Here is a 115,343-nt window from a genome sequence, read left to right as displayed (position 1 = left end):
GGGTGTGGCGGGGCAAGGTCCTGGTATTCCTGAGCCATCGGCAATGGTGAGGCGCAGAGTGCTGGCGCCATATTTTGTGATACCTGCCAGGTATTCTCCAAAGTTATCGAAGGTGAGGTTAATGTTATCGGAAGGGTTATTGGGCGCCAGGGTGAAGGTGCTTCCGCTGCCTATGGCTGCGCAGCAGTTGTTTGCGGGGGCGGCATCGCAAACGGTGGGGGCTTGCGCGCAGCAGGTAAGAAAACCCGATAACATAGGAGTAGATAACAAATAGAAAACAAAAAACAGGACATTAAATCTAAGAATAGATTTATTCCTTAGTAATAACCTATATTTTTCCATGGTAAAAACGAGCGAAGAGCAATAGAAGAAAACCTATAAAAAGAATGGGGGAAACTTTTCGTGCTTCCCCCATCTCACTGATTTATGATGACTTTTTACTTCTCAACTGCCCTCCATCTTTAGTTAATACTATTGATAGCAGAGACGGGTTTCTCTCTCTCCTTTTTTTATTACTGGTCTTCTGCCAGAATATATTTTACATACATGGTATACACACCGGGCTGAGCAAAGTTGTTTCCACCGGTTTTTCCTAAGCCGGTAGCACCTTGTGCGGCAGCAACGGCAACATTGCCTGGAGAACCGAAATTGATGGTTGCGCCCGTACCACCAAATGCTCTGTCAGTAGCAGCATTATTGTGGAAAGGAAAAGTTGCCGGAAGCCCTGGCACCAAACGGTAATCCATAATATAATAGTAATTACTTGTACCCAAAGCGGCTTGCGTTAAATAACTTCCGCCCGCAATTCCGCAGGGAGCAGCAAATGTTCCCACACCTGTTCCTCCTGCAATGTATTTATCAGAGGTAACACCCGCTACCGAAGTAGGCGAAGTGTAAGGAGTGGTTGGGTTTGCGGCAAACACATCGTTGTTTGAAGCAGCCACGCCAGCGGCAGTTGCCGCCTGAAACGCCTTGCTGTAATCGCTGTTTTGAGCGCCCGTTGTAGCGCAGGTAGCAGCCACAGCCGGGTTGGCGGGAAACTGGCGCAGTTCAAGCGCAGAAACCGGAATGAAGTTATTAGCGCCATTAAGAACGTTACCACCGGCAGCGCCACCGTAGTTCACGGGGTTATCCCACATAAAGTTGGTACCGAGTTGCGCTTGTGAGAGCCCTGCAGCCCACAAGTCGAACGATACGCTTGCGCTCACTTTCAACGTAGTTGCGCCATACTTTGTAATGCCTCCGTAATACTGATAAATCTGGTCGAAGGTGAAATCAATCTGGTCAGGACCTTGCATGTTTAATTGCAGAATGGGTTGTAAATCCATTGTGATGGTTACATTTTTTTCATCCTGCAATTGTGCGTTTGCATTTATTCCGAAGAACAATGCGCACGCTGCGTGTAGGAAAATTGTTTTTTTCATAGATGTTTTTGTTTATTTGTTTTTACTTAGTTGAAATGGAAAGCGAAGATAAAAGAATATTTAATTCACACGGCATAAATTTTTAGGTGGGCGGGCTTCGCAGCATAACGTATATAATAAGGAAGAAATATCTCTTTAATACGGCAATGCGGAAAAAAGGTTACAAAAAAAATAACAGCCCTCAGGGCACTGAAAATTCAAGCGTTGCGGCTTCTAATTCTTCCTTGCTGCCAAAATCAAGCACCGCAATGGCAGAGTATTTTCCTTTGGCAATTTTACCGGGAACGGTAAACTCAAAGCCGCGTTCCTTTTTTGGAAAAACAGTGAACGAGCGTAAAGGAATGCGCTCATTTTTTCCGGTGCTTGTGTTAGTGAGTTCAACGTATGCTTTGCAGAAGCCGGTTCCATCGCCACTGTTTTTTACATGCAGCGATACATATTTGCTTGCCGTATCGTAAGTAAAATTAAAATTGGTGATTTCCACTTTGTTTATTTTCACGTTGGGCGGGTTCTGATAAATGTAAATGCCGAAGCCATAAGTGGGAATAACTCCGAGCACAACCTTCTTATCATCGTTGGCGGGCGGAGCGATATAATCGCGGTCAATCACTTTATCAATCATCAGCAGCGCGCAAAGCGAGCGGTAGGCGGCATCGTTATCGGGCAGCGAAACGGTAACGGCAACTTTTTTTTTTCGCCCGGCTGCAATTCAATGTAATTGGGCGCAACGTTTATCCACTTTGTCAATCCGTATTCCCCGTTCTGCCCTATAGGAATTTGCTCAATGGCGCCTGCATCGCTCATGGTGAAATCAGAAAAAGTGAGTTTGAATTTATTTTTCTTGTACGTATCGTTGGTAATGGTAACATACTGCACGGTGGTGTTTCCCGGCTTCACGCGGTAAAACAACATGGCAGGAGCCACCGCCACTCCCATATCGGTAATGCCTTTATGCGTGGTGTCCAAACCCGGAACAACATAACCGGCATGACCGGTATCTGTAGGTTCAGTTAACGCAGCGGGCTTTTTTGTTGAATCGGTTTGGGAAAAACCACCGTAAACCGAAAACAGTAAACCGCAGGCAGAAATTATTTTTTTCATATCAAAGAAGAATTAGTTTAAAGCGCAAAGATAAAAAGTTACCGCAAACAAAATTTTATTTACTTTGAAATATATTTGTTCTCATGCGTTGTTTATTTTTGCCAAATGGAAATTTGCATTATTGATAAAACAAACGGGCGGACGCACATAAAGGAAAACCTGCGCCTGCTGTGGGCATCGGTTCTTGTTAACGAACATACCAGTGTTTCCAGTTGCCATGCAGAATTTATAAGTTTCACTTTAGCATTAAAGGATTGGGATGAAGGAAGCAAATTCGCTCTCTATGCGGACTGGGTAAAGGATAATCCTAAGTGGACAAAAGAGCAGTTAGATGCTTTTCATGAAAATTATTCTCTGTTGGTCAAGACACGGAAACTTAAAGGAAAATCAAAAGATACTATCCTTTTGACTTTTGTCCCGATGACTATCGGGATATTTCTCTTTTGCTCTTTTGCTCAATCCGCAATCGCCACTCCGCAATCCGCAATTTCCAAAACCGATTCCCTCCTCTCCCTCGTAAAGAAAGACAAAGAGGATACGAATAATTTTACCCGATGAAAATCCATTTATATTATGTTTACATTCTAACCAATAAGAATCATACTGTTCTTTATACCGGTGTAATTAATGATTTAGTAAGAAGAACATTCGAACACAAAAAGAAATTGATTAAGGGATTTACAGAAAAATATAATGTAGATAAATTGCTTTACTTTGAGAAATTTGATTTCATTGATTTGGCAATTGCCAGAGAGAAACAAATCAAAGGATATTCGGGAGCGAAAAAGATTGCGCTCATCAATAAGCAGAATCCTGAATGGAAGGACTTGTATGAAAATGGAAAGATAGAGATTCCTGTTTCTGAAAAAAGAGGTTCCTCGTTTGGAAATAATAAATGAGATTCCTCGTCCCGCGAAGTGAGGAACTCGGAATGACAACGGGGGTGGAATCAATAAAGAGATTCCTCGTTTCACTCGGAATGACAACGGGCATTCGGGTAATGGAGGCGGTCGGGCTTAAGCCCGACCGCCCAATCCTATAAAACAGCGCTGTCATTCCGAACGAAGTGAGGAATCTCCTTATGTTTGCAATAACAACAAAATGAAAACATATTTCCTTTCTCTCTGCTTTCTACTCTCTGCTCTCTACTCCTCCGCTCAGCACTCCAAAACCGATTCTCTTTTACTCATATTCAAAACTGCAAAACAAGACACCGATAAGGTGAATACCTTAAACACCCTTTGTTTCCAATTGCAAAACACGGGCGACTATGCAAATGCAATGGAGTACGGGTTGAAAGCATATCAGTTGGCTGAAAAAAATAATTTTCAGAAAGGAACGGGCACAGCGCTGAATTACATCGGGCTTATTTATAACCAGCAGGGAAATTATCCCAAGGCATTAGATTATTTTTTAAGGTCATTAAAAATTCGCGAACAAGCGGGCAATAAAAAAGATATCGCTTCTACAATAAATAATCTTGGCACAGTTTATTATGCTGAAAAGAATTATTTCAAAGCGCTTGATTATTACCTGCAGGCATTAAAGATACGCGAGGAAATAGGAAACAAAAAAGGCATTGCTTCTTCTTCCAGAAATATAGGAATCATTTATTACTACTATAAAAAGGATTACGATAGAGCGCAGGAGTATTTTTCAAAAGCATTAGGCATGTATGAAGCGCTTGATGACAAACAGGGTGTTGCCTATTCGCTTAACGATATTGGAATTATTTATAAAGAAAAAGAGGAATACCAGAAATCATTGGAAAATTATTTCAGGGCGATAAAATTATTTGACGAAATAAATGACAAGCGCGGAATTATTTATTCAATGAATAATATCGGGGCAGTATTTAGCAGGCAAAAAAAATATTCAAAGGCAATAGAAGAATATAATAAAAGCGTATCTCTTTCGAATGAAATAGGGTATATTGAGGGAAGCAAGGATGCGTATCAATCACTGAGCGAGATACACAAGCAAAATGGCGATTACAAAAAAGCACTTCAATATTACGAGCAGTTCATCCTGTTTCGTGACAGCATATTCAATGAGCAGAACATAAAAAATATTGCGAGGAGCTCAATGGAATTTGAGTTTGAGAAAAAGGAAGCCGTAACAAAAGCGGAGAATGAAAAGCAAGCGGCAGTGGCAGCGGCAGAAAGCAGAAAACAAAAAATCGTTATCTGGTCTGCGATTTGCGGTTTATTGCTGGTTATTGTGTTTGCTGTTTTTATGTTTAACCGATGGAGGATAACGAAGAAGCAGAAAAAAATTATTGAAGAAAAACAAAAAGAAATTTTAGCCAGCATTCGCTACGCAGCCCGCATTCAAAAGTGCATGATGCCGAATGAGAAGTGGATTGAGAAAACAATAAGACGACTCAAAGGGCAAAAATAATCTTAGAAAAACAGCGTAAGCGAAATGATACGAACCATACGAAATATGAAAGTCAGAAGTTTGATGTTAGATGTTAGATGTTCAACTTCAAACTTCAAACCTCTAACCTCTAACTTCAAACGGTTGCTCTGCCTTTCCCTTATACCTTTATACCTTATTCCTTATTCCTCCTTTGCGCAGCAAAGCGCAAAAAAAATAGAACTCCTCCATGCCAACTCGCTTGAGTTTGACGAATCGCTCGGCAAAGAGGTGAAGCGCCTTCTCGGAAATGTTTCTTTCAAACACGAAGATGCCCTTCTCTTCTGCGACAGCGCCTATCTCTATCCCAATAATTCCATGGATGCTTTCAGCCACGTGCGCATTCAGCAGGGCGATTCGGTAAACATTTATGGCGACATGCTGAAGTACAACGGCAATGCCCGCATGGCGGAACTCCACAAAAATGTGCGCTACGTGCAGGGAAACACCACGCTCACCACCGAACTTCTTTATTACGACATGAAAGCCGGGCAGGCGAATTATCCCAATGGCGGAACCATTGTGAGCAAACAAAACACACTCACCAGCGAACTCGGTTACTTCAATCCGAAGAAAAGTTTTTACTCCTTCAAGAAAAATGTGGTACTCATCAATCCCGAATATAAAATCAACTGCGACACGCTCAATTACAATGGCGCAAACAACACCGCGTATTTCCTCGGTCCCACGCACATCAAAGGCACCGACACCTACGTGTATTGCGAAAGCGGCTGGTACAACACCGATAACGATTTAGCCCTATTCCGCAAAAATGCCTACATCGTTTCGCAAGGGCAGAAAATGCAGGGCGACAGCATTTTCCTTGACAAGCAAAAAAACCTTGGGCGCGCTATGGGAAATGTTTCCATCATTGACACGGCAGAACATATTGTCGTTTCGGGCGATTGGGCGCTTCACCAGGGAAAACTGGAAACATCTACCGTTACCGGCAGCGCGGTGCTGAAAGAATATTTTGACAACGACACGCTCTTCCTGCATGGCGATACGCTTCGCTCGGTGGACACGCATCCGCTTAACACCAAAAATGAAAAAGACACTTCCATTACCTGGCGGAAATTATTTGCCTGGCATAAAGTGAAATTCTACAAGAGCGATATGCAGGGCAATTGCGATTCGCTGGTTTATTCTTCGAAGGATTCGCTCATGCGCATGTTCCGCCATCCCGTTCTCTGGAGCGAAAAAAACCAACTCACTGCCGAGAAGATTGAAATCAAAATTGTGGAAGGAGAAATTAAAAACATGTATCTCGATAAACTTGCGTTCATCATTTCAAAAGAGGATTCTCTGAAGTACAATCAAATCAAAGGAAAGAAAATGACGGGCTATTTCAAAGACAACAAACTTTCGAAGATTCACGTGGAAGGAAACGGAGAAACAATTTATTTCGCCAAAGACAAAGAAAAATTAATTGGCGTGAACAAAGCGATGTGCAGCAACCTCATGATTTATGTGAAGGACGAGGAAGTGAAAAAAATTACCTTCCTCAAAAAACCCGATGCCACGCTTTTCCCTATGAAAGAATTTACTCCCGAAGATTTCAAACTGAAGGACTTTGTGTGGCGGGAAAAAGAACGCCCGCTTTCGTTTGCCGATATTTTCAGATAAAGAATCTATGAATGATTTGTACCCGGGACAGGATTTGAACCTGCACACCTTTCGGCTTACGCACCTCAAACGTACGTGTCTACCAATTCCACCACCCGGGCATTAAAGAACAATAACAAAAATAAAGGGAGGCAAAAATAAGGATTTCTATATATGTACGCTTCAGATAAAATCAATCTGAGAAACAGTTGTTTTCTGTTTACAGGAATTGTCGCGCTCTTTTTTTCTTTCAGAAATATTTACGGAGAAGACATCGGCTTTCATCTTCACGCAGGAAGATGGATGATGGAAAATTTTTCTCTTCCTCCCAATGATATTTTCACTTACACCACCGAAGGAATAAAATACATTGACCTCAACTGGATATATCAACTTCTCCTCTATGGAATTTATTCCCTTGCCGGAAGCGCGGGATTAATTCTTATCAATTCACTTTTTATTTCAGGAGCATTATTTTTTCTATATAAAAGAATTTCCTGCCGGCTGCCGGCTGCTTCTGCCGACTCGTATTTTTCTTCGTGTATTTTCCTCCTCGCTGTCTTTGCTGTTTCTCCCCTGTTTGAAATCCGCCCGCATTCAGTTTCGTGGCTGCTGCTTTGTGTTACATTATATATCCTCCAAAAGCACTATGAAGGAAATGAAAAAATAATCCGCTGGCTTCCGCTGGTCATGCTTTTATGGGTGAACATGCATTCGCTTTTCATTCTCGGATTAGTTGCGCTGGGTTGTTACGCTGTTTCTGTTTATTGGAAAGAAAAAAAACTTTCTAAAACATTTCTCATTTACGGAAGCGCATCGCTGCTTGTTTGCTTTCTGAATCCCTATGGGCTGAACGGATTTATTTTCCCGTTCGAACAGGCGGTGGCGCTTAAAAGCGGAAATGTTTTTAAAGAAAGCATCCGCGAACTTCAAAGCCCGTTCAGCGCGCATTTATATGAAGGAGGATTTTTTCACGCGCTCTTTCACCAATGGATTTTCTTTGACCTGTTCACCGTAATTGCTTTTCTCTCTCTGATTGTGGGATATAAAAAAAGAAAACTGCACGAGTGGCTGCTCTTTCTTGTCTTTTTCTATTTTGCTTTTTCCGCTGTGAAAAATACCGGCTACTTTATTTTTGCTGTTACTCCCATTGTTATTTTAGGATTTATCAGAGAAAAAAAAGTAACTACTAAACTGAAGCAGGCAAAACTTTCTTTTGCAGGCAACTATTTCAAACAATTTTCAGTTGCGTTCATCTTGCTTTGCCTTCTCCTGATTTTTTTTATTCGAAGCAATGCATTGTACATTCATTACCGCGCTTCGTACCGGTTTGGTTTTGGCTGGAGCAATCACAATCTTCCCGTAAAAGCAACGGAATGGCTGCTGAAAAATAATGTCCGCGGAAAAATTCTGAACCAGATGGATTATGGTGGCTATCTTGAATTCTTCACCAACCAAAAAGTTTCCATTGACGGGCGGGTGGATTTCATGGGAGAAAAAAATTTTAACGAACAGGTGAATGCAGAGGGCGATGCGCAAAAACAAAATCTTCTCGATAAATATAATCCCGACATAATTATTTTTTCTTATTTCGTCACGCCCGAATGGATTGTTTTTCTTCAGAAGCAATTCAACTGGCGGCTCGCCTATGTGGATGGAAATGCAGCCGTGTATCTGAAAAATGATTTTGCAAACATCGTTCCGCCTCTCAGCGAGCAATCGCTTTTATCTTCTGTCAAAAATTTTTCCAATGAAGAAATTGATTCTCTCATGCATGAAAAGAAAAATGCTTCTGTTGCATCGTTGCTTTTCCACCGGCAATATTTTCCGGACGAAGAGCATAATCTCATTGCGTTTTGTTTTTATTACGGATGGATGAATGCTGCCAAACAATTTTCCGCCAATGCATTTCTTCATGCCGCTTCCGCTTATCCCGAAATGTATCAGAATCTCGGCTCCGTTTATTTCCAGTTGAAAGATAAAAACCGTTCGTTGTTCTGCTATGAAAAATATTTATCGGAAAGAAAAAACGAGCAGGTGCAGCAGCGCGTGGAGTTTCTGAAAAGTTTGAATTAACACACTGCTTTTTAATTTACATTTGTGCTCTTTTTCATCGGGGTGTAGCGAAGCCCGGTATCGCGCCACGTTCGGGACGTGGAGATCGGAGGTTCAAATCCTCTCACCCCGACTCTTCATGCGGGAATAGTTCAGGGGTAGAATGTCAGTTTCCCAAACTGAAGGTCGCGGGTTCAAATCCCGTTTCCCGCTCTACTAAATAAAAATTACTCTTCCGAAGCAGTTGGCGCCTTGTAAGCAAGGTCGAAGTAAAAATTAAATCCGAAGAAAATATTTTTCAAATCACCTTTGTAATCATCCGTATCGTATGATTGCCATTGGTCAAGGCAAACATTTTCGGGATAGAAAACATGGTCAACCATGTTGAAGCCGACAATAAAACCCACTCCCACCCATTCATCGAGCATCATGGTGTAAGAGCCGCCAATGTTTATGCTTTTGGCGGAAGATTGCGGCTGATAAGGCGGATGTCCGTTATCCTTGCAAAGAATGCGCGAGTATTTAATCCAACTATAACCGGGCATAATGAAAGCCGACCACATTCCGTTTCCGGTTTCAGTAAGTTTATCTAAATGAAAAACTAATCCACCGGTATGATTTGTCTGAATCACATGCGGGTCGTCAAACAAACGGGGAAAAACCTGGTACTGCGTTAAACTATAAAACGGACCCACGCTGAAATGTTTTGTTCCGAAATTCAGAGAGATGCCTGAATTGAATACGCCTGAAAAAGTTTTGGTGAATGCTTTGTTCCACGTTGCGCGCGGCAGTTGAAATTCCCCGCGGATGGTTTTTTTAAATTTTGATTTCTGCGCATAGAGAAAATTATTCAGAAGGCAGAAAGAAAGAAGAAGAAGTGTTATTGTAAATTTTTTTTTCATATATCAGGATTTAAATTTTTCCATTGCTTCCATGCTCACTCCGGTAGTTGAATAGCCACCGTCATTATAAATATTCTGCATAGTAATCATTCGTGTTAAATCAGAAAACAGCGCGATGCAAACATCTGCACAGGATTCCGCACTGGCATTTCCCAGCGGAGAAATTGCTTCCGCATAGTTGTAAAAATCTTCAAAGCCCTTGATGCCCGAACCGGCAGTGGTTTTGGTTGGCGACTGCGAAACAGTGTTCACGCGAACTTTCTTTTTCTTTCCATAGTGATAGCCGAAACTCCGCGCAATGCTTTCGAGCATGGCTTTTGCTTCTGCCATATCATTGTAAAAAGGATAGGTGCGCTGCGCTGCAATGTAAGAAAGAGCAACAATGCTTGCGTTCTCATTCAATGCATCCAGTTTCATGGCTACGCTCAGCATTTTATGAAGTGACATCGCAGAAATATCTATGGACTTATGATAAAATTCATAGTTGAGTTCCGTATACGGAATATTTTTTCTCACATTGGGCGACATTCCTATTGAATGAAGAACAAAATCAATTTTCCCTCCGAGAACTTCCTGTGATTTTTGAAACAGCGTTGTTAAATCTTCCACAGAAGTTGCATCAGCAGGAATAATTTCGGATTTGGTTTCGTCTGCTAATTTTTTTATTTCCCCCATGCGCATGGCAACCGGTGCATTGGTAAGAGTGAATGTTGCGCCTTGCTGGTATGCTCTGCCGGCAACCTTCCACGCAATAGAATTTGCATCAAGCGCGCCTGTGATGATTCCCCGTTTTCCTTTCAGTAAATTATCCGGCATAAAATAATTTTGGCAAAGATAGAGAATTTAAGAAAGACATTTTTGTACCAAGTCGGCTGCTTCCTGCAACTCAATGGCAGGAAAAACTTTCAATCCCGATTCATCAATAATTTTTTTTGCTTCCATCGCATTCGTTCCCTGCAGGCGAACAATAATCGGCACTTTTATGTTGCCAAGATTTTTATACGCATCCACAATTCCGTGCGCCACACGGTCGCAGCGCACAATGCCTCCGAAAATATTTACAAGGATTGCTTTCACGTGCGCATCTTTGAGAATAATTCTGAATGCATGTTCCACGCGCTCGGCATTTGCAGTGCCGCCCACATCTAAAAAGTTTGCGGGTTCGCCTCCTGAAAGTTTAATGATGTCCATCGTTGCCATTGCAAGTCCCGCACCGTTCACCATGCAGCCCACATTACCATCCAACTTCACATAATTCAAATCGTGCTCGCCCGCTTCCACTTCGGTGGGGTCTTCTTCCATTTTATCACGCATGGCGGCATAATCAGGATGGCGGAAAAGCGCGTTCTCATCCAGCACAACTTTTGAATCAACGGCAACTATTTTATTATCGGAAGTTTTCAGCAGCGGATTTATTTCGAAGAGAGAAGCGTCAATGGTTTCGTATGCTTTGTAAAGCGAAGCCGTAAACTTTGTCATGTTCTTAAATGCTTCCCCACTTAAACCAAGATTGAAAGCAATTTTTCTGCACTGAAAATCTTTGAGCCCGACCTTCGGGTCAATTTCTTCTTTGAAAATTTTCTCCGGAGTTTTTGCCGCCACTTCCTCAATTTCCATTCCACCTTCCTGTGAATAAATAATCATGTTTCTTCCGTGCGCGCGGTTGAGCAGAACGCTGATGTAATATTCTTTCGTTTGAGATTCTCCGGGATAATAAACATCCTGCGCAATTAAAATTTTATGAACAATTTTTCCCTGCGGTCCGGTTTGGCGCGAAATTAATTTCATTCCAAGAATGGCAGTGGCTTTTTCTTTCACTTCATCCAGTGTTTTTGCAACTTTCACTCCCCCCGCTTTTCCTCTTCCGCCCGCATGCACTTGCGCTTTCACAATCCAAATAGGAGTTTTGGTTTCCTGCTGTAATTGTTTTGCTGCGCTCACCGCCTGTTCAACGGTTTCCGCAACAATTCCTTCCTGCACATTTACTCCGAAAGATTTTAAAATTTGTTTTCCCTGGTATTCATGTAAGTTCATAGTGGAAATTATGAATTATAGATTATAAATTAAAAACAGAGAAGCGAATATAACAACTATTCGTATTCGTATATTCGTGCCCGATTCGTTATTCGTTGAAAATGATTTCAGCAAAAGACATACATAAATCCTATGGCAACCTTCACGTGCTGAAAGGAGTTTCACTCGAAATAAAAAAAGGGGAAATAGTTTCCATTGTAGGCGCATCGGGCGCTGGGAAAACAACACTGCTGCAAATTTTAGGAACGCTTGATAAAGCCGATGGAGGAACTGTTTACATCAGCGAAACAAATATTAAAATGCTCAGCGAGCGAAAACTTTCCGGGTTCAGGAATAAACAAATAGGATTTGTATTTCAGTTTCATCACTTGCTTCCCGAATTTACAGCGCTGGAAAATATTTGCCTGCCCGCTTTCATAGCAGGAAAATCAAAATCAGAAGCGGAAACAAAAGCAAAAGAACTTCTTTCCTTTTTAGGATTGAGTGAAAGAGAAAATCATAAACCATCTGAACTTTCAGGAGGAGAACAGCAAAGAGTTGCAGTGGCGCGTGCATTAATAAATTCTCCTTCGGTAATTCTTGCCGATGAGCCATCGGGAAATTTGGATTCCATTCACGCAAGAGAACTTCATAATTTATTTTTCACGCTGCGCGAAAAATTTCAGCAGACATTTATCATTGTTACGCACAACGAAGAACTCGCCAACATGGCAGACAGAAAATTAATTATGAAGGACGGTTTGATTTCCTGAAATTAAAACGTAAACTTCTGCTCCTTCTTCACCTGCCCATCCAATCGTAACCGCGCATAATATTCTCCTGCGGGAAGATTGCTCGTCTTGAATTCATAATTGAAAATGTAAAATCCTTTATCGCGCGGAACATCGGTGAAAAACATTTCCACCGCGTGACCTTGCGAATCGTAAATTCCAAACGTTGCCAGTCCGTTCGTGAACATGTCATATTCAAAAGTGCCGCTGATTTTTGCGGGATGACTGTAGAATGCAATTCCATTATCGCTCTGCTTGTATTCTGTTTTATATTTCGGAAGAGATTTCCCTGTAAGTTTTGCAATCAACTGCTGAATTTTTTTGCTGAGCGGGTCATCGCCTCCGATGCTTTCCATCGGATTTCCATCGGAAAGAACCCACACCGCATTTTGCGCAACCGAACTTTTCTGCAAATTATTTTTATCAATGAACCTTGCCATCGTAACTAAATTGCTGTCTGCCATTTTTCCAACTCTGAAAACACTTCCGCTGTCAGGCGAATGATTATGCGCCTGGCAGCACATTCCGAAAATGTCATACGTTTTTGTTTCGTGCGCGAGCAATTGAACGGTGGCAGATTTTGTAATCAGAATATCCTGCTGCAAGGAATCTTTCGAATCCAATCTTCTCCCCGCTTCCACCGAATAAGCGACAGGAAAATTCTACATGTTCAGAATTTTCATACGGATTACTTCTCCGCAATGCCCGCCTTTTCCGTAAATGTGAACCTTCACTAATTTCTTTTTGACTGCTTCCTCGACAGAAATGAAATTAGTTTCCGCAAAGATGAGAGTTGAAATGAACATCATGGGGAGGATGAATGATGTTCTCATGACAATAAGTTTAAGAAGTTACGCAGACAACGAAGGAAGGAAAAAAATATTGTGTGGAAGTTATTTTTTTCTTTTCAGCATCTGGTAATCCAGGTAATAAAGAATTTTAATGGAGAAACTATTTGATTGAGGAGAGCCAATAGTTCTATTTAGATTTTCATAGTAATTTTTTACAAGATCTGATTTCTCTGTGAGGATGGCGTTTTTCCAAACAATACTTATTTCGCTGCCGGGATGAAACTGCCAGGTGAAAGCCAAATCAATATTGAAGGCGTTAAAGTTTATATCATTGCTCGTATTATAAGATGTAGGAGAATCTTTTCCTATATCATTCAGCGCAAAATAAGAACTGTACTTCACCTGCGACCAGTAATGCCTCACGCGCAAGGAAAGCGACATGCGAGGTGTGAAAAGATAATTTCCCTCTATAGTGTTTGTCTTTGTAAACACGTTTCTCACTCCAAAAATAATTGTGTCATTAACATTATCTACAAATCCTACATCATCTGCATCATTTCCCTGCCAATAAGAATAAGTCATATTAAACTTATCATTGAAACGATAACGCGGGGACAAAGAAAACTCAACGCTGTTTCTATTCCGCTCATTAAAAATGACTTTACCAACAGAGCCACTCAGATGAAATGCTTTTCTTGAGTCAGTAGAAAAATATGTTCCATATCCGTAATTGCTCGAGTACACATAATATCTTCCGATAGTGCGCGGCTGGTAGAAATCATAATTATTTTTAATGGGCTGAGCATGACCAAAAAATCCCCACGTAAAATAATTTTTAAAATCAATATCGGTGTTCCAATCAATGTTAAGTAATGAATAAGCGCGGGGATTATTGTAGTGCATGAAATAATCAATTCCCAAATCATTTGTCATCTTAACTATTTTCCAAAATGGCTTGTAAATATTGTAACTCTGATTCAAAAAATGTGCAAACTCATTCGTGCGTGCGATATAACCAAAATCATTCGGATTAAAATTTTGTGTGGTCGCGCGTTCAACAAGCGATACAGTATAATTACCGCTTATCTTACCTACATTAATTAGGTATCTATATCCTAAATCCGTTTTTGCTGAATCTGGAAAATGTAATTGGCTTAAGTTGCCAAACGCACGTATAGCATAAGTGTTGCTTTTATCAACCAGCCAAATCTCCGTACCAGTAACATTTGCTTGCTCAAATTTTCCTTGCCGGGAAACATTGGTATTAATCAAACTCACATGAGAATTATTTTTTAATTCCTGGTCCAGAACAAGAACATTATAATTAGCGAGCGGTTGGGTTTGAATATTTCTTGTTATTCTAGTCAGAGTATCGCGCAGGGTTGCATAAGCAGGAGCGGTAACTGCATTAAAAAAGCCAATGCCGAGTTTGTCTTTTGTTCTTCCTGAAATTTTTGTTGCGTTATACAGTTGTGCATTTTGCGGATTCTTATCAACGATTTCATTTGTCCTTGTTGAATCGTACACGGAATTGTATCGTAAAGGAATTCCTCCCACTCTTCGAGAATAAAAAATATTCGCACGGTTGAAAAGTTCCGTTCCTTCGGTAAAGAAAGAACGCCTTTCATCATAGCGGACTTCAAATGGAGAAAGATTTAAAATCTTGTCATCACTTCTCACCTGCCCGAAATCAGGAATCAGCATCATATCCATTGTAAAACTTTCATTGATGCCGTATTTTACATCTGCTCCTCCGTTGAAGGCATAAGAATTTTGACCGGCAAAATTATAGGCATACGTAGAAATATAAGGTGAAACAGAAAGCCGTAGCGGAGATTTAATATTTGAAATGCCATGAAGAATTCCTGCCTGCACAACCATTCCATTCACCTTCGGATCAATCGGATTCCAGTTACTGAACTCGCGGCATCTTCTAATCTGGCGGGAAAAATTTATTCCCCATTCCTGAATTTCTTTTTTTGGAAAACGAAGTGCAGAATAAGGGATTCTGTATTCAGCAACCCATCCGTAATTTGTAATCTTCACTTTACTTTCCCACACTGCATTCCATGAGTCGTCAAAATTATCTCCCGATAATCTTGTATCAGCCTGCACACCTGCAGCGGTCACAGAAAATAAAAAAGCATTTTGTTTATCGTGATAGGTATCGAACAAAACTCCGAATGCATCGGCATTGGGTCCGAAAAAAGCATTGTCTCTTGTTGACAGTTCGTGTAAAATACTATCAGGAGAAGAATCATACATTATAGCAAGAACATAAATTGCATTATTATCATACGCAAGTTTAACATCCGTTTTTTTTCTGGAAGGAAGAAGCGGGTTGGGCTGCGATTGAATAAAATCTGTTGCCACAGGAATATTCATCCAGCAGGAATCGTTTAAGTCCGCATCAATTTTTGGCGGATGAGAAATGCGAACAGCAGTATATTCTTTCTTTGAAGTTTGTGTGGAATCAGAATTTTTAGAATTGGAAAATACACTACTTGCAAAAGCAGAAAACAGAAGAAAGAAAATTATTCCTCTCATAGGTGGCGCAAATATAAGAGAGAAATTCTGGATAGATTCTGAAGAATGAATCAGGAATGAACTGCTTGCTTTGAAGAAAAATATTTTTTCAGGAATGAATTTATATTTGCTTCCACCCTGCCAAGTACATTCGAAGCATCCGCACGCTGAAATTTTTCTCCTGTAATATTTTCGTAGAGTTCAATGTAACGGTCAGAAATTTGTTTTACAATTGCATCGGTCATTTCAGGAACTGTTTGACCTTCTTTGCCCATAAAATTATTTGCGATGAGCCACTCGCGTACAAACTCTTTTGAAAGTTGCTTCTGCGGTTCACCTTTTTTCTGGCGCTCGGCATAACCTTCTTTGTAAAAATATCTGGAAGAATCAGGCGTGTGAATTTCGTCAATCAAATAAATTTTCCCATCCTTCTTTCCGAATTCATATTTTGTATCTACGAGAATCAATCCCATTTTATCTGCCAACTCAGTTCCGCGTTTGAAAACTGCACGCGTATATTTTTCCAATTGCTCGTAATCTTCTTTCGAAACAATTTCCTGCTTCAGAATTTCTTCGCGTGAAATATCTTCATCATGCCCAATGCTTGCTTTTGTACTCGGAGTAATTATCGGTTCCGGAAATTTATCATTCTCTTTAATTCCTTCGGGAAGTTTCACTCCGCATAATTCTCTTTTTCCACTTTTGTAAGTTCTCCATGCGTGACCGCTCGCGTATCCGCGAATCACCATCTCCACTTTAAACGGCTCGCACATTTTTCCAACGGTAACCATCGGGTCGGGAACATCAATCACCCAGTTGGGAACAATATCAGAAGTCGCTTTCAAAAACTTCGAAGCGATTTGATTCAGCACTTGCCCTTTATAAGGAATTCCTCTCGGAAGAACTACATCAAACGCAGAAATTCTATCCGACACAATCATTACAAGAATTTCATCGTTGATGTTATATACATCGCGCACTTTTCCCTTGTAAAAACTTTTTTGCCCGGGAAATTTGAAATTGGTTGCTGTAATTGCTTCCATAAAAAATTATACGTTTGGTTGAATCGGGCCTTTTGTTTTTGCATACGCGTCAATCACACTCTTCACTAAACGATGGCGCACCACATCGCTTCCATCAAGATGAATGAAATCTATTCCGTTAATTCCTCCGAGAATCTGAAAAGCATTTGCCAAACCCGATGGCTGGTTTCGCGGCAAATCAATTTGCGTTACATCACCGGTGATAACAAATTTCGCAGTGGAACCCATGCGGGTTAAAAACATTTTCAATTGTCCTTCGGTTGCGTTTTGCGCTTCGTCCAAAATCACATACGCATGGTCGAGCGTGCGCCCGCGCATGAAAGCAAGCGGAGCAATTTCCACCGTGCGGTTCTCAATATAGTTCATCATTTTTTCGGGAGGAATCATATCGTAGAGCGCATCATATAGCGGCTGAAGATACGGATCGAGTTTTTCTTTCAAATCACCCGGAAGAAATCCTAAACTTTCTCCCGCTTCCACGGCAGGACGGCATAAAACAATTTTTCTGACTTCTTTATTTTTCAACGCGCGCACTGCCATCGCAACTGCCGTATACGTTTTTCCTGTTCCCGCGGGACCAATTGCAAAAATGATATCGTTTCTCTTCGCACTCTCCACCATCTTTCTTTGATTTGCTGTTCGTGCTTTTACAATTATTCCATTGTTGCCGAAAACAATTACATCGCCCGAATCTGCCGGAACATTTACCTGCGATTCGTTTCCGCTCATAATCTGGTCAATTACATCTTCCGACAATTTTCCGCCTGTGGAATAATAATTCTGCAGCGCCTGGATTCTTTTTTCAAACAAGTCCAGTTCTTCCTGTTCGCCTAAAACTTTCAGCGTGTCGCCACGCGCAACAATTTTAAGTTTCGGAAAACGTTTTTTGATTAAGAAGAGATTGCGGTCGTTGATTCCATAAAACTCAACAGGATTTTCGGAATCAATTCGGATAAGAAGTTCGTTCAAGAAAGTTGGTTTCGTTTATTGTTTTTACTTTTGCAAAGCGAAAATAAAAAAAGTGTTTACTTTTTCAGATATAAGTTATTGACATTTTAACAATGCCTATCATCACCCTCACCACCGATTTAGGACTCACCGATTATTATGTGGGCGCGCTGAAGGGTGCAATTCTTTCGCAAATGCCCGAAGTGGCGATTGTGGATATTACGCATAATGTTCCCGCGTTTGATATTCGTCATGGCGCGTATGTTTTGAAACAGGCGTATCCGAATTTTCCTGCGGGAACTGTACATATAATAGGTATAAATGCCGAAGCAAGCGCAAATCAAAATCATTTGGCAATTTTATGTGACGGACATTATTTCATCGGAACGGATAACGGAATTTTTTCTTTGCTGTTTGAAAAAGTGCCGGATAAAATTTATGACCTGAGCAACATTCGCCAGGAAACTGATATAATGATTTTTCCGCTGAAAGATATTTTTGTGAAAGCCGCCTGCCATCTTGCACGCGGAGGAACGCCTGAAGTTTTGGGAATTGCGCAGGAAAATTTCAAAAAGGTAAATACTATTCGTCCCGTGTTTACAGATAATGTTTTGCACGGAACGGTGATGTATGTGGATTCGTACGGCAATGCGGTGGCGAACATCACCAAACAATTTTTCAACGATACCATCCGCGGAAAAAAATTTACGCTCGAATTCCAGGGAGAAGAGATTGCAGAAATTTCACAGCGCTACAATGAAGTTTCCTCAGGAGGAATTCTTGCGCTGTTCAATTCAGCGGGCTATCTTGAAATCGCGCAATCACGCGGAGGAATTTCCGGATTGTATAATCTTACTGTGGGAAGCCCGATTACAATCAGGATTACCGAATAAATTCCTTAGATTCGTTTCATGAAAAATTTTCTTTGCTTACTTTCTTTTTTCATTTCCGTTAATTTATTCGCGCAGGAAATTCACGATGGACTTTCTTTCAGTGTCACCGAATTTAATTTTCCAAAAACAGAAAACTGGGTGAGTCATGTGGATACGATTGAAGCAACAAACACAACGAATCAAAAAATTTTTCTTCTCAAACAAAAATATTCTCGTGAGTTTGAGGTAAGATTTCCTGCAAGCGCAATTGAGCCGAGCAAAACCGGAATTATTGAAGTTGTTTACAATCCGTCACAAAAAGGAAAGTTTAATGCATCCATTCCGATTTATCACAGCGCATCACAAACTCCGGTGAATATAATTTACAAGGGTGAAGTTCTGAGTTTTGATGAGTTTGCCGATGTGGCTTGTCCATCTTTTTCAAAACCCAATTTGAAACCAGTTGAGTTTGATTTGGAAATTTCTGTGATTGATTCTGCAACAGAAAAACCGGTTGCAAATTCTTTTCTTGAAATTACTAAAGGAGAATTTTTCACACAGCACCAAACCGATGAGAACGGAAACTTCAAAAAGAAATCTGACATAGGATTTTATATTGTGCTTGCCGAACATCCGGGATATAAAAGCAAAACAGCAGAAAAACATTTTAACCCGAAGAATCATAAACTCACAATTGCATTATCGCCTGTTGAAAAGAAAATAATAATTCCAAAGAAAGATTCCATTGTTATTTCTAAAAAAGATTTGGCACCGCTTCCGACAATCAGCAAAACAGATTTTTCTCTTGCCGATTATAAAAAGAACAATATTGTTTTTCTCATAGATAAATCTTCGAGCATGAACAAGTCCGATTGCATGCCGCTGCTTCAATCGGCAATGATACATCTTGCAAAAATGACACGAGCAGAAGACAGAATCACAATTATTACTTATGCGAATGAAGCGAAGATTGTTTTACCCGGAACTTCCGGCAATGAGCACGAAAAAATAATTAATGTGATTCAGCAATTAAAATGTGGAGGAAAAACCGAAGGCGGAAAAGCAATTCAAACGGCTTATAAAAACGCTGAAGAAAATTTTATTAAAGGAGGAATGAATCAAATCATCATTGCGACTGACGGAGGATTTAACGGTTTATCGGAAAACGAAGAAGAGTTAATGAAACTGGTTTCGGAAAAATCCAAACAAGAAATTAAATTATCCGTTCTTGCTTTCGGACAAAACCGGTATGGCAAAGCAATGATTCTGCGCCTTGCAAAACAAGGCGAAGGTTTTTATGAATTCATAGCGGATGAAAATGACGCGCATGAAAAACTTACGGATACTGTAAAGTTTCAATCGAAAATAAAATAAGTTTATCTCTCTTATTTTTATCAACAAACATTTTTCTCTCTGTGATTTTCCTTAGATTCGTTTTGTGAAAACAGCGGAGAGTAAAACTCATTACGAAAAACAATTCCGGCAGGAACTCGCGCGCCTCAATGCCGAGCAGCGCAAAGCCGTTGAGCACATTGAAGGGCCTGTGATGGTGATTGCAGGTCCGGGCACGGGCAAAACGCAAATCATTGCCGGGCGCATCGGGCATATTCTGAAATCGGATTTGCAGGTTGCTCCGCACAATATTCTTTGCCTCACTTACACCGATGCCGGAACTGTTGCTATGAGAAATCGTTTGCTCCAGTTCATCGGCCCCACGGCTTACCGCGTGAACATTTACACTTTCCACGCTTTCTGCAACGATATCATTCAGCACAACCTCGATTATTTCGGCAAGAGAGAGTTAGAACCTATTTCCGAATTGGAGAATGTTCAACTCTTGCGCGACATGGTAGATTCTCTTGATGCAAAACATCCGCTCAAGAGATTGAAAGGTGAAATCTACTATGATGTAACCCGCTTGAAAGATTTATTTCAAAGAATGAAAGAGGAAGATTGGACGCCCGAATTTGTTTCGGAACAAATCGATAAATATCTTTCCGACTTACCTAACCGCGATGAATTCATCTACAAAGTAAATAATGCGAAGCAGGGATATAAAAAAGGCGATGTAAAACAAAAAGATGTGGATGCTGTGAAAGAGAAAATGGAACTGCTCCGCGCTGCCTCTGCCCTCTTTCCGAAATATTGCGAGATGATGCGCGAGCGCAACCGCTATGATTATTCGGATATGATTCTCTGGGTGCTGAACACATTTAAGAAAGATGAAAATTTTTTGCGCAATTATCAGGAGTGGTATCAATATTTTCTGGTGGATGAATACCAGGACACAAGCGGTGCACAGAATGAATTACTGCAACGGCTCATTTCTTACTGGGAAAAACCCAACGTGTTTGTTGTTGGCGATGACGACCAATGCATTTATGAATTTCAAGGTGCGCGCGTAAAAAACATGACGCAGTTCTTCGAGCGCTACGAAAATGATATGGAGGTCATCGTGCTGAAAGAAAATTATCGCTCCACGCAAAAAATTCTGGATGCGTCAAAAGCAGTTATTGATAACAACGAACAGAGATTAGTAAATCAAACTCCGCTTCTGAAAAAAATTCCTTCGCTTAGTAAAACTCTTGCTGCTAACCATCAACCATCAACCATCAACCATCAACCATTTTTAATTCAGTATTACAATACTCAACACGAAGAAAATTCCATTGTCGAACAAATTTCAAATCTTTCTGACGTTGCAATCATTTATGCCAAGCATCGCCAAGCCGAAAATATAATTTCTCTTTTAGAAAAGAAAAATATTCCTTATAACGTAAAAAAGAAAATAAATATTCTCGACTTAACAATCACGCAGCAGATACTGAACATACTCACTTACCTGAGTGAAGAAAATAAAAGACCAAACAGCGGAGAGCACCTGTTGTTTGAAATGATGCATTATAAATTTTTCAACTTAAACCCGCGAGACATTGCAAAAATTTCCGCGCATTGCGGAAAACATTACCTGAGGTGGAGAGTTTTTCTTTCCAATTATGACGAACTTAAAAAACTGGATCTTGAAAATTATGGTTCTGTTATTTTCTTCGAAGAAAATTTGACACGCTGGCTCACCGAAGTTTCCAACTCCACGCTTCAGCTTCTTTTCGAAAAAATATTGAACTGGGGAGGAATCCTGAAACACATTCTTGATTCGCCTGAGCGCACGTGGCTTCTGCAAGTGGTGTCCACGCTTTTTGATTTTATTAAAAACGAATCTGCCAAACGCCCGCTTATTTCCGTGAAAGATTTTCTGGAAACAATTCAGGAGATGAGAGAAGAAAAAATTTCGATTCCAATTAACAAAACCGTTTACGAAGAAAATGGCGTGCATCTCATCACCGCGCATTCAGCAAAAGGGCTGGAGTTTCAGCATGTATTCATGATTGGCTGCACCACCGACTTCTGGGAGAAATCCAGAGGCATGACAAATAAGTTCTCACTTCCGGATACGCTCACCTTCACCACCAAGGACGATGAAAATAAATTAGAAAGCGCCCGCAGGTTATTTTATGTTGTAATGACGCGAGCGAAAGAACATCTGCAGATTTCATTCGCGGAAAAAACAAACGAAGGAAAAATGCTTGAACGCACGCAATTCATGGAAGAAATAATTTCTGAAACAGGCATTGCCATTGAGCGCAAACATCTTTCTGCAGATAAAATTTCCGAGTACACCGCTCTATCACTCACGGAAAAAGAAAAACCAACTACCGAAAATATTCTCACGCTCAAAAAAGAATACATCAATTCGGTGCTGGAAGATTATTCGCTGAGCATAACTCACCTGAACAAATATCTGGAATGTCCGGTGGCTTTTTATTATGAAAATATTTTGCGCGTTCCTTCTGCTAAAAATGACAACCTGGCTTTCGGAACTGCAGTGCACAGCGCAATGAAATGGCTTTTCGATGAGATGGTGAAAGAAAATAAATTCCCGTCAAAAGAAAATTTCGTGGATGCGTTTAAAAAAGCAATGTACAAACAGCGTGATTCATTCACCGAAGTGCAGTACAAAAACCGTCTTGCGCTCGGAGAAAATACTCTTCCAGATTATTACGACCATTACGTGAACTCGTGGAATAAAATTTCTGTCACGGAATTTTCCATTAAAGATATTGAAGCAGATGGAATTCCCATCAACGGAAAGTTAGACAAAATAGAATTTACCGGCAACGAAGCAAATGTGATTGACTATAAAACCGGCAAACCCGAAAACGGAATTAAGAAACTGAATCCTCCCGATGAAAAAGAGCCGTTGGGCGGAGATTACTGGAGGCAGATTGTTTTTTATAAAATTCTGCTCGATAATTTCAGGCGAAAGGAATGGAAAATGGTTTCCGGGGAAATTGATTTCATTGAGAAGCACGATAAGGAAAAAATATTTGTGAAGAAAAAAGTAGTTGTGGGAAAAGAAGATATTACTATCGTAAAAAATCAAATCAAGGAAGTTTACAACAAAATCATGAATCACGAATTTACGGAAGGTTGCAGAGAGGAAGATTGCATGTGGTGCAGGTTTGTGAAAAGCAACTCTGCAGTATTGCCGTTAGATGAAATGAAAAAAGAAATGCAGGAGAATTAATTAATGCGCAATCACAATCTTCTTCGAGAAAACTTTATCATCACTTGCAGCGCTTACTATATATAATCCGGAAGCAAACGGAATCTGCGCGTTCAAAAAATACGAGCCGGTAAGCCCTGTAATATTTTTTGTATAAAGATTCTGACCAAGAATATCAGTAATAGACACGCGGACATTTTTATTTTCGGCACCGCTAATCATAATAGAAATATTTCCTTCCGCAGTTGGATTTTCACCAATCGCCACATTCCATCCAGCACTTGCGCATGAAGAAAGTGAAGCCGATGAAAACAAACTTGTCATTCCGTTAAAATCAGTTTGCTTTAATCTATAATAGGAAGTTCCGCTTAATGGGTCAGAATCGGCAAAAGAATAATTCAGAACAATAGAAGAATTGCCTGCGCCTTTCACTGTTCCGATGGGTTGATAATTCACAGCATCAGCGCTTCTTTCAATCGTGAAATAATCATTGTTCTGTTCGGAAGCTGTACTCCATTTCACAATCACATTTTTATTTTCACATGAAGTTGAAAATGCAAGCAGTTCAATAGGAAGAATGCTGTTCTTCTTTACGAGAACAAACGGCTGAGAAGAAGAAGTGGTGAAAACAGAAACTCCGTTTGCGAGCGAAGTTCCTATTCCGCTCGTTGTGCAGGCAGTGCCGGGAGTAAATGCAGGACCCACCCAGTTGGCGCCATTCCAATATTGCGCTTCAATTAAATCGGTGGGACAATTTATTCCGGCAATGGTATTTTCATTTCCGCGATACGAAAAAGTCAAGTCAGCCGAAGGAGCGCTCACTCCGTTTTCAACCTGAAGCCGCCACCAGCGGTCAACCACCATATCGCTTGCATCGGAAGCGGGACCGGATGGATTCATATTCAGCACACCGTTTGCCAGCGGAGTGTTGGGGTTGGAAGTTGCGTAAGTGGACATAGCAAGATTTGCATCACCCGAAGTTTTGTTATACGTGAATGGAATATAATCGGTGGTACTGAAGCCGAAAGGATAGACATAACTTCCGGTGGAAGCGCCTTCATTCCATTTCACAAAATTATAATCGCTCTCAGAAATAATGTGTCCGCTGTTTACCAGAATGCCGGCAGGGTTGGGTTGGTTCACCACCAGATAAATGGGAGTGGAACTGGTGCCTCCGTTCAATCTCATAAATGCGCCATTGAGAACAAGCGCATTGTTTTGGGAAAATGAGAAAAGTGAAATTGAAAACAGAAATAAAAAAAGTAATTCTCTTTTCATGTATTAATTTTTACGAGGATGAAGGTAAAATATATTTTTTGATTCCTAAATTTATTTTTGTTCTTTCTTTCCGCGCAAACTTTCTATTGACATATTGTAGCCTAATCCATATAACTCAGGGTGGATATATTTTCCTCTTTCTTCACCGGTTTTTTCCACTTCATTCACTATGCGGTTTTTTTGAGCGTACAAATCATTTCGCACTCCTGTTACCTGCCAACTTACTTTTACATTTGACTTATCGGTTTTAATTGTGAAGTGATTGTCCGAAATTTCTTTGAGTACAATTGCCTGCGCAAACTGACCAATAACAGTTAATTGATATTTATAATCTATATTTTCCGCTTGAAAATAAGACGGAAGATTTATTATCGCTTCTCCATTTTCATCAGTAATAACATTTCCATTATATACATTCATCATGTCGGGACTTTCAACAAAACTATGAATAAGATATTTGTTTGCGGGGTCAAGCGGATGGTCTATTTTAAATGCTCCGGCAGATTTAGAAAGCGTACCTGCCACATGCACATTTCCATTGAAGTATCCTGCATAACCTGTTGTACTCTTTCCCCAAATTCCATAAGCGCCCGCGCCAACGCTGCATTCTCCATATAATCCATTTCCATTATTTCCTGTATTCGCTGCATACATGCCGTACGTTCCGCTGCCGCCCGAAGAAGTGGCATATACTCCGGAAGCACCGGCAGTAGTACTTGATACATCTCCCCACACTCCATTTACATTTCCGGTTGACTGCGTAGAAATTCCATATACACCTGTTGCACCGCTTGAAGTTGAATTATTTTCTCCCCATACTCCAAATGTTGTGCCTGTTGCTCCTCCGGCATAGCCGCGCACACCGCTTGAATTGCCGGTGGTGGAATAGGTTTGCCCGAGCACTCCGTGAATTTGCCCGCTTGTTCCGCTTGCCAATCCAAAAACTCCGGCTGCTGTGTTGGTGGTGGAAGTAATGCTTCCTTTAATTCCATACACGGCCCCATTTCCCGTTGAAACGCCTCTTATTACTGCATCGCCTGCAGTGGTTGAACTTCCCGCAACATCCAGCATCATAGTCGGATTTGTAGTATTGATTCCCACATTTCCGTTGTTTGCAATTCTCATTCGCTCGGTAAGCGTATTTCCTCCATCTGCCATGTTTGAAAAAGCAAATGCAGTGGGCAAATCAGTAGATGAAGACGAAGCCGCATCTCTTAAAACTTGTATTCGTGCCTGCGAGGAAGTGTTGTAATCATCTCCGAAATCCAAATTTCCCAATATGGAATTGAGAAGCGTGTTCGAAGTTGTCTGGCGGAGAAATACATCCACAGGGTTTGCTCCCGCCACATTATTTCTCACTTCAATATCGGAACTTGTTAACGCAGTAGAAACAGAATTCACTCCCACTTTCCCGTTAAACATTCCGGCAAGATCTCCTCCGTTTCCATAGACAGAAAAAGTTTTGTTGTTTGTATTGTGATAACCAAGATAACCTGTTGCAGTAGTGTATGCCCCGTTAGTTACATTTCCTTCCACCGCATTAAATGCAGAAGTGGTGGAACCCGAAGTGTGAAATGCATCCATTCCATCGTACGAAGCATTGCTCGAAGAAATTTTCAGATATGCTCCCGCAGGAGAAGTATTGATGCCCGCCAGCCCTGCCGAAGAAATTCTCATTCGCTCGACACCGTTAGTTTTCATAACAAAATCTTTTGCATCAGTAGTGCCGATAAAATCCGTTGGAGGATTTGTTCCGGCATTTCCGGCAAGCAGCCATTCCGTTCCGGCATTGTTTCCGGTATTAATCAGGCGAAGCCATTTTGCTCCGTCCCAGTAATAGTAACCGGGCGTAACATCATTCACCGTGGCGGTGTTGTACACAATCAAACTCGTTGCAGGAGATGTGACCGGAGAATTAGAAGTGGTTATCGTAAGCGTCACGCGCGGAACAAGCACGCCTTTACCCGTGAAGTCAACATCCAATCCTGCAGAAGAATTAGGAGTTGCGCCCGTTGCGTTGATTCCCACGTTTTGTGAAATCCCCGAAAAGCGAAACAATACGAAAAATACGAAAAGCAATACACTATTTCGAGTCAATTCGTTTTGCAAAGATTTAACTGCGGCAGTAAAATTTTTTTTCATGTTGTTGGTGTTAATCCACAGAGCGCTGCGGAGAATGGACAAAGATAAAAAAGAATGGAAACTTTTTATGAACAAATATCTAAAAGAAAAGGAAGGGTGGAAAGTTGGAAGGTTGGATGAATGTCCAGAACGGACTCCTTCGAAGGAAGACACATCCTAAAATCTTTCTTTTTCCAATTCCGAAAACTTATTTTTCTTCTTTATAAAATAATCCCAGACAATACTTCTTCTGTAAACGCATCCGGTTGCATATTGCTTAATATTTTTCTTGATGGCGTTTCGCTTGCGAAGCATTTTAAAAAACAAAGAGTAATAACTCAAATGCGCTTTCAGCACCGCCCAGAAATGAATGAACTCACCCTGCAGCAAAAAAAAACGAAGTGCTGCAATACCGTCCAGCACGCAGCGGAATTTCAATTTAATAAAAAAATATTCTGACGCATGATTTTTCACCAGCATCAGCAAATTGTTGCGGAAGTTGTAAAAAGTTTTTTTCGGATTTTCTTTTGCAAGCGTGCCAGCGCCTACATGATACACTACCGACTCGGAGCAATAAAATATTTTATAGCCGAGATTGCGTATTCTCCAGCATAAATCAATTTCTTCCATGTGCGCGAAAAAATCTTCGTCTAATTCGCCTGCTTCGTAAAAAACTTTTGAGCGAATGAACAAGCACGCACCGCTCGCCCAAAAAACTTCCCGCGTATCATTGTATTGCCCTTCATCTTTTTCAAACGAATTAAAAATTCTTCCGCGGCAAAACGGGTAGCCGTATTTGTCAATGAACCCTCCTGCTCCACCGGCATATTCAAATTCATCGCGCACATGGTAGTTTAAAAGTTTGGGCTGGCAAGCGGCAATTTGTTCATTCTGCATGAGAGCCACAAGCGGCTCCAGCCAGTTTTCAGTAACCTGAACATCTGAATTCAGCAGGAGGAAGAAATCAGCATCAATTTTCTTTAACCCTTCATTGTATCCTTTCGCGAAGCCGTGATTCTTTTCATTGCGGATGATTTTTACAGATGGAAATTTTTCCGAAAGAAATTTTATGGAATCATCAGAAGAAGCATTGTCAATCACAAACACTCCGGCAAGCGGTTCAGAATATTTTATTATATCCGGAAGAAATTTTTCAAGAAGCGTTTTTCCGTTCCAGTTAAGAATGGCGATGGCGAGCCGCATAAAGCGAAAATACTCCTAAGTTTTTGTTCAGCAAGAAAATTTTTTACCGGGGATTGTTGAATTCATCGTGCGCGTTTCCTCCAAAATGGTCAGGCGCATTTAACTGCTCCATGTCATTTGATTGAGTCATGCGCTTGTGCAGTTTCATGTCCCAGTTGGCATCGTGAAGTTCGCTGAGCGCATCGGAATGCAGCAACTGATAATTGTTGGCAACCAGTTCAGGATTGTAAAAAACAAATTTGCGTTTGGTCTGGTTGGGATTTAATTTGCTGCGGTCTTCCAGCGTATAGTATGTCCAGATTTCATACGGATAAGCGTTCGGCTCACTGGGAGATTCATCGCGCGTATCAGGAGGACCATACTGCAAATACACGCGCCCCATATCGGTTTCATATCCTTTATAAATAAAGTTGCCAAACTTTTTATTTACGGTTTTCACATCCTGGTAATATGTATTCCATGCCTGCTCGGGCGAAAGCGGATTGCGTGTTTGCCAGAAGTTATAGAAAAACTGCTGCAGGAGTTTCAGTTCGGCAAGTTTAAGTTGGTTATCAATAAAACTTTTTTCTGCTTCAGTGGAAATGGGGCGGACAGTACGGATAAATTCCGAAAGCGAATCGCGCTTGGTAAATTTAGAAGCGAAGGTGTTTTCAACCATCACGCCCGATAAATCTTTCGCAAGGTCTTCTTTCGCTTTTGCATTCTGCCGCTGGAAGAAAACTTTTTTCTGCGCAACCGGCTCGTTGTTTTTGCTTCGCACTTCAATCACCATGTTGTAATTTCCGCTCTGAAGATTTTCAATATTGAATTTTGAAAGAAGAACATTTACAGGAGAGGCGATTTCTTTTTTTGCAACGGCATATTTTTCCAGTTTCATTTTCGTTTCGTTGGTTTCAATATAATAGGTCAGCAAAAACTTTTCATTCTCGCCAAGAATTTTCTTTGTGTTGTAAATTTCCGCATAAAAAGAAATTTCATTTATGTTTCCCGGGTAGAAATCAATATTAGTATAAGGAACAAGGTCGAAACCGTTTTTGGTAAGCGTTCCGGTTTTTTCGGCTTTAGCGAATGAAGAAAGCATTTCGATGCCGGAAACAGTTACTTTATCCTGCGGGAAATCAATTTTTGTTTTCTCTTTCATGGAAACGGTTTTTCCATTCTTGTTTTTGTCTTTGAGCATGAGTTCCACTTCGTATTCGCCCGTATCGAGCGGAAAGCGCTGCTCATCTACAAAAGCAGGACGCGTGAGCGTATCGTTCTGTTCGGGGCTGAGAAGATTATATTTTTTAGAGGCGGCAATGTTTCCATTCTTCGAAAAAATAATTCCCACTTCCACATCGCCCTGGTACTTTCCGTTTTTATTTTTTCTGAATGAAACCGATTTCCCGTCTATGGAAAGATAGGTTTCTATATATGGTTTATTATCGGGCGTGCTGAAAGCGCAATGCGTGAACACAGCCCGCTGCGCCTGCGCGCTGATAAAGGCGCATAAAAAAATGATGGCAACTGTTTTTTTCACTTGAAGAATTTTCTGTTGAACAAATTTAGCATTATCTACTAATTTACCAATCTGTACTAATGTACTAATAACAGCCATTCACTTTTATAAAGAGAAAAATATTTTGTCCGCAATCCTTTTTTGATTATCTTTAGCCGAAACGGCAAAAAAGATAGCCGAAAACCTAATACGAATCGCTGTAAACTGGAAAACCTGTTGTTCGAATCGCGAATGAATGCGAATATCCGAATTTCATTTTTCCTTTCTGCACTAATTATTTTTTATGAGAGCACTGACAAGATGTTTAAGTATCTGCATTACATGTATGCTGTTTATCCTTCGGACATCCCTCTCTTTCTGAAAGAGAGGGGCGCATCCGTCATCTGACGGAGCGGGGAGAGTTTGTTTTAGCCGCTGCAATATTTTCTTCTTACTTTCGTTGGTATAATTTTCTTCCGATGAAAGTAATTGCTTTGTTTATTTCTCTTGCTTATGTTCAGTTTGTGTTTGCAGAAAGCGATTCTGCTGCTATAAAGACCATTCATAAATTCAAACTCGAAGGTTTTTATTTTCAAATAGGAGATAATAATTACAGAAATGATAATGGAGGGCTTGGAGATTTCAAAACGCTCTCATCTAATTCTGTTTTATTACAAAATAATTTTTCTAACTATAATTCGTATGAATACGCGAATACAATATATTCCGGAACATACTTATCTCTTTCAAGCGGAATAAAGTTTAGGAATAAAGACAAAACAGCGTATAAAAAAAATACTGAATTAAGAATAGGGCTTGATTGTTTTACAACATTTCCTCTTTTTCATGAACTATCCACTCCGCATGATACCACTAAAAATATTAATCATAACGACACATCGTATTCGATGGCTTATTTTTCACGCAATATCAGGTTGAATGGTTCGCTTATTTACAGAACAAATCCTGCAAGGCACTTTTCTTTTTATACAGGCGCTGGAATTACAGCAGGAATAAGTATTAATAAAACGGTTATTGATAAGCAAATCATATATGACGACACTTCTTATGATAGTGTTTCTGAAAAACAAGAAATATGGCGCAACAAAAATAGTTTTGGCGGTTCGTTTTTTATTCCAATGGGTGTTGACTGGCGAATGGGAAACAAAAGAAACTTCTGGAAACACTCGCATTTGTTTTATGAAGTCAGAGTGGGAGCCAATGTTTCTTCCATTCCCGAATTGAACAGAACAACGGTGAGTATGAGTTGGCAAAATCTTTTCGGAGCAAGAGTTTCATTAATGCCTGTGGAAATTTATAAACACCGCCCACGCTCTGCTGTGAAACCCGACACTATTATTAAAAACGAAATTGCCGTGGGCATTGCGCCTATTTTATACAGAGGACTACAACCTAATCCACCCAATAATCTTTATCAAAAAGAAGAAAGATATTCTTTGATTAATGAGGTAAGAAGCACTTACCGTATTATTTATAAACATTTTTTTAATAAATCAGCAATACGATTCGGATTTTTTTATGAAAATGTTTTTAGAGGAGATAACCAAGATTTTTTTTCTATATCTCGCAGTATTTCCTATTCCTATTTTTCTTTTCCTCCTTCTACCGCCTTTTCTACCGCCTCTTCTACCGACAGCACCAGTTCCTATTTAGATTATACTCTTTCGGGGCAGCCAAGCAAAGGATTGAGCGCGGGCTATGAATATAAAATGGGAAAGAAAAAATTAAAATTCATTTTTGGATTTGATGTGCTTGGCGCTGTTTATCCTATTTCCGAAACAACAGACAGGGTTAAAGAAAAATTTCGTAATGATACTCTTTCATTTCCACCTTATGTTGTAAAACTCAGATATTCCTACGAGTATACCGCATTAGAAGAACAAAAATCTTATCTTAAAAAAATTTCTATCGCGCCATTTTGGGGAATGCGCTATGATTTCACGCATCATTTCTCCATGAGCATTCAAACAGGTGTTGAATCGTATTGGCTTTTAGGAAAAATAAAATTTATTGATGACAATGGAACTGCGTATTCTCAATCGGTCAATGAATTTATGTCAATGAAGGATAGTTTCTTCACCGATATTTCTCTCATTTACCGGTTTCAGAAAATTTCTTTTCGGAAAAAAATTTCTCGCTTGTAATGTTCGCGCTCATTCGATGTTAGCATAATACAATATATTTGCAAACGTTTCGTTGAGCAGGCGTTCAATTAAAAATTCCCTTATGAAAAAAATATTTCTTTCAGCATTATTTGTAGTGATGACAGCGGCATTGTTTGCCCAAGATGCTTTTCCACCGCAGCCGCAACTCGTAACGCGCAAAGGCGAACCCTTTCTTCCCGATTCAGGCGATTGGGCAATCAGTTTTGATGCCGTGCCGTTTATGAATTACATGGGAAATCTTTTCAGCGGCTCCACCACTCAAAACACTTCTCCCGGAGCAGCATGGCTCAACCCCACGCTCATGACCGTTACCGGAAAAATGTTCAAAGATGCTCACACCGCTTTGCGCGCAGATGTGCGCATTGGTTTTAATTCCGCCAGCCAGAGCGCCATGATTCAGGATGCATCGGTTACCAATCCTTCCACCTACCCTGCCGTTCCGCCCATGCGCGAAGATGTGATGACGAACTCCGGATATTATATAGGTATAGGAATCGGCAAGGAAAAACGCAGAGGCAAAACCCGCCTGCAGGGCTATTACGGCTATGAATTTATTTTATGGCGCAGCGGCAGGAAAAATAAATTTGAATACGGCAACGTGCTTGCCGCCACCGGAACTCCCGTGAGCGTGAGCACAACAACTACTACCGATTTCGGAACTACTGCAACTTCCACCGGCTCCAACATTACCACCGATACCTATGGAAACGCAGCGCGCATTACCAATGAGCGGCTGGGAACTGTGTTTGGAATTGGCGCGCGCGGGTTTGTGGGCGCAGAATATTTTTTGTTCTCTAAAATTTCTATTGGCGCTGAATACGGATGGGGAGTCGGAGTTGCTTCCATCGGAAAAAGCACAAGGAGCATGGAAAGCGTGGGCGGCTCTCCTCCCAGCGTGGGCACTCAAACAATTACCGGAGGAAAAGCAAGCAGTTTCGGTTTCGACACCGATATTAACGGAGGGCTTGGATCCGGCACCGGCTCACTGAAAATTACGCTGCACTTTTAAACATCGAAGTACGAAAGCATAAAAAGAAGCTGCCTCAATATTACTTTTGAAACGGCTTCACAAACCAACAATTGAAAAAAAGAACGCGAAAAAAAGTTTACCGGCTCGTAGTGGGTTTGCCTTCCTTAATTTTCTTTATGGCTTCCAGTGCATTTTCACTCATGGTCAAATGCCGCTGAAGCGTGGCAATTTTTCCGGTGGCAAATTGTTTCACATCTTCATCGCTGCCTTTCTCGGCTTCGCTTCTGAATTCATCAATATCTTTCTTGTGGTCTTTAATCTTTTGCGAAGCATAATCCTTATCCAAATCAATTCCGCTTTTCTCCGCTAACTTATCATACACTTCCTGCTTTTTTGAACTCAAGCCGTTGGTCAGCGTAATTTGTTTTCTGTCTGCCAAACTTTCTATCTCTTCATTTATTTTTGCGTGGTCATCGTGCATCATTTTGCCTAAGTCCTTTCCCTGCTGCGTGAGGGCATGCGATTCCACATACGTACCCATTTTTTCCTCAAACAAAACCGCCATCGTAAGCGGCTTTTACAAAATCATTGTCGCTGGCAGCGGGCAAATCACCGGCAGAAAGAATAGTAGTGTTGCCTTCGCTGGTGGTTTGTTTGCTGCCGGAAAATAAATAAAACCCCGCCACCACTGAGCATACTAAGAGAACAGAGAAAAAAATATTATTTCTCAGATTCTTTTTTTGAAAAGTTGTTTTCACATTGTTTGTTTTCATTGTAAAATATTTTTTAGTTATGCGGATATGCGTTCAAAAACATGCCGGAAGAAAAATCTTCCCATTGCGAAACGAAAAATTTATGTAGGTTTGCCGCTATGTTTTTCCCCCTGAAGAAATATTTTTTATTGTCACTTTTCCTTCTACCTTCCCTTGCCTTCAGCCAATCCAAAAAGGAAACCAAAGTTCTCATAGGGGAAAAAGGGCTTTACCCGCTGTATAATTATTCCACCAAAGAATACCGCGCGCTTCCGCAAAACTGGGCAATCATGCAGGACAAGCGGGGCGTAATGTATTTTGGAAACAACCAGGGAATTTTAGAATACGATGGCGTTTCGTGGCGCATGATGAAGGTCTTCAACGAAACCAACATCCGTTCGTTTGCCATGGATGAGAGCGGAAAAATTTTTTCAGGCGCTGCCGGAGATTTTGGTTTTCTTGCTCCCGATTCTTCGGGAAGCATTCATTACCGCTCGCTGCTGAAATACGTGAGCAAGGATGACCGTGATTTTTCTGACATCTGGTGCACGCAGGCAACTAAGAACGGAATTTTTTTTCAGAGCGATGATAAAATTTTCCGCTGGAACGGAACAGAAATAAAAGTGTGGCACGCGTCAAAAACTTTTCACCGCATTTTCAAAATCAACAACCGCATTTTTGTTCGCGAGCGCGAAGTGGGCTTGCTCGAAATCAAAGGCGATAACATTGAACTGGTGAAAGGAGGCGATGCCTTTGCCGATGAAACCATTTACGCCATGATTCCTTTTCCTTCCGCCAACTCGGAAGACATTCTTCTCTGCACAAAAAAGAAAGGATTGTTTCTTCTGAAATCCACCCCCCGCAGTTCAGAATTCAAACTCGAACAGTTTCCAACGCAGATTGACCCTTTTCTTTTCGAGAACCTGAGTTATCATTTGCTGAAAACTCCGGTGGGATATTCTATTGCAACGGTTACGAAAGGCGCAGTGCTCATTGATGCGGAAGGAAATCTGGTGAACTTTCTGAACAAAGACATCGGCTTGCAGGATGAAACTATTTATTCGCAGTTCATAGATAATTCGGGCAACCTCTGGCTTGCGCTCAGCAACGGAATTTCGCGCGTGTCCATAAAATCTCCTGTCACTTATTTCTCCGATAAAAATGGTCCGGGTGGAACCGTGCAATACATCACGCGCCACAATAACACGCTTTACACCACAACAGTGCAGGGAGTTTATTTTCTGAATCCCGGAAATGTAACGAACGGAAACATTCTTTCTTCCGCATCGTTTGATAAAATTCCTTCCATCAACGAAGAGTGCTGGGATATTCTTTCATTCAAAAATGGAAACTATTCCACGCTGCTCGTTGCATCGAGCGGAAACATTTATACGATTGATGACAACAAAAAAGTTTCTTCGCTTTTTCCCTATGGTCCATGGATTCTTTACCGCTCTAAATATGATTCTTCCAGAATTTTTCTTGGACTTAACAACGGCTTTGCTTCCATTTATTGGAACGGAACAAAATGGATGGATGAAGGAAGCATTCTCGAAATAAAAGAAAGCGTTCGCTCGGTGGAAGAAGATAAAGAAGGAAATGTTTGGCTCGGGCACGACAACGGTGTAATCAAAATAAAATTCAGAAACAATTCGCCTGGCGCAAGAAAAAATTCCGAAACGCAGTCATACAGTTATACAAAATATAATTCTTCGGCAGGTCTTCCCGATGGAACGGTTGAACTCCAAAGCATAGATGGAAACGTTTTATTTTTTACCGTGAAAGGAATTTATAAACTCGAAGGCGAAAAATTTTCTCCAGAAACTAAATTCGGCTCCGTGTTTGCAGACGGCACTCACCAGGTGTACCGCGTTTCGCCTGACAAGCAATCGGGAAAAATATGGATGGAAACTTACTACACCGAAAAAAATAAATACGAGTTCGGTTTTCTCTCCAAAGAAAAAAACGGAACTTATTCATGGAATGCAACTCCGTTCATGCCTTACACAGAAGAAATTATTCACTCCATTTATCACGATGGAAACGGAATTACCTGGTTTGGCGGAGCTGCAGGGCTTTTCCGCTACGATGCGAATGAAGATAAGAACGAAACAAAAACTTTTGCTTCCATCATTCGCAAAATTACCATCGGAAAGGACTCCACTATTTTCAACGGCACTTCGTTTGATTCAACGCACATCAGCGCGCTGAAGCAAAACTCTCTTCTTGTTCCACGCCTTCCGTTTTCCAGCAATTCAATGAACATAGAATTTTCCGCGCTCGACTTCATCAATGAAAACGCAGAACGCTTTCAATATTATCTCGAAGGTTTCGACAATGACTGGAGCAACTGGAAGCGCGAAACAAAAGCGGTTTACACCAACCTGCCCGAAGGAAAATATATTTTTCATGTGAAAGCAAAAAATATTTTCAATCAGGAAAGCACCGAAGCCGCATATGAATTTTCAATTGCTCCGCCATGGTACCGAACGTGGTGGGCATACATATTATATGTGCTCGCTTCCATTGGATTTGTATGGGGAATTGTTACCTACACTTCGCGCGGGCTGAAAGCGATTATCCGGGAGCGCACTGCGGAAATTGTAAAACAAAAAGAAGAAATCGAATATAAAAACCGAAACATTACCGACAGCATTAACTACGCAAAAAGAATTCAGGATGCCATTCTTCCTCATTACGAACTCATGCGCAGCAAATTTCCCGAAAGTTTTATTCTTTACCGCCCCAAAGATATTGTTGCCGGAGATTTTTATTGGTTTGCCGAGAAGGAAGGAAAATTTATTGTGGCTGCCTGCGATTGCACCGGTCATGGTGTGCCGGGCGCATTCATGTCGCTCATCGGTTATTCCTTGCTGAACGAAGTGCTGCTCGAAAAGCATTTTGCTTCTCCCGCAAATGCGCTCGATGCCATGAAGCGCGGCATTATTAAATCGCTCGGGCAAACCGGGCAGGAAGGCGAGCAGAAAGATGGAATGGATATGTCACTCGTATCCTTGGAAGTTTCGCTCGAAGAAAATAAAATGAAGCAGAAACTTGTTTATGCAGGCGCGAACAATCCGTTGTACCTCGTTCGCAAAGGAGAATTAATTGAACTCAATGCCGATAAAATGCCCATTGGAATTTATCTCGGACAAGACAGGCCATTTGTGGATAAAGAAATTACATTGGAAGCAGGCGATACATTTTACATGTTCTCCGATGGCTATGCCGACCAGTTTGGCGGAAAGGATGGAAAAAAATTTACGAAGAAAAGATTTAAAGATACGCTGCGCTCGCTCGAGCATACCCCCATGAGCCGCCAGAAAGTTCTTCTTGAAAACACTATGGATGAGTGGCTGGGCGAAAACCAGCAGATTGACGATGTGCTGGTGGTTGGAATAAGGATATAAAATTTATTTTATCATCCTCTCAAATTCATTCTCATCAATAATCTTCACACCAAGTTTTTCGGCTTTCTTTAATTTTTCTGGTCCCATGTTTTCGCCTGCAATAATATAATTTGTCTTTCCGGAAACCGAGCCAACTACTTTTCCTCCGTTCTGTTCAATGGCGATTTTCAAATCATCGCGCGAGAATTTTGTAAAGACACCGGACACTACAAAGGTGAGACCGGTTAATTTAGTTGATTGAGCTAATTGGGTTGACTGAGATTCGAATTGAAGTCCGTATTTTTTCAAACGCTCAATGAGTTCAATATGTTTTTTCTCTTTGAAAAAATCTATAATGCTTTTCGCAACAGTTTCGCCCACATCTTCAACTTCCACAAGCGAAGCAACTTCCTTTTCTTTAACCAGGTTGTCAATATTTCTGAAATGCCTTGCTAATTTTTTCGCCATCGTTTCTCCCACGTGACGGATTCCAAGCGCATACAAAACTCTTTCAAAGGGAACTTGTTTTGATTCTTCGATTCCGTTCAGCAAATTGCTTACGGATTTTTCTCCCATCCGGTCAATCTGTTCGAGTTCTGTCTTATGTTTTTTCAGTTCGTAAATGTCCGCCACATTTTTCAAATATTCTTTTTCATAGAGCATAATAATTGTTTCTTCGCCCAGCGAATCAATGTTCATCGCCTTGCGCGAAGTGAAATGAATCATCTTTCCTGTAACTTGTGGCGGGCATCCCCATTCGTTCGGACAATAATGCGCGGCAAAATCTTCTTCGCGTTTTAATTCCGTTCCGCATTCAAGGCAGTGTGTGATGAATTTTGTTTTTGCCAACTGTCGACTGCCGACTGCCAACTTTTTTCTTTTTTCCAAATCCACTCCTGTAATCTTCGGAATAATTTCTCCGCCCTTCTCCACGAAAACCGTATCGCCAATTCGCACATCCAACTTTTCAATGATGTCCGCATTATGAAGCGAAGCGCGCTTCACCGTTGTGCCCGCGAGCAAAACAGGTTTGAGATTCGCCACGGGAGTAATCGCTCCCGTTCTTCCCACCTGGTAAGAAATAGATTCGAGAATTGTTGCAGCAGCTTCCGCTTTGTATTTAAACGCGATTGCCCAGCGCGGAGATTTTGCGGTGAAGCCCAAAACTTTTTGCTGATCGTATGAATTTACTTTGATGACAATGCCGTCAATATCAAACGGAAGTTTTTTTCTTTCCTTCTCCCAGTAATCAATGAACTCAAAAATTTCTTCCACTGTTTTGCATTTGGAAATAAATTCAGGAGTTTTAAATCCCCACTTCTTTGAATCTTTCAAACTTTCATAATGACTTTTGAACGGAAGTTCTTTTCCATAGTAGCCGTAGATGTAGCAATCAAGTTTTCTTTTCGCGACAATTGCTGAGTCCTGCATTTTCAAAGTTCCAGCAGTAGAATTTCTTGGATTTGCGAGAAGTGCATCGCCTGCTTCGGCTTTTTCCTTGTTGATGGCGTCAAACATTTTCCGTGTCATGAAAACTTCTCCGCGCGCTTCAAACTTTTTCGGAAAATCATTTCCCTTCAACTTCAGCGGAATGCTCCGAATGGTTTTCGCATTGGTAGTAATTTCATCGCCTTGCTCGCCATCTCCGCGCGTAACGGCCTGAACCATTTTTCCATCTTCGTATTTTATTCCGAGCGCAACACCATCATATTTTAATTCGCACACGTATTCAATTTGTCCTGCCACTCCTTTGCGAACTCGTTCATCAAAATCTTTCAGTTCATCTTTTGAATAAGAATTGCTGAGGGAAAGAAAAGTATAATCGTGTTTTACTGCTTTGAATTCTTTTGTGATTGTTCCGCCAACCCGCTGCGAAGGAGAATCTGATTTGAGTAGCTCAGGAAATTCTTTTTCGAGTTTCACCAGTTCTTCCATCATCATATCAAAATCATAATCGCTGATGCTGGGCTGAGCAAGCACATAATATTTATAGTTATGCTCCTCCAGTTCTTTGGAGAGTTGCTCTATTTTTTTTCTTGCCTGTTCCTTGTTCATCTACTAATTTACTAATCGCTACTAATATACTAATGAACTGCCATTGTTTTTGGCTGTTGATTGCCTACTGCCTTTTGCTTAGTGCTATGCGGTCTTTCCCGCTCATGTCTTTTTTTATTTCTACGTTCTTAAATCCTTTGTTCTCCAGAAGTTTTTTTATTTCATTTCCCATTGCTTCATTGATTTCAAAATAAAGTTTTCCGCTCTGGGAAAGATTCTGTAAAGCAAAATCCGCTATGGAATTATAAAAGAGTAAAGGATTAGTATCATCTACAAATAAAGCTAGATGAGGTTCATAGTTCAGAACATTTTTGCTCATAGACGATTTTTCAGATTGTTGAACATAAGGAGGATTCGAAACGATTATATCAAAGTTGTTGAGTTGATGAGTGAATGAGTTGTTGAGTTTTAAAATGTCGCCTTGCAGGAAATTAATTAATGTATGATTCAAAATAGAATTTTGTTTTGCCACCAGTAGCGCTTCGTCAGAAATATCAAAAGCGGAAACAGTCGCTTCAGGAAGATTTTTTTTCAGCGCAATGGCAATGCAGCCGCTTCCGGTTCCAATGTCAAGAATATTCATCCCTTGTCCCCTGCCCGTTGTCCCTTGCAAAATTTCTTCAACCAATTCTTCCGTTTCAAGACGAGGAATCAGAACGTGTTCGTTTACTCGTATTTTTAATCCGTAAAACTCTGTGTAACCTAAAATGTATTGAATCGGTTTGTGTTTTTTTAAATCCGAAAGAATTATTTTGAACCGTTCTGTTTCTTTTTCTCCAAGCGATTGATTCGCTTTCAACTGCAAATGCCTGCGCGTATAGCCGAGAAATTCATTCATTGAAAAAAAAATAAAGTTTTCTATTTCTTCTGCAGAATAAATATTCTTCAACTCATCGCGAAAGAGTTGTATGACATCTTTAATTTTCACTTTACAAAGTAAGTATATTTGTTTGGATGATTGCGCATGAAAAATACATAAAGCGTTGCATTGAACTGGCGCAAAAGGGTTTTGTAAAAGTTGCGCCCAATCCAATGGTCGGTTGCGTGATTGTTTGCGATGAAAAAATTATTGGTGAAGGTTATCACAAAAAATTCGGAGAAGCTCATGCTGAAGTGAATGCAATTGATTCTGTAAAAGATAAATCTCTTCTGAAAAATTCTACTTTATATGTTAACCTTGAGCCCTGTTCTCATTTCGGCAAAACTCCGCCTTGCGCTGAACATATAATAAGGTATAAATTAAAATATGTTGTCATCGGAACTCTTGACCCAAATCCTCTTGTGGCAGGAAAAGGAATTCAAAAATTAATTTCTGCAGGTTGTGATGTGAAGGTTGGAATTCTTGAAGATCAATGCCGAGAATTAAATAAAAGGTTTTTTATTTTTCATGAAAAGAAAAGACCATTCATTATTCTTAAATGGGCGGTGACAAAAGATAATTACATGGGAATTTTAAATCTCAAATCTCAAATCTCAAATCTCAAATCTCAGAAGTTGGTTCATCAATGGAGAAGCGAGGAGCAAGCAATAATGATTGGAACGAATACTGCTTTGACAGATAATCCGAAACTTACTACGCGACTGGTGAAAGGAAAAAATCCTCTGCGGATTGTGATTGATAAGGATTTAAAAATTCCTTCTAAGTTTCATTTGCTCGATAAAAAAATTTCGACAATTGTTTTTACAGCTAAACAGAAATCCTCAAGCAAAAATCTTGAATACGTGGAGATTGATTTTAAGAAAAACGTTTTGAATCAAATCCTCATTGTTCTTCATCAAAGAAATATTCAATCTCTCATAGTAGAAGGCGGAGCAAAACTTTTGAATTCATTTATTAAGGAAGGGATTTGGGATGAAGCCAGAGTATTTACAAGTAATAAAAAATTGAATCAGAAAGATGGAATTGCTTCTCCGGAAATCTCAGGAAAAATTATTTTGGAAAAACAAATTGGAAGCGACTCGCTGAAAGTGCTTAGAAATATTTCTTAATCTTCTCAATAAATTCTCCAGGAGCAGCAATTGGTTTGTTCGATTTCTTATCTATAAATACAAGTACAACTTCTGCCTTATTCAACAATTCTTTTTTTTCATTGTAAGTTTCATATTCGAAAATCAATCTTGCTTCCGGAAGTTTTGGAATAGTTGTTTTGATTGTCAGCAAGTCATCATAAAATGCGGGCTTGAAATATTTCACAGAGAAAGTATAAACGGGCAGAATAATTCCGCTGTCTTCAATCTCTTTGTAATTCATTCCCAGTTCGCGAAGCGCTTCCACGCGCGCGACTTCAAAATACTCAGCGTAATTCCCGTAGTAAGCGTAACCCATTCTATCGGTTTCTCCGTAGCGCACCCGTAATTTTACTTCTGAAGAAAACATATTTTCCCTATGAGAATTATTGTAAATTAGTCAAAGATATTTTATTTACGATTACACCGATGAAAAGAAGATTACATCGATTACTTGTCTACTGCCTACTGCCAACTGTCTACTTTGCATTTCTTTCTTCCTGCTCTACAAATCACCATATAATAAGGTATGAAGATAAATTCGTTTCTATTGACAGCACACTTGCACCCGATAGTTTGATTACCGCTGAGATTGCTCCTTACAAAATTCAGTTCTCAAAAATAATGGATGAAGTGCTTGCGGTTTCAGAGCAAAATTTATTCAAAGAAAATCCCGAAGGTTTACTAGGAAATTTTACTGCGGATGCAACTTTAAAAAAAGCAAAAGAATATTGCAAAGATTCCTGCTCGGTGGATATTTGCATTCTGAATAATGGTGGTTTGCGAAATCCTCTTCCGAAAGGAAACATAACGCGCGGAAATATTTTTCAGTTGATGCCTTTCGAAAATGAAATTGTGATTTTGAAGATGAATGGAGGAGATGTAAAAGAACTTCTCGACTTCATCGCCAACAAAGGCGGAATGCCGGTTGCAGGAATGCGGATGAAAATTAAAAACAATATGGCAAGCGATGTACTAATTGGAGATAAACCGTTTGATATTTCGAAATCATATACGATTGTAACTTCCGATTATTTGGCAAATGGCGGAGACAATATGTCTTTCTTCGCAAATGCTTCCAGGAAAACTGTTATCGGAAAAAAACTTCGCGATGCAATCATAGAATATTTGCAGGAAGAAAATAAAAAAGGAAATTCAATCAAAGTAAAAAAAGATGGGAGAATTGAAAAAGTGGAATAGAAGAGAGTTTCTGAAAAGAACTTTTCTAAGCGGAGGAGCGCTCGTTGCATTTAGCGCGCTTCCGGAAAATATTTTTGCTGCGCTTGCAGACGATTTTATTAAACTCACTATTCTTCACACCAACGATCAGCACAGCCACATCGATCCTTTTCCTGCCAACGATCCCAAGTATCCGAACATGGGGGGGGTTGCGCGAAGGGCTTCGCTGATAAAAAAAATCCGCGCGCAGGAAAAAAATGTTTTGCTCTTTGACGCGGGCGACATCTGGCAGGGCACGCCTTACTTCAATATGTTCGGAGGCGAACTTGAATTTAAATTGATGAGTGAAATGAAATACGATGCCGCCACGATTGGAAATCATGATTTGGATAACGGCATTGAAGGACTGGTGAAGCAACTTCCGCACGCGCAATTTCCTTTCATCAACTGCAATTATGATTTTTCGGATACTGCGATGAATGGGAAAACTATTCCGTATAAAGTTTTTGAGAAAGAAGGTTTGAAAATTGGCGTGTTCGGCTTGGGAATTGAATTGCAGGGATTGGTGGATAAAAAAAATTATGGCAACATAAAATATCTTGACCCGATTCAGAAATCAGCGGAGTACTCTCATCTTCTGAAAAAAGATTTGAAGTGCGATTTGGTAATTGCGCTTTCGCATCTTGGCGATAGATACGAAGACAAAAAAGTGAGTGACGCCATGATTGCAAAACAATCGAAGAACATAGATATTTTCATAGGAGGACACACGCACCGCTTCTATGAAAAACCAACTTCGATTAAAAACAGCGATGGAGAAGAAGTTTTAATTGTGCAGGCAGGATTTGCGGGAATCAAGCTGGGTAAGATAGATTATTTTTTCTCCCGCAAGAAAAATAAAAAGTATGCGATTGGTTCAATGGTAAAAATTTCTTCCAACTGACAATGACTTTCGTAAAAAATATTTTTCAGAAAAAATATTTTTTATGTAGCGTTGGCAATTGAAATACTTTTTTACTTTTGATGCGTGTTCGTTGATACATTAATTTTTACTATGAAAAAAAAATACAACTCCAAAAAATTTTAACGGGTAAATGAAAAAAGAGTACGATAAAACTTGGGAAAAATGTCTTGACATAATAAAAGACAATGTTAATACGCAAAGCTACAAAACATGGTTCGAGCCGATAAAACCAATCAAACTGCAAAACAGCATTCTCACCATCCAGGTGCCAAGCCAGTTTTTTTATGAATGGCTTGAAGAACATTACGTGGCTCTTCTTAAAAAAGTAATACGTAAAGAACTTGGTGCTGACGGAAGATTGGAATACAGCATCGTGATGGAAAATATTTACGGTGTAAAACCTTATACCGTCCGAGTTCCTGCCACAAACAAGAAGGAAGTAAAAAATCCTTCGGTGAATATGCCGCTTGACATGAGCAACAATGGCGGAATCAGAAATCCATTTATTATTCCCGGGCTCAAGCGCGTAACTGTTGAATCAAATCTCAATCCCGATTATTCGTTTGAACATTTTGTGGAAGGAGATTGCAACCGCCTTGCGCGTTCGGCTGCTTTCGCGGTAGCGAATAAACCCGGTGAAACTTCTTTCAATCCACTCCTTATATATGGAGGAGTTGGTTTGGGAAAAACTCATCTCGCCCATGCCATCGGAATTGAAATCAAGAAAAAGAATCCTGGCAAAACGGTTTTATATGTTCCCTCCGAGCGATTCACCAATCAGTTCATTGACGCAATTCAGAATAACAACACAAACGACTTTGTGAATTTTTACCAGATGATTGATGTGCTCATCATTGACGATGTGCATTTTTTCACCGGTAAAGAAAAAACGCAGGATGTTTTCTTCCACGTGTTTAATCATCTTCAGCAAAACAAAAAACAGATTGTGATGACTTCCGACAGAGCACCGGTTGATTTAGTTGGAATCGAACAACGTTTGCTTTCTCGTTTCAAGTGGGGACTTGCCGCAGATTTGCAAGCGCCCGATTTGGAAACACGCATTGCGATTCTCGAAAAGAAAGCATACTCGGATGGAATTGATTTGCCGAGAGACGTGCTGGAATATATCAGCTACAGCATTACTTCGAACGTTCGCGAATTGGAAGGGGCGCTGATTTCTCTGCTCGCGCAGGCATCGCTGAATAAAAAAATGATTACGATTGAACTCGCGCGCCAGATGATTGACAAATTTGTACGCAACACTGCCAAGGAAGTATCCATTGATTATATTCAGAAAGTAGTTTGCGATTACTTCAATCTTTCCATTGAAGCGTTGAAATCCAAAACACGCAAACGGGAAGTAGTGCAGGCACGCCAGATTGCAATGTACTTCGCCAAGCAAATGACAAAATCTTCACTCGCTACTATTGGCGCACATTGCGGGGGCAAAGACCACGCAACTGTTCTACACGCCTGCAGAACGGTGAACAACTTAATGGACACTGACAAAAAATTCAGACATTATATTCAGGAACTGGATAAAAAAATAAATCTGTCATAAAACAAAGGTAGCGGGGAAAGTCCAATAGGAATTAGTGAAAACTAATTCCTATTTTTGTTTTATGGCTGCGTCATTCCGAACTTGTTTCGGAATCTATTTAAGATGCTGAAACAAGTTCAGCATGACAAAATCAAAATTATGAATCGAATTTTATTTGTTTGCCTCGGAAATATTTGCCGTTCACCTTTGGCGGAAGGAATTCTCCGACACAAAGCCAATCAACACAAGTTGGATTTGAAAATTGATTCTGCAGGAACAGGAAACTGGCATGCAGGAGAAAATCCCGACAAACGGGCAACAAAAATTGCGAGAGAAAGAGGAATTGATATTTCAAAATTGGTTGCACGCCAGATTTGCGAAAATGATTTTGAAAACTTTGATAAAATTTTTGTTGCTGATGCAGAAGTGTATGATGGAGTGGTTGAACTTACTCTCAACAGTGAACATAAATTAAAAGTTGATTATATTATGAATCTTGTTCATCCGGATTTGAATATGCCTGTCCCCGATCCATATTACGGAGAAGCGGAAGGTTTTGAAAAAGTTTTTGATATGCTGGATAAAGCCTGTGAAGCAATAATCGTTAATGCGAAAAATTCCAAACTTCAAAATATAAATTCCAACAATCAAATACAAAACCCAAAACTATAAATAGTATTTTAGTTTGAGATTTTGAATTTTGGGTTTCGAATTTATTTGATATTTGGCATTTGGCATTTTGTGCTTATGATAAAAGGAGTTTTATATCTCATACCTGTTCCAATTTCCGAAAATGAATTTTCAGAATATGTTTATCCTTCACTTGAAAAAACTGTAAATGCGCTCGATGAATTTATTGTGGAAGATTTAAAAACCGCAAGACATTCTCTTAGAAAAATCGGCTACAAAAGAGATTTTGACAAAACAACTTTTCATTTGCTAAATGAACATGCCAATTTAAAAGCCCGCCTGCCGGACGGGCAGGGAATAGAAAAATTTCTCTCTTCGGCAGAGAAAGGAAAGAATATTGGATTGATGAGTGAGGCAGGAATGCCTGCGATTGCCGATCCGGGAAGTGAAATTGTAAAACTCGCGCATAAAAAAAATATAAAAGTTGTTCCGCTTTACGGGCAATCCTCCATCTTTCTTGCGCTTGCTTCTTCCGGATTGAACGGACAGAATTTTTGCTTTCATGGTTATCTTCCGAAATCACAAAACGAAAGAAAGAGAAAACTAAAAGAGTTGGAAAGAAATATTTCTCACAACAACCAAACTCAAATTTTCATTGAGACTCCTTATAGAAACAATCATTTGCTGGAAGATATTCTTTCAATATGCTCTTCTGAAATTTTACTTTGTATTGCTTCAGATATTTCCGGAAAAGATGAAATGATAATTACAAAATCAATTTCAGAATGGAGAAAAGAAAAATTTCCTGATATAAATAAAAGACCAACTGTATTTTTATTAGGAAAGTAAAAATCAATTTTTCATCTTCACCGGCAAAGCGTCATAAATGCTTGAACCGCTAAGCGCTTTAATGTTCACAGGCAATCCGTAACTTCCGCTGATGCTGCTTCCGTCAAGTTCTTTCACATTAATGGGAATAGAATTATAAATATAATTTCCTCCAACTTCAGAAATATTTACTTTCATTGTTTCTGAAAATTTTACATTGATAGAGCCATCCGGATTTACAGGAACAGAAATAAATCCTGCTGCCTTGCCTGCATTTGCACTTGTAAAAATTTCCTCATTCTGAAATGCGATGATGGTTAATGCTCCCGCAATAACTGTAAGAACGGTTTTTGTGTAGAAATCTGTTTTCATAAAAATAGTTTTAAGGGTTAATGTTATTTACTTTTTTTAATATCCATTAAATTATATTTTCAGAATTTAATTTTAATTCTTCCTCTATCAATTGCTTCTTATATAAATCAAAATAAAATCCTTTCTTTTCCAGCAACTGCCTATGGGTTCCTTCTTCAACAATTTTTCCGTTATCAAGAGCAATAATATGCGATGCATCTTTCACCGTTGAAACACGATGGCTGATAAGCAAAGTGGTTTTGCGTTGCATAATCCCTCTGAGGTTTCCAAGAATTTCTGCCTCTGTTTCTGTATCAACTGCGGAAAGACAATCATCAAAAATTAAAACCTGCGGAGAACCGATGATTGCGCGCGCAATTGCGATGCGTTGTTTTTGTCCTCCGGAAAGAGTAATGCCTCGTTCGCCTATTATTGTTTTAAATTGATTGGGAAAATGTATTATCTCATTGTAAATACCGGAATCTTTCGCGGCTTTTTCTATTACTTTTTGTGAATCGTTGTTCGAATGAGAAAAACCAAATGCAATATTATTTTCCACGGTATCGGAAAATAAAAATACATCCTGCGAAACATATCCGATTTGCTTTCTAAGAAAAAATAAATTCCACTGCATAATATTTTTTCCATCAACCAAAATTTCCCCGGCAGAAACATCGTATAACCTGCATAACAAATTTGCAACTGAAGATTTTCCACTTCCGGTTTTTCCAATAATTGCTATGGAATCTCCCGGTTTTACCTTAAAAGAAATAGTATCAAGTGCTTTTATTCCCGAATCAGGATAAACAAATGAGACATTTCTGAATTCAATCTCGCCATTTATTTTGACATTCGAAATCTGTGAATCTAAATTTTGAATATCAGATTTTGTAGTAAGAAATTCATTTATTCTTTCTTGTGATGCAGCAGCACGCTGAACAAGTGATGTTACCCATCCTAATGAAGCAACCGGCCAGGTGAGTTTGCCCACATAAATAATAAACTCAGCAATATTTCCGTAGGTGATTTGTCCTTCGATAGATTGTTTTCCTCCTATATAAATTGTCAAGAGTGTGCTGAGTCCCATAAGCAAAAGCATAAACGGGCTGAACAACGCTTCGGTAAAAATCAATCCAAGATATTTTTTTCTGTATGCGTGGCTTTCCTTTGCAAAATAATTTCCGATTGCTTCTTCCTGCACATATGCTTTCAATATGCGAATGCCTGAAAAAGTTTCCTGAGCAATGGTTGATAATTTTGAAAGTTGCGCCTGCACGCTGTTGCTCATCTTATTTATCAAATCACTTACAAAATAAATTACTACAACAAGAATTGGAAGTGGAAAAAGAACATAAAAAGTTAATTTCAAATTTACACTGGTCATAGTTGCAGAAACCAAAATCAGAGTGGCAATTGTATTTGCAAAATACATAATTGCCGGACCAATATACATTCTCACCCGGCTGACATCTTCGCTTATGCGATTCATTAAATCACCGGTATTATTTCTGCGGTAGAAACCTGTGTCGAGCGTTTGGTAATGAGAAAAAATTTCATTCTTCAAATCATATTCAATGTGGCGCGACATGACGATAATCATTTGTCGCATGAGAAACATGAGAAATCCGCTGATGATGGTTGTTCCCAAAATAAGCAAACCATATTTCAAAAGTTCTTCCGTAGTTATTTCAAATGAAAAATTTTCTGCTGCTGCTTTGATCATAAAGTCAGTTGCTTTTCGAACGAGCACTGCAACATAAATTCCAAAAAAAGTAGAAAGAACTGCAAAGACAATTCCCAAAATCAATCTCCACTTATACTTCCAGAAATATTTATTTAAATGCTTTAGTGATTTCACAAGTCAGGATTTTTCTTTTTTCTTTTTTAGTTTGCTTATAAATTTTTTATACAATTCTCCTATGGTTTCAAATTCATGCCTGTAAAAAATTCCGACTCCCTGCGTATAGGGTCCTTTTTGTAAATCGAGAATATTTCCTTCGTTCGCTTTGTTAAATGCTTTTGCTCTTAGTTTTCCATCTTCAGTGAGTTTATAATCAATATTTATATCTCCTACTATGTTTGAAGTATTTTGAGAATTTGTATTCGGATTGTTTGCAACGCTTCCATCAATGCTTAGCTTATCGTTAAACAATTGCGTGGAAAGAGCAACCTGCACTTCATCTTTATTCACCACATCGCCCGGGCGATAATGCACGCCCACATCAAACTTATTACTGATTTGTGAAAGCCAGTTGCTCAACTGATTCGAAAGCATTTCAGTTGAAGTTACAGTTCCTGCACCTGGTCCGCCAGCAGTGCTTTCATCGCTTTTCATATCAGGAGGTGGTGAAAAACTATTTGTGAATAAGAGAGAAAAAACCTGGCGGTTTACTTCAAGGTCGCTGTTCTTAAACCTATCGAATGCCTGCTGGCGGGTGAAATCATCAACGGTGGGCAGGCGAACATCAAAATTAATATCGGGTGATAAAAGTTTTCCGCTGAGATTCATCACCAGGTCAACGGGATATCTTTTTTTTGTGGCTTCGGTTTGTTCGTAGTCATGAAACAAGGGAGACAGCGAAGAGCGCACCTGATAAATTGCATTCATGTTTATTTCTGCTTGTGAAGGGTCGCCTGCCCAGCGAATCACTCCTCCGTTTTCAATTCGAAATTTTTTGTTCACAACATTTTTCAACGTGAAAAGATAATCTCCTTCTTCCACGGTGTAATCTCCAAACATTTTGAAATCGCCAAATTCATTGATGAGCATTTCAATATTTCCTTTTCCTTTTGCTTTGATTATGTCGCCTACTTTTTCATCAAAAATTAATTGCGCCTGCGCATCGGGCGTTGCGTCAAGTTTTAAATCCATAGTGAACCCGGTAGTATTTATTTTATATTTCGGTTGTTTTATTTTTGAGGTGTCATTCTTTACAAAAGAAATAAATCCGGTTTCTTTTATTTCACCCGCACTTGAAAGAGGAATGAATAATTGGGTGTATTCATTTTTTCCGAAAACATTTTTTGCTTTGTCAGTTTTTACAGTTGCTGATAAATTAATATTGTCAAGATAGCCGAACACGTTTGCAATTCCGGTAGCAAAAAATTTTCCGTAGTAAGTGGAATTATCTTTTTCGGTTGTGTTCAGCACCAGAAATTTATCGGTGCTCAGGTCAATGTCCAGTTGAAGTTTTTTAAAATTGTCATGATAAATTTTTCCATTGATGACATCCGCAGAATTATTATTTACATCGTAAAAAGTAATATTTGAAAAATCAAATGAGTTTGGCTCCACAGGAATTTCACCTTCGAAATGATAATCTGTTCCAAGATAATTCACATGAATATTTTTAACATTTGTCCTGACAATTCCATTTAATTTCGGTTGGGCAGGAGTGCCGCTGATTTTTAATTCAGCCGATGCATTGCCTTTTATGTTTTCGAAATTTTCTTTCAAGAAGGGCTCGAAAAATTCAAGATGGAAATCTCTCACATCGGCTTCTGCTTCAATGCTGCTGTCTTTTTTAAACGGAAAATAATTTCCCGAAAGTTTTACGCTTCCCGCATCATCGCGCTGAAAGTTTCCATTGAAATTCACCGCACGTTTTTTACCGTCATAAATGCTCGATAAATTTCCATCTCCTATAAGTTCATTATTCATTTTCAATTTCTGAATTTCAATACTGCTTCCGAAAACCGGCTGCTCGTATAAATTGGAAAGAGAAGTGTTTCCGGATATGGTTCCATAAATTGAAAAACCCGAACCTTTAAGCGCAGGATTTAAATTGCTGAGTGCAAATGAGGAAAGAATAAAATACAACTGGTCTTCTTTTACATGCGAAATATTGCCTTCTACTTTTATTCTTTGCTTGCCGGAAATAAATTCCAAGTTTTTAATACTTATAAAAGAAGAGTCTTTTACAATTTCATTGTCTGAATTAATTTTCCAAACAGAATCAGCAAGAACAATAATGGCGGGAAGAATTTTTAATTTTATTTTTGGTTTTTCAGCAAAAGAAACATAACCGGGAATATTTCCTTCGTATTTAACTGCAGTATTATTTTTCCAATTCAAAAGAAAATTCAATGAATCGTTTTTTATTTCAGAAGTAATCTTAACGCTGTCAATCCAAACGCTGTCTGCCAATGCAATGCGATGAATGGAAGTATTAAATGACAGCATATCATTTTTTGTTTTTGCTTCTATATTACATTTCTCGAATTTATATCCCGTAACATCTACTTGTGGAAAGGAAGATGAAAAAGAAAAATTATTTTTTTCTTCATCGTAATTTCCATTTATAAAAGCAGGCGAGGAAACAGAAAGCGAAGGAAGAAAAGCGCGTGTGGCAACATTTGTATTTTTAAATTTGACATCGAAAGAAAAATTCTGCAAATGCTCAACATATTTTTTTGAATGCAGTTTATTTATTTCAAGTGGTTCTTCAAGGCGAGGCACATACGATGGAAGATAATTTGCTACCAAATCATTTAAACACAGGGCAACTTCTGCCGGCTTGAATTTTCCATTCAAATGCGCATCGGCAATTATTGAATTCAGCACAAGATCTTTTTCTCCTTTAGTTTCCACAATATTCAATTCTGAATTTTGAAAATCAAAAATTTCTTTTCCTTTATAATATTTCACATCATTCAATTTCATTTTCGCGGTAACATCATCAATATTATTTCCAACTGCCTCCACATTAATTTTTGCAGTGATGCCGGCATATTCTTCCTGTTTTAAAATATTAATCTTATTAAGATTTGCTCTTTTAATTTCCGAAATAAAATTTATGCGCGTGGGACTTTTACTGAAATCCATATTCCCGTTAAAATCAAGAATCAGATTTTCATCCATAACCGAAAGCATCCCATCAAAATTTCTTTTTGCAAATTTTCCTTTCACATCAATGTTTTTATAATCGTATCCGTTCAATCCAATGCTGCTCACTTTTCCATCCATAGTTAAATTTGTATTTTCTTTTTGCAAACCCTTGCCATTAAGATTTACATTCATCGAAACAATGCCGATATATTTTTCACTTTCAAAAAATTTTCCAAGATTAAAGTTATAGCATGAAAATTTCCCGTGATAAATGGGCAAACCGCTTGCAGAATCATTCTTCATGGAAAGGTCTGTGGAAATTTGACCGAGGGCAGTGTTAAAAGTTCCATACGTTACAAAGTCATTGTAAAAGCCGCTGAAGTTGCCTTTGAATTTTATCGTTCCGAAAAGTGAAACATTAGAAGGAAGTCCGATGGAATGATTTTCATTGAACGGGGGCAGCGGAATTTTTTCTATGCCTTCTTTTGATGTGCGCAATTCTTTTGCGTCAAAACTCATAAACGTTTGATTGATGTCAGGCAGTCCGGTCATCGTAAAATTTCCCATGAAACTGGTTTCGTCTCCGATGGCAAGTAAAATATTTTTTCCTTTCAAATCGCTCACTCTTCCGCTAACCTTTCCATTGAAGAAAATTCTTTTTTTCATTCCAAATAAGTCATGCGCGAAATATGCTATGTCTGCCATTTCAATATTTGAACTATTGAATTGAGATTTTATTTTTATACTGTCAATAAAATGATTGAAGTCATCATAATGATTGTAACTGAAAAAAACATTTGCAGTAACCTGGCTGTTGTTGGTAAAAATTTTTGTGTGCTCAAGATTTAATTTAACAGAACTGATGCTTGCTTCGGTATATAAATCTTTAAGCACGAAACCGCTTTTTTCCTCTAAAGAAAACTCCCGGATATTGCATCGAATAGTATCTGCATCAAATTTTATATCTGAAATTTTTCCGTAAATAGAATTCGCACGCAAATCAGAAAAATTAATTCCCTTCGCGTAAGAAGTATCTTCTTCGGTTTTATATGCAAAATGAATATTGTCAAGCGCAATGCCGCCAATTCCGATATTCCATTTTTGTTTTTCTTTTTTAGTTGTATCCTTCGATGTAAATTCATCTATGATAAATTGAAGATTAAGAGCGGAGTCGCCAATATATTTTTTCAGTTTAACGGTTGCATTTTTAAAAATCACATTGTTCACAAAAATGGTATTGCTGTCGCTGTTGAAATTCCCAATATCAAGTTTCAGTTTTTCCGCATACAGAAGCGTATCGCGGTGCTGGTCTTCTACATAAACTCCTTCGAGCACAATTTTTTTCCAGAGTTCAACGCTTACGCCTTCCACGCGCACGGTTGTTTTCCATTTTCCGGAAAAATATCCGCCAATCCTGTTCGTTGCCCATGTTTGAAATTCAGGGCTTCGCAAAGCAAAATAAAAACTTACAAACACAAGAAGGAGAATTCCAATGAACCAAAGAAAAAACCGGAATATTTTTTTGATAACTTTACTTTTCATTTCACTACGAATTTACGAATATAGCCGCTATGAAAATTATGATTTCGGTGATTAACAAACATTAACAGTTGAAAATAAAATCAAAATGATGGAAGATTGGAAGATTGGAAGGTTGGAGAAGAAAAAACCAGTAATCATTCTTGGAATTGAATCTTCCTGTGATGAAACTTCCGCAGCGGTAACGAGCAACTGCACTATTCTTGCCAATCTCATAGCGAATCAGAAAATTCATGAACTCTACGGTGGAGTTGTTCCTGAACTTGCATCGCGCGCACATCAGAAAAATATTGTTCCGGTTGTTGACGAAGCACTGAAGCAAGCCGGAATAAAAAAAGAAGAACTCAATGCAATTGCTTTCACGCGAGGACCGGGATTGATTGGCTCTCTTCTTGTCGGTTCCTCCTTTGCAAAAGCAATGGCGCTTTCATTAAATATTCCGCTCATTGAAGTCAATCACATGCAGGCGCACGTGCTTGCTCACTTCGTGGGCTCAAATTCCAAGTCCCAAATCTCAAATCCCAAGTTTCCATTCTTATGTTTAACCGTAAGCGGAGGACATACACAAATTATTTTGGCAAAAGATTTTTTAGATATGAAAATCATAGGGGAAACGGTGGATGATGCAGCAGGAGAAGCATTCGATAAGGCAGCAAAAATTTTGGGGCTTCCCTACCCTGGCGGGCCGCTGATTGATAAATATGCGCAGCATGGAAAACCTATCTTCAAATTTCCTGAGCCAAATATTCCTGATTTGAATTTTTCGTTCAGCGGATTGAAAACTTCCATTCTTTATTTTGTAAGAGATGAATTAAAAAAAGATAAAAGTTTCATAGAGAAAAACCTGAACAACCTCTGCGCTTCTATTCAATCTACGATTATAAAAATTTTAATTGATAAATTAATTTCTGCTTCCAAACAAACAGGAATAAAAGAAATTGCAATTGCAGGAGGAGTTGCTGCAAATTCAGGACTAAGAAATGCAATTATAGAAGCCGGAAAAAAATTCCATTGGAACACTTACATTCCTCCTTTTGAATTTTGCACCGACAATGCCGCTATGATTGCCGTTGCCGGTTATTTTAAATATTTGAAAGGAGAATTTGCAGAGCAGAATGTGGCTGCAAGTGCGAGGTATAAATTTTAGAAAATGAAAAAAATATTTTTATTATTTTTTTTAATATTCATATTATTTCTAACTGGTTGCTTTGATACAGTTGAAGAAACTCATATTTATGATCAATATATTATTTTAGCAATTGATGTTTCAGATAATATGTGTATTGTATTCAAAAATGAGGATTATTCCAACTCAACAGTTATTGCTCCAACAGTATTTGATGTGGAATGGAATAATGATTACATTTTAGCGAAGCAACATCCTGCAAGTTTCAAAAATGCTATAATTAGCGATTTCTATCCTAAGATATTCGATAGTTTAAGAAAAAATAATTGGGAAGACGATATTTATTGGCGAGCCGATAGCTTGGCAACAATAAAGTATAAGAAAAATTTTAAATTAGGTTTATATAATGACTTCATAGATAAATCAAAAAATGAGATTACACTTTACTATTTAATTGACACAAGATTTAATGATAAAAAAGGAAAATTATATTTGACCCTTTCAGAATTAGATAAAGATTTAATTAAATTAAATGTTGGTAAATTCACTAATAAGAAATATTTTTCTTCTCTAGATTATCGCCTGAATAACTTGTTAATTCTTTTCGTAATTATTGCTATCATCATAATAATCATTTTTTACTTTCACAAAAAAAACTAATATGAAATTTTTCATTGACACCGCCAACCTCGAACAAATAAAAGAAGCACAAGCCCTCGGAGTGCTCGATGGAGTTACCACCAATCCTTCGCTCATGGCGAAAGAAGGAATCAAAGGAGAAAAAAATATTTTAAAACATTACGTGGACATCTGCAAGCACGTTACGGGCGATGTGAGCGCGGAAGTTATTTCCACCGATTACAACGGAATCATTAAAGAAGGCGAAGCGCTGGCAAAACTTCACAAGCAGATTGTGGTGAAAGTCCCGATGATTAAAGAAGGAGTGAAAGCAATAAAACAATTTTCTGAAAAAGGAATTAAAACCAACTGCACGCTCGTGTTCACTGCCGGACAGGCGCTGCTTGCCGCGAAAGCCGGAGCCACTTATGTTTCTCCTTTCATAGGAAGATTGGACGATGTGGGTTACGATGGCGTTGAACTCATAGCCCAGATACGTTTGATTTACGATAACTACGGATACAAAACACAAATTCTTGCCGCGAGCATTCGCCATGTGATGCACATTATCAAGTGCGCGGAAGTGGGAGCCGATGTCGCCACTTGCCCGCTCAGCGCAATCATCGGATTATTAAAACACCCGCTCACAGATAACGGCTTGGCACAATTTTTAGCAGACCATAAGAAAGTGAATGGTTAAATTGTTAAATGGTTGAATGGTTAACCATATAATCATTCAGCCATATAACCATATCTCAAAATGAAATTCCGAGACCAGATTGGCAACGAAATTTCCATAGAAAAAATTCCTTCTAAAATAATTTCCATCGTTCCCTCGCAATCTGAATTACTTTCCGATTTAGGATTGGAGGAAGAAGTTGTTGCAATTACCAAATATTGTGTTCATCCGAAAAACTGGTTTGATACAAAAATAAAAATCGGAGGAACGAAAAAATTAAATATTGAAAAGATAAAAGAACTGAAACCCGATTTGATTATCGGCAACAAAGAAGAGAATGAAAAATCACAAATACAGGAACTGCAAAAACATTTTCCGGTTTGGATTAGCGATATAAAAAATTTAGAACAAGCATTAGAGATGATAGAAGCAATCGGCAAGATGACAGGAAAAGAAAAGCGTGCGCTCGATATTCAAAACAACATCCGCGAGCAGTTCTCGCTGTTTAAACTTCAGACATCAAACTTCTCCGTAAGGAGTCCTTCGGATAAACTTCTAACTTCAAAAGTTCTTTACCTGATTTGGAAAAAACCATTTATTACAGCAGGAAAAGAAACTTTTATCAATCACTTGCTGGAGATGTGCGGGCTCAGTAATGTTGTAACACGCACTCGCTATCCGGAGATTTCCGCAGAAGAAATTCAGAAACTGAATCCGGAATTAATTTTTCTTTCTTCCGAACCCTATCCTTTCCGCCAGAAACATATAGAAGAATTTCAATCGCTCTGCCCGAAGGGAAAAATAGTTTTAGTGGATGGCGAAATGTTTTCGTGGTACGGCACACGCTTGCTTTATGCGCCCTCCTATTTCGAGCGCTTGCTGAAAAATCTTTAGTAGATTTGGCGGTAAATAATTGCATTCTTTTCTCGTTTGTTAATTATGTATTTACGCCATAAGATTTTCCTTGTATTTACTTTGTCATTTGTCATTTGTCATTTGTCATTTTCCCAGAAGGTAGGGGTTGTACTCAGTGGCGGTGGCGCAAGCGGGCTCGCGCACATTGGAGTTTTGAAAGCGCTGGAAGAAAATAATATTCCGGTGGATTACATCAGCGGAACTTCCATTGGAGCTTTTGTGGGAGCTATGTATGCAACCGGATTATCTCCGAAACAAATGGAAGAAATTGTTCAGACAGATGAATTCAATAATTGGGTGTATGGCAACATTGATAAAAAATATATTTACTATTTCAAAAAGAAAGAAGACAACGCTTCGTGGATTACGCTGAAACTTGCGCTCGATACTTCACTTGAAACAAATCTTCCCACCAATATTGTTTCACCTGCCGCCCTTGATTTTTCCCTGATGGAAGGAATGGCTCCCGCCAGCGCTGCGGCAAAATATAATTTCGATTCGCTCTTCATTCCTTTTCGCTGCGTGGCGGCTGACATTGAAACAAAAACCACCGTCTTATTTAAGAATGGTGATTTGGGCGAAGCCGTGCGCGCTTCCATTTCCTATCCTTTTTATCTCAAGCCGCTCAAAGTAGATGGCAAACTTCTTTTTGACGGAGGCATCTACAATAATTTTCCTTCCGATGTGATGTACGAGCAATGCTTCCCCGACATTATTATAGGCAGCAATGTTTCAGGCGCAGTTCCGCCTCCTGATGAAGACAATCTTCTCTCGCAACTAAAAGCCATGCTGATTAACCGTTCGAAAATGGACATTCAATGCCCGAACGGAATTCTCATTGAGCCCCAAACAACTATTTCAACATTTGATTTCGGAAATCCAAAAGCAATGATTGACAGCGGATATGCTGCAACACTCCGAAAAATAGATACAATTAAAACAAGAATTACCCGAAGAGCGAATACGGAAGAACTTTCTGATAAAAGAAAAAAATTCATAGGAAAAAAACCTCCGCTCGTGTTTGGAGACATTTATATTGAAGGATTAAAAAAGGGCCAGACAAAATATGTGCACGGAGTATTGCGGAAGCGGGGGAAATCTCTTCCGCTGGAAAAATTCAAGCCCGCTTACTTCCGGCTGGAAGAAGATGACAAGATAAAACAAATTTACCCGCAGGCAAAGTTCAATCCGAAAAATAACAACTACGATTTATTTCTGAAAGTGAAAAAGGAAAAAGATATTGTTGCCGAAGTGGGAGGCAACATTTCCAACCGCCCCATTTCAGAAGTGTTTGCCGGCTTTGAATATAAATACCTCGGTAACTTCGGAATCCGGTTGATGGCAAACGGATACTTCGGAAAACTTTACACCTCTGCGCAGGTAAACACCCGTTTGGATTTTCCTTTTTCCGTGCCGTTTTATCTTGAGCCCGAACTTGCATTCAACCGCTGGGATTTTTACAAGAGCAGCAATTTATTTTTTGAAGACGTGAAGCCCGCCTACCTCATTCAGAATGACCAGCACGCTTATTTGAATTTGGGAATGCCCGTAAGCAACAAAGACAAATTAATTATCGGGGGAGGAATCGGAAGCACTTCCGACAATTATTATCAGACACAATTTTTTACTTCGAAAGATACGCCCGATGTTACCACTTTTGACATGGCTACCGCGCATCTTATGCTGGAACGAAACACACTCAACCGAAAACAGTACGCCACGCAGGGAACGTATTTCGGAATTAAAACGCGCTACATTCAGGGCGAAGAATTCACGCAGCCGGGTTCTACCTCTTCATTAAATCCCTCACGAAGAATTCACCAATGGGTGCAGTTCAAAATGATTTATGATAAATATTACAAGCAGCGCGGCACGCTGAGAATGGGAATTTATTTTGAAAGCGCCTACTCCACACAGCCGCGTTTTAATAATTATACTGCCAGTTTGCTTGCTTCGCCTGCGTTTCAGCCATTGGCGGAATGCAAAACACTTTTTCAGCCAAACTTCCGCGCCCACTCTTACGCGGCAGCCGGATTAAAAAACATTATCACTATAAAAAACAGAATTGATTTCAGAGTGGAAGGATATATTTATCAACCTTACCAGCAAATTGACACCGTGGGCAATCAGCAAATTTATACTGTGCCTTTTCTGCGGAGGTATTTTATGGGAACTGCCGCGCTGGTCGGGCATACACCCATCGGTCCCATTGCATTCAGCGTAAATTATTATCATGGAGAAAAGCAGCCGTTCACTTTTCTTTTTCATTTCGGATACATCATCTTTAATAAAAAATCTACCGATTGAAAATTATTCTTGAAAATATAGGAAAGCGTTTTAACCGTGAATGGGTTTTCAGAAACATTGATTATGAATTTTGAGAGAAAGAAAAATATGTTATTCTCGGTTCAAACGGTTACGGCAAATCAACCTTGCTTCAGATAATTTCAGGAGCCATGAGTCAAACGGAAGGAGAAGTTAAGTTAGAAGTCAGAAGTCAGAAGTCAGAAGCAAACAGCCAACAAGGAACAACCCTTCCCCCTTCGGGGGAAGTTGCAAGGGGGCTTTTATCGTATGCCGCACCCTATTTAGAATTGCCCGAAGAAATGACATGGAAAGAATGTGTTTCGTTTCACGGCAAATTCAAAAAGTTTATTTCCTCTCTAAAGGAAGAAGATATAATTTCTATTTCCGGATTGAAATCATCAGCCAACAAAGAGATACGGAATTTTTCTTCGGGAATGAAACAGCGCGCCAAACTTTCGCTTGCTGTTTTATCTGCCACTCCCCTGCTCCTGCTCGATGAGCCGGCAACCAATCTTGATGCAGATGCTGTAAACTGGTTTCAGCAACTCATTTCACAATTTGCCAATGAACGATTGGTAATTGTTTGCTCCAACTATAATAAGGAAGAATATTCTTTTTGCAACAACCAATTGGTGCTGGCAAAAAATTAATACTTTACAAGTTTCAGCAAATAATTTTTATTCCCGGCAATTGCTTTCAGCACATAAACACCTCCGGGCTGATTTGAAATATCAATGGTGAGATTCCTCACTGTGTTCGGAATGACACTTCGTGTCACTTTTTCTCCCAACACATTGTAAATTTCCAAACCCTGAACATTCAACCCTGAACTCTGAACGGTGAACCTTCCGTCAGCCGATGGATTCGGAAACACAAAAATATTTTCATCGGAAAAATTTTCGGGCACCGAAGTAAGAATCTGATGCGCTTTGCAGAAATCAGGAATGCCATAGCCCGTCAGCGTATCGGGAGTTGTATAATGGCTGGCGCTTTGCTGAATGGCATTGTAAATTTCCATAGATGTTTTTGCCGTATGCGCCTGCCACAAACAAGCCGTCATTCCCGCAGTGAGCGGGCAGGCAAAAGAAGTTCCGCTGAAAGAATTATACGTTCCTCCCGCAAGGTCTGTCGTGTACGGATGATCGCCCTGCGCGGCAACATTGGGTTTCACTCTTCCATCGTATGAAGGACCTTTTGAACTGAAGCCGACATAATTGCTCATGGAATCCACCGCGCCCACGGCAAGAGTGCTGTCGGCATCGGCAGGCGCGCCAATAAAATGCCAGGGACTCCAACCTGAATTTCCTGCCGCGCAAACCGGAACCATTCCCTTGCTTGCGGCAATGGCGCTGGCAATGGAAATGCGCGCGGTGTGCCCGTTCATATCGGCATACGTATGATTCACGGTGCTGTCGTCAAACTGCGTATAGCCGAGCGAAGTGGAAAGAACATCTGCGCCCGCGCTGTCGGCAAATTCCGCACCGCTCACCCAGTTATCTTCTTCAATAATATTTTCTGAAGGACCGTATTCGGTAACCAACAGCCAATACTTTGCCTTGGGAGCCGTGCCGACTAATTGTCCGGGAATGTTTCCCGCCATGAGCGAAAGGCACCACGCACCGTGCACATCTCCGGCAACGGAATAAAAAGAAGAATCGCGGTTCACAAAATTCCAGTAGCCGAGCACCTGCTTGTTGGCGCGGATGGAATCAAACGCAGCGGCAGAATCATAATGCTGAAAGCCCACATCGAGAATGGCAATCACCACTCCCTTGCCGTCAAAGCCCATGTTATGCATGCACACGCCTCCAAGCATGTTCACCTGGTTGAAGGATAAACCATAATTGTAGGAAGAGGAGGATTGGAGGATTGGAAGATTGGATGACTGGATGGCTGGATGGTTGGATGGTTCGATAACCGGATGGTTAGATGGCTGGATGACTGGATGATAAAAAGGAAACTTGTTGTTGCGATTATCTAATTCATAATTCGTCATTCGTAATTCGTCATTTGTTTTGATGTGCCGCTGCACCGCCTGTGTTTTCTTTACAAACGGAAACGCCAGGATGGTATTCACCGCATTGGTATCGCTGGTTTGAATGGTAATGGCGTTGAACCATTTTTCGCGGTTGAGAACGGTTACGTTCGGAACGCTGGCAACGCTGTCAATATAATTTGCATTCACCGGCAAATCATTCTGCACAACGGGAATGCTTTGATTCGCCCTGCGCTGAATGGCGCGCGCAGAAAGATATTGCGAAGGGTTTGAAATGCTGTAAGGCGTATTATTCCTATCGGTAAACTGAATCCAGTATTTGGTGGGCTGGGCGAAACAGCAGTCGGCAATCAGCAGTTGGCAGTTGGCAAAAAGAAAAAAAGTAAATAACTGTTTCATTCAACGCAAAGATAAAAGAAAAGGCAGAATCGTTGATATGCGTACTGTTTGGTAGTGTCTCGGTGGCTGAAATAACTCACGCAGGATATGCCCACTCCAAAACTTCGGCATGCACGTTAAAGGTATCTCCCACTTCTGTAGACTTGAAGGTGCCGCGGTCGGTATCGTTCCATGTGCTCACAGGAATATCGTTCAGCAGTTTTCGGAGCAAGGTTTTAATACTCGTTTCGCGCGTGTGCAGCGCGTCAATCACATCGCCTGTGCGCTTTTGTCCGCGAAACAAATTAAATGACTGTGTGTATTTTTAACGCATAGTATCCTGTAGCATACCTAAAAAATCATTGATTATATTATACTCACACTGATTGGATGATTTGATTAAACTTATCGTATCATTTTCAGTGATAATTATTGAAACATTACTGATGGGAAGATTTAGAATATCTAAAGCGTCAGCTTTATCGTTTATTATATTCCAATTCTTAGTTAAATATTTTGAGGCAGCCGCTTCATTTGCAACAAGTATTGAAATATTGGAAGATGGGTTTGCAAATTCATCAATACAATTAAGTGAATTTGCAATAGCACCCTGACAACCATTTTGAGGAACTGTTATATAGAAATGTTTTTTATGAGGAATCTGTATATTAAATTGTTCCTGTAGATAATTCGAAAATATAGAAGTGTTTTTGTTGATAGTTTTTTTGGGCGAATTGCTGCACGAATGTAATATACACAGACCTAAAATAGAAGTAATAACTATAAAAAAATGTAAATAACTTTTCATTTTTTTATTTTGAATAAAATAAAATTCCAGTTGTAAGTATTATCTTGCTGTGAATGCTCATTCGCTTTTGGAATTAAAAGTCCATCGTTTGTTACATATAAAGGACCTGAATTATATTTAAATGGGTCGAATAAAATCTCATCGATTTTTTGAAAATCAGAGTTTAAAATAATAATTGACCATGGCCTATCAGTGATTCGTTTTACTGTAGTTTTATCTTCATTTACATATTCTGTTTTTGGAAAAGCAATTCGGTATATTAATTTCCTATAGCGGTCATAATAAATTTTTCCATATCGCGGGGCGGTGATTAAATATTTCATAGTATAAGATATGTTACCAACGCTATCATCTGCAAATAATTCAAAATTATCTATAAATTTGCTTTTTGCTAATGCTTTTTTTATGAGTTTATCATTATGATAAATATAAATATCATGTTCTGAGTCATACGAATAAATTGATTGTTCTGAATTATCCATACAGCGCGAAGGATAGTCTCCATAATGATTTTCCTTTAAATATTTTTCAGGCCAACCACCAATAAATTTTATATATTCATTTGTGTTAAAAATGTTAATAGCAATTTCTGGTAGACAAGTAAAATAATCCCTTTTTTGTTTAAATGCAGAAATCAGAGGAACAAAACGAATATAAATTTTACGATTCAAATATATAAAAGGACTTGTATAAAAACCCGATAAAACATAGTCATATTTATTACTCAAATTAATGTGCCATTGATTTAATATTTCACCTTGTCTTCCAATTAGAATTATATTTTTTGATTCATTTGGAAGTATGAAAATGGAATCTAAATTATGAATAAAAAATTTTAATGGATTCATATATTGATTGAACAGTGAATCCAAATTCGTAAGAGGGATACTATATTCAATCTTATTGTTTTCGATATTTATTAAATTGAGTTTTTTAGTTTTATTAGATGCGTATGCAATATATTCCTGCTTGTTTATATTGCATATATTATCTGAATAACTCCATATCTCATTTTTTTGTTCCGGAAAATTTATTTTTATCTCTCTATCCGGTATTAAAAAAGAAGTTTGATTCTTACAACCAATAATAGAAAACAATATCAAAATGCCTGATGAATAAATTAATTTCATGTTCATAAAGATAATACCGAATTACACAATTGTAATTCGGTATTATAATGATTCTATTTTAATTTTTAAATTCCGGCAGGCGTTTCTGCTGCAAATTGAACATCTGATACAGTAAAGTTGTTTACCAATGATGCATTAACTGCTAAATTAAAAACAGTATTTGTATTTGCATTTGGAACTTGAACAAAAGTAACAGCGCCTGAGCGCAACTTGACAAGTAATGATATATTTTGTACATCATTTAATTCCGGAAAAACTTGCAACCATTGAGATGAATTGAAAAAAGCAGCGAGTGTGCCTGCCTTTAAAGCATTTTCAAACGCATGAAAGTTGGGTATAAGAAATGCTCCTCTTACTCTTGCAGCGCATCCACACGAAGGGCATGGGCATGGCACTATTTTAGAGCAACCATCTCCAGAAGGGCAACTAAATCCACTTGCATCGCTTTGTAATTTAAATCCTGGGCAGACGCATAAATTTGGCTTAGAAGTAGAACCATCCCCGTTGTTGTTATTACTGCGGTAGGCAGTTGTTGTGTTGTTATCAATAGAATTTGTCGAAACTACAGCAGGATTTAAATCTTTTTTTTGACATGAAAAGATAAAACCCAATAAAAAACAAACAATAAAATATTTAATCTTTTTTTTCATAATTTTAATTTTAAAAGTTAGTATTTAATTTTAATTTCATGGCTTTCAAAGTTTTTTTTTATGTTTTTGCCTTTTGTTATTTTATGATTTTTATTTTTTCTTTTCGTTGTGCCGGCAAGGCGAAGGAAAAGTTTCATTTCACTATCCGCACTTTTCTCATATCACAAAAGTAATGAGGTCACCTGCCGGACCTCTGCGGTTTTTGTTCTTGCTGTCGTTCCACTGCACATAGCCGAGAAAGGTTTTTCCCGCTTGAGAACAAATGTAAAATAAAATGTTAATATGCAAAATATTGTTGAACTATTTTTTTTGTGGAGCCGCCTTGCAATGGATGTGTCCCGCAATCCTCGTTGCAGGTACTGCTACGCTGAGGACAGGAACTGCAATCATCGTAGCAGGCGCTGCCCCGGGGAGGACAATAACCGCAATCATCGTAGCAGGCGCTGTCCCGGGGAGGACAATAACTGCAATCATCGTAGCAGGCGTTGTCCCGGGGAGGACAATAACTGCAATCATCGTAGCAGGCGTTGTCCCGATGAGAATAGCCGCTGTCACGATTGGGGCAGCCGCTGTCACGATGAGGACAGCCGCTGTCACGATGATGGCAGCCGCCATCACGAGGAGGACAGCCGCCATCACGAGGAGGATAGCCGCCATCACGAGGAGGACAGCCGCTGATACGATGAGAATAACCGCAGTAATGCCTGTTCCGGCACGTTTCCTGCTAAAAAAAAGCAGCGCCCCTTTTCAGGAAGCGCTGCTCCGGCAGAAAACAACAAAAAGGCAGTTAAGAAACGCGGATGTACAGTTTAGCAAATAAACTTATACACCTTTGCTGAACAGGATATGAACAATTATGAATAGCGCCTTTATTGCGGGAACGGATAGCGCTTATTATTTCGATAATTGATTATTTTCCATACGAAACTATTTTTTGTGTGAATGTATAACCCACGGTATCTCCCCCGCCCCAGTATAAACTATCGCGCTCTTTATACACAAGCCCTGCATTACGGGCATACTTTTCGGCTTCGTAAATAGTTTCAATTAAATCTTTCTGCTCGAATTGTTTAACCGTGAGCGTTGAATCAAAACTGAGCGTGCCGATGGTTTCTTTCTGGTCAAGCGAAATGATTTCATAGTCCTTTTCACCGAGAATGTTAAAGGCATTGCCGTTCCATTGCTTGCCCTGCTTAACGGGAAACACAAGTTTGATGTAGCGAATATTTTCTTCGGTTCTTTCCGCAGTGGTGGCGGTTCGGTTGGCTGTCCATACCTGCTGCGGGGTGCTTTGCCAGGGTAGGGTATCAATACTTCTTTTATAGCGGAATATCTTATAGGTAGGTCTTCCGGCATTATCGTAAAATAGTTCTGCCGCCACTTCTTTGAGTTGATAGCGGAAGGTAGTATCCACATTTGATTTTGTATCCAGTACTGTGGAGTCAACATTATAAATCACATAATGCCCTATGGTAAGGGGAAAATAAGCATAGCCCAAATCGGGAGGCGGAACAACAGGTTTATCTTTATGACAGGAAGAGAGAAGTAAAAAGTAAAATGTAATATGTACTATTTTTTTCATTTCAACTATTAACGCAAGTTGCTACCTTCAATAATGGTCATTTATATGGCAGGACTTACGCAAAACGGTGTCATTCCGAGCGAAGCGAGGAATCTCCTTTGTGCCAAACATACGAGATTTCTCCCTATGGTCGAAATGACAATACTCACTAAACTTCTGCGTAAGTCCTATATGGATAACATTTGTTCGCGGCATTTGCATTATTTTATCAATTCCTATCATTCAATAGGTGGCAACTTACATTATTAAATTTCAACTATCAGATGATTCAATAATTCCTCCGCCCACCACATCTTCTCCTTCATAAAACACAGCCGACTGCCCGGGCGCAATGGCGGAAACCTTCCGGTGGAAAAAAACTTCAGCTTCGGTTTCTGAAATCTGGTTTACGGTGCTCATGCTGCCTGCATCCTTATGCCTGATTCGCGTAAGCGCCTGGAAATTTTCAGGAAGCCGCGCGTACTTGACTAAATTCAGTTTGCTCACTTTCATGCGCTGTTGTTTCACGTCTTCGGCAGAGCCAAGCATCACGGTGTTGGTTTGCGGTTCTATTTTTGTAACGTAGAGCGGCTCGCCCACTGCAATTTCCAAACCCTTGCGCTGCCCAATGGTATAGAAAGGATAACCCTTGTGTTTTCCAACTACAGTTCCATCGGCTAAGATAAAATTTCCTTCGCCTGCTTTTGTATTTATATCAGGAACCCGCCTGCGGAGAAAACTCCGGTAATCATTATCGGGAATAAAACATATTTCATAACTCTCGCTCTTATTGGCAAGGTCAGCAAATCCTTTTTCAACAGCAATGGCGCGCACTTGTTTCTTCGAAAGATTGGCAAGCGGAAAAATAGTGCGCCTCAAACTTTGCTGAGATAATCCCCAGAGCACATACGACTGGTCTTTTGTATCGTCCATTCCCTTTGACAAAACAGAGCGCCCGTTCTCATAGCGGATGCGCGCGTAATGTCCGGTAGCAATGAACTCACAGTTCAACTGGTCGGCACGCCTGAGCAGCGCATCCCATTTAATATAGGTGTTGCACAGCACGCAGGGATTGGGAGTGCGCCCGGCAAGATATTCGTTTACAAAATCAGTGATGATGGATTCGCCAAACTCGCTTCGCAAATCGAGTACGTAATGCGGAAATCCGTAGGTAACGGAAATAGTGCGTGCATCGTTGATGGAATCCAAACTGCAGCAGCCGGTTTCTTTTTTCGAGCCGCCCGAAGAAGCATAGTCCCATGTTTTCATAGTGATTCCAATCACTTCGTAACCCTGCTCGTGAAGAAAAAGCGCTGCCATGGAACTATCAATTCCCCCGCTCATTGCCACTAAAACTTTTCCCTTACTCATTGTTTTTCTTTTTTCTTTTTTCTTTTTCTTCCTGCGCCATTTTCTTTTTCACTTCATCCATGGAATCGTGTTTTTCTTCTTTTGAAATTTTTCCGTCTTCATTCCACTGTGTCCATGTTCCACAGGGATGGCTGTAATAAAAATTACATTCCGCTTTTTTAGTTCCGCTCTCATAATATTCCGAACACGCGCCATGAATGTAGCCGGCAAAGAAAGAAGAGTCCTTCTCCAATTTTCCTTTGCTGTTGAAGTAAGTCCACGTGCCGTCTTGCCTGCCTTTCTTATAGCCGCCTTTTAATTTTGGCGTTCCGTCTTTTTCATACCATTGGGCATAATAGCCATCCAAATCACCGAGGGAAAAATTTTCAACCTGAGTGATGACTTTATTCTTCCCGTAATAAATCCATTTGCCGTGCTTCAGCGAATGTTGGTAATGCCCGCTCACAGCAAGCGTATGTTCCGGATAATAATATTTCACTTCTCCTTCGAAAAAACCATTGTTGTAAATGCCTTCTTCCTGAATGCCTCCTTCGTTATAATATTTTTTCCAGGGACCGTGGAGAATGCTGTCTTTCCATGTTTTTTCTTCCACCAATTTTCCTTTGCCGTCATAATTTTTTTCCAGCCCGTTCTTTTTCCCGTTCTTGTAGGTTTCTTCCGACACCAATGCATTGGGCGCATCATAAAATCTCCAGACGCTGTCTTTTTTTTCATTCACATATTTTCCTTCCGCCATCAGAATATTGCCGGGGAAAAAATATTTTGTATGGCTCACAGTTCCGTTATCTGAGAAAAGAAAATCGGCTTTCATTTCACCGGTGTCGTAATAATATTTGAATTCGCCAAAGGGCTTGTCATCCTTAAAACTTCCTTCGTAAAGCGGCTTGCCATCCTCGAATCGTTTAATCCACTTGCCCTGTTTTTTTCCATTCTTGTCTGTCTGGTTTAAACTCTGCGGCTGAGCATTCAAATGAACGATTGAAAATAAAATCATCACGAGTAAAAATTTCTCTTTCATATTTCAACGAAGGTACGAAGAAAAAAAGATTTATACCTCAACGAATAACTATATGAAAAATTGGAGGGCATTCCTGAAAAAATAAAAAGCCAGGTCAATCGCTGTGGTTTGAATTTCTCCAATTGGGCAATGCTTTACATACCTCAGAAACATCTTCCAAAGGCATAATTCTTTCAAAACAGTTTTCCGAATTATAGATTTATTCAGCAGGAAATGAAAGAAACAACTATGAAATAGATATTTCTGACCAGCCCAAAGGAATTTATTTTATTCAGGCAGGCGAAGGAAGTACAAGACGGACGAAGAAAATAATTGTGGAGTGATTTTAAATTTCAATAAAATATACGAGATTACTCCGAACTGAAAAAATCCAACTGCGAAAAACGAATGAGGTGTACGTTGGTGTAATAGTAATTAATAATTTTTATGTAGGAATATCCTTTCTCCGCCATGCGTTCTGCGCCTTCCTGGCATAAACCAACTCCATGCCCGAAACCTTTGCCTGTGAAAACAACATTAATTCCTTCTTCATGAATGGCGAAGAAAGTTGATTTCAGTTTCATATCCTCGCGCACAAACTTAAGCGGAATGAAATATTCATCGTTCACTAAATAAACTTTTCTGTTTGGCTGCTCAAAGTGCAAAATCTTTTTTACCTGTAAAGAATCATTCACCGGGAAACCGTATTTTGTTTTCAGGTAATCAAGCCATAAGTCCTTCGGAATTTTTTTCTCCCACACTGCGTTTGATTTCTGCAAACAAAAAGAATCGTTGATGGAACGCAGGCAGGAAACTTTTTTACTCCACACATCTTCCGAGTTCATGGTTTGCCCTCCGCAGTTGGAATGAAAACCTGCTGTGATAATGCGCGCGCTGTCGTCCACTAAAATATATTCTGAAGTTGCAAAAGCGGCATCATATATATTCTGACTGAAAGTTTTTCCGCGAAAAACCTGGCAGTGCACTTCATCGCAGAGTTGAAAACCTTCGTCTTCGTGCCTGCGCCAGTTGCCGAGCGCATACGTGCGCACAACAATTGTTTTTACTTTATTGAACTCCTGCGGATTTTTTGTTCCCACTTCCCATTGCACAACGCCCGCCACATATTTTTCAATATCTACCTTATTAATGATGCGCAGCGATTTATTTTGTGCCGAAACATCCAGTTCATCGTCATACGTTCTCACTTTATAATCGGGCTGAAGCGATTTTATTTTAAAACTGCACGAAGAGGTCTGCGGAACAAACTGCACCGTAAAAAACTTTCTCTGGTAATTCGGTTTCTGAAGAAGAACCGAATCGCCCGCAAGAGAAACGGTTATGAACGAAATTTTATCTGCATCAAAAAGTTTTACTCCATCTCCGAAAACGGAATAATCGCCTGAAACATTCATGAAATTGACAGAGGAAATAATATTGCTGGCGAAAAGACGGATGCTGATTGTCCGCTGTCCGTTGTCGGTTGTTTTATGTTTATGATTTTTCTCTTTGCAAAAACCAACTGACCACTGGCAACCGGCAATCAACAAAATCAAAAATAAAATCCTTCGCATAAATTCTTACAAAGATGAAAAATACTTTGCTATAAATAAAAAAGGAAAATTAAATTGCTAACAACTCTAATTTGAAATCACTTTGAACTCTGTTCTGCGGTTCATTTGCTTATGTTCATCTGAATCATTCGGAGCAACCGGCTTTGTATCGCCATATCCCTTATGAGATAATCGTTCTTTCACAATTCCATTTGCAACTAAATATTCTTCCACCGACTTTGCGCGATTCTCAGAAAGAGTTTGATTATGTTTTTTATCACCCACATTATCGGTATGCCCGCTGAGTTCAATTTTAAGAGCGGAATTTTTTTTCAGGAAGTCAACTAACTTGTTCAACTCCACTTTCGATTCTTCCTTCAGATTAAATTTATCGGTCTCAAAAAAAACATTCCGCAGAATCACCGATGAATCTTTTGTGATGGGAGAAAGAGGAATGTTTATGATAATGGGCTTATACTCTTTATTTTCATTCAGAGCGAAATTTTCAGAGTGAAAAAGATAACCGGGCTTTCCAGTATTGAACGCATAATTTTTATTTATGGGAAGACAAATCAGAAACTCTCCTTTCTTTTTATCAGAAGTATATTGAAGAACAGAATTTTTTGTCTGAAGGTCCACCACCTCAATATCGGCTTCAAGCGGAAGTTTGGTTACCGCGTCAAAAACTTTTCCTTTCACATAAATTGTTTTTCCCGGGCGCGCGGCTTCATATAAATCAAAAGAATAAATATCAAGCCCTCCTTTTCCTCCTTCTCTGTCGGAAGCGAAGTAGGCGGTTTTTCCATCGCGCGAAACCAAAAAACTATTTTCATCGGCAGCCGTGTTAATCGGATAACCGAGATTCACCGCATCGCCCCATTCGCCATTCGCCTGCCTGCGCGACATGAAAATATCCATGCCGCCCATGCCCGGATGCCCGTTCGAAGAAAAATATAATGTTTGATTGTCGGGATGAATAAAAACAGATTCTTCTTCATAAGGTGTATTTATTTTATCGCTCAACTTCACAGGATTTGTCCACTTGCCATCGCTCTTTAAAATTGAAGAATAAATATCTGTTTCTTTTTTTCCTTTCGAGTTCATAATTCCCCGAATGAAGTAAAGTGTTTTTCCATCGGAAGAAAAACTCGGCTGTGTTTCCCACCATCTGGAATTTAAAGGCGAGCTGGCATTCTGCGGAGCGCTCCAGTCATTTCCATTTTTAAAGGAATAAAAAATATCGCACGAACCGTAGCCCTGCCGACCTGCGCCATAACCGTAATCGCTCTCGCACGCCACAAAAAATAAAAGCTGACCATCGGGAGAAAGACAAGGCGCTCCTTCGTTTCCTTCTGTATTTATTTTCGGTCCGATGCTGTAGGCAGTTCCCCATGTTCCATCGGGAATTTTTTCGCTCACATAAAAATCTTCCTGCTTGCCTTCGCCATCTTTGCGCGGAACTTTTCGGGTAAATAAAAACATTTGTTCATCGGCAGTGATGGAAGGAAAATATTCATCGCTTGGAGAATTAATTCCATCGCCTGCATTCACCGGCTTGAAGGGAACAGGATTTTCCATAGCGGGAATTGCAAAATCACAATTCTTAATTCCGAGTTCCGCCAGTTTATTCATCTCGGCATTTTCAGATGGCTTCAGCAGAAACTTCTCGTAATTTTCTTTTGCGCCTTTGTAATCCGTCACCTGAATTTGCAATTGCGCGAGCGTAAAATAATTTCCATGAAAAAATTCCGGGTTGATTTCAATTGCTTTTTTTATAGAGAGAATTGCTTTTTCGGGTTTATTCAAATCGCTGTAGATATATGCCATCATCGTGTGCGCTTCCGCAAAGTGTGCATCTTCTTTGAGCGCCTTATCGAGATATTCTTTTGCGGCTTCCAGATTTCTTCCGTCATAATATTTCAGCGCTTCTTCGTAATTGCTGATTGCTTTTTTATTTTTGGAAGAATAGGTTGGCTGCGCAAAGCAGAGAGAGAAAGAAGCAAGAAAGAAACAAGCAGCGAAAATTTTTCTAATCATAAAATTAATAATCAATATTCATTCCTAAGGAATGCCAATATATTTATGTGTTTGCAATGATATTCTCCACTGTGGATTTTGCTGAACATATTCTACAATAAGCGGAAGTATTTTTTCTCTGCGGCTCCATTCAGGTTGTAAAAATAAGTTCGGAATTTGGAGTTTGGAGTTTGAAGTTTGTTCTTCGGCAAAGTGAAAATCATCTCTATTGTAAACAATTATTTTTAATTCGTTCACTTTAGAAAAGTTTTCATTCAGCACTTTCCTGTTTTTTTTAGGAGAAAGACAAATCCAATCCCACTCGCCAGTAATTTCGTATGCACCCGATGTTTCAAGAAAAGTTTGAATCCTTTTTTTCTTCAGCTCTTTTGTGAGATAAGAAAGATTATACATGCACGGCTCTCCGCCTGTAATCACCACCGCTTTCGCAGAAGAGTTGAAAACATTCTCAACAATTTTTTTTGTTTCAGTTAGCGGATGAATGCCCGCATCCCAGCTTTCTTTTACATCGCACCAATGACAGCCCACATCGCAGCCGCCAATGCGAATAAAGTACGCTGCCTTACCGGTATTGAATCCTTCTCCCTGAATGGAAAAAAATTCTTCCATCAGCGGAAGCAGCATTCCTTCTTCAACGGAAAGGTTATTTTTTTTTGTCAGTGTTTCCATTTCAGCCACTGGACTAATGGATTATGCTAATATACTAATGAATGTAAAAATTTACGGATATAATTAAAATTATTATTAGAAAGTCTGAGTAAATCGGTTATCTGCACCTTAGTAATATCTCAGGCGAATCACTTCCGCCAAATGCTTTGCAAGGCGGAAAACCTGCTTGGTATAGCCATATTCATTATCATACCAAACGTAAAGCACCACACGATTTCCATCTTCGGAAACAATGGTCGCTTGCGAATCAAAAACAGCGGGACAAGGATTTCCAATCACATCGGTGGAAACAAGTTCATTCGAAAAACAATATTGAATTTGTTCAACGAGTTCGCTGTGAAGAGCGGCCTGGCGTATTACTTCGTTCACTTCTTCTTTGGAAACTTTTTTTCCGACTTCGAGATGGAGAATAGCAAGAGAAACATTCGGAGTGGGAACACGAACGGAATTTGCTGTGAGTTTTCCTTTTAAAGAAGGAATAACTTTTGCCACTGCGCTTGATGCTCCTGTTTCCGTAATCACCATATTCAAAGGAGCAGAACGTCCTCTGCGATATTTTTTATGATAGTTGTCGAGAAGGTTTTGGTCGTTAGTGTAAGAGTGAACTGTTTCAATGTGCCCGTTCTTTATTCCGAGCGATTGTTCAATCACTTTCAGAATAGGAATGATTGCATTGGTGGTGCACGATGCGGCAGAAAATATTTTCTCATTGCTTATGTCAAACTTTTCGTGGTTCACTCCGAAAACAATATTCGGAATATCGCCTTTGCCCGGAGCAGTGAGAAGAACTTTTGAAATTCCTTTTGCGAGAAGATGTTTGCCGAGTCCTGCTCTGTCGCGAACGGTTCCCGTATTATCAATCAGAAGCGCATCCTGAATTCCGTAGGAAGTATAATCCACCTCTTCAAAATTATTTGCGGCAATCATTTTCACTGTATGCCCGTTGATGATGAGCGCTTTGTTTTGGAAATCTTCCGTCACAGTTCCGGGGAAGGGGCCGTGAACAGAATCTGTGCGGAGCAAATCAGCGCGCTTTACTAAATCAGCATCGGAATATCCGCGCGTAACAATTGCGCGAAGGCGAAGCTGCTCTCCTTTTCCTGCCTGCGCTGTGAGTTCGCGTGCTGCAATTCGGCCGATTCGTCCGAAACCATAGAGCACAACATCTTTCGGTTTCAGCACAAGTTTATCTTTCCCGATAAAACCTTTTAATTTATCTGTGATGAATTGTGAACTGTTATTTCCATAAACAGATTTTTCAGAAATCCATTCCGAAGCAAGTTTGCCGATATCAATTCTCGAAGGAGATAAATCTAATTTTTGAATTTCACGGGCAACAAGAAGCGTATCCAAAATTGTGATGGGTTGCTTCACCACATTCTTCGCGTAGAGATGAAGATTCAAAAGTTTGCTGCTGCTGTGGTCGCGGAGTTCGTTGTGAAAAAGAATTAACTCAATGGATTTTTCAAACCAGAGATTTCCAATAATGCTGATTAATTCAATGGCGGCTTTTTCCTGTTTAATCCAATCATTAAGTTCTGACTCGTAGCCGTTTTTCATAGCGGAAGTTGGTTTAGTAAGAGTTTCGATTGACATATTTTTGGTGTTAAGTTACTATTAAAAAAGAAGCCCGCAAAGATGTAATTTTTGGTCTTTGCGGGCTGAAAAATTTGCTTTCATTTTTTCAACACTATCCGAGATATGCTTTTAATAATTTGCTTCTCGAATTGTGGCGCAATCTTCGTATTGCTTTTTCTTTTATCTGGCGAACGCGTTCGCGCGTGAGGTCAAACTTCGCTCCTATTTCTTCGAGCGTTAATCCGTGCGGATGTTCACCTAATCCGAAAAATAATCTCACTACATCGCGCTCTCTGTCTGTCAACGTTGAAAGCGAGCGGTCAATCTCTCTTCTCAGTGATTCTGTGATAAGAGAAAAATCAGCATTGGGCGCGTCTTTATTCACGAGCAAATCTGCCAGAGAATTTTCTTCCGCATTGGGAAGAGGCGCATCCATTGAAACGTGCCTTCCGGAAACGCGCTGCGTGTCTGCAACTTTATCTTCCGGAATATCCAACTCCTTTGCGATTTCTTCTGCGGTGGGTTCACGCTCGTAACTTTGTTCCAGTTTGGAAAAAGTTTTATTCATTTTATTCAGCGCGCCAACCTGATTCAGCGGCAAGCGAACAATTCTCGACTGTTCTGCCAACGCCTGGAGAATGGACTGGCGAATCCACCATACTGCGTAAGAAATAAATTTGAATCCGCGCGTTTCATCAAAACGTTTTGCAGCTTTGATAAGTCCGAGATTTCCTTCGTTAATTAAATCAGGTAAACTCAATCCCTGGTTCTGATATTGCTTTGCAACAGAAACTACGAAACGAAGATTAGCGCGTACAAGAGATTCTAATGCTGCTTGCTCGCCTTCTTTAATTCGTTTCGCCAAAGCCACTTCATCTTCTGCCGTAATCAATCCTTCGCGTCCGATTTCCTGCAGGTATTTATCCAACGATGCACTCTCACGATTCGTTATCGATTTTGTTATCTTAAGTTGTCTCATAAATTGTTTTTTGTTTTTAAGTTCGCTCTTATTACGCGAAAAGGTGCACAAAGTTACGCCTTTTCTATCTTTTTATTTTCGCTGACTAGGTGCTTTATTTTCTAATATAATTCTTCTATTTATTTAATCAATATATATACTTGGTTTAGAATATACTATTAAAGTCCAAAAGCATAATATGATTTCATTCCGTTTATATAAATTCCTTCAATCAAAACTCCGCCTTCTTTATTCTCGAGCGCAAGTTTCACATCATTGAGCGAAGAAATTTTCTTCTTGTCAATGTTCGTAATTATGAAACCTTCTTTAATTCCCGCGCTGCGAAGTTTTCCTGCATCGAGCGAAGTAATTTTTACTCCACTATTGATTCCGAGTTTTTTCATATCTGTTTCTGTAATCGGCTCGAAGGTTGCGCCAAGAATTGAAAGCACTTCGTTCTTTTCCGTTTTCGCAAGCATTGTGTTTCCGCTTTTATCTTTCAGTGCGACAAGAATAGTTTTGTCTTCTCCTTCGCGATTCAAAGACACAGAAACTTTATCGCCCGGGCGGTAGTGCGAAATTTGTTCCTGAAGTTCAGAAGCATTTTCAACCGGCACTTCTCCTATTTTCAGAATCTGGTCGCCTTCCTGAATTCCTGCTTCGTGCGCTCCGCCTTCTTTTGAAATTCCAGTCACGTAAACTCCTTTCGTGCTTTTCAGTTTTTTCTCCTCAATAAGTTTTGAATCAATATCGCGAATGCTCACGCCAAGAAACGCACGTTGAACTTTTCCGAATTCAATCAAATCGTTCACAACTTTCTTTGCGAGATTCACAGGCACTGCAAAAGAATATCCGGTATATGAGCCGGTGTTGGAAGCAATCGCAGCATTTATTCCAACAAGTTGACCCTGTGTATTCACAAGTGCGCCACCGCTGTTTCCGGGATTCACAGCAGCATCCGTTTGAATGTAAGATTCGACAGGAAAAAAATTTCTGTCAGGGTCGCTGTTCAGAATATTTATGTTGCGCGCCTTCGCACTAACGATTCCCGCAGTAACAGTTGAAGTGAGGTTGAAAGGATTTCCAACCGCAAGAACCCATTCGCCTACTTTCACATTGTCAGAGTTGCCATATAATAGGTAAGGAAGATTGGCCTCATCAATTTTCAGAAGCGCAATATCAGTCGAAGGATCTTTGCCAATCACTTTCGCCTTGTAAGTTCGGTGGTCATATAAAGTCACTTCCACTTTTTGCGCGTCATCAATCACGTGATTGTTTGTTACAATATATCCGTCACCGGAAATTATCACGCCCGATCCCGAGCCCATTTGCGGCCTCGACTGTGGAACATTTTGTCCCCAGCCAAAAGGAGAAAAGAAAAATTGGTCTTGCTGCTGAGGAGCGTATTCGGTTTTCACGTGCACTACGGCAGGCAAAGAAATTTCTGACGCCTTCACGAAATCTCCTGAAACATTTTCAGGAACCATTCCATTGAAGTTGGCAAACTTTACCTGATAATTCGCAGGAAGAGCTGCATTGATTGAAGTTTGATTTTTATTGACAAAATGGTCAATGGTCAGCGCGCCAACTCCACCGAGCAGCGCTACGAAAAAAATTGATACGATACGTTTCATATTTATGTGTTTTTAGTTTTTGTTTTGTATTGTCGCATTGATAACGCAAAGATTCTGCCAAAGTTTTATTTAGGCAAGAAGTTTAACATTTTTTAATAGAACAAGGCAGTTTTTGGCAATTCAATTTCTCCTAGGGGATTTCATTTGTGAATCTAAGAAATTCTTTTCGAATTCTTTTGTTAACATATGTTAAAAACCTTTGATTTAAGAGTTCTATTAAAATAACTTTGCGGAAATCTGATTTGCTATAGAATTTTCAGGCGGAAAAGATTGTCAAAATGTCGGCTTCAAATAAGTCATTATTGTTCTTTTTAGGACTCGTTTTGGGATTGCTGGCAGGTGCCGGGTTCTTTATTTTCAAAATGGATGACATTCTGAAAAAAGTGAATGTTTTCAGTTCATCGAAAAAAGACACCATCATCATTCAGCAGCAACCAAACATAACTGAAGAGAAAAAAAATAAAACGGACATAAAAAAATACATTGGAAAAGACACCGGAAAAAATTCTATGAACTCTGCCGAACTGCTGGCGCAAAAATATTCCCGCGAAGTTCCCATCAAACGAGTGATGGCTGAGGCGGATTCTCTCCTAAAAGATTCTTCTGCGATTGTTCAGAATGAAAACACTTCAGAAAATTTCATAGTTAGAAAGGATGAATTGCTTGGCACAAAAAATTTTCAGGTAGTGAACCTGCAAAATGAAGAAAGCAATCCTTCGGATTCTCTTCTGGAAAAAGTGAGCGGAATAAAAAATACGAAGAGCGCTTCATCGTTGAAAGTAGAATTCTGGCAATCACCGATTAATTACAAGGGATATAAGATGACAAAAAACAAAATTGTTTTGTACGGAATAAATTCGGATGAAAACATAAAACTTTTTCATCTGGAAGAAAATGTCTATATGAAACATAACCAAAATTTTTATAAATTATATTTTACAGACGAGTTCAAGCAATTTGAAAAAGTAACAGACGCTTCTGTAATTGCGAAACTGAAATGAAATTTGAATTTTATAAATATCACGGTACAGGGAATGATTTCATCATCATTGACAATCGCAAGTTGAAAGTGAAATTGAACACAAAGAAGATTGCGCATTTATGCCATAGAAGATTTGGAATTGGCGCGGATGGTTTGATGTTGCTTCAGAATAAAAAGGGATTCGATTTCGAAATGGTTTATTTCAATTCCGATGGCAACGAAAGTTCCTTCTGCGGAAACGGAAGCCGTTGCATTGTGGTGTTTGCGAAAGAACTGAAAGTAATTAAAAAGTCTGAAACAACTTTTATTGCTACAGATGGAATTCACGAAGCAAAAATTAAAGGGGACATTATCGGTATAAAAATGCGCGATGTAAAAAATATTGAAGAGGATGAAAATTATTATTTGCTGAATACCGGCTCTCCGCACTATGTAAAATTTACTGAAGGAGTCAAGAGCGCAGAAATAATTTCCGAAGCAAAAAGAATTCGTTACAGCGAGAGGTTCAGCAAAGAAGGTGTGAACATAAACTTCGCGGAGAAAAATGGAAAAAGCATTTTCGTGCGCACGTACGAGCGCGGTGTGGAAGATGAAACTCTCTCCTGTGGAACGGGAGTGACTGCGACTGCTCTCGCGTCTGCAGTCAAAGGAATTTCTACAGCGGAAAACCACTGCAAGATATCAACATTGGGCGGTGAATTAACCGTGCGTTTTCATAGAGGAAATGGCAATTCATTCAACGATATTTGGCTCGAAGGCCCGGCAACATTTGTTTTCAAAGGCGAAATAAAAATATGACACAAACAGATAAAGAAAAACTTTTTGAAACCATTGCGGGTGATTTCGATTACCTGATTCCGCGCGATGTGGAAACTATTTTTCTTCTGCTCAATCTTCAGGCAAAAATTGAAAACAAGGAGATAGACGAAATTTTTTCGCAGAAAGATTTTGAAGATGCAGTGGATGAAGTCACGGCAATGTTAAAACGCGAACGCGGAATTCAGAAAGAAAATATTTCGAAACGCCTCAGCCAGCATTTTTACACTACGCTCAAACTTGGAGAAGAATACCGCTATGAGCTCACTGTGTTTGCAAAAGATTTTACAAAACTTTTACTGAACGAAGTTTCTCCCAACTATGAAAATCTTGAACTCGTTCACACTTTCAGGCGCACGCTTCCCGTGCAGGAAGATGACGTGACCAACATTGACAACTTCAATTATTGGTATGCGCATCACTACAATGCTTCGAAGAAATTTATTATGGCGCACACGGATAATCTCCAGCGCTTCGTAGACAAAAAAGTTTCTGAACTCAGAGTTTTGCTGAAGCCGAATGTGGAGAACCCGAAAGAAATGATCTCGCAGTTCCTCATCATCTTCGAGCAACTCGGAAAACAAATCGAAGGCATCACGCAGGCGCTCAACTTCAAACAGGATGTGATTGATAAAATAAAAAATGCTGAACTCACTTTTAAAAATTCCCGCGAGGAATGGGAGCAGTATGACAGGATTTACAACGAAGTAATATCTTTCTTCGAGAACATTGACAGCCGCGTACTGAGCATCAATGATAAAATCCAGCAAGCGCGCACGCGGTTAAAATCTCTCTATGATAATCTTCGCTATAAGCAGCAATACAAACTTCGCATAGAAAAATTTTTACTACTACTTCTGAAAGGAAGCAAGTTGGTTGAAACTCCCGATGGAAAACAAAAAGTTGTTCTTCCTTCGAGCATTCACAAAAAAGAAATTCCATATCACCGCGATAAATTCTGGTTTGTGCCGATGGTTGATTTTGCGGAGTATCATAAAATGGAATCACCGTTTTACCAGGAAGACGAAGAATACAAGCGATTAACTGAACAGGAAAAAATGAAACAACTCGCAAGACAGGAAAATACAATCAAGTGGCTGGAAAACCTGCGCGGAGAAATTGAACTTGGCCGCCAGGTGATTTTCGAACAGTGGATGAATAAAATTATTGACAAGGAACAAAACCTCGAAGTGCCGATTGATGTTTGCTTCGGGCTGATTGACGAATATAAAAACCGCGAAGATGTTCAAATCGAAATCGAGAAGAAACTTATAATGCCGCTGAGTTCAAACGTAGCAATTTGGAAATTTAAAATTACACCACAGGAACAAAATCAAAATAAAGAACAATAAATATGGATGAACAAGTAGCAACAACCGACAACTACGAATACAACTACACCTATGAATTTCTGAATTCGGAGCGGGCGAGAAAATTTTTTGCCGACACCGATTTCGCCCTAAGAAGCGGAAAACACATTCAGAATTTCGGAAATGATTTCAAGTTGTGGGATTTTGTGAATGATTATTTCGACAAGGGTCTTGCGCGCTATTACTCCGAACTTCTGGGAATGATTTTGAAAAAAGAATACAACGACCGCGAAGCATATTTCTTTTTGGATTTTCCGGAAGAAGGCAACAAAGGAAAATTTGGCTATGACAGAACTTACGCGCTCGATGACCGCCTTGTGATTTTTGCAATTCTCCTGTTGAATCTTTACAAAGAAAAATTTTTCGAGAACAAAGAAGTAAAATGGGACGAACTGCTTTACATCATTGAAGAAGGCGAGAACAAAGAACTCTGGCAAAAACTTTTATACGGAGATGCAAAACGCAATTACACTCCGCAGGAAAAAGAAGATGTGCGAAAAAAAATCGAGCGCACACTGCAAGTTTGCGAACGAATGGGATGGATTCGCTGGATAAGTTATGAAGAACTTCATTTTGAAATTATGCCGAGCATCGACCGCATTGCAAAACTTTACCAGACGGAAATTAATAACGTGGAACTCTTAACAGAATATTTAGATAATAATTTACCAGCATAACTGAGAAAATAATTATGGCAACAACATTCCCCAGAATTTATTCGCTCTGCACCGTGGGTGTGAGGCAGCACTACAACTCCGAATATCTTTTTCATCCTGTGCGCACGGATTTCACAGGAGGAAACGGGCTTGGAAAATCCATCATCGCGGATTTGATGCAGCTCGTGATTGTGCCGAGACGCGATATGTGGAAGCCGGGCACTGAAGGAATCGGCAAAGACGAAAGGCGGGTGGAAGGAATTCCGCTCAACAAAGAATATATTCAGTATGCGTATGCGTTTCTGAATATTGAGCGCAAGCAAGGACAGTTTCTAACCATCGGAGTTTACATTTCAAAAACTCCGCGCATTCCCGTGCGCCCGTTCATCGTGCAGGCGGGAAATAATTTTGAAGGCGGAGGATTAGTTCCATTCAGTCGTCCGCTTCATCCGGAAGATTTTCTCGCTGATAACAAAACTATTTTCGATTTGCGTGAACTTGCGAAACATTTTAAGGAGAAGCACGGATTGTTTATGAAAGATTTTTTCCAGACGGAAGGAATTATGAAGTACTATGATTTGATGTACAAGAATAATATTCTGCCTGTGAATCTGACGAAGCCGGATAATCTGAAAACATATGCGAAAGTGATTCAAAGTTTCGCGCGAGCGAAATCTTTAGACATTACTAATTCGAAAAGTTTGCAGAACTTTTTATTTGAAGACAACGAAGAAATCAAGCGTACGTTTGAAGAGCAGAAAGACCAACTGCATAGTTTGATTAAACAGTATAGAGAAAATTATTTTCACACGCAGGAACTTCAGCAGAAGCAAAAAAAATTGTTGGCGCTGCTCGAAACTCACCGCAAGAGCACGCAGGCGCGCGAAGAGTTTCTGAAATCGAATGCAACGTTCACGCATAACCGTTATCAGGATGCATTAAACCGGCACGAGAACAATACAAAGCAGATTGAAACTTCCACAAAGAATTTACTTCGCCAGAAAAATGAACTGGAGAAAACCACTGAAGAACTTTTTCACTGCTATACAAACCTGCAGAAGGTTTGCCAGTTGATGCGAGGGAAATATGAAACGCTTCTGAAGGACTTCAGCGATGAAACAATCCGAAAACGACAGGAAGAAGCGGGAATTCTTCGCGATAAGATTAATCTTCTCTCTTCGCTTGCTCCGATTGCGGAAGAATATAAGAGCATTGAAAAGATTGAAAAGAAGTTCAAGGAGCAGGAATCGTTTCGTGAGAAGAAGAATAACCTGAATAAAATTCTTTCTCTTTATTCTTTTTCTGATTTTGAAACTTCGGAATGGGCGAAGGAAGATTATCAGACGGCTTCGAAACATTATAATGAAAAACTAAGTGAACTTCCTCAGCAAATTGAGGAACTTGAAACGCTGGTTGAACTTTTTGAAGGAACACGAGATGATTCTTTTTTCCACTGGGCGATTCAACACAACAAACCGCTCACAAAAGAACAGGAAACAGTTTTAATGTATCTGAAAGAACTGCCTGTTTCAAAACCCGAACAGGTTGAAACGGGAACGCGATATATAAAAAATCCTTCCGCGCTTTTAAGTTCATTTGAAAAGGATGAAGATGGGATATGGATTGCGTTTGGTGAACTGCGCGAGTTTGTTCCTATTATAAAGAAGCAGCGCTTCACGAACACAAAGAACCTGAAAACTGTTCTTGAAAAGGATACTAAGGCGATTAAGACGGAACTTGAAGAAGCGCATGAGGAGTTGAACGCGATTCAGCGTTTGTCGGATGAACTTACAGCGATTGGTTTCAACCAGGAACTTTCTGATATATATAGGAAGAAGAAGTCAATCGAGAATTATGCGATTGATAATTCGCTGAACGAAGAAAAAATTGCTCTCCTTAAGGAGCATTGGAATGATTTACAGAAACTCGAAACGCTTCAAACGGAATTTTCTTCGCTCGATAATGAAGCCATTGAACTTGCGAAGAAGCAATCGGACATACGCAACAAAATGAATTCGGCAAAGCAAGGGCTTGATTCGTGCGAATATGAATTTACCAAGTTGCGATTGGAAAGCAGTATGGATTTGGAAGCAGTTGCCGAAGACCATTCGAAAAAAGAAATTGAACTGCTCGATGAAAATAAAATTTCATACGAAGCAAAAATAAGAACACAGAACGAGCAGAAGATATTTTCGGAGAAATATATAATTGCTGCTGAAGGTGAACTGCGCGGATTCAGAAGCAGCGAGCCCGTTTACAAACAACAGATGGAAGAAGCGCTTGCTGTTTTCAATGAGAAGAAACAAATTCTGGAAGGGGAAACAGGAATTGTGTTTGAGGCGAATCTGATTACGATTGAACTGAATGAAACTATTATTGAGCGGCTGGAGAAGAAGAGCGAGGAACTTTTAGAATTGTATCACGAGGAATTTACGCGCGTGGCGGAAACATTTGAGGAGACGAAGGGAAATAGAAATCCTGAGTTGGTGATGGATAAATATAATTTCCGCACGCTGGTAAATATTCTCTGCGGAAAATTAGGACTGGAGGGACTTGGTCCGGAACTTGAGCGGCTGAATGAAGAGTTGAAGAAGTTTGGCGACCTGCAACTGACGATTATTCTCGATGTGTTCAAGAAAGTGGAGACGCAATACACTGCTTTTCGAAAACTGATTACCGAATTGAACTTCTTCTTCAAGGAAAACAGAATAAGCGGGGTGTATAATTTTCAGGTGGACTTTAATGACAGGCGCGACATTACGATTGATTGGATTCGCAGGATGCGCGAGCACGCGAAGCATCAGCGGTTGTCGGCAAAACTTTTCATTACGGCTGACTCCGAGGCGGAAGTTTCGCCAGAGAAGTTGATTCTTACCATAGCGAAGACGCTGAGCGAAGTAGGCGATTGCGAGATTTCTGATTTGCTGGACCCGAAATTTTATTTTGAACTGCGCGTGGGATTGTACGATGAACTTGGCGCGCGCTATCCGGGCTCGGGGGGCGAGGCGTACACGGCTCTTGCGCTTTTGTGCATTGGAAGAATGTCGGTGATTCAGCGGGATAAGAACCGCGCGGGTGTAAGGTTTATCATCATTGAAGAGTTGTCGAACATTGATGATACAAATTTTGGTTTGTTCCCGGAGATTGCAAAGATGTTCGGCTATCAGTTGCTGACGATGACGCCAAAACCGTTCGGCTCGTACAGTGAAAGCGAGTGGTATCTGCATATGCTGATTCGCGGGAAGGATAAAAATATAAACTACACTCCGATGAGTTTCTTCCGCACGCGGATGGGCAAACAAAAACTGGAAGAATATATGAGCGGAGGAAAAATTGAGGCGAAGGAAATGCTGACTGTTTCTCCGGCCCCCTCCGACTCCCCCGAAGGGGGAGAGATTATTTCCGGAGCAGTTACAATTATTCCAGAAGAGTCAAATGAAGAAAATATTTCTGTGAGCGATGCGATTGGTGATGCGGAGACAATTGTGGAAGCGGAGATGGATGCTGAAGCTTCAACTCAAATTATTGTAGAAGAAGTGAAAGGTGAGGTTCCTGAACTTCCAAAAATATCTGATGAACTTCAAGAAGAGCGGAAGGAAGAGTTTTTGGGATTGAGCGGAGAGGGAAAAACTGAGGAGGAAAAGAAGGATGAGAATGCGGAAGGGAATGATGCGGTGAAATGATGAACAGAAATCTGAAAATGATTACAAAGATGAACCCTACTAAATACTAATTCATACCAATATACCAATCAAAACAGACAACTATCTTTTAAATGCAATAATGCAGAGCGGTGTTATTGCATTTTTGTTTTTGTTTCTCTCGTGTTCCACGTGTAAAAATTTAGATAAGGCGCTTGCGCATCCGAATGAGGCGACTAAACTTACAATCAGCCGGTGCAAAATGCATTCGCTTCCGCCTGAGATAGGGAAGTTGAAAAACCTGAGGGAGTTGAAGATTTATAAGTGCGGGCTGGATTCGCTTCCGAAGGAGATTGGGAAACTTGGAAACCTTGAGGTGCTTTCGCTGAGCGGGAACAAGTTGAAAAAACTTCCTGCGGAAATCGGTTATCTGGAAAAACTGAAGCATCTGAATGTTTCGTACAACGAACTGGAAGAACTTCCGAAGGAGATGGGCGAGTTGCGGGTGCTTGAAACGCTGACGCTGGATGGGAATAATTTATCTGAACTGCCTGCGGAACTGGGGAATGATAATTCATTAGTGACGCTTTCGGTTGGGCGGAATCATCTCACCTCATTGCCTGCTTCGCTGGGGAATCTTTCGGAACTTCGTTTCCTTATTATAGGGCGAAACCGGCTGAAGCAACTGCCGGAGGAGGTTGGGAAACTTTCTCATCTGGTTGAATTGAATGTGGCGGGGAGCGGTGCGATGCTTGGGTTTCCGAATTCTATTTGCGAGTTGAAAAATATTGAAACGCTGGTGGTGGATGCTTCGATTGTGGTGCCGTATTGCTTGCAGGCGAGGCGTGATTTGCGGTTCAGGATAGTTGTTGAATAGCGAACCTGGCTGGTAACGAGGTAACGAATCTTGTTGCGGCTGGTACGGATAGCGAATCTTTTACGAATCTGCGAATAAATGCACTAAGAGAGGAGTTTGAAATAAAACCTGCAAGGTTCGGGGCAGACCTTGCAGGTTATACTCGATTCAAATGGTGTTTGTTTTCGTACAGATGGCTTTTGTTTCGATTGAAATGGCATTTGTTTTCATTCAGATGGGGTTTGCGATGGTTGAAATGGGGTTTGCGAGGGTTCAAATGGCGTTTGCGAAGGTCGAGATTGGGTTTGCGAGAGATGAGATGGGCTTTGCGAAGGTTAAAGCTGCCTTTGCGGCAGTCGAGATTGCCTTTGTGGCGGTCAAGATGGGGTTTGCGAAGGTTGAAGCGGGGTTTGCGAGAGATGAAGCAGCGTTTGTTTCGATTGAAATGGCGTTTGTTTGACTTCGAGCGGGGTTTGCGAGAGATGAATTGCTCTAATTTTCACTAATAGCCACAGATTGCACAGATTAACACAGATAAAATATAAAACCTGCAAGGTTCGGGGCAGACCTTGCAGGTTATGGGCTGATAGAGATAAAATATAAAACCTGCAAGGTTCGGGTAAGACCTTGCAGGTTATGGGCTGATGTTTTTCTAAGGTGCGGGCGTGAGGGCGAAGTCCTTTGTGAGGGTTGCGCCTCTGTCTACTGCAAAGGGAGGGGTTGTTTGAGTTTGGAATCCATCGGCAGATATGGTGCAGGTTACTGTTGCGGGTTTGAGATGTTGTTCGTAAAGCCCGTCTACATCTGAATTGGTTTCGATTGCTTGTTCGTTTACGCGGACTTTTACATTATAGATTGCAGAACCTGTTAGGGCATGTGTGCATTTTCCTTTGATGCGTGTGTGTCCTTTTCCGGTGTCAATTATTTCGCGGGCTTTTTTATAATCGCGGTAATAATCGGATGCGGAAGTTTTGAAGGTGATGGAGGTTGCGTCCAACGTATTTTTGAGAATGGTGTTTGCTTCGGTGAAGAGGTCGGAGAGGTCGGTTGTTAAAGTGGTGCGGTGGGCGATTGCGTTTCGGGGTTTTTCAATGCTGGGCATGTAATTATTTATTGCGCCCTGCCATGAATTGAGTGTGGCTTGTGTGATTCCGTAAGCGGAAAGTTGAGGGAGAAGCGGGGTTACGATGTTTAAAAGGTTTTGTGCAATTTGCCCGATTTGGTCGTCCTGAATTCTTTTTAAATCGGAGGGGGAATATTTCATTTGGGCTGCGAGGGTTTGGTTATTGTTTGCGAGGGCGAATGCTTTTACGGGTGTGATGGATGCGTAAGTCATGTCAATGAGCGTGGTGCGGAAGGCGCTTTTATCTTTTGCTGCGCCTGTGAGGGCTTGGGCTTGTTCGCCTGAGGTTTGTTCGATGGAGGCAATTTTTGCATTGAGGGCGTTGATGCCGTTTGCGAAGGCGCTGATGGAGTTTGTTATATTCTGATAGGTGGATGCATGGAGCGATACTGCGCGGAACATGTCGAGTTGGTTGTGCTGGATGTTGTTCATAGAGGATTAATTTGAAGATTCGTTAATTTGAAAATTTGAAAATTATTTTTGTATGATTATTTTTTTAGTTGCTGTGCCTTGCTCCGTTCTTAATTGAAGGAAATAAATTCCGTTGGGCTTTGCAGAAAGGTCAAGAGTTATTGAGTTATTGAGTTGATGAGTTGAAGAATAAATTTTTTCTCCGAGAACACTATAAATTTCTATTGAAGAAATTTTTTCTGAAGATTGAATTGAAAAGATTCCGTTTGTAGGATTGGGATAAATAGAAATAATATTTTCAAAACTTAGTTCATCGATGCCGCTTGCAGATGTAATAGTAATTGTTGTTGTATTATTACAGCCATGCGAATCTGCAATGATTATAGTATAAGTGCCCGGAGAAAGCCCTGTTGCCGTTTGGGTTGATTGCCCGTTGCTCCATGAGTATGTATAGGGAGGGCTGCCTCCGTTTGCTGTTGCTGTGGCAGAGCCATTATTGCAAGTTGTGCAGGAAGAATTTGTAGGCGTAACGGAATTGCTAAGAGCAGAAGGTTGGCAAATGAAACAGGAATCCCATGCGAAATTGCCCATAGCGTCAGTAACTGTACAGGTTACAGTCCCTGGACAAAGTCCTGATGCCGCTGAGGTAGTAGTTCCACCAGACCAAAAATATGTATATGGAAGTGTTCCTCCTATTACATTTATTGTTGCTGAAGCATCACACATTCCAAAGCATGAAGTACACCCACAGGTTACAGTACAAGTTACTGCTTGGCTAAAAGAATGAAATATTAAGCCAACATAAAAGCAAAGTGTAAATAGTGTTTTCATATTTTTATTTTTTTTTGTCCCGCACATAATTTATGTGCGGGACAGGTTAATGTTAGTTAGTAATTATAAATTTTCCTGATGATAAAACATTTTCACCTTGAATACAGCGATAATAATATATTCCGCTTTTCATCTCGTCTCGATTTATTTGCACTTCATTCGTATTAATGTTTTCAATCCGTTTCATTTCTTTGCCGAACATATCATATACTATTAACGAAGAATTAGGATAAATGGTTTCACCAGCAAATTTGAAGGTAGCGGATTGACTGAAAGGATTAGGATATAGTCCTGCAACTGATATTTCTTTTTCTGTTCTTGTAGGTTCATTTGGAGTCATATATCTTCCTCCACTCGGACCACCGCAACCTGGACAACAGGAAACATCATATTGATAGGTTGTAGCATCTTTACCGCTGCTAGAAGATTCTTGTGACCAACCTGTAATATAAACAGCCTCACTTCCGCAATTATTCGTTGCGCCTATAGCCATAGGAAATTTATCAGCAGTTTGATTAGCAACATTATTAACAAAACCCCTATCATAAGTATCAGCCCATTCCTGTGTTCCGTTCGAAGGAGTATAACGAACGGTTGATTCGTCCATTCCGTTCACATAACAATAAGTATCGCCTGTGACAAATATTTTCCCGCTATAAGGACTTATTAGAATCATTTTTGCTTTGGTTGTAACAGCGGGGCAGCCGCATGTGGGGTTGTGTCCCGGATAAGATTTAACCCATGAACGGGTAGCACAATCATTGTATCTTATAGTTGTATAATCCCAGCCGGTGGCACAGGATGATGATGTTTGGCTGCCGCCTGTAACATATATTTCAGGTCCGTTAGTGGGCGCTTGTGTTGCTATAGAATAAAATTCATCACTTAAAGCATTTGGTCCATCATAGTAATCATGGCAAAGCAAACTCCCCGTATCGTCAATCTTTAAAAGTACAGCATCGAGCGTAGAGTTTTTTGTTGAGCCAACTGCATAGATATATTTTCCGGTCTGTAACGTAAGAACATCTAAAGCATAAAGGTTATCGGCATCGGTTGAATTATTATCAAATGGATAAGTCCATACGACTGATCCATTGCTTATATCTACTTTTTTTACAAATGCAACTGTATTGGGACTGCTCACGGTGGTAATGCCTGAAATATAAAGATAACTGCCGGATAATTTCATGAATGTTGGAACATCATTCTGGATGCCTGAACTGTTATAGGAAGTTTCCCATTGTTTAACTCCTGAAGAATTATATTTAACAATAATAATATCTCCTCCGTTTTGACTGCTGGTTCCGCAAATGTAAATATTCTCAGAAGCGTCTAGGGCAATTAAAGTTGCCTTATCATCTCCTCCTCCCGATCTATTCCATAGCACAGGGAATGGAGAAATCAGATTTCCGCTTTGGTCATATTTTGATATAATAGCATCATAACTATTCGTTGTGTTTGCTTCATGAGTGCCTGCTGCATAAATATGAATTGAAGTTCCCGAACCAAATGTATTAACTACATTGTATCTATCAAGATAAGGACTATTTGCAGGAGCATAGGTTTTAACCCAGTTTCTTGTACCACCTGCGAGATATGAAATAAGCATTGCTTTCGTAGTTGCTGTATATCCTGCAACATATATTCTTGCATCTCCACCTGCTGTTACTGCATATGCTTCATCGTAATCGGTATTTGTTGTATAAAAATCTGCCCATTGTACGGTTTGAGCAAAGATTGCATTTGCCATTAGCAACATTGTCGTTCCGAACATTAATGTTTTTGTAAAGTTAAAATTTTTCATTTTGGTTTTGTTTTAATTGTTGTTTGAGTTAATAAAAAATAAAATGCCGCTGCAATGCAAAACGCATTACAGAGTCATTGTTACGTTCAATTATGTTTTGGAAACTTTTCTTAAAAACAAGGAGATGTGTTCTCCTGATTATCCTAATGAAAAAATAGTAGAGAGAGAGAGAGAGAGAGAGAGAGAAACTCACCCTGTCCTGTCCGCACAAAATGACGGACTCCGTAATTCTTCGGAGCGGACATCCCTCTCTTTCTGAAAGAGAGGGAAAGAGGGAGAGAGTAGTTTTTCATTTACCTGTATTTTCTTTTTGAGGAAGAGTTTGCAAATATAAAAAAGTATTTAATTGTACGGATAACGAATCTGCGAATGAGCAACCAACGAAAAATTTATTCTTTTCCTTTCCTGAGTGCGCCTTTCATGTTTGCATACTTGATGGAGATTTCAAATCCGCCTGCAGATTTTTTTACTTCGCCATAGGAGGAAATATTGAAATCGTAAGAAATGCCGATGCCGTAATTTGCAAATTCAAAATAGACCTGCGGGCTGATGGCATCTTTGTAGCGGTAAAAAACTCCGGCAGAGAAAGCGGATTCGGTGTAGAAGTTTGTAACTTTTGTTCCCTGATTGATTTTATAGCGAAGGAGTGTTCCTAAGAATAGTTCGCTTGCGGGACCTTGCATCATATAAATGGCTGAAGGAACAATTCCGATTGGGCTTCCGGGAAAATCATAGCGAAGAGAAGTGTGGGCGATTAATTTCCAATAGAGATTTTCATCGGAGAAATTTGAATAGTCCTGCGAAGGCATGGTGGCATGAGAGAAGGATGCGCCTGCGTTAAGTTTAATTACATTTTTTCCTTCAATGGTGTTATGCGTATCGAGATATTCATAGTTGGCACCTGCGCCTACATCTATATAGGTAAAAGATGTTCTGGTGATTTGTTCATTGGGAGTGATGGTTGGGTCATAGGTGTAGCCATTGTATTGATTGGGCCATTGAATGGCGGCAAGGGATAAACTATGCTGGGCGAAACCGCATGAGAGCCCGAGAGAAATTTTACTTTTCGGATTAAGAGGGAGAATGCCGGAAGCGGAAAGATTTCCCTGGGTGGTTCCGAAATGGGAATCGCCCGCGCGGTCGGAATAAAAATAAGCGCCCAAGCCGATGGTTGCTCCTTTTTTCTTTTTGAGTTCGAGGGGCATGTCAAAAGAGCCCATGAAGGTATTGAATGATTTTCCCATTGCGGGCCATTGGTTTCTGTAATTGAGAATGCCGCGATAATAGCCATCGTAAAAACCGGTGAGAGCGGGGTTGATTAATAAGGGAGTTTCGGAAAGTTGGGCGAAATGAATGTCTTGGGAAATACACTGGTTACTAATTAACGAATAGGATACGAATGTTACGAATCCAAGGCAGGCAGCATAATTTCTTTTTGTTTTAATTCGTAACATTCGTTATAGAATTAGTAATTCGTAACCAGGGCTGTTATCGAACTACCGTAATGTTTCCGGATTGAACAACCGGTTTTCCTTCGCTGCTTGTGGCAGAGAATTTATAGGCGTAAATTCCGGATTGAACGGGCGAGCCGTTGAAAGTTCCATCCCAACTTGTTTTCTGGTCGGTGGTTTCAAACACCACTTGCCCCCACCGGTTGTAAATCACGAGATGCATTTCTTTCATGTCACCCCAAACAGTGAGCAGGTCATTGTGATTATCGCCATTGGGAGAAAAGCCGGTGGGAACATAAATTTCGGGACAATCGCCTGTGATATATACAACCACCGAATCAAGTGCAAAACAATTGGGCGCTGCATTTGAAACGGTGAAATAATAAGTTGTGGTGGTGGTCGGGCTTGCCATGGGGCTCGGGCAATTGGTGCAACTAAGCGCGTAAGAAGGGCTCCATGAATATCCTGTTCCGCCAGAAGCAGAAAGTTCAACGCTGCTGGTAGAGCACGTGGTTTGATTTCCACCGGAAGAAGGAACAGGCGGACCTGTTACATTCAATGTGAATGCGTTTGAGCCGTTCACACATTTTCCTCCGCTCACAGTAACCGAGTAAGTAGTGGTAGAAGTTGGTGAAGCAACCGGGTTGGAACAATTGGTGCAACTTAAACCGGTGGAAGGACTCCATGTAAAAGAAGTTCCGCCATTGACACCTAATGTGGTTGAGTTGCCAATGCAAATTGTGGGATTGACTGCAAATACTGTTGGCGGACCGGGCTGTGTAACATTCACTGTAACGGTTGCTTTTCCGTTGGCGCAATTTCCGGTTACAAAAACAGTATAGGTTGTGGTGGTTGACGGAGTGGCAACCGGATTGGGACAAGTTGTGCAACTCAAGCCGGTGGAAGGACTCCAACTGAACGTGTTTCCGTTGCTGGGCTGAAGAATGGATGAATCGCCCACGCAAATGGTGGGAGTGCTTGCGGTAACAGTGGGCGCGCTTCCGCTGGTAGTGAAATGCGCAATGATGCTGTCGGATTGTGTGAGCGTAACGTTGACCGTTGTATCGAATTTACTGGGAGAGGGAGTGTGATTTTGAAATTCCCAATGGTCGAAGCAATAGGGAGAATTTGAATGCGCGGTAAAAATCATGGGAATGCCTCCGGGATAATTTGCGCTCCAGACAAAAGTAGAAATGTTAACGGAGTTTACATCTACAGTTCCTGAACCGGGTGGGTCAACATTCACTTTAATTGCGAAAGGACCGGTGGCTCCGTTGCAGGGCGCATAATTATTTACCACATAGGTGCAGCGCTGAAGAATAAAATTTTTCAATGCCAGCACATTGCTTTGCCATTGAGCAAAAGTTCCGCCCCATTTATTTACCTGCCCCTGCATTTCGGGTTTGATTTCGTTTATCATGCTGTCGAGAATCTGCACCATGCGCGTGCAACTCAAACTTGTATTCATCAAATCGAAATAGCGCATCACATAATATTGTTTGAAGGTTGGATTTTGCATGAGCGCATTCAGAATAGGAACATGCCCCTGGTTGCCGGGGTCGCCTAAATTTTGCGGAGTGCATGGGTCGGCAGTGGGAGTTTGATTTCCTACGCCTGTATAATCAATATAATGCCCGAAGGTTGCATCTTCATCCCATAAGTTATAGCGCCATTTCTTCTTTGTGGATTTTACATTTTTTCCTCTCCACCATTCTGTATTCCAGTTGAGCCAGTCGGAGGTAACGCAGAGCGAATTAAGAATAATATAATCTGCCAAACTTTTTACATTGTAAACGCTGTCAACATAATTATAATTGGCAGCAATCGCCATGTTATTAGTGGTAATAAAAGTTTCAAGTGCATTCCATTCGTTCTGCGCGGTGACACCTCCGTATTCCGACCAGGTTCCTCCCCATGTTTTCAGCATCTGCAATGAATCCTGATCGGGAGTGAGTTGAAAGCGGGAAGGCGCGTTGTAATAGTAACTGGTGAAATCAGCGTCATCCACTTTTTCCCGCAGGTCATATACTCCCCAGTAATTTCCGTTTACATACATTACGCAAGGCGACCAGGTTCTTTCATCGAGATGAAGATTTGCTTTTTGTGCCATTGTTTCTACGTATGCATCACGGATATGGCAGGCGCCTAACTGCGAAGGAGGTCCCCATGAATAAGGATTGCCGGGATTTTCAAAAGGATAATTATCATTTGCTGCCGCTTTTAAAATGATGCGCTCAAATTCTTTTCTTGGTTTTATATTGAAGAAGGGATATTGCAGCGCATAATTATATCCGTATTGGTCTTTGGTTGCAAAATCAATTCCGCGCTGCGGATACGACCATGAATCGTTGCCGTGCTTGTTGGTTTCTCCGTAACTTTCAGTTTGAAAAACTCCGAGCGAATCAAAATATTCTATTCCGGTTTGAGGAAAAATTTGCGTTCCGTTCATCAGCGTGGCAATCTGGTCGCCAAAAATTGAAACCACACCCACCTTATGAGTAATATTTATAAAGTAAGTATTGCTCGCGACAAAACTTGCCGGAATATTTGCAGTTGAACTGAACGCTTTGGCACGAAGAACAGTGGTGGTTGAAATATTTATTGGAGATGAATAAGCGGTGGAAGCAGCAGTGGGAGTGCTTCCGTTTGTGGTGTAACGAATGGTAATATTCGGATCGGGAGTAGAAAGCGTTATGCTTTGCGCACCGGCATAAAACCCGGGAGCAATGCTCATGGCCGGAGTGGTGGCATAATTCTGATAAGGAGTGGCGGTGTTGTTCGAAGCATTGGGAGTTGGATTCAAAAAAACATTCCATGTGCCTGCACCGTTGGTGGTTCTTCCGCGCGAATGTGCCGCTTGCGTGCGCTGCATGGTGAGCGAATCAACAATAACTGCAGAAGCATTTGTAAGAATAATCTGGTTGGGTTTGCACTGCGTGAGTTTAAAACTTGCGTGAAGATTGGCGCCTGAATTTATTCCTCTGCCCGAAGCCCATATTCTGAGAAAGCCGTTTGCATTAATGGTAACATTTCCCAACTGCCATTTGGTGGGTTTGTTTTTATTGTTGCTCAGATACCAGCCCGTGAGATTTACAGAAGAAGCAGTAGTATTGTAAAGTTCAACCCAATCTTCGTAGTTGCCGAAGTTATCGGTGAAAGAATTAATATTGGAAGCCGAATATTCGTTAATGACAACCTGAGAAAAAGAAATGTAAGAAGTAAGATGTAAGAAGGCAGAAGTAAATGCAATAATAAAAATCTTTTTCATGGCGCGCAAATGTAAAGAGGAGAATCTGTATGCATTCTGGATTTCGGGGCGCATGACTTTCTGGTGTTGAAAGGAATGCCGAAGGTAAATTATTTATGGATATAAGTCAATAGGTGCATACTTATTTTTTAATACACCGGTGTTAGTAAGAGGTACGGAAGCGAATTAGCTGCAAATATTCGAATAACAGATTTTGATTTGCGTATAAAAATGTAAATTCACCGCCTTAAAAATTATTTTATGAAAAAGATTCTTCTTTCATTATTCATTATTCATTGTTCATTTATTTCATTTGCTCAAAAGAAACAAATCACCCTCGAAGACATCTTTCAGAAAAACACCTTTGCCGTAAAAAGAATTTACGGCATCCGCTCCATGAAAGACGGAGAGCATTACACCACCCTCGATGATAACGGAAAACAACAATTCATCGTGAAGCACGATTACAAAACCGGAAAAGTAAGCGATACTATTTTGAAAAGCGATGGCTTGGTTCCAAAAATTGAAATGGACGATTACCGCTTCAGCGAAGATGAAAATAAAATTCTCATTTCATCCGAATCGGAACAGATTTACCGCCATTCAAAGAGAGAAAACTATTATATCTATGACAGGAAAAGCAAAGCCACAAAATTTATTTCTGAAAACGGAAAACAGATGTATGCTGAGTTTTCTCCCGATGGAAGCAAAATCGGCTTTGTGCGCGAGAATAATCTTTTCGTATATGATATTCTTTCCGGAAAAGAAACGCAAATCACCAGCGATGGAAAAATAAATAACATCATCAATGGCGCAACCGATTGGGTGTATGAAGAAGAATTTTCGTTTGACAAAGCGTGGTTCTGGTCGCCCGATGGAAGCAGAATTGCCTATTACCGTTTTGATGAATCAAACGTTAAAGAGTTTTCCATGAACAAATACGGCACCCTCTACCCCACCGAATATAAATTCAAATATCCGAAAGCAGGAGAAGATAATTCCAAAGTTGATATTTACATTTATGATATGCGAAACGGAAATAAAATGAAAGTTGATTTGGGAAACGATTACGAATATATTCCAAGAATAAAATGGACGCACAGCATGGCTCCGGGATTTGTTCCTAATCCCCTCCTCTCCATTCAGCGCATGAACCGCCTGCAAAACAAACTGGAACTGCTGCTTGCGGAGTCATCGGGCGGAAAGCCGAAAATAATTCTCACGGAAACCAGCGATACCTACCTTGAGATTTCCGATAACTTAACTTTTCTTCCCGATGGAAATAAATTCATCTGGAGCAGCGAGCGCGATGGATTCAATGAACTTTATCTCTACGACCTCAGCGGGAAACTGCTTAACCAAATCACCAAAGGAAATTTTGATGTGGAAAAATTCTTTGGCTATGACGAAAAAACACAAACTGTTTTTTACACCTCTACAAAAGTTTCTGCTAACGACAGAACTTTATTCAGCAACAAAACTGACGGCTCTTCCGAAAAACAATTATTCTCCAAAGCAGGAACCGATGATGCCGAGTTCAGTTCCACGTATTCCTATTACATCTTCACGCATTCCGATGCCAACACTCCCCCGGTAATTTCTGTTTGCAATGCAGGCGGAGAAATGCTTCGTACGCTCGAAGACAATGCCGCGCTGAATAAAACGCTCAGCGAATATTCTCTCACCAAAAAAGAATTTTTCACTTTCAAAACTTCGGGCGGAACTGAATTGAACGGATGGAGGATGGAGCCCAAAGCCCCTTCCCTAAAGGGAGAAGACAAAAACAAAAGCGGGGGACAAGGGTTTCCTGTGCTAATGTTCGTCTATGGAGGTCCCGGTGCGAACACGGTGAACAATACGTGGGACAGAGATTATATATGGTATCAGATGCTCTACGAAAAAGGATACATGATTGTTTCCGTGGATAACCGCGGAACAGGAGGGCGCGGCAAAAAATTCCGCGACTGCACCTACAAGCAATTGGGAAAATCAGAAACCGAAGACCAGATGGAAGCAGCAAACTATCTCGGCACGCTTCCGTATGTGGATAAGAACAGAATCGGAATATGGGGATGGAGTTATGGCGGCTACATGAGTTCGCTCTGCATTTTCAAAGGCGCAGAAACATTTAAAATGGCAATGGCTGTTGCGCCTGTTACCAACTGGCGTTATTACGATAACATTTACACCGAGCGCTACATGGCTCTGCCGAAAGAGAATGCAAATGGCTACGATGATAATTCTCCCATCAACCACGTGGATAAACTGAAAGGAAAATTTTTGCTCGTGCACGGAACGGCAGATGACAACGTGCATTTTCAAAATTCAATGGAGATGGTGAGCGCGCTGGTGAAAGCAAATAAACAATTCACTTTCTTTGCTTATCCCGATAAAAACCACAGCATTTACGGAGGAAACACGCGCCTGCATTTATACAACATGCTCACGAATTTTATTTTAGAAAATTTATAGATGAAAAAAGTTTTCTTCCTCCTGGTTATTTTACTGCTCATTGAAATTTCCTGCCGGAAAACAAAATGGAAGTGCGATGAGGATGTGAGTTACGCAAACGATATTCAGCCGCTGTTTGACGCGCATTGCAACAAGTGCCATTCATGGGATTCGTATGCCAAAGCAAAACAGCTTGCCGATGACGGAAGATTAAGAGCGGTTACCATTACCGAACGAAGCATGCCGCCAGGCGGGCAAAAACGGCTCACACTTAAAGAGCGAAAAAAGATTTACTGCTGGCTGGAAGCAGGAGCGCCCGATAATTAACTCAGCGCAAACTCGGCTGCGGCTCTTGCGTGAATGAGGGTGGTATCAAAAGTTTTGATGGAACAATCTTCGGGCTTAATGAGCAAAGGAATTTCCGTGCAGCCGAGAATCACTCCCTGCGCACCTTGTTGTTGAAGCGAAGAAATTATTTCCAGGTATTTTTTCTTTGTTTCCGTTTTGATAATTCCTTTTCCCAATTCAGCGAAGATGGAGGCATGAATAAATTCCCGTTCGTCTGCTGATGGAATTATTGTTTCAATGCCGTGCTTGTGAAGAATGTCTTTGAAGAAATCTTTTTCCATTGTAAACTTTGTTCCAAGCAGAATCACTCTGTTTATTTTCTGCCTTATGATTTCCTTTGCGGTTTCTTCTGCTATATGAATGATGGGAATTTTTATTTCTGACTGAAGTTGATTCGCTATTATATGCGGAGTGTTGGCGCAAAGCACCAGCGCCTGGGCTCCGCTGCGCTCCAGTTCTTTTGCAATGCCTGCCGCCATTTTTAACAGCCCGTCCCAATCGTTTGCCTGCGCGTGTTTCAGAAAATCATCCATGTTCACGGAGCAGAGAAAGAGTTTTGCGGAATTCACTCCGCCCAATCGTTCATTCACGAACTTATTTATATAGGTATAATAATCCACGGTGGAAATCCAACTGGTGCCGCCAATCAATCCGAGTGTTTTCATACTAAATCCTTCAAATGCTACTATACAAATTGATACTAATGCTACTAATTTTAACAGCCATTCGTATTATTTGTTTCATTAGTATTCATTTGTAGATTGGCATTATATCATTCGTATAGAAATTATTTCTTCCGTTTTAGAAAATCTCCGTCAACAATAAAAAGTTTCACGCCATTTGTTGAACTTGTGCGATGCGAACTCAACTCATCCGAAACTTCATACGACATTCCTTTCGATAGTTTAATTATTCTTCCGTCAGAAAGTTCTGTGTCCATTTCCCCTTCAATGCAGTAAATGATATGTCCTTTCTCGCACCAGTGGTCGGCTTTGTAGTTTTTGGAATACTCCACCATTCTTATTCTCAGTCCTCCGAGTTGCAATGTTTTCCAGTAAGCAATTCCGCTTTCACCTTTGTGTTCCGTAGCAGGAATTTTTTTCCAGTTGGTGAGTTGAAATGGAATATTCATAATGGCAAATATACATTCAATCCAAATTGAAATAAACTTTTCGTCAAAAAACATTTTCCTATCTTCGCCAAATCAAGATTACGGATTAATGAATTGCGATTTAAGATTTAAAATCATTAATCATTAGTCATTAATCATTAGTCATTAATCATTAATTATTATGCCTGAACTAAAACAAAGCCATCCGAAAGGACTCTACCTTCTCTTTGCCACCGAAATGTGGGAGCGTTTTTCTTACTATGGAATGCGCGCCATATTTATTCTGTTCATGACCAAAGCGCTGTTCATGACCAAAGCCGATGCGTCAAACATTTACGGCAGTTATACCGGATTAGTATATCTCACTCCTCTTTTGGGCGGATATATTTCCGACCGCTACTGGGGAAACCGCAGAAGCATTCTCGTGGGCGGAATCCTGATGGCAATCGGGCAGTTCCTGATGTTCACCAGCGGAAGTTTTATTACCGATGGCGCGCAAAACCCTTCTGCCATCACTTTAATGTGGACGGGATTAACCTTCCTTATTATAGGCAACGGATTTTTCAAGCCGAATATTTCCACCATGGTCGGGCAGATTTACCCGAAAGGCGACCACCGCATTGACAGCGCGTTCACTATTTTCTATATGGGAATAAATCTGGGTGCGTTCTTCTCTCCGCTGGTGTGCGGAGGATTGGGCGATACCGGAAACATTCATGATTTCAGATGGGGATTTATGGCTGCGGGAACGGGAATGATTGTCAGCACCATCACCTTTGAACTTCTGAAAAACAAATTCATTGTTACACCCGAAGGAAAACCCGTGGGCATGCCGCCAAAAGTGGAAAGCAAACGCACCGCGCCCATGCAAGTGCCCGGCTACATGGTGTTCATGGGCTTGGTTGCAGTATTGTTATTCCTCCTCTTTTATTTTGTGGTGCATATTGACATGATTGGCTCCATTATTTTCTCCTGCATGTTCGGAATTCCCGGAATGATTATATCGGATAAGTCATTAACGAAAGAAGAGAAGCAGCGCATCTCTGTAATTTTTATTCTCGCCTTCTTCGTAATCTTTTTCTGGGCGTGCTTTGAGCAGGCAGGCGCATCACTCACGCTCTTTGCCGATTCGCAAACCGAGCGGCATCTGGGTTCGTGGGAAATGCCCGCATCGTGGTTTCAATCGGTGAACCCGCTGGGCATTATCGTGATGGCTCCGCTGTTCACCATGCTGTGGAATTTTTTAAACAGAAAAAACCTTGAACCCTCTTCTCCTCTCAAAATGGCTTTCGGATTATTGCTGCTCGCGCTGGGCTATGTGGTGATTGCTTTTGGCGTGCACGGAGTGGATGCTTCCACAAAAATTTCCATGTGGTGGCTCATCACGCTTTACATTCTTCACACCATGGGCGAACTCAGTTTATCACCTATCGGATTGAGCATGGTTTCCAAACTTGCGCCTTTGCGTTTTTCTTCTTTGCTGATGGGAACCTGGTTTCTTGCCAACGCGGCTGCCAATAAATTTGCAGGCACATTAAGCGCGCTCATTCCACCGGGCGCAGGCGAAGCAAAAGTTGCAGAAGCAAAAATTCCCACTTTCCTTGGAATGGAAATTCACAACCTGTTTACTTTTTTCACGCTCTTCATTGCGCTCAGCGGTGCGGCAGCGGTGTTTCTGTTTTTACTTTTCCGCTGGTTGGAAAAGAGGATGCATGGCATACGGTAGGGATTATAGATTATAAATTATGGATGAAATGCATTCCTAATCTATAATTCATAATTTCAATTACAGTTCAATAAAAAATAAAATGAAAAGAATTGTTTTCTTTTTTATTTGCTCATTCGCACTTAGCGCCTTCGCGCAAAAGAACAAACCCCTCGCCCGGCAATTAGACAGCATTTTTAATGATGACCAGAAATACCGCGAGATTGCAATGCGGTTTGATAATGATTCGATAGGGAGAATAATCAGGAAACAGGATTCCGTCAACCTTGTGAAAGTAAAAGTGATTTTAGATAAATACGGATGGCTTGGCGCTGATGAAGTTGGCGCAAACGGAAACACCGCTTTGTTCTTAGTGATACAACATGCCGATTTGAAAACACAGGAAAAATATTTGCCCGTGATGAAAGAAGCTGTGAAGAATAAAAAAGCGCGCGCCTCCTCTCTTGCATTGCTGATTGACCGCGTTGAAATGCGCAACAACCGCCCGCAGATTTATGGCTCGCAAGTGCAGGGCAACAGCTTTTATACCATCCTGGACGAAAAGAATGTGAACAAGCGCAGAGCAGAAGTTGGCCTTGAACCTTTGGAAGATTATGCAAAGCATTTTGGAATTGAATATAAACTGCCGGAGAAGTAGCCCTCCATTACCGCTGCACACACATTCCCCCTTCTGCTAAATCGAAATCGTAATCAAATCACTTGGCGAACTTGCGCGGGTGGAGTTTTTGCTGTCGTTCCATTAGAAAAATCTTTCATACTTTAGCACTTGCATCATTAAAAAAAACATACACCATGCAAACTACTTTTGAAGAATTAGAACAGTTGTTTAAAATAAAAGACAACAGGCAAATCAAAAGAGGGCTTGTAAATAAAATCACCGCTCTTGATTCTAAAAATGTGCAGGTGACGGACGAAGCCCTGAAAGAACTGCTTGCCCGGTTCAGAAACAATGGCGCATATGATGTTGCCGAAGCGAGCAAAGCATATAATGTTACAGAGGAAACGATGCTGCATTTTGCACGACATAAAATAATTTCGAGTTATCAACTTGTTTCAGCAGCAGGCAGCAAGGTCTTGTTTTTAAAATCGGAACTTGAAAAAGAAAATCACTTGCTGCTTACTCATTCGCAGGCAGACCGCATGAAAATAGCCCGTTTAGCCGACCATCTTGCACGGGTTTTATATAAGGAAAAAGAAATGCAGCCCAGAAATTATCTCATGTTAAGAATGTATTATTTTGAAGACATATCAAGGGAACAAATAGCAAATAAATATTCTCTCACACCTGAACGGGTGAGACAGATAATTGCTAAAACTGAACGCAGGATGCTTTATGCTGTTCAAAGAGTGTTACACGGCATTAAAAAGTACGAAGAATATGACAAACAAAACACTGAACTGAGAGACAAAAATTCTCATTTGAAGTATCAATATTCAGTACTTGAAGAAAAGTTTAATAAATTAAAGAGCAAAACTTCAAAGCCCTCCGTCAAGCGCGCGGACAAAATTCTTCTCACGAAAATACTCGATTCCTCCTTCAGTGATGAAGTGAAAGCCCGTTGCCTGGTACATGATATTAACAGCATTCAAGAGTTAAGCACACACACAAAATATTCTTTGTCCTATAGAGGGTTTGATGAAAAGGAAATTACAGAAGTAGAAAGTTTTTTTAAAAAATCTAATATTCCTTTCCGAGCGAAATAAACTTCCCGCCTATATGCAACATGACAAAATCAGTCCTGACAGGTTTCAAAAACCTGCCACTCAAAATGAAGATGCCCAAGCCCCCTCAATCCCCCGAAGGGGGAATCATGAAAAACAGCCCTCATCTGTGTTCCCCCCTTCGGGGGGAGGGGGGGCTAAATCGAAATCGTAATCAAATCACTTGCAGAACTTGCGCGCACGGGGTTTTTGCTGTCGTTCCACTGCAAATACATGAACAGCGTTTTGCCGATATTCGCGTTTCCAAGGTCGAGAATAAACTTTGCGCCTGAAAAAACCTTTTGCTTGTCGCAATTATCGGGTGAATCGGGCGGGTCAATGAGCACCAGCGCATCGGCTGCTTTTTTATTTGCCGCAGGCGAAGGATTTTCCTGCGCCATTTCAGCCAGCAGTTCGGCTTTCGCCTGCAGAGCGCGCACATCCACGATGGAATAAGACACCAGCACGCCATCGGCAGTATCGGCAGTGTGCGATTTTTTTATGTTCTCCAAATCGCGGCAAAGGATTTGGTGCTTGCCTCCGCCCATGTTCTTGTGTTCATAAAAAATGTTTGCTTCAATGGGGTCTTTGTGTTTGGTTTTGGTGGTGTCGGCAACCGTTATGCGCATGAGTTTGCGCTGCGCATCGCTCACCGATTTATTTTTCCGGAGCCACTGCGCAATGAACTGGCGGATGCCCGCCACATAAAATTTCTTGGCGTCTTTTTTCGCTTGCGTGTCGCCTTCATCGCGCGTGGCGCGGTGCCCTTTTCCGCCTGCGGCATAGGCGGTGTTCCATGCTGCCTGCAGGTTTTGAAGGTTGGTTACATCGGCTGCCGGAATGTTCCACGCTCCGAAGTTGGCGTTTACCTGCACCATGAAGCCGCTCTGCCCGCTGTCGAAATCGGCATCGCCTACGCCTATCCATTCCTGCTGTGATGCTTTTTTGCTTTTTGCCATAAATTAATGATTAGTGATTATTGATTAATGATTATTGATGAGCCATTGGGGTAAACAAAAGATTGAAAAAAATAAAGTTTTCGCATTTTATTCCATTGTACAGATATATTCAGTGGTTGTACAGATATATGTAATGACTGTACAGATACATTGAATGGTTGTAGAGATATATTCAATGATTGCAGAGATACATACAATGACTGTAGAGATATATTCAGTGGTTGTACAGATATATGTAATGACCGTGCAGATAGAGCAGATGAGTGAATGTATCTGTACAGCCGTTTGAAAGTTCTGCCGAATGGTTTCATGGAAATTGCATGGAAGGTGAGAATGTTGGGCTGTTTCCCAATATTCCATTCTTCCATTCTTCCACTCTTCCAACATTCTATTCTTCCTTTTCCTTGCTGCATCGGTGTGTTTTTCAAAAACAGCGGCAAACATACAGGGGTATTTTACAGCCGTTGTACCCCATGGGGTATGCTGAAGAAGCATAATTTTTGGAAATAGCACATACACCAAAATCTTCTTTTATATGCAAAACAAAAAAGAACTGCTCGAAATAGTTTTCAGCAAGCGCCCGCTGTGGCGCGAAATACTGCAGGACAAAGAAAACGGCATGAGCCAAGCCCAATTAGGAAAAAAATATGCCGCGCGTGATGCCAATGTGGACTGCATAAAAAAAATACGCAAGGAACTTATTCAGTTGTTTGATGTGAAGGGCGGCTGGAAAGAACTCTGCCACGAGGCGGTGCAGTACGGATTCATTATAGAAAAACCAAAACCAGATTATGCAATGAATCACACGCCCTGCAATTATTTAATTGAAACCGTTGCCATGCTGCAAGCCAAAGAAGAAAACAAAAAATGGAAGGCAAAGAAAAAACTGCTGGGGTGGAAATGAGTAATATGTGTTGTTACGCTTATCCGCAATAAATTGCATGAATATGCGTATGTTTGTGGCGGACCTGCCGGTAGGCAGGCAGGTATAACAAGTTAGCAACAATGCAAAAAAAATGACCCCGACAATTTCTCAACAGATAATTTATAACTTTGACCTCTCTCTGTTGGCAATAACTTTTAAAAATAAAACATTCTAACTAACGACAATGAAAAAATATTTTCTCCTTCTGACAAGTGCGACACTGATTTTTAAAATTGGATATTCGCAAACCAATGTAAGCGGTTTCATTTCTTCCAATACTACATGGACTCTTGCGGGCAGTCCATACATTATAGTAGGAAATACTTTATTGGACAGCGGTTTTACGCTGACCATTGACCCCGGAGTGATGGTGAAATTCAACAGCAAGAAATCTCTGCAGATAAGCGGAATATTACGGGCAATAGGAACAAACACGGCTCAGATTACTTTTACAAGCAATACGATTACTCCAGCGTCTGGAGATTGGGATTATATTCTTTTTAATACACAGGCAACCGATTATGACACCACTGCTAAAACCGGCTGCATCATGCAATACTGCATAGTGGAATATGGTGGCGGAGATCCCTCAAAGGGTGCGGTACATGCACCAGACGCTGTTCCTTATTTTAATTACTGCAATATACGCAATAACGCAAACTCAGGATTATTCATTAATGCCTCTGGTCCTGCCTTTAAGACGGTATATATTATCAACAGCACATTTACAAATAATAACACTACTACAGGTGGCGGAGGAGGAGCATATCTTGAAGGAGGCGCTGGTTACAGAAGGTTTTATATCACCGGCTGCCTGTTCAGCAATAACTCGGCTGTTAACGGAGGAGGCGCTATTGAAGGCGGTGGCGGTGCTCCTTCAGGATATACTTTTTACATTACGGGAAACACTTTTTTAAATAATTCCACTTGGGGCAGCGTTAACAGTTCGGGCGGAGCAATGAATTTAGGCGGATCGGTTCTTATTTCAGACAATGTTATTTGTAATAACAGCGCATACCAATATGGCGGAGGAATATCATTTTATGCCAGTGGTTTGATGAAGGATAATATCATTTATAATAACAACACTCCTTATTATGGAGGTGGTATTGCTGTTTTTTCATCTCCGCTCATTACCAATAATGTTATAGCACATAATTCGGCAAGCAATTCTGGCGCTATATGTAACGCTGACAATATTGTAAGAAACCATATAGTAGATAACACTTCTACAGACCAAAACCAGGCCATAGGACAGTATTTGGGTCTTACGGCTTTTAATTATAATACAATTACAAGGAACATAACAACGGGTACATCTTCTGCTCCTGTTACTTCTGTAGTTTATTTATCTGCTCCGGGTGCCGGTACTTTTCCTTTCTATAATAATAATATTTATGGCGATTATGCAACTTATGAAATATGGAATGCCAACCTTACAGGAAATGATATAATGGCAAAAAACTGCTGGTGGGGTACTACATCAACTTCTGTGATTGATTCAAAAATATGGGACTACTTTGATAATGCCACCCTTGGCATAGTATATTATGCTCCTTACAAATCATCACCCGATACAACTGCACCTGTTACTCCACCGGTGAATGTGATTAAAACCGATTTGGGAGGAGGAAAAATAAAAGTAACATGGAATACAAATCCTGAAATTGATTTGGCAGGATATAAAATTTATTACGGCTCTCCTACGGGATATTCATTTGCAAATTTTATAAATGCCGGCAATGTAAATACATACACGCTTTCATCCACCTCTATTACTGACACTATTGCTTTAACTGCTTATGATTCTCTTGCAGACGGAACAAAAGATATGTTTGAAGGACATGAAAGTTGGTTTACCAATGCGGTGGGAAAACCCATTCCTGCTTTTTCTGCATCGCCCATTCCTGTCTGCGCAGGCGATACCGTATTTTTTACAGACCTTACTCCTACTACTTATTCATACACCAACACAACATGGTCATGGAGTTTTCCCGGTGGAATGCCCGCAGTGTCATCGGCACAAAATCCGAAAGTGATTTATTATAATTCCGGAACATATTCTGTGAAATTAGTTGTAACAAATATTGCCGGCAGCGATTCTATCACTATGACAAATTATATTGCGGTGGATACACTTCCCAATCCAACAATTACTCCAAGCGGACAGACCATATTTTGTCAGGGAGACAGTGTGATGCTGAATGTAGGCACAGGATATTCTTCGTATCAATGGTCAACGGGCGAAAGCACACAAACAATTGTTGTGAATCAAACTGGAACATACAGCGCGACAGTTTCCAATAACTGCGGCAACTCCACAACAAGTATTTCTGTTACTGTTAATCCGATTCCAACCGTGGGTCCTATGAGTCCTGTTTCAATATGTACTGGACAAAGTGCAACCTTATGCGCAAGCGGTGGTATATTTTATTCCTGGGCGCCCGGCAATCAAACTTTTGCGTGTATCGCAATAACGCCCACCGCTTCCACAACTTATACTGTAACTATAGCGGATGCTAGCGGATGCACGAACAATGATAGTGTTATGGTAACAGTTAATTCTTTGCCCTCTGTTGCACTTGCATTGAATCCAGATACTGTTTGCATCGGTTCTGGCGCGTATGCGCTTACCGGGGGTTCACCCAACGGAGGAATTTATTCCGGCACCGGAGTAAGCGCAGGAAATTTTGACCCGGCTGTAGCAGGAACCGGCACTCACACCATAACTTATTCTTATACCGATGTAAACGGATGCACCGACAGTTCATCTGCACAGATATATGTGGATTTGTGCACAGGGCTTCAAACTTTTTCCGATAATCAATCAGTAACGATTTTTCCGAATCCTTTTTCCACACAGACAGTTTTGCAGACAGACAATCTTTTACATAACGCAACTCTCACGGTTTACAATTGTTTCGGGCAGACAGTTGCGCAAATAAAAAATATCAGCGGGCAGACGGTTACTTTCTCTCGTGGCAATCTCTCAAGCGGACTGTATTTCGTTCGGCTGACAACTCCCTCTCCTGTTTTAGGAGAGGGCGGGGGTGAGGTCTACACAGGCAAATTAGTAATCACCGACAAATAACTCTCCCCTTTCATCCCCTCTCTACCAAGTAGAGAGGGGAAAGAGGGGTGAGTCCTGTGACAAACAAATTACTAATCACCGATAAATAACTCTCCCCTTTCATCCCCTCTCTACCAAGTAGAGAGGGGAAAGAGGGGTGAGTCCTACTGCCCGCTGCTCTGCTCTTTAATTTTATTGTACTTAACGGTGTTGGCGGGGTCAATTAAATTCACCAACTCAAGAAGTTTTGTTTTTTCTTCCTGCTCGGCAGGCATAAAGAGGTTTACAATTTCATCGCTCTTGGCAAGAAAGAAAACCGTTAAACTATAATTGCCGGGCTTGGTTTCATACACGCTTTTCAAAGGCAGCAGCGCAGCAAGCACCACCGCGCGCGCGCTCACCACATCCTGCGACATCTGGTCAAAACCCATGCGGTGATATTTATAGATGCACTCGCGCAGCGGCTTGTACGATGAGTTCAGAATATTTTCCACTAACCAGTAGCGGTTGTGATCGTTCTGATTGCTCTGCCATCCTTTTTCTGCGGCATTCTGCGCAACAGAAACAATGGTTTGCGCTTTCTGATAAAACGCAGTTCCGCCTTCCTGCGAATAACTATCGTAATCGGTTCCGAGAATCACATAGGCATAATACGCCAGCATGGAAGTGAGATTGTAGGTGAAAGTATTTTCAATGTATTCGAGCGGCTGGTATTCCACGTATTTAAACTCAAGGTCTTTGTCGCGCACATTTAAGAGTAGAGAATTATACGATGATTTATAAACGGGCCTTCGCACCTGCACCTGCACATCGCCTTTGAACACATCGGAAGAAGGATGGTCGGTAATGGTAATGACCAAACTGCATTCAATGCGTTCGTCCTGCTGAAACACATCGTTGGTCCATTTGCGGGTGTTCATGAATTCGAAAAGGGACTGCTGAAGCGTTTGAAATATTTTTTTGTCGGTTGAATTTTGAAACTGCGGAGAAAGAATCTGCACCGAGCAATTGAGTTCCTGACCAATGACCAACGACCAATGACTAATGACTAATAAAACTACAAGTGAAATTATTATTCTATTCCGAATCATTTTACTTTCCTTATTATTTCATTCACAATTTCCTTTGCGCAGTTTTCTTTGCTCATCAGTTCAAACTTTTTCACTTTGTCACGCTGAGCGGAGTCAAAGCGTTTTTCAATAATAGTGATTTTGTTTGTATCGTGCATAAAGCCGGTTTCAGATGTTGGCGAATTGAGAACGATCAAGTCCATGTTTTTATTGTATAGTTTCTTTTTTGCATTCTGAATTGCGTTTTCCGTTTCAAGCGCAAAGCCAACGAGCAAACTTCCGTTTTTGTGTTTGCCGAGTTCAGATAAAATATCTTTTGTGGGCTCAACCTTTATTTCCTGTATTTCCGTTATTCCCTTTTTAATCTTTGCTTTTGCCTTTTCCCTGGGCGTGAAGTCAGCCACGGCAGCCGCCATTACAATTATATCTGCTTTAGAATTCTTTTTGCATTGCGCATACATTTCATCTGCTGTTGTAACATCAATTCTTTTTATGGAATTATTTTTTACCGAGAGAGAATTTGGTCCGCAAACCAACGTTACCTCTGCCCCACTCTTTGCTAACGCTTCCGCCACCGCAAACCCCATTTTGCCCGATGAATGATTACCGATGAAACGCACAGGGTCAATGGCTTCGTAAGTGGGACCGGCAGTTACAAGCGCTTTCTTACCGCTGAGCGGAGAGTTTTTTTTTATCTGCTCAGAAAGAAACTGAACAATTGCTTGGGGCTCTGCCATTCTTCCTTCGCCTTCCAGTCCGCTGGCAAGTTCACCGCTATCGGGAGGAATGATTATGTTGCCGAATGATTTTAACTTTTTCAGATTTTCTTTTGTGGCAGCATGTTTCCACATATCCAAATCCATTGCAGGCGCAACTACAACTTGAGATTTAGCGGAAAGATAAATTGCGAGAAGAAGATTATCGCAGATTCCGTTTGCCATTTTCGCCATTGCATCAGCAGTGGCGGGAGCAATTAAAATATAATCTGCCCACAGCGCAAGGTCAACATGATTGTTCCATTCTCCGTGCGCATTGGCAATAAACTCCGAGTAAACCGGATTTTTTGAAAGCGTGGAAAGCGTGAGCGGTGTAATAAATTCTTTTGCGAAAGGAGTCATTACCACTTTCACATTCGCTCCTGCTTTAACTAATAACCGTGTGAGGAATGCGCTTTTATAGGCGGCAATACTGCCGGTGATTCCAAGCAGAATATTTTTTCCGGTTAACATTTCGGTTTACGGTTTCCGGTCTGCAGTTTACAGTTCAAAATCAAAAACCGGAAACTGGAAACAGTAAACTGGAAACTAATTAGAAACTCTTCGAGCCCTTGGCAGGATTTCTGAAATAGATTTTATCTTCCATGAATTCCTGGGTGGCAATGGCGTGCGGCTTTGGCAAACGCTCGTAGTATTTTGAAACTTCAATCTGCTCGCGGTTCTCAAAAATTTCTTCGAGGTTGTCGGTGTGCGAAGCAAAATCGGCAAGTTTGCCTGTGAGTTCTTCTTTTATTTCCTGGTTAAGCTGGTTGGCGCGCTTTCCCACCACCACCACTGATTCATATAAATTCCCTGTCTTGGCTTCAAATGTCCGAAGGTCGCGGGTGATGGTGTTTAGTTCTGCGTTTGATTTTTTGTAGTCCATATCGGTATTGTTTTTTTAAGGAGTTGCTTTTAAATTGTCTAATTGTTTTTTTGCGTTCAGCGAATATCCTTCCGCCTCACTGTAATATTTATTGGTTTCAGAATAATAACTTACAAATTTATTAAACGCATCCACGGTTAATTTAAGCCGTTCTATTTTTTTCTTCTCTATGCTTTTGGAGGCGTAAAGATAATTAGATTTTACAATTAAGAACATTAATTCTTCGCGGTATTTTGTATCGGGAAAATCTTTGAGCACGCCTCCGCACGCAACCACAGCGGCTTTATAATCCTCCAGAAAATAATATTGCTTGGCAATTTCGTAGTATTTCATTTCAAGTTTGGCGCGGAGTTTCGACATAAGTTCGTTGCATTCTTCCTTGCGCTTGCTGTCGGGATATTTATTGATGAACATCTGCAATTCTTTGATTGCATTTTTTGTATCCGTCTGGTCTAAACTATAGCGAGGCGATTCGAGATAATAACAATAAGCATACATGAAAGAACATTCTTCGGTTTTATCGCTGGCAGGAAATGTTTTCACAAAATTTTCGAAATGATAGCCGGCTAAAAGATAATCCCCTGTGGAATAAGTGGCATACGCATAGTAGTACATTATTTTTTCCGCTTTGTTTGTTCCGCGGTAAACACTCACCAATTCTTCAAGCAGTGTGAGTGCCTTGGTATATTGCTTATCGTCATAATATTTAATGGCGGCTTCGTACTTTTTATTATAGTCGGTGCTTTTCAGAAGCCGGTTATAGTCGCTGCAGGAAAAAAATACGAAGCAAATGCTGCACAGAATTACAAGATTTATATTTCGTATTTTTCGTACAAATTCGTTTTTTTGCTCTGAATCCCTTCGGGACGCTGATTTTGTGAATTTATTGTTCATTTCTTTTATGGCACGCAAAGATAGTTTTTTCGGCTTTGATTGAAGAAAATATCTAATATTGTGCGAATTTTAATTACGTAAAGAAAAAACTTCAACGCAAACATGAAAGATTTATTTGAAAAAATAAAAGAAAATCGTGGAGCCATTGGACAGTACGCAAAACTAGCGCACGGCTATTTTGCTTTTCCTAAATTAGAAGGAGAAATTTCTAACCGAATGATTTTTCGCGGAAAAGAACGACTCGTTTGGAGTTTGAATAATTATCTCGGGCTTGCCAATCATCCTGAAGTAAGAAAAACAGATAAAGAAGCCGCAGAAAAATACGGGCTTGCGCTTCCCATGGGAGCGCGCATGATGAGCGGCAATTCAAATTTTCACGAACAGTTTGAAAACGAACTTGCCGATTTTGTTCACAAGCAGGAAGCCATTCTTGTAAACTTCGGCTACCAGGCAATGGTTTCAGCCATTGATTGCTTGGTTGACCGCAGAGATGTAATTGTGTATGATGCCGAAGCGCATGCCTGCATAGTGGATGGCGTTCGCCTTCACATTGGAAAAAGATTTGCTTTCCTTCATAACGATATGCAGAGTTTGGAAAAACTTCTTGAACGCGCCACAAAAATTGTGGAAGAAACCGGAGGAGCCATTCTTGTAATCACCGAAGGCGTTTTCGGAATGCGCGGTGACCAGGGAAAACTAAAAGAAATTGTTTCGCTGAAAAAGAAATTCAAGTTCCGCTTGTTTGTAGATGACGCACACGGAATCGGAATCGAAGGAAAAAACGGTGGCGGCACAGGCGAAGAACAAAACTGCCAGGATGAAGTGGATATTTATTTCGGCACGTTTGCAAAATCTTTCGCCATGATTGGAGGATTCATTGCCAGCGAAGAAAACATTATTGAATACCTGCGCTACAATATGCGCTCTCAGGTTTACGCCAAAGCAATGCCCATGCCACTTGTGATTGGCGGATTAAAACGACTCGAACTCATGCGCAATCATCCTGAGTTCAGAAAAAAAGCATGGGACATAACTCATGCTCTTCAAAGCGGATTAAAGAAAGCCGGCTTTGATATTGGCGATACAAATTCATGCGTTACTCCTGTTTACATGAAGGGTTCCATTCCCGAAGCAACAAATATTGTGATTGAACTCAGAGAGAAATACAACATCTTCTGCTCCATTGTGGTTTATCCGGTTATTCCAAAAGGCATGATGATACTGCGCATTATTCCCACAGCAGCCCACACGCTTGAAGATGTGAATTACACCATAGATTGCTTCAAAAAAGTTAAAGAGAAACTTGCAAAAGGAGAATTTCAATCTGAAAAAATTGCAGCCGTAACTTAAATCACGAATCATAAATCTAAAACAACAACTCAAACCCAAATCAAAATGCAAAAGTACGAAGCCCTCAAACAATTAGTTGCCAACATGGACAACGATGTTCAGAAATTCTATGGCGGAAACAACGCAGCAGGAACGCGCGTTCGCAAGCACCTGCAGGATGTTAAACGCGCCTGCCAGGACATGCGCGATGAAGTGCAGGAAATCCGCAAAGGACGCAAGGACGCGTAAGAATCCATTTCGGATTTCGGATTTTAGATTGCGGATTGATTTTCTTCGCAGCGAGTAGGTATTGTCAATCCGCAATTTTCATTTCGCAGTTCGCAATTTCTTTATATGAAAGCAGATGTTTTGCTCGGTTTGCAGTGGGGCGATGAAGGCAAAGGAAAAATTGTTGACGTCATTGCCGACAAGTACGATATTGTTGCGCGCTTTCAGGGCGGACCCAACGCAGGGCACACGCTTGAATTCAACGGGCTCAAGCACGTTCTACATCTGATTCCCTCAGGAATTTTTCACGAGCGGATTGTAAACATTATCGGCAACGGAGTGGTGATTGACCCCACGGTTTTCAAGAAAGAAATTCTTGCACTTGAAAAACTCGGAGCTCAATCAAGAAAAAATCTTTTCATTTCAAAGCGTGCGCATTTGATTCTTCCCACGCACCGATTGTTAGATGCTGCCAGCGAAGCAGCGAAGGGAAAAGAAAAAATCGGTTCAACTCTCAAAGGAATCGGTCCTGCGTATATGGACAAGACAGGAAGAAACGGTTTGCGCGTGGGAGATATTTTTTCTCCTGACTTCAAAAAAAAATATGATTTCTTAGTAGAGAAGCATAAACAACTTCTTGCGCTTTATGATTTCAAATACGATTTAAAAGAGCATGAGCCCGCGTGGTTTGACGGAATAGAAACCCTCAAGCAATTTAACTGCATAGAGAGCGAAAAATATTTGCACGATGCATTCGCAGAAAAGAAAACCGTTCTGGCGGAAGGCGCGCAGGGTTCGCTGCTTGATATTGACTTCGGCACCTATCCGTATGTAACTTCCTCCAACACCGTTTGCGCGGGCGCGTGCACGGGCTTGGGAATTGCTCCCAACAAAATCGGGAACGTAATTGGAATCTTCAAAGCGTATTGCACGCGCGTGGGCAGCGGACCTTTCCCCACCGAACTGAATGATGCCACCGGAGAACTCATTCGCAAGGCGGGAAATGAATTCGGCTCCACCACCGGACGTCCAAGACGCTGCGGCTGGCTTGATTTGCCCGCGCTGAAATATGCCATTGCCATCAGCGGTGTTACCGAACTCATCATGATGAAAGCCGATGTGCTTGCAGGGTTGGATACTATTAAAGTTTGCACGCATTACCTCACCCCTCACTCCCCTCTCCTTGAGCAAGGAGAGGGAAAGATTGATTTTCTTCCCTATGACATTTCCATTCCGCTTCTACCTATATATAAAGACTTCAACGGCTGGAAAACCGATTGCCGCAATGCCGGCAGAAATCTTCCTCAACCGTTACTCGATTACATTCATTTTATAGAAAAAGAAGTGAACACGCCCATCACCCTCATTTCAATAGGTCCTGACCGCACGCAGATTATTCAAAGAGGGAAAGAAAGCAGAAAAGAAAATGCGAATATAAGCAGGTGAGGTATTTTACTGCTGTTTCTCTTACCACTTACTCACCAAAACGACCAGTTATTAAAATGCCGAAACCATTTGGCACGTTCTTCGTTATGATATAAAAAGCATTTCTTCCTGAAGAGTCGGCTCTCGCCCATGAAAGAACCGGGGGATGGAAGAAATCAGAAGCGGAAAGCATCTGCAAAAATGAATCGGCACCGAGTGCATTCAGGAAGCAGGTGCATCCGCTTTTTCTTTTGTACTTTCGTATTTACAGATGAAAAAGAAAATTCCATTTGATTTTATTTTGGATTATCTGCATCCATTGGAAATAACTATTCGTCCCATGTTTGGCTGCCATGCGATTTATTCCCATGGAAAAATTCTTTTAATCGTAAGAAAAAAATTCGACCATGCTGATGCGAACGGAGTTTGGATTGCCACCGGAAAAGAACATCACGAAAGTTTGAAAAAAGAATTCCCTTCCATGCAATCAGTTTACATTCTGAGCGAAGGAAAAGGAGAAACCAACTGGCAGATAATTCATGAAAACGCAGAAGATTTTGAAGAGTCAGTAATAAAAATTTGTGAACTGATTTTGAAAGGCGATGAACGAATTGGGAAAATTCCAAAAGCAAAAAAGAAAAAACGCACTCATGAATTACAACAAGGAAGCAATTGAGCACCTCACAAAATTTATCAAAGGTGATAAAGAAGCGCTGGATTGGCTCATAAAAAATAATCTGAAAGAACTTGAATTGCTCTACTATGCTTTGAAAGGTTACGATGGCGCACTGAAAGAACTGGTATCAAAAAAATATTTTGAAGTTGCAGCCTTTGCAAATGCGGTAACGGGAAATACAAGCGCATTCAACTGGCTTGTGAAAAACAAAAAATACGAATGGGTAGCAACTATCCGAACTATTAAAAAGAAAAAAGACGCAGCCCTGTGGCTCATGCAGCATAAACTCGACCATTATTTTTATTTGGCAAATGCCATACGCAGCGAACTGATTATAGAAAACGAAGGCGATTTTCTTGGAATGATTGCCGGGTGGCTGAAGAAAATTATTCGGGGACCCTACAGTAAATAAATTTTAATGAACGCAGAAATAATTTCCATTGGCGATGAAATTCTCATAGGGCAGATTGTAAACAACAATGCAGCATGGATGGCGCAGCAATTAAACCTGATTGGAATTTCCGTGAGGCAGATTTCAACTGTGGGAGATGACAAGCAGGAACTTTTGCGGATTTTTTTAGAAACACGTAAGAGAGCAGATATTATTCTCATCACTGGCGGACTTGGCCCAACCAGCGATGATATTACCAAACCCGTTCTCTGCGAATTTTTCGGAACTAAATTAATTTTCAAAGAAGAATTATTTAAGGATGTAAAATTTCAATTTGAATTGCACGGAATAAAAATGCCTGCCATGAATCGCGGGCAAGCTGAAGTTCCGGAGAATTGCACTCCCATTCGAAATAAAAACGGAACAGCGCCCGGAATGTTTTTTGAAATAGAAAATAAAATATGGATTTCACTCCCCGGAGTTCCCTATGAAATGAAAGCGATGATGAATGATTTTGTAATTCCTGAATTACTAAAAAGATTTTCAAAAGAATTTATCCTGCACAAAACAATTTACACGCAGGGAGTCGGAGAATCTACACTTGCAGAAAAAATAAAAACATGGGAAGATTCACTTTCTTCTGAAGGAATAAAACTGGCATATCTTCCTTCTCCGGGAATAGTGAAACTTCGGTTGTCGGCAAAAGGATTTCTCGACTCCGCTCGAAATGACAATAAAAAAATTACTAAAGCAATCAATAAAAAAATAAACGAACTAAAAAAAATAATTCCCGAATTAATTTTTTCCATAGAAGAATTCGGCAAAGAACCTGAATCACTTGAAAAAATAATAGGGGAAATTCTTCGAAAGAAAAAGAAAACTCTCGCTGTTGCCGAAAGTTGCACAGGCGGCTTCATCGGGCATTTAATTACAAGTGTTTCGGGAAGTTCAGATTATTTCAAAGGAGGAATTATTGCTTATTCAAACGAAGTGAAAATAATAGAACTTGGAGTAAATAAAAAAACTCTGAAAGAAAAAGGAGCAGTAAGTAAAGAAATAGCAGAACAAATGGCGCAAGGAGTGAGAAAAAAACTTAACGCTGATTTTGGAATTTCCACTACAGGAATTGCAGGACCAACAGGAGGAACAAAAAAAAAACCCGTAGGAACGGTTTGGATAGCCGTTTCATCTTCTAAGAAAATTATTTCACAAAAATTTAATTTTGGGAACAACCGGGAAAGGAATATTCAAAAATCGGGAATTACTGCATTAAATATGTTAAGAATGTTGTTTAAAAAATAATTTTGTAACCCTTCAAATTAGTGTAACTTTGTGCAGAGCAATTTCGTAAAGAACCCCATGAACGTTCCGCGATTTTTTCTTTCCTGGATTTTCAGTTCCATTCTGATGTTCGGTGCATCGTATGCATGGCATGGACTTTTTCTGAATGATTTGGAACGGCTTTCCTATCCGAAAGAAATTTTTCTTACAGGCGCCATCATCACGTATCTTATTCTCGGTTTTCTTGTCACAAAAGTTTATCTGATGGAATTTCCAAAAGCAATTGCACGCAGGCCTCTTGTACGTGGAATAATTTCGGGAGCCGCACTGGGAATTACAACGTACATTGTCGCGCTTGTGGTTGGAGTTTCTTTCAGCACTCAACTAAAACCCTCTTACATTCTTTTTGACCTTATGTGGCAAACGGTGGAACAAACTCTTGGCGGAATGGCGGTGGCATTTGTTTACATCTGGATTTACGATGGGAATCCTGTGCAGGTGATTACACGGAAAATGATGGGCGAGGATTAATATCCATACTTCTCTTTCCAATTCTTTCTTAAATATTCCCTGAATCTTTTCTCCACATCATTTTCTGCCGGCTCATACAATTTTGTTCCTTTTAATTCTTCGGGAAGAAATTCCATGTTCACAAAATTTCCTTCGAATGAATGCGCATACTGATATTCTTTTCCGTAATTCAACTCTTTCATCAACTTTGTTGGAGCATTTCTGACAGGAAGCGGCACAGATAAATCTCCGGTCTTTTTCACAACATCCTGCGCTTCACCAATTGCTTTGTAAGAAGCATTGCTCTTTGGCGAACACGCGAGGTAAACAACAGTTTGCGCCAGAATAATTCTTGCTTCCGGCATGCCAATCACATTCACCGCCTGAAAACAATTGTTGGCGAGAACCAATCCCATCGGGTTTGCGTTGCCAATATCTTCCGAAGCAAGAATCACTAATCTTCTTGCAATGAAAAGCGGGTCTTCGCCTCCTTCAATCATTCGCGCCAGATAATAAACTCCCGCATTGGGATCGCTGCCGCGAATGGATTTTATGAAGGCAGAAATAATATCGTAATGCTGTTCGCCTGTTTTATCATACAGCGCCATCTTCTGCTGAACAACACTGAGAAGTTTTTCATCTGTGATTACCACTTCCTTTTCTGAAATTGAATTCACATAAAGTTCCAGCGCATTGTAAAGTTTTCGAACATCTCCTCCTGAAAGACGAAGGAGCGCATCCGTTTCTTTTACAATTATTTTTTTCTTTTTCAGAAATTCATCATTGCGAATTGCAATATCAATCAACTTAAGCAATTCATCTTTTTCCATCGGCTTAAGCACATACACCTGGCAGCGCGAAAGCAAAGCAGAAATAACTTCGAACGAAGGATTTTCAGTTGTTGCTCCAATTAAAGTCACTGTTCCTTTTTCAACAGCGCCAAGCAAAGAATCCTGCTGCGATTTCCCGAATTCAAGAACTTAGCGCAACAAATCGACCTAGTAGATTTGTTGTATGGAAACACAGAATTATCACAGATTAAGTTATAAAGAGCGTGTCGTAATCGAGACACTTTTGGGTGAAAAAAAGTCACCTTCCTTTATC

General features: G+C 40.4%; 96 protein-coding genes, 3 tRNA genes and 3 pseudogenes (1 of these 102 running past the window's edge). 49 read left to right on the top strand and 53 right to left on the bottom strand.

Going from position 1 to position 115,343, the window contains the following annotated elements:
* The 4 genes from HY063_14765 to HY063_14750 all read right to left on the bottom strand — a co-directional run.
* On the bottom strand, nt 1-255 hold the beginning of the coding sequence (locus tag HY063_14765; GenBank protein MBI3503046.1) for a hypothetical protein. It extends 450 nt beyond the left edge of the window; 255 of the gene's 705 nt are visible here — the first part of the coding sequence; its start codon is at nt 253-255; its stop codon lies off the left edge, out of view.
* A gap of 257 nt (nt 256-512) precedes the next feature.
* The gene (locus tag HY063_14760; GenBank protein MBI3503045.1) at nt 513-1,424 is read right to left on the bottom strand and encodes a hypothetical protein; all 912 of its coding nucleotides are present in this window, start codon (nt 1,422-1,424) and stop codon (nt 513-515) included.
* Between the two features lie 181 nt (nt 1,425-1,605).
* Entirely contained in the window at nt 1,606-2,046 is a 441-nt protein-coding gene (locus tag HY063_14755; GenBank protein MBI3503044.1) for a hypothetical protein, read from the bottom strand.
* The gene (locus HY063_14750) at nt 2,046-2,525 is read right to left on the bottom strand and encodes a hypothetical protein (protein MBI3503043.1); all 480 of its coding nucleotides are present in this window, start codon (nt 2,523-2,525) and stop codon (nt 2,046-2,048) included. The genes HY063_14755 and HY063_14750 overlap by 1 nt, the downstream gene beginning before the upstream one ends.
* Before the next feature lie 105 nt (nt 2,526-2,630).
* Between HY063_14750 and HY063_14745 the strand changes: the two genes are divergently transcribed.
* The 4 genes from HY063_14745 (at nt 2,631) to HY063_14730 (ending at nt 6,569) form a co-directional block, all read left to right on the top strand.
* Complete coding sequence (locus tag HY063_14745) at nt 2,631-3,083, top strand: hypothetical protein (protein MBI3503042.1); 453 nt, start codon at nt 2,631-2,633, stop codon at nt 3,081-3,083.
* A complete protein-coding gene (locus tag HY063_14740; protein ID MBI3503041.1) occupies nt 3,080-3,424 on the top strand; it encodes a GIY-YIG nuclease family protein in 345 nt (114 codons plus the stop codon). Before HY063_14745 ends, HY063_14740 begins: the two co-directional genes overlap by 4 nt.
* 202 nt (nt 3,425-3,626) lie before the next feature.
* Complete coding sequence (locus HY063_14735) at nt 3,627-4,925, top strand: tetratricopeptide repeat protein (GenBank protein MBI3503040.1); 1,299 nt, start codon at nt 3,627-3,629, stop codon at nt 4,923-4,925.
* A gap of 45 nt (nt 4,926-4,970) precedes the next feature.
* Complete coding sequence (locus HY063_14730; GenBank protein ID MBI3503039.1) at nt 4,971-6,569, top strand: organic solvent tolerance protein OstA; 1,599 nt, start codon at nt 4,971-4,973, stop codon at nt 6,567-6,569.
* Between the two features lie 19 nt (nt 6,570-6,588).
* On the opposite strand, the gene HY063_14725 is transcribed toward HY063_14730, so the two are convergent.
* Nucleotides 6,589-6,670: transfer RNA gene (locus HY063_14725), tRNA-Leu, on the bottom strand.
* Between the two features lie 52 nt (nt 6,671-6,722).
* On the opposite strand from HY063_14725, the gene HY063_14720 reads away from it, so the two are divergent.
* The 3 genes from HY063_14720 to HY063_14710 all read left to right on the top strand — a co-directional run bounded on the left by HY063_14720 (nt 6,723) and on the right by HY063_14710 (nt 8,816).
* The gene (locus HY063_14720) at nt 6,723-8,624 is read left to right on the top strand and encodes a hypothetical protein (protein MBI3503038.1); all 1,902 of its coding nucleotides are present in this window, start codon (nt 6,723-6,725) and stop codon (nt 8,622-8,624) included.
* A 38-nt stretch (nt 8,625-8,662) separates the two neighbouring features.
* Nucleotides 8,663-8,736, top strand: a tRNA-Pro gene (locus HY063_14715).
* An 8-nt stretch (nt 8,737-8,744) separates the two neighbouring features.
* Nucleotides 8,745-8,816: transfer RNA gene (locus HY063_14710), tRNA-Gly, on the top strand.
* 14 nt (nt 8,817-8,830) lie between these two features.
* Here the strand turns inward: HY063_14710 and HY063_14705 are convergent.
* Genes HY063_14705 through sucC form a run of 3 tightly spaced genes read right to left on the bottom strand, consistent with a single transcriptional unit; the run spans nt 8,831 to nt 11,539 of the window.
* Entirely contained in the window at nt 8,831-9,505 is a 675-nt protein-coding gene (locus HY063_14705) for a hypothetical protein (GenBank protein MBI3503037.1), read from the bottom strand.
* A gap of 3 nt (nt 9,506-9,508) precedes the next feature.
* On the bottom strand, nt 9,509-10,321 hold the full coding sequence (locus HY063_14700) for an SDR family oxidoreductase (protein MBI3503036.1): 813 nt from the start codon (nt 10,319-10,321) through the stop codon (nt 9,509-9,511).
* 27 nt (nt 10,322-10,348) lie between these two features.
* Complete coding sequence (gene sucC, locus HY063_14695) at nt 10,349-11,539, bottom strand: ADP-forming succinate--CoA ligase subunit beta (GenBank protein ID MBI3503035.1); 1,191 nt, start codon at nt 11,537-11,539, stop codon at nt 10,349-10,351.
* Nucleotides 11,540-11,640: 101 nt separating this feature from the next.
* On the opposite strand from sucC, the gene HY063_14690 reads away from it, so the two are divergent.
* Nucleotides 11,641-12,291 carry an ABC transporter ATP-binding protein gene (locus HY063_14690; protein ID MBI3503034.1) on the top strand — a complete coding sequence of 217 codons (651 nt, stop codon included), beginning with the start codon at nt 11,641-11,643 and terminating at the stop codon, nt 12,289-12,291.
* A gap of 2 nt (nt 12,292-12,293) precedes the next feature.
* On the opposite strand, the gene HY063_14685 is transcribed toward HY063_14690, so the two are convergent.
* Genes HY063_14685 through HY063_14665 form a run of 5 tightly spaced genes read right to left on the bottom strand, consistent with a single transcriptional unit; the run spans nt 12,294 to nt 17,638 of the window.
* On the bottom strand, nt 12,294-12,932 hold the full coding sequence (locus HY063_14685) for a hypothetical protein (GenBank protein MBI3503033.1): 639 nt from the start codon (nt 12,930-12,932) through the stop codon (nt 12,294-12,296).
* Between the two features lie 39 nt (nt 12,933-12,971).
* Nucleotides 12,972-13,142, bottom strand: a complete 171-nt coding sequence (locus HY063_14680) for a hypothetical protein (protein MBI3503032.1) — start codon at nt 13,140-13,142, stop codon at nt 12,972-12,974.
* Nucleotides 13,143-13,202: 60 nt separating this feature from the next.
* On the bottom strand, nt 13,203-15,647 hold the full coding sequence (locus tag HY063_14675) for a carbohydrate binding family 9 domain-containing protein (protein ID MBI3503031.1): 2,445 nt from the start codon (nt 15,645-15,647) through the stop codon (nt 13,203-13,205).
* A gap of 50 nt (nt 15,648-15,697) precedes the next feature.
* Complete coding sequence (locus tag HY063_14670; GenBank protein MBI3503030.1) at nt 15,698-16,669, bottom strand: phosphoribosylaminoimidazolesuccinocarboxamide synthase; 972 nt, start codon at nt 16,667-16,669, stop codon at nt 15,698-15,700.
* A gap of 6 nt (nt 16,670-16,675) precedes the next feature.
* Entirely contained in the window at nt 16,676-17,638 is a 963-nt protein-coding gene (locus HY063_14665; GenBank protein MBI3503029.1) for a PhoH family protein, read from the bottom strand.
* A gap of 92 nt (nt 17,639-17,730) precedes the next feature.
* Here HY063_14665 and HY063_14660 point away from each other — a divergent pair, with 92 nt between their 5' ends.
* The 3 genes and pseudogenes from HY063_14660 to HY063_14650 all read left to right on the top strand — a co-directional run bounded on the left by HY063_14660 (nt 17,731) and on the right by HY063_14650 (nt 23,074).
* Nucleotides 17,731-18,510: an SAM-dependent chlorinase/fluorinase gene (locus HY063_14660; GenBank protein MBI3503028.1), complete on the top strand. Its 780-nt coding sequence runs from the start codon at nt 17,731-17,733 to the stop codon at nt 18,508-18,510.
* Between the two features lie 18 nt (nt 18,511-18,528).
* Nucleotides 18,529-19,863 (top strand): VWA domain-containing protein, encoded by a 1,335-nt coding sequence (locus tag HY063_14655; protein MBI3503027.1) that lies wholly within the window; start codon nt 18,529-18,531, stop codon nt 19,861-19,863.
* An 85-nt stretch (nt 19,864-19,948) separates the two neighbouring features.
* A pseudogene (locus HY063_14650) lies at nt 19,949-23,074 on the top strand (ATP-dependent helicase).
* Here HY063_14650 and HY063_14645 read toward each other — a convergent pair.
* Nucleotides 23,075-24,331 (bottom strand): T9SS type A sorting domain-containing protein, encoded by a 1,257-nt coding sequence (locus tag HY063_14645; GenBank protein ID MBI3503026.1) that lies wholly within the window; start codon nt 24,329-24,331, stop codon nt 23,075-23,077.
* Nucleotides 24,332-24,382: 51 nt separating this feature from the next.
* On the bottom strand, nt 24,383-26,389 hold the full coding sequence (locus HY063_14640; protein ID MBI3503025.1) for a hypothetical protein: 2,007 nt from the start codon (nt 26,387-26,389) through the stop codon (nt 24,383-24,385).
* 82 nt (nt 26,390-26,471) lie between these two features.
* On the opposite strand from HY063_14640, the gene HY063_14635 reads away from it, so the two are divergent.
* Complete coding sequence (locus HY063_14635; protein MBI3503024.1) at nt 26,472-26,633, top strand: hypothetical protein; 162 nt, start codon at nt 26,472-26,474, stop codon at nt 26,631-26,633.
* On the opposite strand, the gene HY063_14630 is transcribed toward HY063_14635, so the two are convergent.
* The gene (locus HY063_14630; GenBank protein MBI3503023.1) at nt 26,630-27,655 is read right to left on the bottom strand and encodes a glycosyltransferase family 2 protein; all 1,026 of its coding nucleotides are present in this window, start codon (nt 27,653-27,655) and stop codon (nt 26,630-26,632) included. The genes HY063_14635 and HY063_14630 overlap by 4 nt on opposite strands.
* A gap of 43 nt (nt 27,656-27,698) precedes the next feature.
* On the bottom strand, nt 27,699-29,174 hold the full coding sequence (locus HY063_14625; protein MBI3503022.1) for a GWxTD domain-containing protein: 1,476 nt from the start codon (nt 29,172-29,174) through the stop codon (nt 27,699-27,701).
* Nucleotides 29,175-29,611: 437 nt separating this feature from the next.
* Here HY063_14625 and HY063_14620 point away from each other — a divergent pair, with 437 nt between their 5' ends.
* Nucleotides 29,612-31,297, top strand: a complete 1,686-nt coding sequence (locus HY063_14620; protein ID MBI3503021.1) for a hypothetical protein — start codon at nt 29,612-29,614, stop codon at nt 31,295-31,297.
* Between the two features lie 82 nt (nt 31,298-31,379).
* Nucleotides 31,380-32,327 carry a hypothetical protein gene (locus HY063_14615; GenBank protein ID MBI3503020.1) on the top strand — a complete coding sequence of 316 codons (948 nt, stop codon included), beginning with the start codon at nt 31,380-31,382 and terminating at the stop codon, nt 32,325-32,327.
* A 97-nt stretch (nt 32,328-32,424) separates the two neighbouring features.
* On the opposite strand, the gene HY063_14610 is transcribed toward HY063_14615, so the two are convergent.
* Both HY063_14610 and HY063_14605 read right to left on the bottom strand, forming a co-directional pair.
* Nucleotides 32,425-32,817, bottom strand: coding sequence for a DUF4142 domain-containing protein (locus HY063_14610; GenBank protein MBI3503019.1), 393 nt, complete (start codon nt 32,815-32,817; stop codon nt 32,425-32,427).
* A gap of 19 nt (nt 32,818-32,836) precedes the next feature.
* Nucleotides 32,837-33,061 (bottom strand): hypothetical protein, encoded by a 225-nt coding sequence (locus HY063_14605; GenBank protein ID MBI3503018.1) that lies wholly within the window; start codon nt 33,059-33,061, stop codon nt 32,837-32,839.
* Between the two features lie 41 nt (nt 33,062-33,102).
* Here HY063_14605 and HY063_14600 point away from each other — a divergent pair, with 41 nt between their 5' ends.
* Entirely contained in the window at nt 33,103-36,450 is a 3,348-nt protein-coding gene (locus tag HY063_14600; GenBank protein ID MBI3503017.1) for a SpoIIE family protein phosphatase, read from the top strand.
* 3 nt (nt 36,451-36,453) lie between these two features.
* On the opposite strand, the gene ligA is transcribed toward HY063_14600, so the two are convergent.
* Both ligA and prmC read right to left on the bottom strand, forming a co-directional pair.
* Nucleotides 36,454-38,484: an NAD-dependent DNA ligase LigA gene (gene ligA, locus HY063_14595; protein ID MBI3503016.1), complete on the bottom strand. Its 2,031-nt coding sequence runs from the start codon at nt 38,482-38,484 to the stop codon at nt 36,454-36,456.
* 64 nt (nt 38,485-38,548) lie between these two features.
* Nucleotides 38,549-39,322, bottom strand: a complete 774-nt coding sequence (gene prmC / locus HY063_14590; GenBank protein ID MBI3503015.1) for a peptide chain release factor N(5)-glutamine methyltransferase — start codon at nt 39,320-39,322, stop codon at nt 38,549-38,551.
* A gap of 116 nt (nt 39,323-39,438) precedes the next feature.
* Here prmC and ribD point away from each other — a divergent pair, with 116 nt between their 5' ends.
* Nucleotides 39,439-40,473, top strand: coding sequence for a bifunctional diaminohydroxyphosphoribosylaminopyrimidine deaminase/5-amino-6-(5-phosphoribosylamino)uracil reductase RibD (gene ribD, locus HY063_14585; protein ID MBI3503014.1), 1,035 nt, complete (start codon nt 39,439-39,441; stop codon nt 40,471-40,473).
* Here ribD and HY063_14580 read toward each other — a convergent pair.
* Nucleotides 40,457-40,861, bottom strand: coding sequence for an acyl-CoA thioesterase (locus HY063_14580; GenBank protein ID MBI3503013.1), 405 nt, complete (start codon nt 40,859-40,861; stop codon nt 40,457-40,459). The genes ribD and HY063_14580 overlap by 17 nt on opposite strands.
* Before the next feature lie 59 nt (nt 40,862-40,920).
* On the opposite strand from HY063_14580, the gene HY063_14575 reads away from it, so the two are divergent.
* The 5 genes from HY063_14575 to HY063_14555 all read left to right on the top strand — a co-directional run bounded on the left by HY063_14575 (nt 40,921) and on the right by HY063_14555 (nt 45,653).
* A complete protein-coding gene (locus HY063_14575; GenBank protein ID MBI3503012.1) occupies nt 40,921-41,691 on the top strand; it encodes a 5'-nucleotidase C-terminal domain-containing protein in 771 nt (256 codons plus the stop codon).
* The gene (locus HY063_14570; GenBank protein ID MBI3503011.1) at nt 41,666-42,613 is read left to right on the top strand and encodes a metallophosphatase; all 948 of its coding nucleotides are present in this window, start codon (nt 41,666-41,668) and stop codon (nt 42,611-42,613) included. The genes HY063_14575 and HY063_14570 overlap by 26 nt, the downstream gene beginning before the upstream one ends.
* 151 nt (nt 42,614-42,764) lie before the next feature.
* Complete coding sequence (gene dnaA, locus HY063_14565; protein MBI3503010.1) at nt 42,765-44,195, top strand: chromosomal replication initiator protein DnaA; 1,431 nt, start codon at nt 42,765-42,767, stop codon at nt 44,193-44,195.
* Between the two features lie 135 nt (nt 44,196-44,330).
* Nucleotides 44,331-44,846 (top strand): low molecular weight phosphotyrosine protein phosphatase, encoded by a 516-nt coding sequence (locus tag HY063_14560; protein ID MBI3503009.1) that lies wholly within the window; start codon nt 44,331-44,333, stop codon nt 44,844-44,846.
* A 75-nt stretch (nt 44,847-44,921) separates the two neighbouring features.
* Nucleotides 44,922-45,653: an SAM-dependent methyltransferase gene (locus tag HY063_14555; protein MBI3503008.1), complete on the top strand. Its 732-nt coding sequence runs from the start codon at nt 44,922-44,924 to the stop codon at nt 45,651-45,653.
* A gap of 3 nt (nt 45,654-45,656) precedes the next feature.
* Here the strand turns inward: HY063_14555 and HY063_14550 are convergent, their stop codons facing one another.
* Genes HY063_14550 through HY063_14540 form a run of 3 tightly spaced genes read right to left on the bottom strand, consistent with a single transcriptional unit; the run spans nt 45,657 to nt 52,353 of the window.
* Nucleotides 45,657-46,004 carry a hypothetical protein gene (locus HY063_14550; GenBank protein MBI3503007.1) on the bottom strand — a complete coding sequence of 116 codons (348 nt, stop codon included), beginning with the start codon at nt 46,002-46,004 and terminating at the stop codon, nt 45,657-45,659.
* Between the two features lie 46 nt (nt 46,005-46,050).
* Complete coding sequence (locus HY063_14545) at nt 46,051-47,841, bottom strand: ABC transporter ATP-binding protein (protein MBI3503006.1); 1,791 nt, start codon at nt 47,839-47,841, stop codon at nt 46,051-46,053.
* A gap of 3 nt (nt 47,842-47,844) precedes the next feature.
* Nucleotides 47,845-52,353: a translocation/assembly module TamB domain-containing protein gene (locus HY063_14540; GenBank protein MBI3503005.1), complete on the bottom strand. Its 4,509-nt coding sequence runs from the start codon at nt 52,351-52,353 to the stop codon at nt 47,845-47,847.
* 88 nt (nt 52,354-52,441) lie between these two features.
* Between HY063_14540 and tsaD the strand changes: the two genes are divergently transcribed.
* The 6 genes and pseudogenes from tsaD (at nt 52,442) to HY063_14510 (ending at nt 58,645) form a co-directional block, all read left to right on the top strand.
* A complete protein-coding gene (tsaD, locus tag HY063_14535; protein MBI3503004.1) occupies nt 52,442-53,497 on the top strand; it encodes a tRNA (adenosine(37)-N6)-threonylcarbamoyltransferase complex transferase subunit TsaD in 1,056 nt (351 codons plus the stop codon).
* A gap of 3 nt (nt 53,498-53,500) precedes the next feature.
* Nucleotides 53,501-54,136 carry a hypothetical protein gene (locus tag HY063_14530; protein ID MBI3503003.1) on the top strand — a complete coding sequence of 212 codons (636 nt, stop codon included), beginning with the start codon at nt 53,501-53,503 and terminating at the stop codon, nt 54,134-54,136.
* A 1-nt stretch (nt 54,137) separates the two neighbouring features.
* Complete coding sequence (fsa, locus tag HY063_14525; protein ID MBI3503002.1) at nt 54,138-54,794, top strand: fructose-6-phosphate aldolase; 657 nt, start codon at nt 54,138-54,140, stop codon at nt 54,792-54,794.
* Between the two features lie 60 nt (nt 54,795-54,854).
* Complete coding sequence (locus HY063_14520; protein MBI3503001.1) at nt 54,855-55,667, top strand: ABC transporter substrate-binding protein; 813 nt, start codon at nt 54,855-54,857, stop codon at nt 55,665-55,667.
* Nucleotides 55,668-55,769: 102 nt separating this feature from the next.
* Nucleotides 55,770-57,995 carry a patatin-like phospholipase family protein gene (locus HY063_14515; GenBank protein MBI3503000.1) on the top strand — a complete coding sequence of 742 codons (2,226 nt, stop codon included), beginning with the start codon at nt 55,770-55,772 and terminating at the stop codon, nt 57,993-57,995.
* Nucleotides 57,992-58,645, top strand: a pseudogene (locus HY063_14510) (ATP-binding cassette domain-containing protein). The gene HY063_14515 and the pseudogene HY063_14510 overlap by 4 nt, the downstream one beginning before the upstream one ends.
* Here the strand turns inward: HY063_14510 and HY063_14505 are convergent.
* From HY063_14505 to HY063_14465, 9 genes are all read right to left on the bottom strand, one after another.
* The gene (locus HY063_14505) at nt 58,642-60,390 is read right to left on the bottom strand and encodes a S8 family peptidase (protein MBI3502999.1); all 1,749 of its coding nucleotides are present in this window, start codon (nt 60,388-60,390) and stop codon (nt 58,642-58,644) included. The pseudogene HY063_14510 and the gene HY063_14505 overlap by 4 nt on opposite strands.
* A gap of 76 nt (nt 60,391-60,466) precedes the next feature.
* Nucleotides 60,467-60,673, bottom strand: a complete 207-nt coding sequence (locus tag HY063_14500) for a hypothetical protein (protein MBI3502998.1) — start codon at nt 60,671-60,673, stop codon at nt 60,467-60,469.
* Between the two features lie 21 nt (nt 60,674-60,694).
* Nucleotides 60,695-61,177: a hypothetical protein gene (locus tag HY063_14495; protein MBI3502997.1), complete on the bottom strand. Its 483-nt coding sequence runs from the start codon at nt 61,175-61,177 to the stop codon at nt 60,695-60,697.
* Entirely contained in the window at nt 61,174-62,307 is a 1,134-nt protein-coding gene (locus HY063_14490) for a DUF4221 family protein (protein MBI3502996.1), read from the bottom strand. The genes HY063_14495 and HY063_14490 overlap by 4 nt, the downstream gene beginning before the upstream one ends.
* A gap of 65 nt (nt 62,308-62,372) precedes the next feature.
* On the bottom strand, nt 62,373-62,957 hold the full coding sequence (locus HY063_14485; GenBank protein MBI3502995.1) for a hypothetical protein: 585 nt from the start codon (nt 62,955-62,957) through the stop codon (nt 62,373-62,375).
* Nucleotides 62,958-63,257: 300 nt separating this feature from the next.
* A complete protein-coding gene (locus HY063_14480; GenBank protein MBI3502994.1) occupies nt 63,258-63,593 on the bottom strand; it encodes a hypothetical protein in 336 nt (111 codons plus the stop codon).
* Between the two features lie 274 nt (nt 63,594-63,867).
* Nucleotides 63,868-64,539 carry a hypothetical protein gene (locus HY063_14475; GenBank protein ID MBI3502993.1) on the bottom strand — a complete coding sequence of 224 codons (672 nt, stop codon included), beginning with the start codon at nt 64,537-64,539 and terminating at the stop codon, nt 63,868-63,870.
* Nucleotides 64,540-64,791: 252 nt separating this feature from the next.
* On the bottom strand, nt 64,792-65,889 hold the full coding sequence (gene mnmA, locus HY063_14470) for a tRNA 2-thiouridine(34) synthase MnmA (protein MBI3502992.1): 1,098 nt from the start codon (nt 65,887-65,889) through the stop codon (nt 64,792-64,794).
* A complete protein-coding gene (locus HY063_14465; GenBank protein ID MBI3502991.1) occupies nt 65,882-66,907 on the bottom strand; it encodes a toxin-antitoxin system YwqK family antitoxin in 1,026 nt (341 codons plus the stop codon). The genes mnmA and HY063_14465 overlap by 8 nt, the downstream gene beginning before the upstream one ends.
* Nucleotides 66,908-67,104: 197 nt before the next feature.
* Here HY063_14465 and HY063_14460 point away from each other — a divergent pair, with 197 nt between their 5' ends.
* Nucleotides 67,105-67,230: a T9SS type A sorting domain-containing protein gene (locus tag HY063_14460; GenBank protein MBI3502990.1), complete on the top strand. Its 126-nt coding sequence runs from the start codon at nt 67,105-67,107 to the stop codon at nt 67,228-67,230.
* 27 nt (nt 67,231-67,257) lie between these two features.
* On the opposite strand, the gene HY063_14455 is transcribed toward HY063_14460, so the two are convergent.
* The 6 genes from HY063_14455 to HY063_14430 form a co-directional block, all read right to left on the bottom strand.
* Nucleotides 67,258-68,460, bottom strand: coding sequence for a SpoIID/LytB domain-containing protein (locus HY063_14455; protein MBI3502989.1), 1,203 nt, complete (start codon nt 68,458-68,460; stop codon nt 67,258-67,260).
* A 66-nt stretch (nt 68,461-68,526) separates the two neighbouring features.
* Nucleotides 68,527-70,476: a PD40 domain-containing protein gene (locus tag HY063_14450; GenBank protein ID MBI3502988.1), complete on the bottom strand. Its 1,950-nt coding sequence runs from the start codon at nt 70,474-70,476 to the stop codon at nt 68,527-68,529.
* Nucleotides 70,477-70,500: 24 nt separating this feature from the next.
* On the bottom strand, nt 70,501-71,145 hold the full coding sequence (locus HY063_14445; protein MBI3502987.1) for a 7-carboxy-7-deazaguanine synthase QueE: 645 nt from the start codon (nt 71,143-71,145) through the stop codon (nt 70,501-70,503).
* A gap of 108 nt (nt 71,146-71,253) precedes the next feature.
* Nucleotides 71,254-72,705, bottom strand: a complete 1,452-nt coding sequence (locus tag HY063_14440) for a glyceraldehyde-3-phosphate dehydrogenase (protein ID MBI3502986.1) — start codon at nt 72,703-72,705, stop codon at nt 71,254-71,256.
* A 130-nt stretch (nt 72,706-72,835) separates the two neighbouring features.
* A complete protein-coding gene (locus tag HY063_14435) occupies nt 72,836-73,702 on the bottom strand; it encodes a sigma-70 family RNA polymerase sigma factor (protein MBI3502985.1) in 867 nt (288 codons plus the stop codon).
* A gap of 158 nt (nt 73,703-73,860) precedes the next feature.
* On the bottom strand, nt 73,861-75,315 hold the full coding sequence (locus HY063_14430) for a Do family serine endopeptidase (protein ID MBI3502984.1): 1,455 nt from the start codon (nt 75,313-75,315) through the stop codon (nt 73,861-73,863).
* A 278-nt stretch (nt 75,316-75,593) separates the two neighbouring features.
* Here HY063_14430 and HY063_14425 point away from each other — a divergent pair, with 278 nt between their 5' ends.
* The 7 genes from HY063_14425 to HY063_14395 all read left to right on the top strand — a co-directional run bounded on the left by HY063_14425 (nt 75,594) and on the right by HY063_14395 (nt 84,096).
* Nucleotides 75,594-76,316 (top strand): hypothetical protein, encoded by a 723-nt coding sequence (locus HY063_14425; protein MBI3502983.1) that lies wholly within the window; start codon nt 75,594-75,596, stop codon nt 76,314-76,316.
* Nucleotides 76,313-77,095 (top strand): diaminopimelate epimerase, encoded by a 783-nt coding sequence (locus HY063_14420; protein ID MBI3502982.1) that lies wholly within the window; start codon nt 76,313-76,315, stop codon nt 77,093-77,095. The genes HY063_14425 and HY063_14420 overlap by 4 nt, the downstream gene beginning before the upstream one ends.
* Complete coding sequence (locus HY063_14415; GenBank protein ID MBI3502981.1) at nt 77,092-78,465, top strand: hypothetical protein; 1,374 nt, start codon at nt 77,092-77,094, stop codon at nt 78,463-78,465. The genes HY063_14420 and HY063_14415 overlap by 4 nt, the downstream gene beginning before the upstream one ends.
* A 2-nt stretch (nt 78,466-78,467) precedes the next feature.
* Nucleotides 78,468-79,160 carry a hypothetical protein gene (locus tag HY063_14410; GenBank protein MBI3502980.1) on the top strand — a complete coding sequence of 231 codons (693 nt, stop codon included), beginning with the start codon at nt 78,468-78,470 and terminating at the stop codon, nt 79,158-79,160.
* Nucleotides 79,161-79,174: 14 nt separating this feature from the next.
* The gene (locus HY063_14405) at nt 79,175-82,822 is read left to right on the top strand and encodes a hypothetical protein (protein ID MBI3502979.1); all 3,648 of its coding nucleotides are present in this window, start codon (nt 79,175-79,177) and stop codon (nt 82,820-82,822) included.
* A 100-nt stretch (nt 82,823-82,922) separates the two neighbouring features.
* Complete coding sequence (locus HY063_14400) at nt 82,923-83,657, top strand: leucine-rich repeat domain-containing protein (GenBank protein MBI3502978.1); 735 nt, start codon at nt 82,923-82,925, stop codon at nt 83,655-83,657.
* Nucleotides 83,658-83,808: 151 nt separating this feature from the next.
* A complete protein-coding gene (locus HY063_14395) occupies nt 83,809-84,096 on the top strand; it encodes a hypothetical protein (protein MBI3502977.1) in 288 nt (95 codons plus the stop codon).
* Nucleotides 84,097-84,288: 192 nt separating this feature from the next.
* On the opposite strand, the gene HY063_14390 is transcribed toward HY063_14395, so the two are convergent.
* The 5 genes from HY063_14390 to HY063_14370 form a co-directional block, all read right to left on the bottom strand.
* On the bottom strand, nt 84,289-85,191 hold the full coding sequence (locus HY063_14390) for a carboxypeptidase regulatory-like domain-containing protein (GenBank protein ID MBI3502976.1): 903 nt from the start codon (nt 85,189-85,191) through the stop codon (nt 84,289-84,291).
* Between the two features lie 42 nt (nt 85,192-85,233).
* On the bottom strand, nt 85,234-86,001 hold the full coding sequence (locus tag HY063_14385; GenBank protein ID MBI3502975.1) for a T9SS type A sorting domain-containing protein: 768 nt from the start codon (nt 85,999-86,001) through the stop codon (nt 85,234-85,236).
* Nucleotides 86,002-86,053: 52 nt separating this feature from the next.
* The gene (locus HY063_14380; protein MBI3502974.1) at nt 86,054-87,751 is read right to left on the bottom strand and encodes a T9SS type A sorting domain-containing protein; all 1,698 of its coding nucleotides are present in this window, start codon (nt 87,749-87,751) and stop codon (nt 86,054-86,056) included.
* A gap of 443 nt (nt 87,752-88,194) precedes the next feature.
* A complete protein-coding gene (locus tag HY063_14375) occupies nt 88,195-89,259 on the bottom strand; it encodes a PorP/SprF family type IX secretion system membrane protein (protein MBI3502973.1) in 1,065 nt (354 codons plus the stop codon).
* A 34-nt stretch (nt 89,260-89,293) separates the two neighbouring features.
* Nucleotides 89,294-92,524, bottom strand: coding sequence for a CotH kinase family protein (locus tag HY063_14370; GenBank protein MBI3502972.1), 3,231 nt, complete (start codon nt 92,522-92,524; stop codon nt 89,294-89,296).
* Nucleotides 92,525-92,764: 240 nt separating this feature from the next.
* Between HY063_14370 and HY063_14365 the strand changes: the two genes are divergently transcribed.
* Nucleotides 92,765-94,975 (top strand): S9 family peptidase, encoded by a 2,211-nt coding sequence (locus HY063_14365; GenBank protein MBI3502971.1) that lies wholly within the window; start codon nt 92,765-92,767, stop codon nt 94,973-94,975.
* Nucleotides 94,976-95,281 carry a hypothetical protein gene (locus HY063_14360; protein MBI3502970.1) on the top strand — a complete coding sequence of 102 codons (306 nt, stop codon included), beginning with the start codon at nt 94,976-94,978 and terminating at the stop codon, nt 95,279-95,281. It begins immediately after the preceding gene.
* On the opposite strand, the gene HY063_14355 is transcribed toward HY063_14360, so the two are convergent.
* Both HY063_14355 and HY063_14350 read right to left on the bottom strand, forming a co-directional pair.
* Nucleotides 95,278-95,967 (bottom strand): aspartate/glutamate racemase family protein, encoded by a 690-nt coding sequence (locus HY063_14355; GenBank protein MBI3502969.1) that lies wholly within the window; start codon nt 95,965-95,967, stop codon nt 95,278-95,280. The genes HY063_14360 and HY063_14355 overlap by 4 nt on opposite strands.
* Nucleotides 95,968-96,089: 122 nt before the next feature.
* A complete protein-coding gene (locus HY063_14350; GenBank protein ID MBI3502968.1) occupies nt 96,090-96,488 on the bottom strand; it encodes a DHCW motif cupin fold protein in 399 nt (132 codons plus the stop codon).
* A gap of 106 nt (nt 96,489-96,594) precedes the next feature.
* Between HY063_14350 and HY063_14345 the strand changes: the two genes are divergently transcribed.
* From HY063_14345 to HY063_14335, 3 genes are all read left to right on the top strand, one after another.
* The gene (locus tag HY063_14345) at nt 96,595-98,139 is read left to right on the top strand and encodes a peptide MFS transporter (GenBank protein MBI3502967.1); all 1,545 of its coding nucleotides are present in this window, start codon (nt 96,595-96,597) and stop codon (nt 98,137-98,139) included.
* A gap of 82 nt (nt 98,140-98,221) precedes the next feature.
* On the top strand, nt 98,222-98,776 hold the full coding sequence (locus HY063_14340; protein ID MBI3502966.1) for a hypothetical protein: 555 nt from the start codon (nt 98,222-98,224) through the stop codon (nt 98,774-98,776).
* A gap of 155 nt (nt 98,777-98,931) precedes the next feature.
* The gene (locus HY063_14335; protein ID MBI3502965.1) at nt 98,932-99,843 is read left to right on the top strand and encodes a hypothetical protein; all 912 of its coding nucleotides are present in this window, start codon (nt 98,932-98,934) and stop codon (nt 99,841-99,843) included.
* Between the two features lie 155 nt (nt 99,844-99,998).
* On the opposite strand, the gene HY063_14330 is transcribed toward HY063_14335, so the two are convergent.
* Nucleotides 99,999-100,799 carry a hypothetical protein gene (locus HY063_14330; protein ID MBI3502964.1) on the bottom strand — a complete coding sequence of 267 codons (801 nt, stop codon included), beginning with the start codon at nt 100,797-100,799 and terminating at the stop codon, nt 99,999-100,001.
* A gap of 535 nt (nt 100,800-101,334) precedes the next feature.
* Here HY063_14330 and HY063_14325 point away from each other — a divergent pair.
* Both HY063_14325 and HY063_14320 read left to right on the top strand, forming a co-directional pair.
* Complete coding sequence (locus HY063_14325) at nt 101,335-101,703, top strand: hypothetical protein (GenBank protein ID MBI3502963.1); 369 nt, start codon at nt 101,335-101,337, stop codon at nt 101,701-101,703.
* Between the two features lie 205 nt (nt 101,704-101,908).
* Entirely contained in the window at nt 101,909-104,815 is a 2,907-nt protein-coding gene (locus tag HY063_14320; protein ID MBI3502962.1) for a PKD domain-containing protein, read from the top strand.
* Between the two features lie 143 nt (nt 104,816-104,958).
* On the opposite strand, the gene HY063_14315 is transcribed toward HY063_14320, so the two are convergent.
* From HY063_14315 to bamD, 4 genes are all read right to left on the bottom strand, one after another.
* Nucleotides 104,959-105,885, bottom strand: a complete 927-nt coding sequence (locus tag HY063_14315; GenBank protein MBI3502961.1) for a DUF4835 family protein — start codon at nt 105,883-105,885, stop codon at nt 104,959-104,961.
* Nucleotides 105,882-107,093 carry a bifunctional phosphopantothenoylcysteine decarboxylase/phosphopantothenate--cysteine ligase CoaBC gene (gene coaBC / locus HY063_14310; protein ID MBI3502960.1) on the bottom strand — a complete coding sequence of 404 codons (1,212 nt, stop codon included), beginning with the start codon at nt 107,091-107,093 and terminating at the stop codon, nt 105,882-105,884. Before coaBC ends, HY063_14315 begins: the two co-directional genes overlap by 4 nt.
* Before the next feature lie 79 nt (nt 107,094-107,172).
* Nucleotides 107,173-107,505 carry a DNA-directed RNA polymerase subunit omega gene (locus tag HY063_14305; protein ID MBI3502959.1) on the bottom strand — a complete coding sequence of 111 codons (333 nt, stop codon included), beginning with the start codon at nt 107,503-107,505 and terminating at the stop codon, nt 107,173-107,175.
* A 15-nt stretch (nt 107,506-107,520) separates the two neighbouring features.
* Nucleotides 107,521-108,399, bottom strand: coding sequence for an outer membrane protein assembly factor BamD (gene bamD / locus HY063_14300; GenBank protein MBI3502958.1), 879 nt, complete (start codon nt 108,397-108,399; stop codon nt 107,521-107,523).
* Nucleotides 108,400-108,501: 102 nt separating this feature from the next.
* Here bamD and HY063_14295 point away from each other — a divergent pair, with 102 nt between their 5' ends.
* The 7 genes from HY063_14295 to HY063_14265 all read left to right on the top strand — a co-directional run bounded on the left by HY063_14295 (nt 108,502) and on the right by HY063_14265 (nt 114,260).
* Nucleotides 108,502-109,749 carry an aminotransferase class I/II-fold pyridoxal phosphate-dependent enzyme gene (locus tag HY063_14295; protein MBI3502957.1) on the top strand — a complete coding sequence of 416 codons (1,248 nt, stop codon included), beginning with the start codon at nt 108,502-108,504 and terminating at the stop codon, nt 109,747-109,749.
* Between the two features lie 45 nt (nt 109,750-109,794).
* Entirely contained in the window at nt 109,795-109,977 is a 183-nt protein-coding gene (locus tag HY063_14290; protein MBI3502956.1) for a histone H1, read from the top strand.
* 105 nt (nt 109,978-110,082) lie between these two features.
* A complete protein-coding gene (locus HY063_14285) occupies nt 110,083-111,402 on the top strand; it encodes an adenylosuccinate synthase (protein MBI3502955.1) in 1,320 nt (439 codons plus the stop codon).
* A gap of 250 nt (nt 111,403-111,652) precedes the next feature.
* A complete protein-coding gene (locus HY063_14280; GenBank protein MBI3502954.1) occupies nt 111,653-112,057 on the top strand; it encodes a hypothetical protein in 405 nt (134 codons plus the stop codon).
* A complete protein-coding gene (locus tag HY063_14275; protein MBI3502953.1) occupies nt 112,032-112,469 on the top strand; it encodes a hypothetical protein in 438 nt (145 codons plus the stop codon). The genes HY063_14280 and HY063_14275 overlap by 26 nt, the downstream gene beginning before the upstream one ends.
* 6 nt (nt 112,470-112,475) lie before the next feature.
* Entirely contained in the window at nt 112,476-113,750 is a 1,275-nt protein-coding gene (locus HY063_14270; protein MBI3502952.1) for a competence/damage-inducible protein A, read from the top strand.
* Nucleotides 113,751-113,807: 57 nt separating this feature from the next.
* Nucleotides 113,808-114,260, top strand: a complete 453-nt coding sequence (locus HY063_14265) for a hypothetical protein (GenBank protein MBI3502951.1) — start codon at nt 113,808-113,810, stop codon at nt 114,258-114,260.
* Here the strand turns inward: HY063_14265 and HY063_14260 are convergent.
* Nucleotides 114,257-115,204, bottom strand: a pseudogene (locus tag HY063_14260) (replication-associated recombination protein A). The gene HY063_14265 and the pseudogene HY063_14260 sit on opposite strands and share 4 nt — an antisense overlap.
* Between the last annotated feature and the right edge of the window lie 139 nt (nt 115,205-115,343).

The sequence above is a fragment of the Bacteroidota bacterium genome (genome assembly GCA_016195025.1).
Classification (GTDB): Bacteria; Bacteroidota; Bacteroidia; order Palsa-948; family Palsa-948; genus Palsa-948.
Note: the sequence above shows the minus strand (reverse complement) of the source record. Positions and strands in the feature narration are given on the sequence as shown.

What these genes read in the sequence shown, in the direction of transcription:
- HY063_14280 (MBI3502954.1), top strand. Translation starts at nt 111,653, where the DNA reads ATGAAAAAGAAAATTCCATTTGATTTTATTTTGGATTATCTGCATCCA.
- HY063_14430 (MBI3502984.1), bottom strand. Translation starts at nt 75,315, where the DNA reads ATGAAACGTATCGTATCAATTTTTTTCGTAGCGCTGCTCGGTGGAGTT.
- HY063_14750 (MBI3503043.1), bottom strand. Translation starts at nt 2,525, where the DNA reads ATGAAAAAAATAATTTCTGCCTGCGGTTTACTGTTTTCGGTTTACGGT.
- bamD (MBI3502958.1), bottom strand. Translation starts at nt 108,399, where the DNA reads ATGAACAATAAATTCACAAAATCAGCGTCCCGAAGGGATTCAGAGCAA.
- HY063_14550 (MBI3503007.1), bottom strand. Translation starts at nt 46,004, where the DNA reads ATGAAAACAGATTTCTACACAAAAACCGTTCTTACAGTTATTGCGGGA.
- HY063_14505 (MBI3502999.1), bottom strand. Translation starts at nt 60,390, where the DNA reads ATGAAACAGTTATTTACTTTTTTTCTTTTTGCCAACTGCCAACTGCTG.
- HY063_14445 (MBI3502987.1), bottom strand. Translation starts at nt 71,145, where the DNA reads ATGGAAACACTGACAAAAAAAAATAACCTTTCCGTTGAAGAAGGAATG.
- HY063_14745 (MBI3503042.1), top strand. Translation starts at nt 2,631, where the DNA reads ATGGAAATTTGCATTATTGATAAAACAAACGGGCGGACGCACATAAAG.
- HY063_14340 (MBI3502966.1), top strand. Translation starts at nt 98,222, where the DNA reads ATGAAAAGAATTGTTTTCTTTTTTATTTGCTCATTCGCACTTAGCGCC.
- HY063_14630 (MBI3503023.1), bottom strand. Translation starts at nt 27,655, where the DNA reads ATGCGGCTCGCCATCGCCATTCTTAACTGGAACGGAAAAACGCTTCTT.
- HY063_14370 (MBI3502972.1), bottom strand. Translation starts at nt 92,524, where the DNA reads ATGAAAAAGATTTTTATTATTGCATTTACTTCTGCCTTCTTACATCTT.
- HY063_14405 (MBI3502979.1), top strand. Translation starts at nt 79,175, where the DNA reads ATGGCAACAACATTCCCCAGAATTTATTCGCTCTGCACCGTGGGTGTG.
- HY063_14760 (MBI3503045.1), bottom strand. Translation starts at nt 1,424, where the DNA reads ATGAAAAAAACAATTTTCCTACACGCAGCGTGCGCATTGTTCTTCGGA.
- HY063_14425 (MBI3502983.1), top strand. Translation starts at nt 75,594, where the DNA reads ATGTCGGCTTCAAATAAGTCATTATTGTTCTTTTTAGGACTCGTTTTG.
- HY063_14735 (MBI3503040.1), top strand. Translation starts at nt 3,627, where the DNA reads ATGAAAACATATTTCCTTTCTCTCTGCTTTCTACTCTCTGCTCTCTAC.
- HY063_14330 (MBI3502964.1), bottom strand. Translation starts at nt 100,799, where the DNA reads ATGGCAAAAAGCAAAAAAGCATCACAGCAGGAATGGATAGGCGTAGGC.
- HY063_14490 (MBI3502996.1), bottom strand. Translation starts at nt 62,307, where the DNA reads ATGAAATTAATTTATTCATCAGGCATTTTGATATTGTTTTCTATTATT.
- HY063_14680 (MBI3503032.1), bottom strand. Translation starts at nt 13,142, where the DNA reads ATGAGAACATCATTCATCCTCCCCATGATGTTCATTTCAACTCTCATC.
- HY063_14720 (MBI3503038.1), top strand. Translation starts at nt 6,723, where the DNA reads ATGTACGCTTCAGATAAAATCAATCTGAGAAACAGTTGTTTTCTGTTT.
- HY063_14755 (MBI3503044.1), bottom strand. Translation starts at nt 2,046, where the DNA reads ATGATTGATAAAGTGATTGACCGCGATTATATCGCTCCGCCCGCCAAC.
- HY063_14520 (MBI3503001.1), top strand. Translation starts at nt 54,855, where the DNA reads ATGAAATTCCGAGACCAGATTGGCAACGAAATTTCCATAGAAAAAATT.
- HY063_14530 (MBI3503003.1), top strand. Translation starts at nt 53,501, where the DNA reads ATGAAAAAAATATTTTTATTATTTTTTTTAATATTCATATTATTTCTA.
- HY063_14645 (MBI3503026.1), bottom strand. Translation starts at nt 24,331, where the DNA reads ATGAAAAGAGAATTACTTTTTTTATTTCTGTTTTCAATTTCACTTTTC.
- HY063_14265 (MBI3502951.1), top strand. Translation starts at nt 113,808, where the DNA reads ATGAACGTTCCGCGATTTTTTCTTTCCTGGATTTTCAGTTCCATTCTG.
- HY063_14290 (MBI3502956.1), top strand. Translation starts at nt 109,795, where the DNA reads ATGCAAAAGTACGAAGCCCTCAAACAATTAGTTGCCAACATGGACAAC.
- HY063_14435 (MBI3502985.1), bottom strand. Translation starts at nt 73,702, where the DNA reads ATGAGACAACTTAAGATAACAAAATCGATAACGAATCGTGAGAGTGCA.
- HY063_14365 (MBI3502971.1), top strand. Translation starts at nt 92,765, where the DNA reads ATGAAAAAGATTCTTCTTTCATTATTCATTATTCATTGTTCATTTATT.
- HY063_14360 (MBI3502970.1), top strand. Translation starts at nt 94,976, where the DNA reads ATGAAAAAAGTTTTCTTCCTCCTGGTTATTTTACTGCTCATTGAAATT.
- ribD (MBI3503014.1), top strand. Translation starts at nt 39,439, where the DNA reads ATGATTGCGCATGAAAAATACATAAAGCGTTGCATTGAACTGGCGCAA.
- HY063_14375 (MBI3502973.1), bottom strand. Translation starts at nt 89,259, where the DNA reads ATGTTACGAATTAAAACAAAAAGAAATTATGCTGCCTGCCTTGGATTC.
- coaBC (MBI3502960.1), bottom strand. Translation starts at nt 107,093, where the DNA reads ATGTTAACCGGAAAAAATATTCTGCTTGGAATCACCGGCAGTATTGCC.
- HY063_14285 (MBI3502955.1), top strand. Translation starts at nt 110,083, where the DNA reads ATGAAAGCAGATGTTTTGCTCGGTTTGCAGTGGGGCGATGAAGGCAAA.
- HY063_14440 (MBI3502986.1), bottom strand. Translation starts at nt 72,705, where the DNA reads ATGAAAAACGGCTACGAGTCAGAACTTAATGATTGGATTAAACAGGAA.
- HY063_14305 (MBI3502959.1), bottom strand. Translation starts at nt 107,505, where the DNA reads ATGGACTACAAAAAATCAAACGCAGAACTAAACACCATCACCCGCGAC.
- HY063_14345 (MBI3502967.1), top strand. Translation starts at nt 96,595, where the DNA reads ATGCCTGAACTAAAACAAAGCCATCCGAAAGGACTCTACCTTCTCTTT.
- HY063_14385 (MBI3502975.1), bottom strand. Translation starts at nt 86,001, where the DNA reads ATGAAAACACTATTTACACTTTGCTTTTATGTTGGCTTAATATTTCAT.
- dnaA (MBI3503010.1), top strand. Translation starts at nt 42,765, where the DNA reads ATGAAAAAAGAGTACGATAAAACTTGGGAAAAATGTCTTGACATAATA.
- HY063_14555 (MBI3503008.1), top strand. Translation starts at nt 44,922, where the DNA reads ATGATAAAAGGAGTTTTATATCTCATACCTGTTCCAATTTCCGAAAAT.
- HY063_14495 (MBI3502997.1), bottom strand. Translation starts at nt 61,177, where the DNA reads ATGAAAAGTTATTTACATTTTTTTATAGTTATTACTTCTATTTTAGGT.
- HY063_14350 (MBI3502968.1), bottom strand. Translation starts at nt 96,488, where the DNA reads ATGTTTTTTGACGAAAAGTTTATTTCAATTTGGATTGAATGTATATTT.
- HY063_14380 (MBI3502974.1), bottom strand. Translation starts at nt 87,751, where the DNA reads ATGGCAAATGCAATCTTTGCTCAAACCGTACAATGGGCAGATTTTTAT.
- HY063_14605 (MBI3503018.1), bottom strand. Translation starts at nt 33,061, where the DNA reads ATGAAAACAAACAATGTGAAAACAACTTTTCAAAAAAAGAATCTGAGA.
- HY063_14485 (MBI3502995.1), bottom strand. Translation starts at nt 62,957, where the DNA reads ATGAAAAAAAAGATTAAATATTTTATTGTTTGTTTTTTATTGGGTTTT.
- HY063_14455 (MBI3502989.1), bottom strand. Translation starts at nt 68,460, where the DNA reads ATGCGAAGGATTTTATTTTTGATTTTGTTGATTGCCGGTTGCCAGTGG.
- HY063_14655 (MBI3503027.1), top strand. Translation starts at nt 18,529, where the DNA reads ATGAAAAATTTTCTTTGCTTACTTTCTTTTTTCATTTCCGTTAATTTA.
- HY063_14580 (MBI3503013.1), bottom strand. Translation starts at nt 40,861, where the DNA reads ATGTTTTCTTCAGAAGTAAAATTACGGGTGCGCTACGGAGAAACCGAT.
- HY063_14730 (MBI3503039.1), top strand. Translation starts at nt 4,971, where the DNA reads ATGAAAGTCAGAAGTTTGATGTTAGATGTTAGATGTTCAACTTCAAAC.
- HY063_14325 (MBI3502963.1), top strand. Translation starts at nt 101,335, where the DNA reads ATGCAAAACAAAAAAGAACTGCTCGAAATAGTTTTCAGCAAGCGCCCG.
- HY063_14395 (MBI3502977.1), top strand. Translation starts at nt 83,809, where the DNA reads ATGGTGTTTGTTTTCGTACAGATGGCTTTTGTTTCGATTGAAATGGCA.
- HY063_14465 (MBI3502991.1), bottom strand. Translation starts at nt 66,907, where the DNA reads ATGAAAGAGAAATTTTTACTCGTGATGATTTTATTTTCAATCGTTCAT.
- HY063_14570 (MBI3503011.1), top strand. Translation starts at nt 41,666, where the DNA reads ATGGGAGAATTGAAAAAGTGGAATAGAAGAGAGTTTCTGAAAAGAACT.
- HY063_14295 (MBI3502957.1), top strand. Translation starts at nt 108,502, where the DNA reads ATGAAAGATTTATTTGAAAAAATAAAAGAAAATCGTGGAGCCATTGGA.
- HY063_14275 (MBI3502953.1), top strand. Translation starts at nt 112,032, where the DNA reads ATGAATTACAACAAGGAAGCAATTGAGCACCTCACAAAATTTATCAAA.
- HY063_14740 (MBI3503041.1), top strand. Translation starts at nt 3,080, where the DNA reads ATGAAAATCCATTTATATTATGTTTACATTCTAACCAATAAGAATCAT.
- tsaD (MBI3503004.1), top strand. Translation starts at nt 52,442, where the DNA reads ATGGAAGATTGGAAGATTGGAAGGTTGGAGAAGAAAAAACCAGTAATC.
- HY063_14315 (MBI3502961.1), bottom strand. Translation starts at nt 105,885, where the DNA reads ATGATTCGGAATAGAATAATAATTTCACTTGTAGTTTTATTAGTCATT.
- HY063_14410 (MBI3502980.1), top strand. Translation starts at nt 78,468, where the DNA reads ATGGATGAACAAGTAGCAACAACCGACAACTACGAATACAACTACACC.
- HY063_14320 (MBI3502962.1), top strand. Translation starts at nt 101,909, where the DNA reads ATGAAAAAATATTTTCTCCTTCTGACAAGTGCGACACTGATTTTTAAA.
- HY063_14705 (MBI3503037.1), bottom strand. Translation starts at nt 9,505, where the DNA reads ATGAAAAAAAAATTTACAATAACACTTCTTCTTCTTTCTTTCTGCCTT.
- HY063_14540 (MBI3503005.1), bottom strand. Translation starts at nt 52,353, where the DNA reads ATGAAAAGTAAAGTTATCAAAAAAATATTCCGGTTTTTTCTTTGGTTC.
- HY063_14480 (MBI3502994.1), bottom strand. Translation starts at nt 63,593, where the DNA reads ATGGCGGCTGTCCTCCTCGTGATGGCGGCTGCCATCATCGTGACAGCG.
- HY063_14270 (MBI3502952.1), top strand. Translation starts at nt 112,476, where the DNA reads ATGAACGCAGAAATAATTTCCATTGGCGATGAAATTCTCATAGGGCAG.
- HY063_14600 (MBI3503017.1), top strand. Translation starts at nt 33,103, where the DNA reads ATGCCGGAAGAAAAATCTTCCCATTGCGAAACGAAAAATTTATGTAGG.
- fsa (MBI3503002.1), top strand. Translation starts at nt 54,138, where the DNA reads ATGAAATTTTTCATTGACACCGCCAACCTCGAACAAATAAAAGAAGCA.
- HY063_14415 (MBI3502981.1), top strand. Translation starts at nt 77,092, where the DNA reads ATGACACAAACAGATAAAGAAAAACTTTTTGAAACCATTGCGGGTGAT.
- HY063_14615 (MBI3503020.1), top strand. Translation starts at nt 31,380, where the DNA reads ATGAAAAAAATATTTCTTTCAGCATTATTTGTAGTGATGACAGCGGCA.
- HY063_14450 (MBI3502988.1), bottom strand. Translation starts at nt 70,476, where the DNA reads ATGATTAGAAAAATTTTCGCTGCTTGTTTCTTTCTTGCTTCTTTCTCT.
- HY063_14620 (MBI3503021.1), top strand. Translation starts at nt 29,612, where the DNA reads ATGAAAGTAATTGCTTTGTTTATTTCTCTTGCTTATGTTCAGTTTGTG.
- HY063_14575 (MBI3503012.1), top strand. Translation starts at nt 40,921, where the DNA reads ATGAAAAGAAGATTACATCGATTACTTGTCTACTGCCTACTGCCAACT.
- HY063_14475 (MBI3502993.1), bottom strand. Translation starts at nt 64,539, where the DNA reads ATGAAAAAAATAGTACATATTACATTTTACTTTTTACTTCTCTCTTCC.
- HY063_14635 (MBI3503024.1), top strand. Translation starts at nt 26,472, where the DNA reads ATGTTGTTGGTGTTAATCCACAGAGCGCTGCGGAGAATGGACAAAGAT.
- HY063_14355 (MBI3502969.1), bottom strand. Translation starts at nt 95,967, where the DNA reads ATGAAAACACTCGGATTGATTGGCGGCACCAGTTGGATTTCCACCGTG.
- HY063_14690 (MBI3503034.1), top strand. Translation starts at nt 11,641, where the DNA reads ATGATTTCAGCAAAAGACATACATAAATCCTATGGCAACCTTCACGTG.
- HY063_14660 (MBI3503028.1), top strand. Translation starts at nt 17,731, where the DNA reads ATGCCTATCATCACCCTCACCACCGATTTAGGACTCACCGATTATTAT.
- ligA (MBI3503016.1), bottom strand. Translation starts at nt 38,484, where the DNA reads ATGAACAAGGAACAGGCAAGAAAAAAAATAGAGCAACTCTCCAAAGAA.
- HY063_14675 (MBI3503031.1), bottom strand. Translation starts at nt 15,647, where the DNA reads ATGAGAGGAATAATTTTCTTTCTTCTGTTTTCTGCTTTTGCAAGTAGT.
- HY063_14700 (MBI3503036.1), bottom strand. Translation starts at nt 10,321, where the DNA reads ATGCCGGATAATTTACTGAAAGGAAAACGGGGAATCATCACAGGCGCG.
- HY063_14420 (MBI3502982.1), top strand. Translation starts at nt 76,313, where the DNA reads ATGAAATTTGAATTTTATAAATATCACGGTACAGGGAATGATTTCATC.
- prmC (MBI3503015.1), bottom strand. Translation starts at nt 39,322, where the DNA reads ATGAATGAATTTCTCGGCTATACGCGCAGGCATTTGCAGTTGAAAGCG.
- HY063_14335 (MBI3502965.1), top strand. Translation starts at nt 98,932, where the DNA reads ATGCAAACTACTTTTGAAGAATTAGAACAGTTGTTTAAAATAAAAGAC.
- HY063_14400 (MBI3502978.1), top strand. Translation starts at nt 82,923, where the DNA reads ATGCAGAGCGGTGTTATTGCATTTTTGTTTTTGTTTCTCTCGTGTTCC.
- sucC (MBI3503035.1), bottom strand. Translation starts at nt 11,539, where the DNA reads ATGAACTTACATGAATACCAGGGAAAACAAATTTTAAAATCTTTCGGA.
- mnmA (MBI3502992.1), bottom strand. Translation starts at nt 65,889, where the DNA reads ATGAGTAAGGGAAAAGTTTTAGTGGCAATGAGCGGGGGAATTGATAGT.
- HY063_14670 (MBI3503030.1), bottom strand. Translation starts at nt 16,669, where the DNA reads ATGGAAGCAATTACAGCAACCAATTTCAAATTTCCCGGGCAAAAAAGT.
- HY063_14390 (MBI3502976.1), bottom strand. Translation starts at nt 85,191, where the DNA reads ATGAACAACATCCAGCACAACCAACTCGACATGTTCCGCGCAGTATCG.